The 112,298-nt window shown below is 28.1% G+C and carries 135 protein-coding genes, 5 tRNA genes and 1 riboswitch (1 of these 141 running past the window's edge); of the genes, 86 read left to right on the top strand and 54 right to left on the bottom strand.

The annotated features are described in order from the left end of the window. The 28 genes in view from fusA to AMN83_RS00985 are tightly spaced (at most 55 nt apart) and all read left to right on the top strand, a layout consistent with a single transcriptional unit that may run on beyond the window. On the top strand, positions 1-1,235 hold the 3' portion of the coding sequence (gene fusA, locus AMN83_RS01120) for an elongation factor G (protein WP_075503646.1). The gene continues 844 nt to the left of window position 1, outside the view; the window shows 1,235 of its 2,079 coding nt (coding positions 845-2,079); its start codon lies beyond the left edge, outside the window; the stop codon is at positions 1,233-1,235. After that, positions 1,235-1,543, top strand: a complete 309-nt coding sequence (gene rpsJ, locus AMN83_RS01115) for a 30S ribosomal protein S10 (protein ID WP_023853699.1) — start codon at positions 1,235-1,237, stop codon at positions 1,541-1,543. Before fusA ends, rpsJ begins: the two co-directional genes overlap by 1 nt. Before the next feature lie 2 nt (positions 1,544-1,545). After that, on the top strand, positions 1,546-2,256 hold the full coding sequence (gene rplC, locus AMN83_RS01110) for a 50S ribosomal protein L3 (RefSeq protein ID WP_075503644.1): 711 nt from the start codon (positions 1,546-1,548) through the stop codon (positions 2,254-2,256). Further along, a complete protein-coding gene (rplD, locus tag AMN83_RS01105; protein WP_075503642.1) occupies positions 2,256-2,879 on the top strand; it encodes a 50S ribosomal protein L4 in 624 nt (207 codons plus the stop codon). The genes rplC and rplD overlap by 1 nt, the downstream gene beginning before the upstream one ends. Position 2,880: 1 nt before the next feature. After that, positions 2,881-3,174 (top strand): 50S ribosomal protein L23, encoded by a 294-nt coding sequence (gene rplW, locus AMN83_RS01100; protein WP_075503640.1) that lies wholly within the window; start codon positions 2,881-2,883, stop codon positions 3,172-3,174. A 3-nt stretch (positions 3,175-3,177) separates the two neighbouring features. Further along, entirely contained in the window at positions 3,178-4,017 is an 840-nt protein-coding gene (rplB, locus tag AMN83_RS01095) for a 50S ribosomal protein L2 (RefSeq protein WP_023853703.1), read from the top strand. Next, on the top strand, positions 4,017-4,313 hold the full coding sequence (rpsS, locus tag AMN83_RS01090; RefSeq protein WP_023853704.1) for a 30S ribosomal protein S19: 297 nt from the start codon (positions 4,017-4,019) through the stop codon (positions 4,311-4,313). The genes rplB and rpsS overlap by 1 nt, the downstream gene beginning before the upstream one ends. Before the next feature lie 2 nt (positions 4,314-4,315). Further along, positions 4,316-4,714, top strand: coding sequence for a 50S ribosomal protein L22 (rplV, locus tag AMN83_RS01085; protein ID WP_075503637.1), 399 nt, complete (start codon positions 4,316-4,318; stop codon positions 4,712-4,714). Then, complete coding sequence (gene rpsC, locus AMN83_RS01080; protein ID WP_075503634.1) at positions 4,698-5,375, top strand: 30S ribosomal protein S3; 678 nt, start codon at positions 4,698-4,700, stop codon at positions 5,373-5,375. The genes rplV and rpsC overlap by 17 nt, the downstream gene beginning before the upstream one ends. A gap of 2 nt (positions 5,376-5,377) precedes the next feature. Continuing rightward, positions 5,378-5,788 carry a 50S ribosomal protein L16 gene (gene rplP, locus AMN83_RS01075; RefSeq protein ID WP_075503628.1) on the top strand — a complete coding sequence of 137 codons (411 nt, stop codon included), beginning with the start codon at positions 5,378-5,380 and terminating at the stop codon, positions 5,786-5,788. Further along, complete coding sequence (gene rpmC, locus AMN83_RS01070; protein WP_023853708.1) at positions 5,788-5,979, top strand: 50S ribosomal protein L29; 192 nt, start codon at positions 5,788-5,790, stop codon at positions 5,977-5,979. Before rplP ends, rpmC begins: the two co-directional genes overlap by 1 nt. Beyond that, positions 5,972-6,208, top strand: coding sequence for a 30S ribosomal protein S17 (rpsQ, locus tag AMN83_RS01065; protein ID WP_075503625.1), 237 nt, complete (start codon positions 5,972-5,974; stop codon positions 6,206-6,208). The genes rpmC and rpsQ overlap by 8 nt, the downstream gene beginning before the upstream one ends. Then, positions 6,208-6,576, top strand: a complete 369-nt coding sequence (gene rplN / locus AMN83_RS01060) for a 50S ribosomal protein L14 (protein ID WP_023853710.1) — start codon at positions 6,208-6,210, stop codon at positions 6,574-6,576. The genes rpsQ and rplN overlap by 1 nt, the downstream gene beginning before the upstream one ends. After that, positions 6,576-6,821 (top strand): 50S ribosomal protein L24, encoded by a 246-nt coding sequence (gene rplX, locus AMN83_RS01055; RefSeq protein WP_075503623.1) that lies wholly within the window; start codon positions 6,576-6,578, stop codon positions 6,819-6,821. Before rplN ends, rplX begins: the two co-directional genes overlap by 1 nt. Then, positions 6,821-7,375, top strand: a complete 555-nt coding sequence (gene rplE, locus AMN83_RS01050; RefSeq protein ID WP_075503621.1) for a 50S ribosomal protein L5 — start codon at positions 6,821-6,823, stop codon at positions 7,373-7,375. Before rplX ends, rplE begins: the two co-directional genes overlap by 1 nt. A 2-nt stretch (positions 7,376-7,377) precedes the next feature. Beyond that, positions 7,378-7,683 (top strand): 30S ribosomal protein S14, encoded by a 306-nt coding sequence (rpsN, locus tag AMN83_RS01045; protein WP_023853713.1) that lies wholly within the window; start codon positions 7,378-7,380, stop codon positions 7,681-7,683. 11 nt (positions 7,684-7,694) lie between these two features. Beyond that, complete coding sequence (gene rpsH, locus AMN83_RS01040; RefSeq protein ID WP_075485249.1) at positions 7,695-8,090, top strand: 30S ribosomal protein S8; 396 nt, start codon at positions 7,695-7,697, stop codon at positions 8,088-8,090. Continuing rightward, positions 8,090-8,629 carry a 50S ribosomal protein L6 gene (gene rplF / locus AMN83_RS01035; RefSeq protein ID WP_075503619.1) on the top strand — a complete coding sequence of 180 codons (540 nt, stop codon included), beginning with the start codon at positions 8,090-8,092 and terminating at the stop codon, positions 8,627-8,629. The genes rpsH and rplF overlap by 1 nt, the downstream gene beginning before the upstream one ends. Further along, positions 8,629-8,985: a 50S ribosomal protein L18 gene (gene rplR / locus AMN83_RS01030; protein WP_075503617.1), complete on the top strand. Its 357-nt coding sequence runs from the start codon at positions 8,629-8,631 to the stop codon at positions 8,983-8,985. The genes rplF and rplR overlap by 1 nt, the downstream gene beginning before the upstream one ends. A gap of 2 nt (positions 8,986-8,987) precedes the next feature. Further along, entirely contained in the window at positions 8,988-9,503 is a 516-nt protein-coding gene (gene rpsE, locus AMN83_RS01025) for a 30S ribosomal protein S5 (RefSeq protein ID WP_075503615.1), read from the top strand. Continuing rightward, a complete protein-coding gene (rplO, locus tag AMN83_RS01020; protein ID WP_075503613.1) occupies positions 9,503-9,955 on the top strand; it encodes a 50S ribosomal protein L15 in 453 nt (150 codons plus the stop codon). The genes rpsE and rplO overlap by 1 nt, the downstream gene beginning before the upstream one ends. A 9-nt stretch (positions 9,956-9,964) precedes the next feature. Further along, a complete protein-coding gene (gene secY, locus AMN83_RS01015; protein ID WP_075503611.1) occupies positions 9,965-11,245 on the top strand; it encodes a preprotein translocase subunit SecY in 1,281 nt (426 codons plus the stop codon). Then, the gene (locus AMN83_RS01010; RefSeq protein ID WP_075503610.1) at positions 11,246-11,809 is read left to right on the top strand and encodes an adenylate kinase; all 564 of its coding nucleotides are present in this window, start codon (positions 11,246-11,248) and stop codon (positions 11,807-11,809) included. It abuts the gene before it with no gap. A 55-nt stretch (positions 11,810-11,864) separates the two neighbouring features. Then, positions 11,865-12,248: a 30S ribosomal protein S13 gene (rpsM, locus tag AMN83_RS01005; RefSeq protein WP_023853721.1), complete on the top strand. Its 384-nt coding sequence runs from the start codon at positions 11,865-11,867 to the stop codon at positions 12,246-12,248. A gap of 2 nt (positions 12,249-12,250) precedes the next feature. Next, entirely contained in the window at positions 12,251-12,700 is a 450-nt protein-coding gene (gene rpsK, locus AMN83_RS01000) for a 30S ribosomal protein S11 (RefSeq protein WP_075503609.1), read from the top strand. Then, positions 12,700-13,728 carry a DNA-directed RNA polymerase subunit alpha gene (locus AMN83_RS00995; RefSeq protein ID WP_075503607.1) on the top strand — a complete coding sequence of 343 codons (1,029 nt, stop codon included), beginning with the start codon at positions 12,700-12,702 and terminating at the stop codon, positions 13,726-13,728. The genes rpsK and AMN83_RS00995 overlap by 1 nt, the downstream gene beginning before the upstream one ends. Further along, positions 13,728-14,171, top strand: coding sequence for a 50S ribosomal protein L17 (rplQ, locus tag AMN83_RS00990; RefSeq protein WP_072091165.1), 444 nt, complete (start codon positions 13,728-13,730; stop codon positions 14,169-14,171). The genes AMN83_RS00995 and rplQ overlap by 1 nt, the downstream gene beginning before the upstream one ends. A 9-nt stretch (positions 14,172-14,180) precedes the next feature. Further along, complete coding sequence (locus tag AMN83_RS00985; protein WP_075503605.1) at positions 14,181-15,098, top strand: RluA family pseudouridine synthase; 918 nt, start codon at positions 14,181-14,183, stop codon at positions 15,096-15,098. On the opposite strand, the gene lipB is transcribed toward AMN83_RS00985, so the two are convergent. Beyond that, complete coding sequence (gene lipB / locus AMN83_RS00980) at positions 15,076-15,693, bottom strand: lipoyl(octanoyl) transferase LipB (protein ID WP_075503604.1); 618 nt, start codon at positions 15,691-15,693, stop codon at positions 15,076-15,078. The genes AMN83_RS00985 and lipB overlap by 23 nt on opposite strands. A gap of 61 nt (positions 15,694-15,754) precedes the next feature. Here lipB and mgtE point away from each other — a divergent pair, with 61 nt between their 5' ends. Beyond that, complete coding sequence (mgtE, locus tag AMN83_RS00975; protein WP_075503602.1) at positions 15,755-17,128, top strand: magnesium transporter; 1,374 nt, start codon at positions 15,755-15,757, stop codon at positions 17,126-17,128. Positions 17,129-17,130: 2 nt separating this feature from the next. On the opposite strand, the gene panC is transcribed toward mgtE, so the two are convergent. Beyond that, positions 17,131-17,976, bottom strand: coding sequence for a pantoate--beta-alanine ligase (gene panC / locus AMN83_RS00970; protein WP_075503600.1), 846 nt, complete (start codon positions 17,974-17,976; stop codon positions 17,131-17,133). A gap of 4 nt (positions 17,977-17,980) precedes the next feature. On the opposite strand from panC, the gene AMN83_RS00965 reads away from it, so the two are divergent. Together AMN83_RS00965 and AMN83_RS00960 are read left to right on the top strand one after the other, a co-directional pair. Continuing rightward, complete coding sequence (locus tag AMN83_RS00965; protein WP_075503598.1) at positions 17,981-18,796, top strand: sugar phosphate nucleotidyltransferase; 816 nt, start codon at positions 17,981-17,983, stop codon at positions 18,794-18,796. Beyond that, complete coding sequence (locus AMN83_RS00960; protein WP_075503596.1) at positions 18,793-20,091, top strand: UDP-glucose dehydrogenase family protein; 1,299 nt, start codon at positions 18,793-18,795, stop codon at positions 20,089-20,091. Before AMN83_RS00965 ends, AMN83_RS00960 begins: the two co-directional genes overlap by 4 nt. Position 20,092: 1 nt before the next feature. On the opposite strand, the gene AMN83_RS00955 is transcribed toward AMN83_RS00960, so the two are convergent. Genes AMN83_RS00955 through ruvX form a run of 7 tightly spaced genes read right to left on the bottom strand, consistent with a single transcriptional unit; the run spans position 20,093 to position 26,764 of the window. Next, positions 20,093-20,554: a RidA family protein gene (locus tag AMN83_RS00955; RefSeq protein WP_075503594.1), complete on the bottom strand. Its 462-nt coding sequence runs from the start codon at positions 20,552-20,554 to the stop codon at positions 20,093-20,095. A gap of 1 nt (position 20,555) precedes the next feature. Beyond that, positions 20,556-20,840 carry a hypothetical protein gene (locus tag AMN83_RS00950; RefSeq protein ID WP_082255096.1) on the bottom strand — a complete coding sequence of 95 codons (285 nt, stop codon included), beginning with the start codon at positions 20,838-20,840 and terminating at the stop codon, positions 20,556-20,558. Continuing rightward, positions 20,837-23,419, bottom strand: a complete 2,583-nt coding sequence (topA, locus tag AMN83_RS00945) for a type I DNA topoisomerase (RefSeq protein ID WP_075503592.1) — start codon at positions 23,417-23,419, stop codon at positions 20,837-20,839. The genes AMN83_RS00950 and topA overlap by 4 nt, the downstream gene beginning before the upstream one ends. A 37-nt stretch (positions 23,420-23,456) precedes the next feature. Beyond that, positions 23,457-24,035: a glycerol-3-phosphate 1-O-acyltransferase PlsY gene (gene plsY / locus AMN83_RS00940; protein ID WP_075503590.1), complete on the bottom strand. Its 579-nt coding sequence runs from the start codon at positions 24,033-24,035 to the stop codon at positions 23,457-23,459. A 2-nt stretch (positions 24,036-24,037) separates the two neighbouring features. Continuing rightward, entirely contained in the window at positions 24,038-25,324 is a 1,287-nt protein-coding gene (gene pyrC / locus AMN83_RS00935) for a dihydroorotase (protein WP_075503588.1), read from the bottom strand. Continuing rightward, a complete protein-coding gene (locus AMN83_RS00930) occupies positions 25,325-26,266 on the bottom strand; it encodes an aspartate carbamoyltransferase catalytic subunit (RefSeq protein ID WP_075503586.1) in 942 nt (313 codons plus the stop codon). Between the two features lie 42 nt (positions 26,267-26,308). After that, positions 26,309-26,764, bottom strand: a complete 456-nt coding sequence (ruvX, locus tag AMN83_RS00925; RefSeq protein WP_075503584.1) for a Holliday junction resolvase RuvX — start codon at positions 26,762-26,764, stop codon at positions 26,309-26,311. A gap of 50 nt (positions 26,765-26,814) precedes the next feature. On the opposite strand from ruvX, the gene gatC reads away from it, so the two are divergent. Genes gatC through AMN83_RS00885 form a run of 8 tightly spaced genes read left to right on the top strand, consistent with a single transcriptional unit; the run spans position 26,815 to position 34,808 of the window. Beyond that, a complete protein-coding gene (gatC, locus tag AMN83_RS00920) occupies positions 26,815-27,102 on the top strand; it encodes an Asp-tRNA(Asn)/Glu-tRNA(Gln) amidotransferase subunit GatC (RefSeq protein WP_075503582.1) in 288 nt (95 codons plus the stop codon). After that, the gene (gene gatA, locus AMN83_RS00915) at positions 27,102-28,559 is read left to right on the top strand and encodes an Asp-tRNA(Asn)/Glu-tRNA(Gln) amidotransferase subunit GatA (RefSeq protein WP_075503580.1); all 1,458 of its coding nucleotides are present in this window, start codon (positions 27,102-27,104) and stop codon (positions 28,557-28,559) included. The genes gatC and gatA overlap by 1 nt, the downstream gene beginning before the upstream one ends. Continuing rightward, positions 28,556-30,019, top strand: coding sequence for an Asp-tRNA(Asn)/Glu-tRNA(Gln) amidotransferase subunit GatB (gatB, locus tag AMN83_RS00910; protein WP_075503579.1), 1,464 nt, complete (start codon positions 28,556-28,558; stop codon positions 30,017-30,019). The genes gatA and gatB overlap by 4 nt, the downstream gene beginning before the upstream one ends. A 5-nt stretch (positions 30,020-30,024) precedes the next feature. Beyond that, entirely contained in the window at positions 30,025-30,675 is a 651-nt protein-coding gene (locus tag AMN83_RS00905; protein ID WP_075503577.1) for an O-methyltransferase, read from the top strand. Continuing rightward, positions 30,675-31,580, top strand: a complete 906-nt coding sequence (locus AMN83_RS00900) for an oxygen-dependent tRNA uridine(34) hydroxylase TrhO (protein WP_075503575.1) — start codon at positions 30,675-30,677, stop codon at positions 31,578-31,580. Before AMN83_RS00905 ends, AMN83_RS00900 begins: the two co-directional genes overlap by 1 nt. A gap of 14 nt (positions 31,581-31,594) precedes the next feature. Beyond that, positions 31,595-32,932, top strand: a complete 1,338-nt coding sequence (locus AMN83_RS00895; RefSeq protein WP_075503573.1) for an MATE family efflux transporter — start codon at positions 31,595-31,597, stop codon at positions 32,930-32,932. Between the two features lie 13 nt (positions 32,933-32,945). Next, positions 32,946-33,476 (top strand): thermonuclease family protein, encoded by a 531-nt coding sequence (locus AMN83_RS00890; RefSeq protein WP_075503572.1) that lies wholly within the window; start codon positions 32,946-32,948, stop codon positions 33,474-33,476. 3 nt (positions 33,477-33,479) lie between these two features. Then, positions 33,480-34,808, top strand: coding sequence for a serine hydrolase domain-containing protein (locus AMN83_RS00885; RefSeq protein WP_143323627.1), 1,329 nt, complete (start codon positions 33,480-33,482; stop codon positions 34,806-34,808). 16 nt (positions 34,809-34,824) lie between these two features. On the opposite strand, the gene AMN83_RS00880 is transcribed toward AMN83_RS00885, so the two are convergent. From AMN83_RS00880 to AMN83_RS00865, 4 genes are read right to left on the bottom strand one after another with little or no spacing between them, the layout of a single operon-like run. After that, entirely contained in the window at positions 34,825-35,388 is a 564-nt protein-coding gene (locus AMN83_RS00880; protein ID WP_075503568.1) for a sarcosine oxidase subunit gamma, read from the bottom strand. Beyond that, the gene (locus tag AMN83_RS00875; protein ID WP_075503566.1) at positions 35,381-38,386 is read right to left on the bottom strand and encodes a sarcosine oxidase subunit alpha family protein; all 3,006 of its coding nucleotides are present in this window, start codon (positions 38,384-38,386) and stop codon (positions 35,381-35,383) included. Before AMN83_RS00875 ends, AMN83_RS00880 begins: the two co-directional genes overlap by 8 nt. A gap of 1 nt (position 38,387) precedes the next feature. Beyond that, on the bottom strand, positions 38,388-38,663 hold the full coding sequence (locus AMN83_RS00870; RefSeq protein WP_075485176.1) for a sarcosine oxidase subunit delta: 276 nt from the start codon (positions 38,661-38,663) through the stop codon (positions 38,388-38,390). Further along, positions 38,663-39,916, bottom strand: coding sequence for a sarcosine oxidase subunit beta family protein (locus AMN83_RS00865; protein ID WP_075503564.1), 1,254 nt, complete (start codon positions 39,914-39,916; stop codon positions 38,663-38,665). The genes AMN83_RS00870 and AMN83_RS00865 overlap by 1 nt, the downstream gene beginning before the upstream one ends. Positions 39,917-39,983: 67 nt before the next feature. Here AMN83_RS00865 and AMN83_RS00860 point away from each other — a divergent pair. Further along, positions 39,984-40,075, top strand: a tRNA-Ser gene (locus AMN83_RS00860). Here the strand turns inward: AMN83_RS00860 and AMN83_RS00855 are convergent. Continuing rightward, a complete protein-coding gene (locus tag AMN83_RS00855; RefSeq protein ID WP_075503561.1) occupies positions 40,076-42,301 on the bottom strand; it encodes a lytic transglycosylase domain-containing protein in 2,226 nt (741 codons plus the stop codon). 43 nt (positions 42,302-42,344) lie between these two features. On the opposite strand from AMN83_RS00855, the gene dapA reads away from it, so the two are divergent. The 10 genes from dapA to recO are packed head-to-tail and all read left to right on the top strand — an operon-like array spanning position 42,345 to position 49,673. Further along, positions 42,345-43,226 (top strand): 4-hydroxy-tetrahydrodipicolinate synthase, encoded by an 882-nt coding sequence (dapA, locus tag AMN83_RS00850; protein ID WP_075503559.1) that lies wholly within the window; start codon positions 42,345-42,347, stop codon positions 43,224-43,226. Further along, a complete protein-coding gene (smpB, locus tag AMN83_RS00845) occupies positions 43,226-43,696 on the top strand; it encodes an SsrA-binding protein SmpB (protein ID WP_075503557.1) in 471 nt (156 codons plus the stop codon). Before dapA ends, smpB begins: the two co-directional genes overlap by 1 nt. Further along, a complete protein-coding gene (gene folK / locus AMN83_RS00840) occupies positions 43,623-44,180 on the top strand; it encodes a 2-amino-4-hydroxy-6-hydroxymethyldihydropteridine diphosphokinase (protein WP_256998046.1) in 558 nt (185 codons plus the stop codon). The genes smpB and folK overlap by 74 nt, the downstream gene beginning before the upstream one ends. A 21-nt stretch (positions 44,181-44,201) precedes the next feature. Next, positions 44,202-45,947, top strand: coding sequence for a RelA/SpoT family protein (locus AMN83_RS00835; protein ID WP_075503553.1), 1,746 nt, complete (start codon positions 44,202-44,204; stop codon positions 45,945-45,947). Then, complete coding sequence (pyrE, locus tag AMN83_RS00830; RefSeq protein WP_075503551.1) at positions 45,904-46,491, top strand: orotate phosphoribosyltransferase; 588 nt, start codon at positions 45,904-45,906, stop codon at positions 46,489-46,491. The genes AMN83_RS00835 and pyrE overlap by 44 nt, the downstream gene beginning before the upstream one ends. Beyond that, positions 46,488-47,207, top strand: coding sequence for a pyridoxine 5'-phosphate synthase (locus AMN83_RS00825; protein WP_075503549.1), 720 nt, complete (start codon positions 46,488-46,490; stop codon positions 47,205-47,207). The genes pyrE and AMN83_RS00825 overlap by 4 nt, the downstream gene beginning before the upstream one ends. Beyond that, the gene (gene acpS / locus AMN83_RS00820; RefSeq protein WP_075503547.1) at positions 47,208-47,594 is read left to right on the top strand and encodes a holo-ACP synthase; all 387 of its coding nucleotides are present in this window, start codon (positions 47,208-47,210) and stop codon (positions 47,592-47,594) included. Next, positions 47,591-48,328 (top strand): signal peptidase I, encoded by a 738-nt coding sequence (gene lepB, locus AMN83_RS00815; protein ID WP_075503545.1) that lies wholly within the window; start codon positions 47,591-47,593, stop codon positions 48,326-48,328. The genes acpS and lepB overlap by 4 nt, the downstream gene beginning before the upstream one ends. Further along, positions 48,328-48,996, top strand: a complete 669-nt coding sequence (rnc, locus tag AMN83_RS00810) for a ribonuclease III (RefSeq protein ID WP_075503543.1) — start codon at positions 48,328-48,330, stop codon at positions 48,994-48,996. The genes lepB and rnc overlap by 1 nt, the downstream gene beginning before the upstream one ends. Continuing rightward, positions 48,993-49,673: a DNA repair protein RecO gene (gene recO / locus AMN83_RS00805; protein WP_075503541.1), complete on the top strand. Its 681-nt coding sequence runs from the start codon at positions 48,993-48,995 to the stop codon at positions 49,671-49,673. Before rnc ends, recO begins: the two co-directional genes overlap by 4 nt. Here the strand turns inward: recO and hemB are convergent, their stop codons facing one another. Further along, the gene (gene hemB / locus AMN83_RS00800) at positions 49,674-50,663 is read right to left on the bottom strand and encodes a porphobilinogen synthase (protein WP_075503539.1); all 990 of its coding nucleotides are present in this window, start codon (positions 50,661-50,663) and stop codon (positions 49,674-49,676) included. Positions 50,664-50,736: 73 nt separating this feature from the next. Between hemB and AMN83_RS00795 the strand changes: the two genes are divergently transcribed. The 11 genes from AMN83_RS00795 (at position 50,737) to AMN83_RS00745 (ending at position 60,269) form a co-directional block, all read left to right on the top strand. Continuing rightward, entirely contained in the window at positions 50,737-51,375 is a 639-nt protein-coding gene (locus tag AMN83_RS00795; RefSeq protein ID WP_075503537.1) for an aspartyl/asparaginyl beta-hydroxylase domain-containing protein, read from the top strand. 1 nt (position 51,376) lies between these two features. Continuing rightward, positions 51,377-51,802: a ribose 5-phosphate isomerase B gene (gene rpiB / locus AMN83_RS00790; protein WP_075503535.1), complete on the top strand. Its 426-nt coding sequence runs from the start codon at positions 51,377-51,379 to the stop codon at positions 51,800-51,802. A 2-nt stretch (positions 51,803-51,804) separates the two neighbouring features. Next, positions 51,805-53,112 carry a serine hydroxymethyltransferase gene (glyA, locus tag AMN83_RS00785; protein WP_075503533.1) on the top strand — a complete coding sequence of 436 codons (1,308 nt, stop codon included), beginning with the start codon at positions 51,805-51,807 and terminating at the stop codon, positions 53,110-53,112. 3 nt (positions 53,113-53,115) lie between these two features. Beyond that, positions 53,116-53,574 (top strand): transcriptional regulator NrdR, encoded by a 459-nt coding sequence (gene nrdR / locus AMN83_RS00780; protein WP_072090630.1) that lies wholly within the window; start codon positions 53,116-53,118, stop codon positions 53,572-53,574. Then, the gene (gene ribD / locus AMN83_RS00775; RefSeq protein WP_075503531.1) at positions 53,555-54,658 is read left to right on the top strand and encodes a bifunctional diaminohydroxyphosphoribosylaminopyrimidine deaminase/5-amino-6-(5-phosphoribosylamino)uracil reductase RibD; all 1,104 of its coding nucleotides are present in this window, start codon (positions 53,555-53,557) and stop codon (positions 54,656-54,658) included. The genes nrdR and ribD overlap by 20 nt, the downstream gene beginning before the upstream one ends. A 5-nt stretch (positions 54,659-54,663) precedes the next feature. Beyond that, a complete protein-coding gene (locus AMN83_RS00770) occupies positions 54,664-55,257 on the top strand; it encodes a riboflavin synthase (RefSeq protein WP_075503529.1) in 594 nt (197 codons plus the stop codon). After that, a complete protein-coding gene (gene ribB, locus AMN83_RS00765) occupies positions 55,244-56,344 on the top strand; it encodes a 3,4-dihydroxy-2-butanone-4-phosphate synthase (protein WP_075503526.1) in 1,101 nt (366 codons plus the stop codon). The genes AMN83_RS00770 and ribB overlap by 14 nt, the downstream gene beginning before the upstream one ends. Beyond that, positions 56,344-56,733 (top strand): 6,7-dimethyl-8-ribityllumazine synthase, encoded by a 390-nt coding sequence (gene ribH / locus AMN83_RS00760; RefSeq protein ID WP_075503524.1) that lies wholly within the window; start codon positions 56,344-56,346, stop codon positions 56,731-56,733. Before ribB ends, ribH begins: the two co-directional genes overlap by 1 nt. Beyond that, complete coding sequence (locus AMN83_RS00755; protein ID WP_075503522.1) at positions 56,730-57,134, top strand: transcription antitermination factor NusB; 405 nt, start codon at positions 56,730-56,732, stop codon at positions 57,132-57,134. The genes ribH and AMN83_RS00755 overlap by 4 nt, the downstream gene beginning before the upstream one ends. Next, positions 57,127-58,086 carry a thiamine-phosphate kinase gene (gene thiL / locus AMN83_RS00750; protein ID WP_075503521.1) on the top strand — a complete coding sequence of 320 codons (960 nt, stop codon included), beginning with the start codon at positions 57,127-57,129 and terminating at the stop codon, positions 58,084-58,086. The genes AMN83_RS00755 and thiL overlap by 8 nt, the downstream gene beginning before the upstream one ends. 77 nt (positions 58,087-58,163) lie before the next feature. Further along, positions 58,164-60,269, top strand: a complete 2,106-nt coding sequence (locus AMN83_RS00745) for a sodium-translocating pyrophosphatase (RefSeq protein WP_075503519.1) — start codon at positions 58,164-58,166, stop codon at positions 60,267-60,269. Here the strand turns inward: AMN83_RS00745 and bamE are convergent. Then, positions 60,256-60,741 (bottom strand): outer membrane protein assembly factor BamE domain-containing protein, encoded by a 486-nt coding sequence (bamE, locus tag AMN83_RS00740; RefSeq protein ID WP_075503518.1) that lies wholly within the window; start codon positions 60,739-60,741, stop codon positions 60,256-60,258. The two genes, AMN83_RS00745 and bamE, sit on opposite strands and share 14 nt — an antisense overlap. Here bamE and AMN83_RS00735 point away from each other — a divergent pair. From AMN83_RS00735 to AMN83_RS00710, 6 genes are read left to right on the top strand one after another with little or no spacing between them, the layout of a single operon-like run. Further along, a complete protein-coding gene (locus tag AMN83_RS00735; RefSeq protein ID WP_075503516.1) occupies positions 60,740-61,207 on the top strand; it encodes a ubiquinol-cytochrome C chaperone family protein in 468 nt (155 codons plus the stop codon). The genes bamE and AMN83_RS00735 overlap by 2 nt on opposite strands. A gap of 2 nt (positions 61,208-61,209) precedes the next feature. Further along, positions 61,210-61,392, top strand: coding sequence for a 50S ribosomal protein L32 (gene rpmF, locus AMN83_RS00730; RefSeq protein WP_023853776.1), 183 nt, complete (start codon positions 61,210-61,212; stop codon positions 61,390-61,392). Positions 61,393-61,411: 19 nt separating this feature from the next. Next, positions 61,412-62,413: a phosphate acyltransferase PlsX gene (gene plsX, locus AMN83_RS00725; RefSeq protein WP_075503514.1), complete on the top strand. Its 1,002-nt coding sequence runs from the start codon at positions 61,412-61,414 to the stop codon at positions 62,411-62,413. A 1-nt stretch (position 62,414) separates the two neighbouring features. Further along, entirely contained in the window at positions 62,415-62,714 is a 300-nt protein-coding gene (locus AMN83_RS00720) for an HU family DNA-binding protein (RefSeq protein ID WP_075503512.1), read from the top strand. Then, positions 62,707-63,090 (top strand): MerR family transcriptional regulator, encoded by a 384-nt coding sequence (locus AMN83_RS00715; protein WP_075503511.1) that lies wholly within the window; start codon positions 62,707-62,709, stop codon positions 63,088-63,090. Before AMN83_RS00720 ends, AMN83_RS00715 begins: the two co-directional genes overlap by 8 nt. After that, positions 63,068-63,259, top strand: coding sequence for a 50S ribosomal protein L33 (locus AMN83_RS00710; protein ID WP_075503509.1), 192 nt, complete (start codon positions 63,068-63,070; stop codon positions 63,257-63,259). The genes AMN83_RS00715 and AMN83_RS00710 overlap by 23 nt, the downstream gene beginning before the upstream one ends. On the opposite strand, the gene AMN83_RS00705 is transcribed toward AMN83_RS00710, so the two are convergent. Continuing rightward, positions 63,260-63,550 carry a chorismate mutase gene (locus tag AMN83_RS00705; protein WP_023853781.1) on the bottom strand — a complete coding sequence of 97 codons (291 nt, stop codon included), beginning with the start codon at positions 63,548-63,550 and terminating at the stop codon, positions 63,260-63,262. A 43-nt stretch (positions 63,551-63,593) separates the two neighbouring features. Between AMN83_RS00705 and AMN83_RS00700 the strand changes: the two genes are divergently transcribed. Further along, on the top strand, positions 63,594-64,619 hold the full coding sequence (locus tag AMN83_RS00700; RefSeq protein ID WP_075503507.1) for a COX15/CtaA family protein: 1,026 nt from the start codon (positions 63,594-63,596) through the stop codon (positions 64,617-64,619). A 28-nt stretch (positions 64,620-64,647) separates the two neighbouring features. On the opposite strand, the gene AMN83_RS00695 is transcribed toward AMN83_RS00700, so the two are convergent. Beyond that, on the bottom strand, positions 64,648-65,976 hold the full coding sequence (locus tag AMN83_RS00695) for an O-acetylhomoserine aminocarboxypropyltransferase/cysteine synthase family protein (protein WP_075503505.1): 1,329 nt from the start codon (positions 65,974-65,976) through the stop codon (positions 64,648-64,650). A 1-nt stretch (position 65,977) separates the two neighbouring features. Beyond that, positions 65,978-66,044, bottom strand: a riboswitch (SAM riboswitch). Positions 66,045-66,187: 143 nt separating this feature from the next. Here AMN83_RS00695 and rplM point away from each other — a divergent pair. Genes rplM through AMN83_RS00660 form a run of 7 tightly spaced genes read left to right on the top strand, consistent with a single transcriptional unit; the run spans position 66,188 to position 71,424 of the window. After that, on the top strand, positions 66,188-66,646 hold the full coding sequence (gene rplM / locus AMN83_RS00690; protein ID WP_075503504.1) for a 50S ribosomal protein L13: 459 nt from the start codon (positions 66,188-66,190) through the stop codon (positions 66,644-66,646). A gap of 1 nt (position 66,647) precedes the next feature. Continuing rightward, on the top strand, positions 66,648-67,085 hold the full coding sequence (rpsI, locus tag AMN83_RS00685; protein WP_075503502.1) for a 30S ribosomal protein S9: 438 nt from the start codon (positions 66,648-66,650) through the stop codon (positions 67,083-67,085). A 33-nt stretch (positions 67,086-67,118) separates the two neighbouring features. Continuing rightward, positions 67,119-68,141, top strand: a complete 1,023-nt coding sequence (gene argC / locus AMN83_RS00680; RefSeq protein WP_075503500.1) for an N-acetyl-gamma-glutamyl-phosphate reductase — start codon at positions 67,119-67,121, stop codon at positions 68,139-68,141. Continuing rightward, the gene (locus tag AMN83_RS00675; protein WP_075503498.1) at positions 68,138-68,365 is read left to right on the top strand and encodes a hypothetical protein; all 228 of its coding nucleotides are present in this window, start codon (positions 68,138-68,140) and stop codon (positions 68,363-68,365) included. Before argC ends, AMN83_RS00675 begins: the two co-directional genes overlap by 4 nt. Further along, positions 68,362-69,654: a homoserine dehydrogenase gene (locus AMN83_RS00670; RefSeq protein WP_075503497.1), complete on the top strand. Its 1,293-nt coding sequence runs from the start codon at positions 68,362-68,364 to the stop codon at positions 69,652-69,654. The genes AMN83_RS00675 and AMN83_RS00670 overlap by 4 nt, the downstream gene beginning before the upstream one ends. Further along, positions 69,654-70,553 carry an AEC family transporter gene (locus AMN83_RS00665; protein WP_075503495.1) on the top strand — a complete coding sequence of 300 codons (900 nt, stop codon included), beginning with the start codon at positions 69,654-69,656 and terminating at the stop codon, positions 70,551-70,553. The genes AMN83_RS00670 and AMN83_RS00665 overlap by 1 nt, the downstream gene beginning before the upstream one ends. A 16-nt stretch (positions 70,554-70,569) precedes the next feature. After that, positions 70,570-71,424, top strand: a complete 855-nt coding sequence (locus AMN83_RS00660; RefSeq protein ID WP_075503494.1) for a DMT family transporter — start codon at positions 70,570-70,572, stop codon at positions 71,422-71,424. A 512-nt stretch (positions 71,425-71,936) separates the two neighbouring features. Here AMN83_RS00660 and AMN83_RS00655 read toward each other — a convergent pair. Beyond that, on the bottom strand, positions 71,937-72,206 hold the full coding sequence (locus tag AMN83_RS00655; RefSeq protein ID WP_075503492.1) for a methylated-DNA--[protein]-cysteine S-methyltransferase: 270 nt from the start codon (positions 72,204-72,206) through the stop codon (positions 71,937-71,939). 305 nt (positions 72,207-72,511) lie between these two features. Between AMN83_RS00655 and AMN83_RS00645 the strand changes: the two genes are divergently transcribed. Further along, positions 72,512-73,465 (top strand): site-specific integrase, encoded by a 954-nt coding sequence (locus AMN83_RS00645; RefSeq protein ID WP_075503489.1) that lies wholly within the window; start codon positions 72,512-72,514, stop codon positions 73,463-73,465. A 119-nt stretch (positions 73,466-73,584) separates the two neighbouring features. Here the strand turns inward: AMN83_RS00645 and AMN83_RS00640 are convergent, their stop codons facing one another. Further along, entirely contained in the window at positions 73,585-74,670 is a 1,086-nt protein-coding gene (locus tag AMN83_RS00640; protein WP_075503488.1) for a DegT/DnrJ/EryC1/StrS family aminotransferase, read from the bottom strand. Then, positions 74,671-76,800 carry a glycosyltransferase gene (locus AMN83_RS00635; protein WP_075503825.1) on the bottom strand — a complete coding sequence of 710 codons (2,130 nt, stop codon included), beginning with the start codon at positions 76,798-76,800 and terminating at the stop codon, positions 74,671-74,673. Between the two features lie 88 nt (positions 76,801-76,888). On the opposite strand from AMN83_RS00635, the gene AMN83_RS00630 reads away from it, so the two are divergent. Next, a complete protein-coding gene (locus AMN83_RS00630) occupies positions 76,889-77,275 on the top strand; it encodes a VOC family protein (RefSeq protein WP_075503486.1) in 387 nt (128 codons plus the stop codon). On the opposite strand, the gene AMN83_RS00625 is transcribed toward AMN83_RS00630, so the two are convergent. Genes AMN83_RS00625 through AMN83_RS00615 form a run of 3 tightly spaced genes read right to left on the bottom strand, consistent with a single transcriptional unit; the run spans position 77,253 to position 79,468 of the window. Next, the gene (locus tag AMN83_RS00625; RefSeq protein WP_075503485.1) at positions 77,253-77,801 is read right to left on the bottom strand and encodes a GNAT family N-acetyltransferase; all 549 of its coding nucleotides are present in this window, start codon (positions 77,799-77,801) and stop codon (positions 77,253-77,255) included. The two genes, AMN83_RS00630 and AMN83_RS00625, sit on opposite strands and share 23 nt — an antisense overlap. Further along, positions 77,791-78,024, bottom strand: a complete 234-nt coding sequence (locus AMN83_RS00620; RefSeq protein WP_075503483.1) for a hypothetical protein — start codon at positions 78,022-78,024, stop codon at positions 77,791-77,793. The genes AMN83_RS00625 and AMN83_RS00620 overlap by 11 nt, the downstream gene beginning before the upstream one ends. Next, positions 77,993-79,468, bottom strand: a complete 1,476-nt coding sequence (locus AMN83_RS00615; RefSeq protein ID WP_075503481.1) for an HAD-IIIC family phosphatase — start codon at positions 79,466-79,468, stop codon at positions 77,993-77,995. The genes AMN83_RS00620 and AMN83_RS00615 overlap by 32 nt, the downstream gene beginning before the upstream one ends. A 61-nt stretch (positions 79,469-79,529) precedes the next feature. On the opposite strand from AMN83_RS00615, the gene AMN83_RS00610 reads away from it, so the two are divergent. Beyond that, the gene (locus AMN83_RS00610; protein ID WP_075503479.1) at positions 79,530-80,501 is read left to right on the top strand and encodes a Gfo/Idh/MocA family protein; all 972 of its coding nucleotides are present in this window, start codon (positions 79,530-79,532) and stop codon (positions 80,499-80,501) included. Here AMN83_RS00610 and AMN83_RS00605 read toward each other — a convergent pair. The 6 genes from AMN83_RS00605 to AMN83_RS00580 form a co-directional block, all read right to left on the bottom strand. Further along, complete coding sequence (locus AMN83_RS00605; protein ID WP_075503477.1) at positions 80,494-80,754, bottom strand: GIY-YIG nuclease family protein; 261 nt, start codon at positions 80,752-80,754, stop codon at positions 80,494-80,496. The genes AMN83_RS00610 and AMN83_RS00605 overlap by 8 nt on opposite strands. A gap of 5 nt (positions 80,755-80,759) precedes the next feature. Further along, positions 80,760-80,834: transfer RNA gene (locus AMN83_RS00600), tRNA-Glu, on the bottom strand. A gap of 44 nt (positions 80,835-80,878) precedes the next feature. Then, complete coding sequence (glpX, locus tag AMN83_RS00595; RefSeq protein WP_075503475.1) at positions 80,879-81,823, bottom strand: class II fructose-bisphosphatase; 945 nt, start codon at positions 81,821-81,823, stop codon at positions 80,879-80,881. Next, positions 81,823-82,815: a putative transporter gene (locus tag AMN83_RS00590; RefSeq protein WP_075503473.1), complete on the bottom strand. Its 993-nt coding sequence runs from the start codon at positions 82,813-82,815 to the stop codon at positions 81,823-81,825. Before AMN83_RS00590 ends, glpX begins: the two co-directional genes overlap by 1 nt. A 3-nt stretch (positions 82,816-82,818) precedes the next feature. After that, the gene (locus AMN83_RS00585) at positions 82,819-83,100 is read right to left on the bottom strand and encodes an ETC complex I subunit (protein WP_075503471.1); all 282 of its coding nucleotides are present in this window, start codon (positions 83,098-83,100) and stop codon (positions 82,819-82,821) included. Between the two features lie 6 nt (positions 83,101-83,106). Then, positions 83,107-83,183, bottom strand: a tRNA-Pro gene (locus tag AMN83_RS00580). A 94-nt stretch (positions 83,184-83,277) separates the two neighbouring features. Here AMN83_RS00580 and AMN83_RS00575 point away from each other — a divergent pair. The 3 genes from AMN83_RS00575 to AMN83_RS00565 are packed head-to-tail and all read left to right on the top strand — an operon-like array spanning position 83,278 to position 85,502. Further along, positions 83,278-83,775: a zinc-ribbon domain-containing protein gene (locus AMN83_RS00575; RefSeq protein ID WP_075503469.1), complete on the top strand. Its 498-nt coding sequence runs from the start codon at positions 83,278-83,280 to the stop codon at positions 83,773-83,775. Positions 83,776-83,781: 6 nt separating this feature from the next. Beyond that, the gene (gene nhaA / locus AMN83_RS00570; RefSeq protein ID WP_075503467.1) at positions 83,782-84,963 is read left to right on the top strand and encodes a Na+/H+ antiporter NhaA; all 1,182 of its coding nucleotides are present in this window, start codon (positions 83,782-83,784) and stop codon (positions 84,961-84,963) included. Further along, entirely contained in the window at positions 84,960-85,502 is a 543-nt protein-coding gene (locus tag AMN83_RS00565) for a glutathione peroxidase (protein WP_075503465.1), read from the top strand. Before nhaA ends, AMN83_RS00565 begins: the two co-directional genes overlap by 4 nt. Here AMN83_RS00565 and AMN83_RS00560 read toward each other — a convergent pair. From AMN83_RS00560 to rarD, 9 genes are read right to left on the bottom strand one after another with little or no spacing between them, the layout of a single operon-like run. Continuing rightward, positions 85,497-86,267, bottom strand: coding sequence for an MBL fold metallo-hydrolase (locus AMN83_RS00560; protein ID WP_075503463.1), 771 nt, complete (start codon positions 86,265-86,267; stop codon positions 85,497-85,499). The genes AMN83_RS00565 and AMN83_RS00560 overlap by 6 nt on opposite strands. A gap of 5 nt (positions 86,268-86,272) precedes the next feature. After that, the gene (locus AMN83_RS00555) at positions 86,273-87,034 is read right to left on the bottom strand and encodes a TatD family hydrolase (RefSeq protein WP_075503462.1); all 762 of its coding nucleotides are present in this window, start codon (positions 87,032-87,034) and stop codon (positions 86,273-86,275) included. After that, positions 87,027-88,568 (bottom strand): methionine--tRNA ligase, encoded by a 1,542-nt coding sequence (gene metG / locus AMN83_RS00550; protein WP_075503460.1) that lies wholly within the window; start codon positions 88,566-88,568, stop codon positions 87,027-87,029. Before metG ends, AMN83_RS00555 begins: the two co-directional genes overlap by 8 nt. Further along, a complete protein-coding gene (locus tag AMN83_RS00545) occupies positions 88,561-89,490 on the bottom strand; it encodes an nSTAND3 domain-containing NTPase (RefSeq protein WP_075503458.1) in 930 nt (309 codons plus the stop codon). Before AMN83_RS00545 ends, metG begins: the two co-directional genes overlap by 8 nt. Continuing rightward, positions 89,487-90,101 carry a dTMP kinase gene (gene tmk / locus AMN83_RS00540; protein ID WP_075503457.1) on the bottom strand — a complete coding sequence of 205 codons (615 nt, stop codon included), beginning with the start codon at positions 90,099-90,101 and terminating at the stop codon, positions 89,487-89,489. The genes AMN83_RS00545 and tmk overlap by 4 nt, the downstream gene beginning before the upstream one ends. Next, positions 90,094-91,245, bottom strand: a complete 1,152-nt coding sequence (locus AMN83_RS00535) for a D-alanyl-D-alanine carboxypeptidase family protein (RefSeq protein WP_075503455.1) — start codon at positions 91,243-91,245, stop codon at positions 90,094-90,096. Before AMN83_RS00535 ends, tmk begins: the two co-directional genes overlap by 8 nt. Then, positions 91,238-91,999, bottom strand: a complete 762-nt coding sequence (locus AMN83_RS00530) for an SPOR domain-containing protein (protein WP_075503453.1) — start codon at positions 91,997-91,999, stop codon at positions 91,238-91,240. The genes AMN83_RS00535 and AMN83_RS00530 overlap by 8 nt, the downstream gene beginning before the upstream one ends. After that, positions 91,989-92,990 carry a lytic murein transglycosylase gene (locus tag AMN83_RS00525; RefSeq protein ID WP_075503451.1) on the bottom strand — a complete coding sequence of 334 codons (1,002 nt, stop codon included), beginning with the start codon at positions 92,988-92,990 and terminating at the stop codon, positions 91,989-91,991. Before AMN83_RS00525 ends, AMN83_RS00530 begins: the two co-directional genes overlap by 11 nt. Further along, entirely contained in the window at positions 92,977-93,855 is an 879-nt protein-coding gene (rarD, locus tag AMN83_RS00520) for an EamA family transporter RarD (RefSeq protein WP_075503449.1), read from the bottom strand. Before rarD ends, AMN83_RS00525 begins: the two co-directional genes overlap by 14 nt. Positions 93,856-93,941: 86 nt before the next feature. On the opposite strand from rarD, the gene AMN83_RS00515 reads away from it, so the two are divergent. Next, a tRNA-Ser gene (locus AMN83_RS00515) sits at positions 93,942-94,031 on the top strand. Here AMN83_RS00515 and AMN83_RS00510 read toward each other — a convergent pair. Further along, the gene (locus tag AMN83_RS00510; protein ID WP_256998045.1) at positions 94,032-94,295 is read right to left on the bottom strand and encodes a succinate dehydrogenase assembly factor 2; all 264 of its coding nucleotides are present in this window, start codon (positions 94,293-94,295) and stop codon (positions 94,032-94,034) included. A gap of 25 nt (positions 94,296-94,320) precedes the next feature. Between AMN83_RS00510 and recG the strand changes: the two genes are divergently transcribed. Next, on the top strand, positions 94,321-96,372 hold the full coding sequence (gene recG, locus AMN83_RS00505) for an ATP-dependent DNA helicase RecG (RefSeq protein ID WP_075503447.1): 2,052 nt from the start codon (positions 94,321-94,323) through the stop codon (positions 96,370-96,372). Here the strand turns inward: recG and AMN83_RS00500 are convergent. Further along, positions 96,369-96,986, bottom strand: coding sequence for a DUF502 domain-containing protein (locus tag AMN83_RS00500; RefSeq protein WP_075503445.1), 618 nt, complete (start codon positions 96,984-96,986; stop codon positions 96,369-96,371). The two genes, recG and AMN83_RS00500, sit on opposite strands and share 4 nt — an antisense overlap. Before the next feature lie 118 nt (positions 96,987-97,104). Between AMN83_RS00500 and AMN83_RS00495 the strand changes: the two genes are divergently transcribed. Continuing rightward, positions 97,105-97,932: a M48 family metallopeptidase gene (locus AMN83_RS00495; protein ID WP_075503444.1), complete on the top strand. Its 828-nt coding sequence runs from the start codon at positions 97,105-97,107 to the stop codon at positions 97,930-97,932. A gap of 10 nt (positions 97,933-97,942) precedes the next feature. Here the strand turns inward: AMN83_RS00495 and AMN83_RS00490 are convergent. The 6 genes from AMN83_RS00490 to ssb all read right to left on the bottom strand — a co-directional run bounded on the left by AMN83_RS00490 (position 97,943) and on the right by ssb (position 103,305). Next, positions 97,943-98,018, bottom strand: a tRNA-Lys gene (locus AMN83_RS00490). Positions 98,019-98,102: 84 nt separating this feature from the next. Further along, positions 98,103-99,215: a tRNA guanosine(34) transglycosylase Tgt gene (tgt, locus tag AMN83_RS00485; protein WP_075503442.1), complete on the bottom strand. Its 1,113-nt coding sequence runs from the start codon at positions 99,213-99,215 to the stop codon at positions 98,103-98,105. 8 nt (positions 99,216-99,223) lie between these two features. After that, positions 99,224-99,784 (bottom strand): peptidylprolyl isomerase, encoded by a 561-nt coding sequence (locus tag AMN83_RS00480; RefSeq protein WP_075503440.1) that lies wholly within the window; start codon positions 99,782-99,784, stop codon positions 99,224-99,226. Next, a complete protein-coding gene (gene coaD, locus AMN83_RS00475; protein WP_075503438.1) occupies positions 99,777-100,271 on the bottom strand; it encodes a pantetheine-phosphate adenylyltransferase in 495 nt (164 codons plus the stop codon). Before coaD ends, AMN83_RS00480 begins: the two co-directional genes overlap by 8 nt. Then, complete coding sequence (gyrA, locus tag AMN83_RS00470) at positions 100,271-102,850, bottom strand: DNA gyrase subunit A (RefSeq protein ID WP_075503436.1); 2,580 nt, start codon at positions 102,848-102,850, stop codon at positions 100,271-100,273. Before gyrA ends, coaD begins: the two co-directional genes overlap by 1 nt. 5 nt (positions 102,851-102,855) lie before the next feature. Beyond that, positions 102,856-103,305 (bottom strand): single-stranded DNA-binding protein, encoded by a 450-nt coding sequence (gene ssb, locus AMN83_RS00465; RefSeq protein WP_075503435.1) that lies wholly within the window; start codon positions 103,303-103,305, stop codon positions 102,856-102,858. 88 nt (positions 103,306-103,393) lie between these two features. Here ssb and uvrA point away from each other — a divergent pair, with 88 nt between their 5' ends. Together uvrA and AMN83_RS00455 are read left to right on the top strand one after the other, a co-directional pair. Further along, positions 103,394-106,246: an excinuclease ABC subunit UvrA gene (gene uvrA / locus AMN83_RS00460; protein WP_075503433.1), complete on the top strand. Its 2,853-nt coding sequence runs from the start codon at positions 103,394-103,396 to the stop codon at positions 106,244-106,246. 50 nt (positions 106,247-106,296) lie between these two features. After that, on the top strand, positions 106,297-106,899 hold the full coding sequence (locus AMN83_RS00455; protein WP_075503431.1) for a urate hydroxylase PuuD: 603 nt from the start codon (positions 106,297-106,299) through the stop codon (positions 106,897-106,899). A 1-nt stretch (position 106,900) separates the two neighbouring features. On the opposite strand, the gene secF is transcribed toward AMN83_RS00455, so the two are convergent. Genes secF through tatA form a run of 7 tightly spaced genes read right to left on the bottom strand, consistent with a single transcriptional unit; the run spans position 106,901 to position 112,147 of the window. After that, positions 106,901-107,791: a protein translocase subunit SecF gene (secF, locus tag AMN83_RS00450; protein ID WP_075503430.1), complete on the bottom strand. Its 891-nt coding sequence runs from the start codon at positions 107,789-107,791 to the stop codon at positions 106,901-106,903. Further along, a complete protein-coding gene (secD, locus tag AMN83_RS00445; RefSeq protein WP_075503428.1) occupies positions 107,791-109,344 on the bottom strand; it encodes a protein translocase subunit SecD in 1,554 nt (517 codons plus the stop codon). The genes secF and secD overlap by 1 nt, the downstream gene beginning before the upstream one ends. A gap of 14 nt (positions 109,345-109,358) precedes the next feature. Further along, entirely contained in the window at positions 109,359-109,652 is a 294-nt protein-coding gene (gene yajC / locus AMN83_RS00440; RefSeq protein ID WP_023853826.1) for a preprotein translocase subunit YajC, read from the bottom strand. Between the two features lie 55 nt (positions 109,653-109,707). Next, positions 109,708-110,967 carry a serine--tRNA ligase gene (gene serS / locus AMN83_RS00435; RefSeq protein WP_075503426.1) on the bottom strand — a complete coding sequence of 420 codons (1,260 nt, stop codon included), beginning with the start codon at positions 110,965-110,967 and terminating at the stop codon, positions 109,708-109,710. Continuing rightward, the gene (gene tatC, locus AMN83_RS00430) at positions 110,960-111,730 is read right to left on the bottom strand and encodes a twin-arginine translocase subunit TatC (protein WP_075503424.1); all 771 of its coding nucleotides are present in this window, start codon (positions 111,728-111,730) and stop codon (positions 110,960-110,962) included. The genes serS and tatC overlap by 8 nt, the downstream gene beginning before the upstream one ends. Beyond that, the gene (gene tatB / locus AMN83_RS00425; protein WP_023853829.1) at positions 111,720-111,941 is read right to left on the bottom strand and encodes a Sec-independent protein translocase protein TatB; all 222 of its coding nucleotides are present in this window, start codon (positions 111,939-111,941) and stop codon (positions 111,720-111,722) included. The genes tatC and tatB overlap by 11 nt, the downstream gene beginning before the upstream one ends. A 5-nt stretch (positions 111,942-111,946) precedes the next feature. After that, positions 111,947-112,147 (bottom strand): twin-arginine translocase TatA/TatE family subunit, encoded by a 201-nt coding sequence (gene tatA, locus AMN83_RS00420; protein WP_023853830.1) that lies wholly within the window; start codon positions 112,145-112,147, stop codon positions 111,947-111,949. Between the last annotated feature and the right edge of the window lie 151 nt (positions 112,148-112,298).

Below are 112,298 nucleotides of genomic sequence, written 5' to 3'. Positions count from 1 at the left end.
CAGTAGATATTGGCTCAATTAAAGGCACAAAAGTTGGTTCAGAAGATGAAGTTGAGATGAAATTTGATGATGGCTCTTCTTTTTCAGGTTTGGCTTTCAAAGTTGCAAACGATCCATTTGTAGGTTCTTTAACATTCGTTAGAATTTATTCTGGTACGATTAAGTCTGGAACTGCCGTATATAATTCTTCATCTGATAAGGAAGAAAGAGTTGGTCGTATGCTTTTAATGCATGCTAATTCAAGAGAAGATATTAAAGAGGCTAATGCAGGTGATATTGTTTCACTAGCAGGATTAAAAAATACTATGACAGGTCACACTTTATGTGACAAAGAAAATCCAGTTTTATTAGAGCCAATGGAATTCCCAGACCCAGTAATTGAAATTGCTGTAGAGCCAAAAACAAAAGGTGACCAAGAAAAAATGGGTGAAGCATTAGCAAGATTAGCTAAAGAGGATCCATCATTTAGAGTTTCTTCAGATGAAGAGTCGGGTCAAACAATCATTAAAGGTATGGGTGAACTTCACTTAGATATTATTGTTGATCGAATGAAAAGGGAATTTAAAGTTGAGGCAAACGTAGGTGCTCCACAAGTCGCTTACAGAGAAACTATAGAAAAATCTGCTGAGTATGAATACATACATAAAAAACAGAGCGGTGGTGCTGGTCAGTTTGCTAAGGTTAAATTATTTGTTGAACCTCAAGAACCAGGAAAAGGAAGAGAAGTTGAAAGTGCTATTAAGGGTGGAGCTATTCCAAAAGAATTCATTCCTGGTGTTGAAAAAGGTATTGAAACTGTGTCTGATAGTGGAATTTTGGCAGGTTTCCCAATGATTGATTACAAAGTAACTATTGTTGATGGTTTACATCACGATGTTGACTCAAGCGTTTTAGCCTTTGAACTTGCAAGTAGAGCATGTTTTAAAGAAGCTTGTACTCAAGGTGGATTAAAACTTCTAGAACCAATTATGAGAGTAGAAGTCGTTACTCCTGAGGACTATATGGGAGATGTTATAGGTGATTTAAACAGTAGAAGAGGGCAAATTAGCACTCAAGAACAAAGAGGAAATGCAACTGTGATTACAGCTATGGTTCCTCTAGCAAATATGTTTGGTTATATCAATAATCTTAGATCAATGTCACAAGGAAGAGCGCAATATTCAATGTTCTTTGATCATTATTCTAAAGTTCCTCAAAACGTTCAAGATGAAGTAACTAAAAAGGTAGCGGGATAATGGAAAAGCAAAACATAAGGATAAAACTAAGAGCGTACGATAATAAGGTTCTAGACGCTTCTACAGAAGAAATTGTAAACACAGTTAAAAGAACTGGAGCTACAATTAAAGGACCTATTCCATTACCTACAAGAATTGAAAGATACACAGTATTAAGATCACCTCATATAGATAAGAAAAGTAGAGAACAGTTTGAGTCAAGAACACACAAAAGACTAATAGATATCATTGAACCAACACCACAAACTGTAGAAGCATTGATGAAACTTGATTTAGCTTCTGGTGTAGATGTGGAGATTAAAATTTAATTATGAGCGAGATAGCATTATTAGGAAAAAAAATTGGAATGACGAGAGAATTCTATAAATCCGGTCAGTTAGTTCCTGTGACTGTGCTTAAGGTTGAAAAAGCTAGAGTTATTCAGGTTATTGAAGAGGAAAAAAGAGGATACAAAGCTGTTCAGCTTGGATATGGAAAAATTAAAAATTCAAAATTAACAAAAGCAATGAAAGGTGTTTTTTCAAAAAAAAATACAGAAGCTAAAAAAAAATTAAAAGAATTTAGAGTAAATGATACATCAGTGTACAAAGAAGGAAACGAGTTTGGTTTAGAAATATTCAAAGACATTAAATTTGTAGACACAAGATCAAAGACAATTGGTAAAGGTTTTGCAGGTGCTATGAAAAGACATAATTTTGGTGGTTTAAGAGCCAGTCACGGTGTTTCAATATCACACAGAGCACATGGTTCGACTGGGCATAGTCAAGATCCAGGAAAAGTTTTTAAAGGAAAAAAAATGGCTGGTCATATGGGTGACAAGCTGAGAACAATGCAAAATATTGAAATAATAAAAACTGACTTAGAAAACGAACTTCTTTACTTAAAAGGGTCAATACCGGGCTCAAAAAATTCCGAGGTAATGGTTAAAAAATCTGTAAAAAATTTAAATAAAATGACAATTGGTGAGAAACAAGCAGCTGCTGAAGAGGCTAAAAAAACACCTGAGAAAAAGAAAAAATAATGAAATTAGATAAAATTAGCATAGACGGAAAAAAAGATAGTATTGAGGTTTTGGATAAGATTTTTTCTGCAAAAATTAACCATAAATTAGTTAGCGCTGTTCTTTATAAAACAAATGCTAATTACAAAGGTAGACATGCCAAAACTAAACAACAAAATGAAGTAAAAGGACCAACTTCAAAAATATATGCTCAAAAAGGGACCGGTGGTGCAAGGCATGCTAGTAGAAAAGCTCCTATATTTGTTGGTGGTGGTATTGCTCATGGACCAAAAGGTGAATTAGCTTATAAAAAAAGAAAATTAAACAAAACAGAGAAAAAACAAAGCGTAGCTTCATTAATTACTGAAAAAAATAAGAATAAAAATTTATTAATCCTAAATGATTTTAGTTCTGAAATTAAAAAAACAAAAGAGATGAACTCAATTATTAATAAACTTGAAATTAAAAATTCACTAATAATTTTAGATAAAAATTCAAAAGAAAAAATTGAAAAATCAGTGAGAAATATTCCAAATATTAAAGTTACTGATGTAAATCATTTTAGTGCTTACGATATTATTAAATTTAAAAAAGTTGTTTTTACAGAAAGTTCAGTAAAAGAATTAGAAAAGAGATATTCATAAAATGGAAAAAATACACTTATACGACAAAATTCTTTCACCAGTTGTTACTGAGAAATCAACTAACTTATCTGAACTGAATAAAATTGTTTTTAAAGTTCCAAATGGTGCAAATAAGAAAAATTTAAAAAAGAATATTGAAAAAATATTTAAAGTTAATGTGACTAAGATAAATATTATTAACAAACAAAATAGAACAAAAGTTACCAGAGGTAGAAAAGTAAAAGTATCTGGATATAAGAAAGCAATAATTACTCTAAAAAAAGGTCAGAGCATTGATCTAACAACAGGAATTTAATAAATGGCATTAAAAACTTTTAAACCATATACAAAATCTACAAGAGGCACTATTTTAGTTGATAGAACTGGTTTATGGAAAGGTAAACCATTCAAGACCTTAGTTTCACCTAAAAATGCGATGAAAGGTAGAAATAATAACGGTCATATTACCTCTATTAATAGAGCCGGTGGACATAAAAAAATGTACAGACATGTGGATTTTTATCGAAAAAAATTCGATATGGAAGCCACAGTTGAAAGAATTGAATATGATCCTAATAGATCATGCTACATAATGTTAGTTAAATTTGAGGATGGTACTCACTCATATTTCTTAGCACCACAAAAAATTAAAGTTGGAGATAAAGTTGAAAGTGGTTCTAAAAAAGAAATTAAAGTAGGCAATTGTATGCCATTACAAGATATACCAGTGGGTATTAATATACATAACGTTGAGATACAGCCAGGTGGTGGTGGAAAAATCGCTAGAGCAGCTGGTTCATCAGTTACTATTAGTGGTCTAGATGGGAACTATAGTTTAATAAAATTAGCCTCAGGTGAAGTGAGAAAAATAGATTCAAGAGCTTTAGCTACAATTGGAATTTTAAGTAATCCAGATCAAAAAAATATCAAAATTGGAAAAGCAGGTAGATCAAGATGGTTGGGTAGAAGACCTCATACTAGAGGTGTTGTTAAAAACCCAGTTGATCACCCACATGGAGGTGGTGAAGGAAAATCTGCTGGAGGAAGACATCCAGTTTCACCTACAGGACAATCTGCTAAAGGTTTAAAAACTCGAGATAATAAAAGAACAGATAAATTTATAGTTAAGAGAAGAAATAAGAGGAAGGATACTAAGTAATGGCTAGAGCAGTTTGGAAAGGTCCGTTTGTAGAAGAAAGCTTGATGAAGAAAGTTGACAAGTATAAAGACGATCCAAAGAAAATTCCTATTAAAACTTGGTCAAGAAAATCTACAATTTTACCAGATTTTGTAGGTGTAAGTTTTCAAATTTATAATGGTAAAAAATTTATTCCAATAACTGTTTCAGAAGATATGGTTGGGCATAAATTAGGTGAGTTTGCACCAACTAGAACATTCTTTGGTCATACACCAGCTGATAAAAAAGCTAAACCAGCAACAGCAGAGAAGAAATAATTATGGGCAAGAAAAAGAAAATAGATAAATCTAACGAAAAAACAGTGAAATCTATTAATAACGGTATTAGATCAAGTGTTAGAAAGTTAAATCCAATACTTAAAAGTATCGTTGGCAAAAAAGTTGATGTTGCTATTAGAGATTTACAGTTTTCAGAAAAGAGAGTTACTAGAGATGTTAGAAAAACTATCAGTTCAGCTGTAGCCAATGCTGAAAATAATTTTCAATACGATATTGATAAATTAATTGTTAAAGAAGCATATTGTGGAAAAAAAATAGTTATGAAAAGATTTAGACCAAGAGCTAAAGGAAGAGCAGCACCAATATTAAAACCTTGGTCAACTGTTACAATTATTTTATCAGAAGCAAAACAAATGGAGAAGCATGGGGCAAAAAGTTAATCCTGTAGGTTTTAGATTAGGTGTCAACAGAGGATGGGACTCTGTGTGGTATGCTAAGAAAAAAGATTTTGGAAATTACCTAATCGAAGATTTTAAAATTAGGGAATATATCAAGAAAAATGTAATCAACTCTGGTGTATCTAAGGTAATGATCGAAAGAACATCTAATAAATGTTATGTTACAATCTATACTTCTAGACCTGGATTTGTTATTGGAAAAAAAGGAAGTGATATAGACAAAATTAAAAATAATCTTTCAAAATTCACAACAAATGAAGTTAATCTAAATATTAAAGAAGTTAAAAAACCTGAAACTAACGCTTATTTAGTAGCTGAAAACATAGCTCAGCAGCTCGTTAAAAGAATTTCTTATAGAAGAGCTATGAAAAGAGCAATGCAATCATGTATTAGACTTGGAGCAAAAGGAATTAAAGTTTCTGTAAGTGGAAGACTCGGGGGAAATGAAATAGCCAGAACAGAGTGGTTAAGAGATGGAAGCATTCCATCACATACTTTAAGAGCTGATATAGATTATGCAGAGGCAGAGGCTCTTACGACATATGGAATTATTGGTATTAAAGTTTGGATTTATAAAGGTGAAGTTTTTGCTAGAGAATTTAGCCAAGAAACTAACAAGGTAACCCCAAAGGAAGGTAAATAATAATGCTTCAACCTGTAAGAACAAAGTGGAGAAAAGCGCATAAAGGCAGAATTCACGGTACTGCTACTAGAGCAAGTACTATTAATTATGGTGCTTACGCATTAAAAGCTTTACAGCCTGAAAGAGTTACTGGAAAACAGATAGAAGCTGCAAGAGTTGCTTTAACAAGACATATGAAAAGACAAGGAAGAGTTTGGACAAGAATATTTCCAAATATACCAGTTTCAAAAAAACCAATTGAAGTCAGAATGGGTAAAGGAAAAGGTTCACCAGAATACTTTGCGTGCAGAGTAAAACCAGGAAGAATATTATTTGAAGTTGATGGTGTTTCTGAGCAAATTGCAAAAGAAGCTTTATACAAAGCATCAGCAAAATTACCTATAAAGACCAAAACAATTAAGAGATTTGCATAATGAAAAAACAAGAAATTAAAAAATTATCAAAGGACGAAATTGTGAAAAATATCGATAAACTTAAAAAAGATCTTTTTAATTTCAGATTTCAAAAAATGAATTCACAAGTAACAAACCCAGCTAAAATTGGAGAAACTAGAAAAACAATAGCAAGATTAAAAACAATTTTAAAAGGAAAAGCAAATGCCTAAAAAAATACTTACAGGTGTAGTTATAAGCGACAAACCAAATAAAACAGTTACTGTTATGGTAGAACGTAAATATTCTCATCCAGTTCTAAAAAAAGTAATCAGAGTTAGAAAAAACTATAACGCTCACGATGAAAATAATAAGTTCAAAACCGGCGATAAAGTTTCAATTATTGAGAGTAAACCTTTTTCTAAAAATAAAAAATTTCAAGTTATGGAGAGTGCAAAGTAATGATTGGTGTTCAAACAGAGTTACAAGTAGCTGATAATACTGGTGCAAAAAGAATTGAGTGCATTAAAGTTCTAGGTGGATCTAAAAGAAGATACGCTAGCATTGGTGATACAATTGTAATTGCAGTTAAAGAGGCGATACCTAAAGGAAAAGTTAAAAAAGGATCTGTCCATAAAGCTGTAGTTGTAAGAGTTAAAAAGGGAATTCACAGAAATGATGGTTCTAAAGTAAGATTTGACAATAATGCTGCTGTATTAGTTGATGACAAGGGGGAGCCAGTAGGAACAAGAATTTTTGGACCAGTTACAAGAGAATTAAGAAGTAGAGGTCAAATGAAAATTATTTCTTTGGCACCGGAGGTTTTATAATGATTAAAAAAGGTTTGAAAGTAAGAGTTTTAACTGGAAAAGATAAAAAAAAAGAAGGTGAAGTTATTGAAATTGATAGAGCTAATAACAGAGCAAAGGTTAAAGAAATAAATATGGTAAAAAAACACGTTAAAACAACTAAAGAGAAAAAAGGTGGAATTTTTCCTAAAGAAAGTTTTATACATATTTCAAACCTAAAACTAATTGATGAAAAAGTTGCAAAAAAAAAAGAGGCTAAAAAATAATGACACCAAGATTAAAAGAAATATTTAATAAAGAAATTCAACCTGCGTTAAAAGACCAGTTTGGTTTTAAGAATATTTATATGGCACCAAGAATTGAGAAAGTTATTTTAAATATGGGTCTTGGTTTAGATGCTTCAGATTCTAAGATTTTAAAATCATGTGAAGAAGATATGGCTAAAATTACTGGACAAAAACCAGTAACAACAAAATTTAAAAAATCAGTTGCGAATTTTAAAACAAGAAAAGGATCAAACGCTGGTTTAAAAGTAACTTTAAGAAAAAATAGAATGTATGAATTCTTAGATAGATTAGTGAATATTGCATTACCAAGGATTAAAGATTTTAGAGGTTTGTCACCAAAAGGCTTTGATAAATTTGGTAATTATACATTTGGAATTAAAGAGCATATAATTTTTCCAGAAGTAAGCTTTGATAGAGCAGACAAAGTTAGAGGTTTAGATATAGTAATAGTTATTAAAACAATAAATAAAGAGCATAGTTTTGCGTTACTAGAAAAAATGAATTTTCCATTTATTAAAAAAGGAGATAATTAAATATGGCAAAGTTAAGCGCTGTTAATAAAAATAAAAAAAGAATTAAGCTTTCAGATAGGCTTTACAAGAAAAGACAAGCATTAAAGAAGATTGTAATGGATAAAAAGATTCCATTAGAAGAAAGATTTAAAGCGCAACAAAAATTATCTAAACTGCCAAGAAACTCGGCTAAAACAAGAGTTATGAATAGATGTGAAATTACTGGAAGACCTCATGGTGTTTACAGAAAATTAAAAATTTCAAGAATTGCATTAAGACAATTAGGATTACAAGGAAAGATACCTGGCTTAGTTAAATCTAGCTGGTAGAAAGGAAAATTATGAGTTTAAGTGACCCAATAGGAGATATGATTGCAAGAGTGAAGAATGCTCAAGCCAGAAATCATAAAAAGGTAGAATTACCTTCATCTAATTTTAAAACAAAAATTGCAGATATACTTAAAAATGAAGGTTTTATTAAAGATTTTAAAGTAAGTTCTGAAGAAAAGAAACCAATTCTATCATTAGAACTTAAGTACCATTCAGGTAATCCAGTAATTAGTGCTTTTGAAAGAGTATCAAAACCTGGAAGAAGAATTTTTTCATCTGCAGATAGCTTACCCAAAATAAATAATGGTTTAGGAATTGCTATTGTATCAACTCCAAAAGGAGTAATGACTGATATAGATGCTAGAAAACAAAAAGTTGGTGGCGAAATAATTTGTAAGGTATTTTAATGTCTAAAATAGGTAAAATAAACATATCGATCCCAGAAAAAGTAAAAGTTGCTTTAGCCGGAAATATTATAAATATAGAGGGACCTCTAGGGAAAAAATCAATCAATGTTGATCTAGATATGTTTAATTTAGATATAATTGAGGGTAAAGAAATTTCTATTAAACCAAAAAAAGTAGATCAAAACTCAAAAAGACTTTGGGGAATGAATAGAAGTTTAATCAATAATGCTGTTATTGGATCAAGCACAGGTTATGAAAAAACCTTAGAATTAGTTGGTGTTGGTTATAGAGCAGCGTTAAAAGGAAATCAGTTAAACTTACAATTGGGTTATAGTCATGATATCAATTTTGACATACCAGAGGGCATTAAAATTGCCGTAGAAAAACAAACAACATTAAAAATTACAGGCTCTGACAAGCAGCTAGTTGGTGAAGTTGCTTCTAAAATCAAAACATTAAGAAAAATCGAGCCATATAAAGGAAAAGGTGTTCGAGAAAAAGGACAGTATGTTCTTAAAAAAGAGGGTAAGAAAAAGTAATGAAATTAAACACTAGTATAAGAAAAAGATTTAGAGTTAGTAATAAAGTTAAAAAAGTTGCTTCAAAAGATAGATTTAGATTAAGTATTTCTAGATCATCAAAAAATATTTCAGCTCAAATAATTGATGATACAAAAAACGTAACCTTGTTATCAGCTTCATCTGTAGAAAAAGATCTTAGATCAGCAGACAAAGTTAATAAAACTGAACTATCTAAATTGGTTGCTCAAAAATTAGCTAAAAAAGCTCAAGAGAAAAAAATTACTAAAATTTACTTTGATAGAGGTTCTTATAAATATCATGGTAGAATTAAAGTTTTTGCAGAAACTCTAAGAGAAAACGGGATGGAATTTTAAGTATGGAAAATATAAAAGATAAAAAAACTGACGATATATTAGAGAAATTAGTTCACATAAATCGTATTACTAAAGTTGTTAAGGGTGGAAGAAGATTTGGATTTTCAGCGCTTGTAGTTGTTGGAAATCAAGCAGGTAAAATCGGTATAGCTCACGCAAAAGCAAAACAAGTACCTGATGCTATAAAAAAAGCAAATGAGATGGCAAGAAGAAAACTTACTCATATACCATTAAGAGAAGGCAGAACGATACATCATGACGTTAAGGCAAAAGACGGCTCAGGTAGAATAGTGCTAAGAGCTGCTTCTAAAGGAACAGGTATTATTGCAGGCGGACCTGTTAGGGCAGTCTGTGAAGTTTTAGGTGTAAAAGATATTGTTGCAAAATCTATGGGAACTTCCAATGCGCACAATGTTATTAGAGCTACAATGAAAGCATTAATGAAACAAAGTTCACCAAAACAAATATCAGCAATTAGAAATAAAAAAATTTCTGAAATAATTGAAAAAAGAGGATAATGATTACTTTAAATAATAGAGAAAAAATCAATAAATCTAAAATAAGAGTTGGAAGAGGAATTGGTTCGGGTAAAGGAAAAACATCAGGTAGAGGTGTTAAAGGTCAAAAATCAAGATCCGGCGTAGCTATAAAAAGTTTTGAAGGTGGTCAAATGCCATTATACAGAAGACTTCCAAAAAGAGGTTTTAACCCAATATCAAAAGAGAGTGTAGCAATTTTAAATCTAGATAAAATTCAATCTTACATAGACAAAAAAAACATTAATCCGAATGAAGTATTAAACACGGAAATATTAAAAAAACTCAAATTAATAAATAAAAACTCTAAAAAATTAAAAATTTTGGGTTCTGGAGAAGTAAAAGATAAAATTAATATTGAAGCTGACCTAGCATCTAAATCAGCAATAGAAAAACTAGAAAAAATTGGTGGATCTATTCAATTAAAAAAATAGTTTGTTTATATGAGCGCATCATCATCAACAAATGATTTAAGAAATAGAATTATATTTACTATTTTAATTCTAGCCGTTTATAGATTTGGAACTTTTGTACCTTTACCAGGCATAGATCCTGAGCAATTAAAGATAATGATGGAAGGTAACCAAAAAGGGTTACTTGGTATGTTTAATGTTTTTGCAGGAGGTGCAGTTAGCAGAATGGCTATATTTGCATTAGGAATTATGCCTTACATTTCTTCTGCTATAATTGTTCAACTTTTAACTGGTGTTACTGAATATTTTAAAAATTTAAAAGCACAAGGTGAGACTGGTAGAGCTAAAATTACACAAATCACTAGATATGGAACAGTATTACTTGCTACAGTGCAAGGATATGGTTTATCAGTTGGTTTGGAGTCATCAGCAGACTTAGTGATTAATCCAGGAGCTTTTTTTAAAATAACCACTGTTACAACGATTGTTGCAGGAACAGTATTTTTAATGTGGTTAGGTGAACAGATTACTCAAAGAGGTATTGGTAACGGTATATCTTTAATAATTTTTGCTGGTATTGTGGCTGAAATTCCAAGAGCTTTGGTAACGACTTTTGAATTAGGTAGAACTGGTGCAGTTTCAACTTTTATGATCTTGGCAATATTTGTTCTATTAATAGTTACAATTCTTTTTGTGGTTTTTATGGAAAGAGCATTAAGAAAAATTCTAATTAATTATCCTAAAAGACAAATGGGTAACAAAATGTATGGAGGAGAGTCTTCACATTTACCTTTAAAAATAAATCAGGCTGGAGTAATTCCTGCAATTTTTGCTTCTGCACTTCTATTACTACCAGTAACATTCTCAAATTTTTCATTTTCTAACAATGAAACATTTTTAAACTTGAGCTCTTATTTTACTCAAGGACAACCTCTTTATATGTTACTATATGCATCAGGAATAATATTTTTTACTTTTTTTTATACTTCTATAACATTCAATCCAACCGAAACTGCTGAGAATCTTAGAAAGTATGGAGGATTTGTACCAGGAATTAGACCAGGCGAAAGTACTGCGTTGTACATTGAAAATATTTCAACAAAACTAACTACAATTGGTGCTCTATATTTAACCCTAGTTTGTTTGATGCCAGAATTTTTAATTGCAAACTATCCAATACCTTTTTATTTAGGTGGTGCATCTATATTAATTGTTGTTGTAGTAGCTATCGATACTGTAACACAAATACAAACTAGATTAATGAGTTCACAATACGAACAACTGATTAAAAAAACAAAATTTGGTAAGTAAGTGAATATAATTTTATTTGGACCTCCTGGTGCTGGAAAAGGTACTCAGTCTAAATATCTAGTAAACAAATTAAATGCTTTTCAAATTTCAACAGGTGATCTTTTAAGAGAAGAAATCAAAAAAAATTCAGACATTGGTAAAGCAATAACCAATGACATGAAGAACGGAAAATTTATAAGTGATGATATTGTTAATAAACTTATTGAAAATTTAATATCTGATCCTCAAAAAAAAAATAAATTAATCTTTGATGGATATCCTCGATCATTAAGTCAGGCTAAAAATTTAGAAGTATTACTAAAAAATTCAAATCAGAGTATAGATTTAATTTTATTCCTAAACGTAGATAAAGAAACAATTCTAAAAAGACTTGAGAAGAGAAAAATTATAGAAAAAAGATCTGATGATGATACTCATACGATAGTTTTAAGGTATGAGAAATACATGGAAACAACCCAACCAGTTCTAAATTTCTACTCTGAGAATCCAAATTTTAAAGAGATTGATGGAAGCTTAGAAATTGAAGAAATAACAAGGAAAATAGATGCTTTTATCAATGTATAAGACGTTGACTTTGATTAATCTTCTTATATAAAAGGCACAATTTATCACAAAAATTATGGCTCGTATCGCAGGTATAAACATTCCACAGAATAAACTTGTTCATATAGGTTTAACTTATATTTATGGAATTGGTGATAAATTCTCTCAGCAAATTTGCTCATCTTTAGAAATTCCAAGAGCTAAAAGAGTAAACGAATTAACAGATGAAGAAATTTTAAAAATTAGAGAGTACATCGATCAAAACTTTAAAGTAGAAGGTGATTTAAGGAGAGATTATTCATTAAGTATTAAAAGATTAATTGATCTAGCTTGTTACAGAGGAACAAGACATAGAAAAAAATTACCTGTTAGAGGACAAAGAACTAGATGTAATGCAAGGACAAGAAAAGGTAAAGCAATCGCTATTGCTGGAAAAAAATTAACACCAACTAAAAAATAGTCATGGCTAAAACTGATAAGGTTGAGAACAAAGATCAGAAGGTAGAAAAGTCTACTAAGAAAAGTGTAAAAAGTTCTTATTCAAAAAAAAAGAAAGTTAAAAAAAATATTTTAAATGGAATTGCATATGTGCAATCAACATTTAATAATACCATTATCTCTATTGCAGATACAAATGGAAATGTAATTTCCTGGGCATCTGCTGGACAAAAAGGTTTTAAGGGATCAAGAAAATCTACTCCTTACGCTGCACAGATAGCAGCTGATGCTGCAGCTTCGAAAGCTCTTGAGTATGGAATGAAAACTTTATCCGTTGAAGTAAAAGGACCTGGATCAGGAAGAGAAACAGCTTTAAGAGCATTGCAAGCTAGAGGATTTAAGATTTTGTCAATTAAAGACACTACACCAATGCCTCATAATGGAACTAGACCACCAAAGAAAAGGAGAGTTTAATGGAAGTCGAAAATGTTAATGTAAAAAATTGGAAGTCATTAATTAAGCCATCTAAATTAGATGTTCAAATTAGTGATGACTTAACCCATGCAAAAATTGTAGCAGAGCCTTTAGAAAAGGGTTATGGATTAACTTTAGGAAATTCTCTAAGAAGGATTTTATTATCATCCATAAGAGGAGCTGCTGTTACATCAATTCAAATTGATGGAGTTTTACATGAATTCACTTCAATAAAAGGTGTCAGAGAAGATGTTACAGATATCGTATTAAACGTAAAATCTTTAGCATTAAAAAGTAATTCAGAAGGCACAAAAAAATTAATTTTAGACGCAAAAGGACCTGGAGAAATTAAAGCTTCAGATATAGCTCCAGTTGCAGACGTTGAAATTTTAAATCCTGATTTAGTTATTTGTAATCTAGATGAAAACACAACTTTTCACATGGAGATGAACGTTAATACAGGTAAAGGATATGTTCCTGCAGAGCTAAATAAACCGGAAGAGCCACCATTAGGCCTTATTGCTATAGACTCCCTTTATAGTCCAGTTAAAAAAGTTTCGTATTCAGTAAGTACTGCTAGAGAAGGTAAAGCATTAGATTATGACAAATTAATAATGGAAGTCGAAACTAATGGATCAATTTCTGCTGAAGATGCTGTAGCTTATTCAGCTAGAATTTTCCAAGATCAGCTAAAAATGTTTATAAACTTTGATGAACCAGTTGAAGCTCCTATAAAAGAAGTTTCTACTGAACCTGAATTTAACAAAAACTTACTAAGAAAAGTAGATGAGTTAGAGCTATCAGTTAGATCAATGAACTGCTTAAAAAATGATAATATTATTTATATCGGTGACCTAGTTCAAAAATCTGAAGGTGAAATGTTGAGAACACCTAATTTTGGAAGAAAATCATTAAATGAAATTAAAGAAGTTTTAACAGGTATGTCTCTATATTTAGGAATGGAAATTCCTAACTGGCCACCAGACAACATTGCTGAAATGTCTAAGAAATTGGAGGAATCAATTTAATGAGACATGGTTTGGCAAATAAGAAGTTAAATAGAACATCAGAGCACAGAAAAGCTTTACTTAAGAATATGCTCAATTCTTTAATTAAGTATGAGCAGATTAAAACTACTTTGCCAAAAGCTAAATTCTTAAAACCACAGGCGGACAAGATAATAACATTAGGTAAAAAAGAAACTTTACAGACAACCAAAATGTTGGTTTCTAAACTACAAGATATTAAATCAGCTAATAAAGTTAAAAAAACACTTTCTAAAAGATACCAGAATAGAAAAGGTGGTTACACAAGAATAATTAAAGCTGGATTTAGATATGGAGATAATGCTCCAATGGCAATAATTGAATTTGTTGATAGAGACGTTGAAGCCAAGAGAGTTGATAAACCAAAAAAAGATACAACCAAAGAATCTCCTAAAACTGAAGAGAAAAAACAAGCTACAGCTTAAATCTTAATCATGAAGAAATCTTACATCGTTGATTCAACGTGTAATGATATGCGTTTGGACAGATGGTTAAGATTTAAAATTGGTAAAATTCCCCAAGGACTTGTTGAAAAATATTTAAGAACAGGAAAAATAAAGTTAAATAGAAAGAAAGTTAAAAGCTCTTATAAAATAAAAACGAAAGATGAAATAAATATATTTAACATTGAATTTAGAGAAATAATTCAACAAAAAAAAATTAAGTTTTTACCATCAAAAGAAATTGTAAAATCAAATGAAGATCAAATTATTGACAACAATGATAATTTTGTTGTTATAAACAAAGCATCAGGCATATCAGTACAAGGTGGAACTAAATCAAAAAAAAATCTAGTTGATATTTTTGCTAAAAGTGAAATTTTTCAGGGAACAAAACCATATTCTGTTCATAGATTGGATAAAGATACTTCTGGAGTTTTTATTATGGCCAAAAACAGAGAGAGCGCTCAATTACTTACTTCTTTATTTAGACTAAGAAAAGTACACAAAACTTATTTAGCTATCTGTCAAGGCGAAATTAATAAAAAATCTGGCGTATGGGATGATGATTTAATTAGGTACGACGGTGATAAAAAAATAATTGAAAAAGCAAAAACAATTTTCACTGTTATTGATAAAAATTCTGAAGCAAGTTTATTAGAATTAAAACCTATTACTGGACGAAAACATCAGTTAAGAAAACAATTATATGCAATTGGGAATCCTATATTTGGTGATACAAAATATAAATTATCAAATTCCAATAAAGGAGTTAATAAAAATTTAATGTTACATTCATATCAAATTAAATTTAAAATTAACGACATAAAACATACTTATTCAGCATTGTTACCTGATTATTTTAAAAAACTTTTAAAATCTAAAAGACTTAGATTTTCAAATTTGAAATAAAATTTTTAATTAATATATCTCTTAGATTTGAGTAATCCTGATCTAAAATATTTTTTAAATTAGTTACTCCTTTATCTGAAATACCACATGGTATAATTTTTTTATAGTTTTCTAGATCATTATTTATATTTATTGCAAAACCATGATAGGCAATCCATTTACTAACTCTGATACCTATTGCAGCAATTTTTTTAACTTCATTATTATATTTATGCCATATACCAATATTATCTTTATCTGGAAAAGTTTCTATTTTATAAAATTTCAAAGTTTGAATAATTGTTTTTTCGATAATTGTTATAAATTTTCTAATATCTTTATTTTTTCTTAAATCTAGGACAAAATAACAAATTAATTGACCTGGTCCATGGTAAGTAATTTTACCACCTCTATTTGTTTTTAATATTTTAATGGATTTATCAATAATCTCATTGTCTTTATATGAAGTTCCTGCTGTAAAAACTTCATTATGCTCCAAGGTCCAAATTAATTCTTGCTCATTATTTTCATATAAATCCTTTAATCTTGACTCCAGTATATTAATAGCATCAAAATAATTTACTGGTTTTATTGACTTTTTTATCTCTATGTTCATTTATAATTTGTATTATCTTTATTATGTATTAATAGTGCAAATCTAAATTATAGGTAGATTTATGTCTTTAACTAAAAAAACTAAAGATAAAAAAGTAAATTTTGAGTTTAATAAAGAATATATAAGAGTTGTTACAAGCAAAATAGCTAACAATGATGCTCAATTTATTACCAATTCATTTAATGAAATGCACCCTGCAGATGCAGCAGACATTATTGAGCACCTTAGTGATGGGGATAGAGAAAGTTTAATTAAATTAAATAATTTTAATATTGATCCAGAAGTTTTTGTTGAATTAAATGAATCTATTCAATCAGAAATTATTACTTATTTATCCTCAGACTCTATAGTTAGCATTCTAAAGGGCCTTGAGTCAGACGATGCTATATCTATATTAGAAAATGTTCCTGAAGCGGACAAAAATGCAATTCTTAGTTCTTTACCTCCAAAAGATAGATTTGCTTTATTAGAAAGTTTAAGCTATCCAGAAGACACTGCTGCTAGACTTATGCAGCGTGAATTTACCGCTATACCAAGCAATTGGTCTGTAGGGCAAACAATTGACTATTTAAGAGAAAACAAGGATTTACCAGAAGAGTTTTTAGAAATTTTTATTGTAAATGAAGATTTTAAACCAATTGGTACTGTTCCTTCATCTAGAGTTTTAACAACACCACGTGATACTAAAATGGCAACAATTATGTCAGAATCTCAATTATTAATTCCTGTTGAAATGGATAAAGAGGAAGTTGCTAATTTATTTGAAAATTACAATTTAAATTCAGCCGCCGTTGTAGACAAAAACAATAAATTAGTTGGAATGATTATGAATGATGATGTTTTAACTGTCTTAAAAGAGGAAGCTGAGGAAGATGCTTTAAGATTAGCAGGGGTAGGAGATGAAGAAATTACTGATGGAGTTGTAAAAAAAACAAAAAGAAGATTCAATTGGCTTTTACTTAATTTATTTACTGCCTTTCTAGCAACATGGTGTATTAGTTTATTTGGAGCAACCATTGAACAAATGGTAGTATTAGCTTTCTTAATGCCGATTGTAGCTTCGATGGGCGGAAATGCTGGAATGCAAACACTTGCAGTTACAGTAAGAACTATAGCTACAAATGATTTAACTCAAAATAATTTCTCATCTAATGTATTTAAAGAATTTTCTATTGGTATTTTAAATGGAATTATATTTGCAGCAATAAGTGCTTTAATTGTACAGATATGGTTTCAAGACAGCATCCTTTCGATGATCATAGCAATATCAATGGTGTTAACAATGATTATAGCTGGATTATTTGGTATACTAGTTCCTTTTACTCTAAAAAAAATGAATATCGATCCAGCGATTGCTTCAAGTGTTTTTGTGACAACAATTACAGATGTGATTGGTTTTGTATCTTTTTTAGGTGTTGGAGCATATTTTTTATAAAATTACAGATTATCAATTAATCTGACATTATTTAAATAATAAGCAATAAACAATCTTGAATTTTTCTTTGTACTTGAAATTTTTAGATTTTTTATGTTTCTTAGCTCTAAATAATCAATTTTAATTTTATAAGTATTTTTTAATTCTTTTTTTTGAAAATTTAAAAAGTTTGGAATATTTTTCTTATTTTTGATATTTTTTTTTATACTTTCAAGTTTTGCATAAATTTTTGCTGCCATAACCAAATTAGATTTATTTAAAAGAAAGTTTCTTGATGACAGTGCTACTTTGTTCTTATTACGAATTGTTTTGCATGCAATTACCTTGGTTTTATACTTTTTTTCCAGTTGTTTTTTTACCAAATATAATTGTTGAAAATCTTTTTCACCCATAAATATCTTTTGAGGGTTTATAATTTTAGTTAGTCTATTCATTACATCTAAAACACCTTCAAAATGACCTTTTCTAAAATTAGCACACAAAATTTTGTCTTTTTTATGCAATGTTATTTTTGATTTTTTTTTATCTTTGTATATTTCTTTAAATTTAGGAAGATAAACAAAATCAACTTTTTTGCTTTTTTTAAGAATTTTTAAATCTTTCTTGATATTTCTTGGATAGGATTTTAAATCTTTTTTGTTATTAAATTGTTTTGGATTAACAAAAATACTTACAATTGTTTTTTCACAAAGTTTATTTGATTTATTTATCAATGATAAATGACCATTATGTATTCCACCCATAGTTGGAACAAAGCCACGGTCATTAAATGGCCTTAATGATTCAAATAATGATGTATTGTTTAATAAAACTTTCATTTGTATAAAAATATTTAATAAGTAAAACATTTAAATGATTAAACAAGCAATTATTCCATTAGCAGGACTTGGAACTCGTTTATTACCTTTAACAAGTGTTTTTGCTAAAGAGCTATTACCTATAAATGGAAGACCTGGAATTGAATATATTCTAGATGAATGTATTGATGCAGGTATTAAAGAGATTGTTTTTATTATCTCTACTAAAAAATTAATGATTAAAAAATATTTTTATAGTGATCAATTTTATAAAAATATTATTAAAAAAAAGAAAGATCCTAGAATAATTAATGAATATAAAAAAATACTTAAATATAAGAGTAAAATTAAGTTTGTTTTTCAAAATATTCCAAAGGGTACAGGTGATGCTGTCCTTAAGACACAAAAATATATTAAAAATAAATATTTTTTAATGTTGTTACCAGATGATTTAATAATTAAAAAAAATTGTTCTAAGTCAATGATAAAGGTTCATAAAAAATATCAAGCTTCAGTAATGGCATCTATGAGAGTAAAAAAAAGTAATGTCTCAAGATGGGGAATATATAAAATTAATAAAAAATTAAATAAAAGAAATTATGTTATAGATGGTGTAGTTGAAAAACCATCAGTAAAAAAAGCACCATCCAACAATGCTGTTATTGGAAGATATATATTACCACGTACAATTTTTAAAAAAATAAAATCTCTTAAACCTGGTAAAGGTAAAGAAATACATATTACTGATGCAATACAGCTATTAATTAATGATAAAGAAAAATTCATAGCTCATAATTTTGAAGGTAAGTATCTTGATTGTGGAACAATGAGTGGTTATATCAATTCCTCGAAAGAAATAGGAAAAATATGAAATTATGTATGATTGGCACAGGTTATGTTGGTTTAGTTAGTGGCGTTTGTTTTTCTGATTTAGGTAATGATGTCATATGTGTTGATAAAGATTTAAAAAAAATTAACAATTTAAAAAAAGGTATTATTCCTATTTACGAACCTGGTTTAGAAGAGTTAGTTTTAAAAAACTATAAAAATAAAAGACTGAATTTTTCAACAAATCTAAAAGAGTCAGTGAAAAAATCAGATATTGTTTTTATATGCGTAGGAACACCAACCAAAAAAAATAGTAACAGTGCTGACTTAAGCCAAGTATATGCTGCTGCAAAAGAAATATCTAAATCTATCAAAAAATTTAAAATTATAATCAATAAATCGACTGTGCCTGTGACAACAGGTGATGAGATTGAAAAAATTATATCTAAAAAAGTAAATAAAAAATTTTTTTCAGTAGTATCTAATCCTGAATTTTTAAGAGAAGGTGAGGCTATTAGAGATTTTATCTATCCAGATAGAGTTGTAGTTGGATCAAATGATAGTAAATCCCAGAGAATATTAAAAAATTTATATTCACCACTAATATCAAAAGGTGCAAAATTTCTTTCTACAAAAAGAAGAGCAGCCGAATTAATTAAATATGCTTCAAATGCTTTTTTAGCAACAAAGATTACCTTTATAAATGAAATATCAAATTTATGTGAAAAAACTGGTATAGATATTGAGGATATCGCAATAGGAATTGGACTAGATAAAAGAATTGGTAGCAGATTTTTAAGAGCCGGACCTGCATACGGTGGGTCATGTTTTCCAAAAGATACTAAAGCTTTAGTTTCAACTGCTGATAAATTCAAAACTAATTTATCAGTGGTAAAAAGCGTTATCAGATCTAATGATTTAAGATCTGATTTATTATCTAAAAGAGTTAGTTTAATTTTAAATAATAAAATTAAAAATAAAGTTGTATCCTTTTTAGGTGTAACTTTTAAAGCAAATACTGACGATATGAGAGACTCGTCTAGCCTAAAATTAATTCCATTTTTATCCAAAAAAGGTGCAAAAATTAAATATTATGATCCTACAGGATCAAAAAAAGAATTTAAAAAATTAAAAAATGTTGAATTTTCTAATTCAATACAAGAATCGATCAAAGAATCAGATCTTGTAATTATACATACAGAATGGAATGATTTTAAATCAATTAATTTCAAAAAATTTTCAAAAAATAAAAAACTTATTATTTACGATATGAGAAATATTTATTCACCAAAAAAAATTAAAAAACTAGGTTTTAAATATTTTGGTATCGGAAGATAATTTAATTTAACTCAAAAATTGCATCAACTTCAACAGAGACGCCAAGTGGTAAGCTATTTGTACTTACTGCTGCTCTAGTGTGCATTCCTGCTTCACCAAAAACAGAAGCAATTAAATCAGAAGCTCCATTAATTACTTTTGGTTGATCTGTAAAGTTATCAGTTGAATTGACAAAACCTGTTAATTTTACGCACGATTTAATTTTAGAAAGATCTCCATGACAAGCTACTTTTGCTTGCGATATAATACTTAAACCACATCTTTCAGCTGCTTTGTAACCATCATCTATTGATAGATCTTTTCCAACTTTTCCTTTTATTAAATCACCATTTTCTGAAATAGAAATCTGTCCCGAAATATAAAGTAAATTACCAACAATTTTTGTTGCAACATAAGAACCAACAGGTGGTTTTGCCTCCGGAAGATTAATCTTTAATTCTTTAATTTTATTTTCAAAATCCATTTTATTTTTCAGAAAATTCTTTATGTGTTTTGCTATTTTTAAATTTATTAAGCTTATCTTTTAAATTAAAGTTTTTTAATTTTTTTTTACCTTCTTCTATCTTCTTTGCAGTTTTAGATTTTATTTCCTCTGCTTTTTGTGAGGTTTCTTTCTTTAATTTATCTGATGTACATTTTGCATAATCTTTACTTAATTTGTCATATTTTGAACAATCATCGGCAGACGAAAATGTATAGCTAAATAAAGAAATGAATAAAACTGAAATTATGATTTTAATTATTTTCATTTTTTCTTTTTTTTAGATTTTTTATTTTTATCGTATTCTCTTCTTTTCTCAATTAGTATAAGAGCCTCTTCCATTGTTAGCTCTGCTGGGTCTTTTTCCTCTGGGATTGTCGCATTTAGAGACTTGTATTTAATGTATGGTCCATATTGACCTTTCATGATTCGGACTGGCTTTTTATCCTCAGGATGCTCCCCTAAATCTTTTATAATTGAAGAAGAAATTCTTCCAGGTTTTGCTTCAGCTATGAGTGTAATTGCTCTATTTAGTCCTATAGAAAAAATTTCTTCGACATTTTCTATTCTAGCTGATTTATTTTCACATTTTAAATATGGTCCAAATCTACCAGTGTTCAAAGTGATTTCTTTTTGATTTTCTGGATGAATGCCTAATGATTTAGGAAGCGAACATAAAAATCTTGCTTTATCTAAATCAATACTTTCTAATTCAACTCCTTTTGGTATAGATACATTTTTCAATAGTTCATTAACCTCAGGTTTGTTTTTCTTTATTTTTTTTCTTTTTTTAGGTTTTTCTTCCACAATATTCTCCTCAAGAACTTTCTCATACTGAAGATAAGGACCAAATCTTCCATTTTTTAGAAAAATATCATTTCCATTTTCGTGTTTTCCAAGAAACTTTGGTTCAGCAAGTTGTGATTGAGCAGCCGCTTTAGATTTTGATAGTGGTCTTGTAAATTTACATTCCGGATAGTTTGAACATCCAATAAAGGCACCTCCTCTAAAACTATTTTTTAAACTAAGGGAACCTGTTTCACATAACTGACATTTTCTAACTATCTTTCCTTCTTTATCAGTGTCAAATATTAATGCTCCCAAACTTTCATTTAAAAGATCCAAAACCTCTCTAGTTCTTTTTTCTTTTACCTCTGAAACATTGCTATTAAAATCTTTCCAAAACATTTCTAAGACTTTTAACCAACTTTCTTTTCCAGAAGTTATTTCATCTAGCTGATCCTCTAGTCCAGCTGTAAAGTTATAATCCACATACTTTGAAAATAATTTTTCTAAAAACGCAGAAATTAATTTACCTCTGTCAGTTGGGAAAAATCTTTTATTAATTATTTCTGCATAACCTCTATTTGCTATTGTTGAAATTATACTTGCATAAGTTGAAGGCCTTCCAATTCCTAATTCTTCTAATTTTTTAACCAAACTCGCCTCAGAGTAACGTGGGGGAGGTTGTGTAAAATGTTGTTCATCAATAAGAGCTTCTATATTAATTGGTCCTTTTGACATCTCAGGTAAAATTTGCTCATCATCATCTTTGTTTTGATTTGAATAAACTTTTAAAAATCCCTCAAATTTCAAAACCGATCCGCTTGATTTACATATAGTTTTCCCGTCTTCAGACTCAATCGTTATTGTATTTCTATCAAATTTTGCTGTTTCCATTTGAGACGATAGTGCTCTAGACCAAATTAAAGAATATAATTTATGCTGGTCAGAACTTAAATACTTTTTAACAGAATCTGGATTTCTATTAATATCAGTTGGTCTTATTGCTTCATGAGCTTCCTGAGCATTTTTTGCTTTTTTTCCCGAGTAATTATTTGAATTTTCTGGCAAGTATTCGTTACCATATTGTTTTTTAATAAAATTTCTAAAATCAGTAACAGCATCAGCTGATAAATTAGTTCCATCTGTTCTCATATATGTAATTAATCCGACTGTATCTCCCTCAATTTCTATTCCTTGATAAAGTTTTTGTGCTATCTGCATTGTTCTTGATGCACCAAAACCCAATCTACTAGAAGCGACTTGCTGAAGTGTTGAAGTAGTAAAGGGTCCCGAGGGATTTCTGCTAACAATTTTTGAGGAAATATCAGTTATGTTAAATTTATTGTTCTTAATATTATCAATTGCCTTTTCAATTTCTTCTTTATCTTTAAATGAAAATTTTTCTATTTTTTCTCCATCAAGTTGAGAAATATTTGCTGTAATGTTGCTTTTGTTTTTATCCTGAAAATTAATACTTAAAGTCCAAAATTCTTCAGGCTTGAATAATTCAATTTCATGCTCTCTTTCAGTGATCAATTTCAGTGCAACAGATTGAACTCTACCAGCAGATTTTGAACCAGGTAGTTTAGTCCAAAGTATTGGGGATATATTAAATCCCACCAAATAATCTAGTGCTCTTCTAGCCATGTATGCATCTACTAATAAGGGCTCTATCTGTCTTGGATTTTCAATACCATGTGTGACGGCTTTTTTTGTTATTTCATTAAATACCACACGTTCAATTTCTTTATCCTTTAAAAGTTTTTTTTCATCTAAATATTCTTTTACATGCCATGCTATTGCTTCACCCTCACGATCTGGGTCAGTAGCAAGAATTATTTTTGAAGAATCTTTCGCTGCATCAGTAATTTCTTTTAAATATTTTTTTGAAAAACTATCAACTTCCCATTCCATTTTAAAATTTTGATCTGGATCAACAGACCCATTTTTTGAAGGAAGATCTCTAATATGACCATAGCTAGCTAAAACGGTATAGTTATCACCTAAATATTTATTAATTGTTTTCGCTTTAGCAGGGCTTTCAACTATGACCAGATTCATAAAATAACAAACTACTCAAAAGAGTTTGATAGTCAAATTAATAAATTTTTGTCTTAGTTTCTTCTTTATTTTTCAAGCGTTTAATATTTTCTCTGTGGGTAAAAAATATTAAAATAAACATTATTACGTAAAAAAATACATTTTCTGAATCCTCAAAAATTAAAATATAAATAGGTGTAGAAAGTGATCCTATTAAGGAAGATAAAGATGAATATTTAGAAATAAAAAAAATTATTAACCAACAAATACCAAACACTAAACCAAAAATAATATTTAAAGAAAAAAGTATACCAACATATGTTGCTACGCCTTTGCCACCTTTAAATTTTAACCAAACAGGAAACACATGCCCTATAAAAGTACATAAAGCTGATATATATACAGCTTCAGGGAAATTAATTTTTACGTATAGAACAGGTACTACTGCTTTTAATACATCAAGTATTAGCGTCGAATAACCAATTAATTTATTACCGGTTCTCAGAGCATTTGTTGCACCAATATTACCAGAGCCTATCTCTCTAATATCTTTTTTTAAAAATATTTTAGTTAAAATTAATCCAAAAGGAATTGATCCCATCAGGTATGAGATTATACCTATTATAAAAAGTTCCATTTTTATATTTTAAATAATTCTATACCTTTTACAAATGTATTGGTTACTTTTCCTTGAAGTTTCTTATCTTCAATTGAAGTGTTTTTAGATTTAGAGATTAAATTTTCTTTTTTTACAATCCATGGTTTATTGATATCCACTATACAAAAGTCCGCATCATTTCCAATAGACAGGTTTCCTTTATTGATATTTAATATTTTTGCTGGGTTGGATGTTAATGCTTGAATGATTGTTTCAAGTTTTACAGATCCGTTATGAAATAATTCTAAACTTAAAGACAATAATGTTTCAATACCAGATGCACCTGTTGCAGCTTGAGCAAAAGTTAATCTTTTAGATTCTTCATCCTCAGGTTTATGGTCAGAAACAATTACATCAATAGTTTTATCTTTTAATCCTTGAACTAAAGCTTCTCGATCTTCTTCTCTTCTCAGTGGAGGTGATAATTTTAAAAATGTTCTAAAATCTCCAATATCATTTTCATTTAATGAGAGATTATTTATTGATACACCGCAAGTAAATTTAACATTTTGTTTACGTTCCTTAATTATATCTACAGATTTTCCAGCTGATAGTTGAGATATATGATATCGACATTTAGTTTTTTCTAAGAGAGTAAGATCTCTTTCAATTATAATTCTTTCAGCAATATCCGGTATGCTTGATAAGCCTAGTTTTGTTGCAATAATACCAGAATTAATCATTCCATTTTTAGCTAAATCGTAATCTTCAGCATGTTGCATTATAAGACATCCCAAATCTTTAGCTGAATTCATAATTCTAGACATAAGTCTAGTATTTTGAATTGTTTTTACGCCTTCAGTAAAAGCAATAATTCCTTTTTTAGCTAGTAACCCAAATTCAGTCATATTAGTGCCATCAGTGTTTTGAGTTAATGAAGCGCAAGGAAAGATATTTATTTTAGACTTATCACGTCCTCTTCTTTTTAAAAAATCTACAATTGATACATTATCTATAATTGGATCTGTATTAGGCATGGTTACGACGGAAGTTACTCCACCAGACAATGCGGCATTACTTAAAGTCCTAAAATTTTCTTTATATTCATATCCTGGCTCTCCAACAAAAACTCTCATATCCACTATACCAGGAAATATATATTTACCCTTTAAGTCAGTAGGTTTTTCTCTAGTTGGTAAATTATTTGTATTTACCCTTTTTCCTATAGCTTCTATCTTTCCATCTTCTCCAATTATTAATCCACCATTTTCATTTATAGAGTTATGAGGATCAATAATATTTGCATTTATAAAGTATTGTTTTTTCATTTATTCACAAAATATTTTTAAACATGCCATTCTTACAGCAACACCTAATTCAACTTGCTCCTTAATAACACTTTTATTTATGTCGTCTGCTAATCTTGTATCAATTTCAATTCCTCTATTCATTGGACCAGGATGCATAATTAAAGCATCTGATTTTGCATGATCAAGTTTGTCTGGCGTTAATCCATAATATTCGTAGTACTCTCTGTTTGATGAAAGATATGAACTGGTCATCCTTTCATTTTGCAATCTAAGCATCATTACAATATCACAATCTTTGAGACCTTTTTTCATATCAGTAAAAGTGTTAACACCAAATTTTTCAATTTCTTTTGGCATAAGATTAGATGGTGCAATTATATTAACTTCTGCTCCTAACATTGTAAGAAGATAAATATTTGATCTAGCCACTCTCGAATGAAGTATATCACCACATATAGCTATTTTTAATCCCTGAATTTTTTTTTTTCGATTTCTAATTGTTAATGCGTCTAATAACGCTTGAGTAGGATGCTCACGTCTGCCATCACCAGCGTTTAGAACGACACAATTAACTTTTTGAGATAACAGATTGCAAGCACCGGAGTCTTGATGTCTGATCACAATTATATCAGGATGCATTGCATTTAAGGTCATGGCTGTATCAATCAGAGTTTCACCTTTTTTAATCGCTGAGTTACCCATATTCATTGACATGACGTCTGCACCAAGTCTTTTCCCAGCAAGTTCAAATGAGCTTTGTGTTCTAGTTGATGGCTCAAAGAATAAGTTTATTTGTGTTTTGCCTCTTAACACATCAATTTTTTTATTTTTACTCTGGTTTAATTTTATGAAAGCTTCTGACTCATCCAGGATATGATTAATATCATTAACTGATAAATCTTGGATACCTAACAGATGTTTTTGTGAGATTTTAACAGCTTTATTGGTTTTAATTGCCATTAAAATTAACTCTATAGCTATAAAGACCCTAAATGGCAAGGATTAATTATTTAAATAATCTATAGCTCCTTGAAGAATAAATGCAGCTGCGTTTTGATCTATGTTTTTTTCACGCTTAGAAACATTAATATCAAGCTGGCTGGATAGATTAAATGCACCAACGGTTGAAAGTCTTTCATCCCAAAGACAAACATCTACATCAACATTTTTGTCTATATTTTTAGACACATCACTTACTGATTGAGCAGAAGCACCTAACGTACCATCCATGTTAATTGGATATCCAATCACAATTCCTTTAATATTATTTTCCTCTATTATTTTTTTTAATTCGTTGATTAGATCATTATTATTGGTCTTATTGATAGTTTTAAAGGGTGTGGCTATTGACTGTTTTTCGTCACAAATTGATACACCGATTCTTTTTGAACCAAGATCTAAACCAATCAATCTAGAGGTTTCAGACTGTTTTTTTTTGAATTCTTCAATAGTGATCATATTGTATATTTTAAACTTAAGTGATAGTTTGCGACATATTTAAATACCATATGAGCATCGATCTTAAAACAATAAAGCACATATCTAAACTATCAAGAATTTCTGTAGACGAGAAAAAAGCAGAGAAACTTGCAGGAGATTTAAATTCAATTTTCGATTTTATTGAAAAACTTAACGAATTAAAAACTGATAATATTGAACCATTAACTTCTGTAGCTGAAACAACTCTAAAACTAAGATCAGATGAAGTAAAAAGTAAAAACCTAAGAGATCAAGTAATAAAAAATTCTCCTAAGGAAAATGAAGATTATTTTGTAGTACCAAAGGTAATTGAATAATGTCCGATATAACTAAACAATCATTATCTGAGTTAGTAGAAAATATAAAAAGTAAAAAACTTTCTTCAAGTGAAGTTACTAAAGCATTTGTTGAAAGATCAGAAAAATCAAAAGAATTAAATGCATATATAACTGAAGATTATGCAAATGCTTTAAATAAAGCAAAAAAGTTTGATGAAAAACCTAATCTTGATCTGAAATTGCCTGGAATTCCAATGGCTGTAAAAGATTTATTTTGTACAAGAGATTTAAGAACTACGGCAGGTAGTAAGATTTTAAATAACTTTGTTCCAACTTACGAGTCAACAGTCACACAAAACATTTGGAACGAAGGAGCTATCCTAATGGGGAAATTAAATTGTGATGAATTTGCAATGGGTTCATCTAACGAAACTAGTTTTTTTGGTAATGTACAAAACCCAATTGATAAAAATTTAGTTCCGGGAGGTTCTTCAGGCGGATCGTCTTCTGCTGTAGCAGCTCAATTAACACCAATAACTATTGGAACAGATACAGGTGGATCTATAAGACAGCCTGCTTCATTTACTGGAACTGTTGGATTAAAACCAACTTATGGAAGTTGTTCAAGATATGGAATTGTAGCTTTTGCATCATCTTTGGATCAAGCTGGACCTATGGCGCAAAATGTCAAGGACTGTGCTCTATTACAGGAAGTTATTAGTACTTATGATGAAAAAGACTCTACATCAATAGACTTTAAAAGAAACAATTACAGCAAAGAATTAACAAAAGATATTAAAGGTAAAAAAATAGGAATACCCAAAGAATATAGAGTAGATGGCATGCCTAAAGAAATAGAGGACCTTTGGAAAAAAGGTATTGAATATGTAAAAGATTGTGGTGCAGATATTATCGATATATCTCTACCTCATACTAATTATGCACTTCCAACTTATTACATAGTAGCACCAGCAGAGGCCTCATCAAATTTGGCTAGATACGATGGTGTTAAATATGGTTTTAGAGCTGAAGGAGAAAATCTTATTGATATGTATGAAAAAACTAGATCTGAAGGATTTGGTGCTGAAGTTCAAAGAAGAATAATGATTGGAACTTATGTTTTATCTTCAGGATATTATGATGCTTATTATCTTAAAGCTCAAAAGGTAAGAAAACTTATTAAAAATGATTTTGATGAAGCTTATAAAAAAGTTGATGCAATTCTAACCCCATCTACTCCAAGTTCTGCGTTTAAAATTGGTGAAAAAACAAATGATCCGGTTTCAATGTATTTAAATGATATTTTTACTGTTCCTGTAAATTTAGCAGGTTTACCTGGAATTTCTATACCTGCAGGCCATGATGCTAAAGGATATCCATTAGGATTGCAGATAATCGGTAAAGCTTTTGATGAACAAAATATTTTAAACATTGCATATGCTATGGAAGAAAAAATTAATTTTAAAAACAATATTAATGATTGGTGGATTAAGTGAGTAAGAACAAATCTGAATATCTAATTAATAGACATGATAATCAATATGAAGTTGTGATTGGTTTAGAAGTTCATGCACAAGTTACATCTGAGTCAAAATTATTTTCAACATCGGCAACCAAATTTGGAGCTGAGCCAAATACTCAAGTAAGTTTAGTTGATGCAGCATTTCCAGGAATGTTGCCGGTAATAAATGAGTATTGCGTAAAACAAGCTATCAAAACAGGAATTGGTTTAAAAGCTAAAATTAATAACAGATCTGTCTTTGATAGAAAAAATTATTTTTATGCAGACTTACCTCAGGGATATCAAATCTCACAATTCAAAGATCCAATTGTAGGTGAGGGTAAAGTAATACTTGATATGCCAGATGGTCAGAAAGAGGTAGGTATAGAAAGATTACACTTGGAGCAAGATGCCGGTAAAAGCATTCATGATTTAGATCCTAAAAATACTTTTGTAGATTTAAATAGATCAGGTGTGGCTTTAATGGAAATTGTAAGTAAACCTGACCTAAGGTCCCCAGATGAAGTAAATGCATATATTAAAAAATTAAGATCTATAATGAGATATTTAGGCACATGTGATGGAAACATGCAGGAAGGATCTTTAAGAGCCGATGTAAATGTATCTGTTAGAAAAAAAGGTTCAAAAGAATTTGGAACCCGATGTGAGATCAAAAATGTTAACTCAATAAAGTTTATGCAGATGGCAATTGAATACGAAGCTAATAGACAAGTTGATTTAATTGAGGATGGTCAAACGATTGATCAAGAAACAAGACTTTTTGATACCAAAAAGAATGAAACTAGATCAATGAGATCAAAAGAAGATGCTCATGATTATAGATATTTTCCAGATCCAGATTTATTGCCATTAGAAGTTTCAGATGATTTTATTGAAAACTTAAAATCAGAAATTCCAGAGCTACCAGATGAAAAGAAAAAAAGATTTATAGAAAAATTCAAATTATCTCCTTATGAAGCAAACATTTTAGTTTCTGATATTGAAACATCAAATTACTTTGAAAATGTAATTAAGAAGTCTGATGTAAAACTTGCAACAAATTGGATAATTGGTGAATTATTTGCAGCGTTAAATGAAAAAAATTTAGAAATAACTGAAAGTCCAATAAGCGCAGGCAACTTATCAAAATTAATTAATTTAATTAAAGATGGAACAATTTCTGGAAAAATTGCAAAAACAGTTTTTGAACAAATGATGGAAGGCGACAAAGATCCTCAGAAAATTGTTGAAGAAAAAGGTTTAAAACAAGAGAGTGATCCAAAAGCACTTGAGGCACTGATAGATAAGGTTATTGATGATAACAGAGACAAAGCTACCGAATATAAATCAGGTAAAGTTAAATTATTTGGTTTCTTTGTAGGTCAAGTAATGAAAGTTTCTGGTGGAAAAGCAAATCCTCAATTAGTTAATGAGATTTTAAAGAAAAAACTTTAGAATTTATGGGTTCAGACCTAAATATAACTAAAGATCTTCAAGAGTATATTTTAAGTCATGGATTTAATTTACATCCAGTCCAAAAAGAAATAATTGATTACAACATTTCTCTTGGTGATATCAAAAGAATGCAAATCTCAATTTCACAAAGTCAATTTTTGCATTTAATTATAAAAATTTCAAATATCAAAAAAATTTTAGAGATAGGTACATTTACAGGATTAAGTACGTTATCTATGGCTTTGGCATTATCAGATGATGGCAAAATAATTGCTTTAGATAAAAATGAAGAAACAAATAAAGTTGCAGTAGATTTTTTTAAAAAAGCTAATCAAGATCATAAAATAAAAACATTAATTAAACCTGCCTTAGAAAGTTTAGATGAAATTAAAAATGAAAAGTTTGATTTAGTTTTTATTGATGCTGATAAAATGAATTACATTGAATACTATGAACGTTCTTTACAATTATTGAACAAAAATGGTCTAATAATCATTGATAATGTTTTATGGTATGGAGAAGTTGTGAATGAAAACAATAATGATAAATTTACTAAAAATATTAAAGAGTTTAATAGTCATATCTCAAAGGATACAAGGGTTGAAAAGTTAATAATTCCTCTTGGTGATGGTATGACTGTTTGTAGAAAATTATAATGTTTGAAGTAGTTGGTTTTTATAAATTTGTCAAAATTTCTTATCTAAAGAAAAATCAAAAAGTTTTATTAGAAACTTTAAAAAAGAAAAACATTAGAGGTACAATAATTATCTCTAAAGAAGGGGTAAATGGAACTATCTCTGGTAAATCTTCAGAAATTAAATTCACAATTAACTATTTAAAAAGAACTCTTAAATTTAAAGAATTTAATAGCAGTAATGTCTCCAAAAGTTTATTCCAAGCGTTTCACAAACCTAAAGTTAAAATTAAAAATGAAGTTGTTCCTATGAATTTAACTTTAAATAAAAGAATAAAGAAAAAAGATAGCCATGTAGATCCAGTCAAATGGAATAAGCTGATTAAAGAAAAGGATACTGTTCTTATAGATGCGAGAAAACCATTTGAGTACGATGTTGGAACATTTAAGGGAGCAATCAATCCTGATGTTGATAACTTTAGAGATTTTCCAAAATATCTAAAAAAATTAAAAAAAAATCAACCTATAGCTATGTTTTGTACTGGAGGAATTCGTTGTGAAAAGGCATCTGTATATTTGGAGAATAAAGGGTTTAATAACATTTATCAGTTAAATGGTGGAATTTTAAATTATCTTAAAAAGACAAATAAGAAAAAAAGTTTATGGAAAGGTGAATGCTTTGTTTTTGATAACAGGATTAGTTTAAAACATGGTCTAAAAGTTGGTTCTTACTCAATGTGTAGCGGTTGTAGGAAGCCTGTATCTCGTAAGGACAAAAAATCAAAAAAATATGAAGAGGGTGTTTCATGTCCAAATTGTCACGACAATCTAACAGATCATCAAAAATCAAGATTTAGGATGAGACAAAAACAAATTAATCTTGCTAAAGAAGCAGGAAAAAGACATATCTTCCAAAAAGAGTATTAACAAATCTTAAATTAATGAATTTATTAAAAGATGAAGTTTCGTTGTTAGTAAGAAAACTTGCTGTACCAGCAAGTGTAGGAACCTTATTCCAAACACTTTATACAATCGTAGATACTTTTTATGCAGGAAAAATATCGCCAGAGGCCTTATCAGCTTTGAGCAAGTCTTTTCCGATATATTTTTTGATTATTGCGACATCCATTGGAGTTACCGTAGCAGGAACATCATTGATTGGCAGTAGTATCGGAGAAAAAAACGAAAAAAATGTTTTAAGCTATTTTGGAAATGTAATCATTTATTCGATTATAATCTCGATAGTTGTATCTATTTTAGGATTTGCTTTTGGTGAAAAGATATTCTTATTAATGAATTCCTCTCAAGAAGTAACAATTCTTGGACTTGAATATATAAATGTAATTTTTTTAGGTACGATATTATTTATTTTAGTTGTAGCATTAAATTCATTCTTACACGCAGAGGGAGATACTAAAACATACAGAAATGTTCTAATATTTTCTTTTTTCTTAAACATTATTTTAAATCCAATTTTTATATTTGGTTTTTTACTTATACCACCATTGGGAATAACTGGTATTGGGATAGCAACATTAATTGCTCAATTTGTATCTTTGTTGGTTATTTTGATAAAAATATTAAATAATCAAAGAATTAAACAAATAACTTTAGACCATTTCAAAGCTAAATTTTTTTTCTTAAAAAATATTTTTTTTCAATCAATGCCAATTACAATTGCCATATTGGGGTATTCTATTGCTGCAACAATTGTTTTTACATATGTTGGGTTATTTGGTGAATATGCTGTAGCAGGGTATGGATCTGCCACAAGAATTGAGCAAGTAGTTTTGTTACCAATATTAGGAATTAATACAGCAATAATTTCTATAATAGCGCAAAATATTGGTGCAAAATATTACGATAGAGTGGAGCAATCCTATTTTACCTCAATAAGATATGGTTTATTTATAATGTTAATCGCTGGTGTAGTTGTTTTTATAAGTGCTGACATTGTTCCTAAATTCTTTTCTTCAAACCCAGAGGTAATTATGCATGGCTCGATGTACCTTAAGATTTCAGCATTTATTTTACCTGCTTATCCAATATTTTTCTTATCAAATGGATTTTTTATGGCTTTAAAAAAATCTGAAAAAGCTATGGTTAATAATATTGCCAGAAATGTTATAGTACCAGTTTTATCCTTTTACATTGCAAAGTATTTAAATGCAGATTTTAAAACTTTTTTTTATATTTGGGCTATCTTTCAATGGTTGATATCATTGATGCTATTTTTTTATGTCAAATATTATATTAAATATAAATTAGCTAATATTTAAAATTTTTTTAAATATGTTTTTTACAAAAAGAAAAGCGATAATTTTAATTATAATTTGTTCGATTTTTTTTATTCTCACATATAACGATGTTAGGTCTGAAGAGATTAAAGAAATTTCTGGAAATGCTCAAATTATTGATGGTGATACAATAAAAATAAATTCAAAAAAGATAAGATTATACGGAATTGATGCACCTGAATTCAAGCAAATGTGTAAAAAACCATATCTAACAATAATTTTTTTTACTTTTACTAAAGATTATCCATGTGGAAAAATTTCAACTCAAAAATTACAAAAAAAAATAAATAACAAAGTAATAACTTGTAAAATTTTGGATGTTGATAGATACAAAAGATTTATTGGAGAATGTTATAAAAGAAATTTAAACTTGAATTCTTGGCTAGTTTCAAACGGTTATGCAGTAGCCTATAGAAAATACTCAAAAAAATATATATCAAACGAAATTAATGCTAAAAATGAAAAAAAAGGCATTTGGCAAGGTAAATTTGAAATGCCATGGGACTTTAGAAGAAAAAATAGGTAATCAATGAAAAAATTCATTTCGTTTTTATGTATCTCAATCTTATTTATTATGATGGATTTCGCTTTTGCTCATCATGCTAATGAAAAATACTGTTTTGATTGTATGCATAAATATAAAATAGGTGATAAGAAAAATGATGCGTATGAGTTTGAGTTTGATTTACAAACTACCATCTTCGTTAATTACAGAAACAGTATCGGAAGAATACAGACTAAAGATTTATCTAAATTAGTTGAAGAACAACTTAAAGATAAAAAAACTGGTTTAGTTTCTTATATCTTATTTGAAAATAACAAAATTTTAGTTGATCAAAATAGAAAAAGTAAATATCGGGGACCATATCCTTCACATTCTGTAGGTAAAAGTTTAGTAAGTCTTGTGACTGGTTATGCTCTATGTGGCGGTTATATCAATCATACAGTTTTTGACAGAATAGATTATCCAACTGTTGTTGGCACTTTATATGAAAACCAAAAGTTAATAGATTTACTTAATATGCAAGCAGGTGACGACGAAATAATTGGTGATAGACTTTATGGTAAAGATAATCCTATTAGAGGTAAAAGTCCAAATACTAATACTATTCCAATTAAAAAGGTAATGAAGAAATACTTTAAAGATAAAGATGGTTTAGAACCCGGTAAGTATTTCAATTATAGTGCTTTAACAACCAATGTTATTATGAACTATGTTATTTACAAAACTGGTGATGATTGGAAAAAATTACTTCATAAAGTATTTGTTGAAGACTCTAAAGTTGCAAAAAGAGTTTATTTCGGCAAGACTTTAAATAAACAAAAAGTTGGCAATAGAAAATCTGGTGAATACGGAAGATATTCTTTCTATGCTGACAGATACGATTATTTAAGAATTGCTAACATGATTATGAATCATTGGAAGAATGATACTTGCGTTGGAAAGTATTTAAAAACAATGTATGAAAATAGAGTTGATAGACAACATGGTGAGTACAGAAATAATGATGGTAACCATAACGCTGCACAAACTTATGGTGGTCAGTTTCTATGGGACGCTATTGGTTTAGAGGATAGACCTATTTTAATGATGGATGGTTTTGCTGGTCAACAAGTAGTAATTGATTTTAGTAATAATAGAATAATTACTATTCACTCAACCGACAGACACTACGACTATTACAGTTTAGTATATCTACCATTGGGTGCTGATGGTACTTATACAGACAAGAACTCTAAACAGTCTAATTCATCAGTACTTGAAAGTTTAGACCCTGCCAGAGAAATAACACAAGATAATAAAAAGAAATGCAGGGAATACGTTAACGAAACAGGATTTGTTTTAAAGTCTTGTTAACCAATTATATATATTTTTATAGTCTAGAAGAGCAGTCTTCAATCCAAGAACAAAGATGTTCAGTAAAAGATCTTCTAACAAAAAGATTTACAATATTTTCATCTTTATGGTGCAGAATTACATCTACATGATTTAAAACTGTCTGTGTTGTTGATCCTTTTTTTTCTTTAAATTCATTGAAATTAAAAGGACATCCTGCTGAAAAAATTTCATAGATATTTTTCCCTTTAAGTTCTAATTGAACAAATTGATCTGTTACATCTATAACAGCACCTAAATTTGTTTTTGAAATACTATTAAATAACATTTCATATAGTTCGGATTTGTTAGTATCTTTACTTGCCAGCTCATTTGAGATTATCATCCATTCGTCTGGACTAAGCCATATTGCTGTTAATTTATCACTAGCTGTTGAAGTGTTTGCCTCTGTAGGTAAGATCATATTAAGATTTTTACCAATATTTGTTAAAAACTCTCTTTTTTTACCTCTTAAATTAATTTTCATTACTGGAGAGATTTCTTTTACAGAAACACTTTCTTGATTAATTTCATTTTTAATAACTGAATTATAATTAAGCATTTAACCTCTCATTTTTCTCATCGTAAAACACTGGATTTGCAACAGTGACATTAATATTTTTACTTTCCATAGGCACAAAAAGTTGTTTTCCTATCATGTCTTTTCCACCTCTAACAACTGCAAGCGCAATTGATTTATTCAGGTTGGGACTGAAATAACTTGAAGTTACATGCCCAAGCATTTCAACCGGACTTTGATTTAACTCAGAAACGATTTGTGCTCCTTCCTCTAAAACTACATTTGGATCTTCTGTTAATAAACCCACTAACTGTTTTCTATCTTCTCTCATTGTATCAGACCTATAAAGAGATCTTTTGCCTATGAAATCGTATTTCTTCTTACTGACTATCCAATCCATTTGAAGATCGATAGGAGTCATTGTTCCGTCAGTATCTTGACCTACAATGATGAAGCCTTTTTCTGCTCTTAATAAGTGCATTGTTTCAGTTCCATAAGGAGTAATATTAAACTCTTTACCTGCTTCCATACACTTTTCCCATAAATCTTTTCCATAACTTGCTTGAACATTGATTTCGTAACTATGTTCTCCAGTAAAACTAATCCTCATTATTCTGCATTGGATATGTCCAATAGTTGCTTCTTTAAAAGACATGTGAGGAAAATTTTCATCTGATAAATCTAAATCAGGAATTATTTTTTTAAGAATTTTTTTACTATTAGGTCCGCATAAACTAGCTGTAGCGTAATGATCTGTTACAGAGGTTAAGTAAACATCAAGTTCCGGCCATTCTGTTTGAAGATAGTCTTCAAGTTTACCTAAAACATTTGCTGCTCCACCAGTTGTTGTGGTCATAATGTAATGATTTTCACCTAATCTTGTTGTAACTCCATCATCATAAACCATACCATCTTCATTTAGCATTAGCCCATATCTACATTTTCCTATAGCTAATTTTGACCAAGCATTTGTATAGACTCTATTTAAGAATTCAGAAGCATCACTTCCTTGAATATCAATTTTACCAAGAGTAGAGGCATCTAGTATACCAGCACTTTCTCTTGCAGCTTTACTTTCTCTTTGAACTGCTTGATGCATTGTCTCTCCATTAATAGGGTAGTACCAAGCTCTCTTCCATTGACCGACATTTTCAAATTCAGCTTTATTTTCAACATGCCAATCATTCATTGGCGTTCTTCTAAAAATATCAAAAAACTTTCCTACATTTCGACCTACAATAGTTCCAAATGTTAATGGTGTGTAAGGAGGTCTAAATGTAGTAGTTCCTAATTCTCCCATTTTAACACCAGCTGTATCTGCAATTATTCCCAATGCATGCATATTTCCTAGTTTACCTTGATCAGTACCCATTCCAGTAGTGGTGTATCTTTTTACATGCTCAATAGATCTAAAACCTTCTCTTAATGCTAATTTGATATCTTTAGCCGTCGCATCGTTTTGATAATCTACAAATGGTTTAGTTTTGCCTAAAGATGTATCAGAAGGAAGTAACCAAATATTTCTTTTTGAATTTTCCAGATCAATCTCAACATTAATATTATCTAAATCTGTTTCTCTAATATTTAGAGTATCTTTAAGCTTATGATTTAAATTTTTAATGATTTCATCAATTTTAAAATCTCCACCACAAGATCCTACACTTATTTGTTCGGATGTATTTTGATTTGGTAAGAAAATTTGTTTTTCCTCATCAAATTTTAGTTTACCACCTGATTGTGTATATAAATGTACAGCAGGTGTCCAACCACCAGCAACTCCCAAGCAATCACATGAAATAGAAATTTTACTTCCAGTCACAGAAGTACCATCATTAGATAGCTTCATAATTGAAATACTATTTAATCTTTTATATCCAGCTGTATCAACAATTGTGTGTGACCAGTAAACTTTAATACCTGCTTCTTTTACTTTTTTAACAATTTTACTTTCAGATTGTTCTCTTATATCAATAATTGCTTCAACATTTATACCTTTATTATATAGTGACAAAGCACTTTCGTATGCACTATCATTATTAGTAAAAAATATATTTTTACTACCACATGCAACTCCAAAAAATTCACTATATTTTTTAACAGCAGACGAAAGCAATATTCCTGGTCTATCATTATTATTAAATATCAAAGGTCTTTCTAAAGCACCTGTGGCCAAAATAACTTTCTTAGCTCTAATTTTCAGAAGTCTTTGTCTAATTTTATTTGTTTTATCTTTTGCCTCTAAATGATCAGTTAGATTTTCTCTAGCCAAAAGATAATTATATTGATGATAAGCAGCTACACTTGTTCTAGTTTTTATTTCAAGGTTTTTAATATTTCTAAGTTCCTCTATTTCTTTTTTTAACCATTCAGAAGGAGTTTTATTATCAATTTTGTTAAATTCGTTATTTTCAAAAATAGTTGAGCCACCAAGTTCATTTTTTTCATCAACTAACAACGTTTTAAAATTATTTTTAGCTGCATTTTTTGCTGCTAATATCCCTGATAAACCTGCACCTACAACCAATACATCACAGTGAATATTACGGTGGTCATAAATGTCAGGATCACTTGATGTTGGTGATTTTCCTAAACCTGCTGAGTGTCGTATGAAAAATTCATATTTCTCCCAGAAACTAGCAGGCCACATAAATGTTTTGTAATAAAAACCTGCTGGAAAAAAAGGGGAGAGAAAATTGTTTATTCCACCAATATCAAATTCAACGCTTGGCCAACAATTTTGACTGGAAGCCTCTAAACCTTCGTAAATCTCGACTTCTGTTGCTCTAACATTGGGTTCTGTTCTATTGGAACCAGGATTTACTTGAACTATGGCATTTGGTTCTTCGGAACCTGCAGTCATAATTCCTCTTGGTCTATGATATTTAAAACTTCTTCCAACTAAATGAACATCATTTGCAAGTAATGCTGATGCTAAAGTATCGCCTTTAAATCCATGGTAAGTTTTGCCATTAAATTTAAAGGAAATTCTATTAGTTTCATCAATATACTCGCTGGATTTTACTCTTAAGTTTTTAGTCATTTTATTGAGAAGGTGGTTTTTCACCCATTTTATATATTGCTTTTATTTCATCGTTAGAAGTATCTCTAACCATATTAAACCATTTACGACAGCCATGTGCATGGTTCCATCTTTCAAATTGAACACCTTTAATATTTTTTCTCATAAATAAATATTCTGCCCATTCATCATCACTTAATTCTGTTGGTTGTTTAGGTCTTTCAATATGAGCTTCACCACCAGCCTTAAATTCTTGCTGATCTCTTTCACCACAGTATGGACAGTTTATTAAAAACATTAATGAGCAACCGCTGCAGCACCATGTTCATCAACAAGGTCACCGCTTACAAATCTATTTAAATTAAATGCAGCATTAAGTTTGTGAGGTTCATCGTTTGCAATAGTATGAGCAAACAAGTCTCCAGATCCAGGAGTTGCTTTAAATCCTCCAGTACCCCAACCACAATTAAAGTACAATCCTTTAATTGAAGTTTTACTTAAAATTGGACTAGCGTCAGGACAAATATCTACTATTCCTCCCCATTGTCTCAACATTCTCATTCTACTGAAAATTGGATATAATTCTAAAATAGCATTTAATGTTCCTTCAACTATTTGATGACTACCTTTTTGCGTATAAGAAACATAATCATCCGTTCCTGCACCAATGACCAATTCACCTTTGTCAGATTGACTAACATAAGCATGCACTGCATTAGACATTACAACTGTATCAATAATTGGTTTTACAGGTTCAGAAACTAAAGCCTGTAAAGGTTTACTCTCAAGTGGGAGTCTTAGACCAGCCATATTAGCTATTACACTAGAATGACCAGCTGCAACGACACCTACTTTTTTTGTTTTAATAAATCCTTTAGTTGTTTCTATTCCTTCAACACTATCTCCATTTCTTTTTATTCCTTTAACTTCACAATTTTGAATAATATCAACACCCATTTCATCAGCTCCTCTAGCATATCCCCAAGCAACAGCATCGTGTCTTGCTGTACCAGCTCTACGTTGTAAAGTTCCTCCTAAAACAGGGTATCTAATATCTGGTGATGTATTTATAATTGGACAAAATTTTTTAACTTCTTCTGTACTTAAGTAGACTGCATCAATTCCATTTAGTCTATTAGCATGTGTTCGTCTTTTTAAATCTCTAACATCTTGTAAATTATGCGCAAGGTTCATTACTCCTCTTTGACTAAACATTACATTATAGTTTAGTTCTTGAGATAAACCTTCCCAAATTTTTAATGCATGATCATATAATCCTGCACTGGCGTCCCATAAATAATTTGATCTTATAATTGTAGTATTACGTCCAGTATTTCCTCCACCAATCCAACCTTTCTCGACTACAGCAATATTATTCATATTGTGTTTTTTTGCTAAATAGTAGGCTGTTGCTAATCCATGGCCACCACCGCCAACAATTACTGCATCGTAATCTTTTTTAGGAGCAGGATCTTTCCATGCTCTTTGCCAATTTTCATGATATGAAAGAGCATTTTTGATTAACGAAAATACTGAGTACTTATTTCTCATAATAATTGAATAATTACTTTATATATATTGAATTTTCAATACAATCGCTTAATACACAATGTCATATGGAAGAGTGGGTGAGAGGCTGAAACCAGTCGTTTGCTAAATGACCGTGCGAGGAAACTTGTACCGAGGGTTCGAATCCCTCCTCTTCCGCCATTAAAATAGAGGCTGATCTATAAAAAAGTTTTTCATGGTAACAGGACGTTGTTCCAAAATGTATCTATAAACATTATAATTTTCCATTACACGCTGAACGTAATTTCTTGTTTCTCTAAATTTTATTAATTCAACCCAATCAACATAATCAACTTGTTTTTTTTGTGGATCTTTATTGATTTTTTTCCAATATTTAACTCTATTGGGTCCAGCATTATAAGCAGCAACAGCAAAAGGGTAGGCACCATCATATTGTAGAATTAAACCTGCAATATAATGTGAACCTAAATTAATATTATATTCTGGATCAGTAGTTAATCTTGATTTTGAATAAGGAAGTTTGGCTTGTTTTGAAACTAATTTTGCTGTGTAGGGCATCAATTGCATTAATCCTTTTGCACCAGCATGACTATTAGCTTCTAAATCAAATTCACTTTCTTGTCTAATTATAGATAAGATCAAAGCACTTTCTGGAATTTTTCTTTTATTAATATATTTAGGAGTACTAATTATTGGGTAGTTGTATTTATTATGAAATCTTTTTTGATAAGATGCAATTTTTGAAACCTGGATAGCAAAATCATATCTGTTTATACTCGTAGCTAATTCTGCAGCCAAAACTTCACTGCCTTTAGCTATATTATCGTTAGCTAAATGCCTTAAAATATGTTTTGTATATTTATCTTTCTTTAATTCATCTAGGAGATAAGAAATTTTTACAAGCTCTTTATTAAAAAATTGAATTCTATATTTTGGATCAATTTCCATATCCTTTTCTAACTCAAATTTTCCATTTGGATTTAATTTTAAAAAAGCTAGCTGACCATAGTATGTAGTAAGATATTTTGTGGCTTCTCTGTACCAATTATTTGATTGCTCTCTTTCACCTATTTTTTCATATGCTCTTCCAAGCCAATAAGCACCTCTAGATAAGCTTATTGGATAACTAACATTTTCATGAAAATTTTTAAAATGATCTTTAGCAGTCATTGGATCATTTAAAAAACTTAATGCTATCCAGCCGCTCATCCATTCTGCAGCAGCATATTCAGAACCTTCAGTCATTCCATGATTGCTTGAAATTTTATATGCAATTTCGTACTTCTTTTTATAAAGCAATGCTCTAGAGATAATTTCTCTTTCTTTCCACCATTTATCAGGTCTAACTAAATACTCTTTATCATTTCTTATTTTCAATAATATTTCAGCTGAAGATTCTACACGTCCTTTTTTTCTTCTCCATTTCAATCGATCATAGTTCAATCCAGCATCATTCTTAAATTTTTGAGGAACATTTGCTATGGCTTGATCAACCCCATAGCCTTTACTCATTAAAAGATGTCTTGCATTATATAAAAGTTCATAATCTTTTGGCAGATACCTTATTAATCTTCCTAAATCCCAACGATCTCCGTTCCAAGCCAAATAATCAGCTCGGTTAATATAGTCATCTGCATTTAAATATTTTTTATACTTTTTTCTAAAATATTTTAATTCATTTTTAGATAAATCCGCTGTTATCCAACCATCTTTAATTAATTTTATACCCTTATTTTTGTCACCAATTAAAACATGACTTTCTCCAAGTATCATTTTTCCGTAACCACTTAATGGATCTATCTCTCCAAACCAATTTATTATTTTTTTTGGTGAAACACTTTCTGTAGACAGTTTATGTTCAGCAAGATATTTTACCCTGCTTATTCTAGGATAATCTGAATTTTTATTTAAAAAAATTTGGTAATCGTAAAATGACGCCTGGTTACCAGATGTTAAAAGATGTCTCCATTGTATAAAATTATAAATAGAGTTGTCTTTTGCTTTTTTTGCTATTTTAAGCGCAGAAGACCATTTACTCTTCTGCATTTCTGAAATAGCTTTTTTAGCCAACCCAAAGTCCTTTTTACTATAATATCTTGAAATCTTAATATTATTAGCTGTGCTAGTGCCAGCTATAGTTGGTTTTTTCTTCGGTATTTTAAAACTTAATTTTTTTTCTTTTAAAACCAACTCTTTTTTAACAATCACTTCTTCGATTTTAATTTCTTTGGTTTTTGTAGGCTTCTTTAATGGCTTAATGATATTTATAGATATTTTCTTTTGAATTTCTTCTTTACTTAAAACAGGTTTTTTTAAAGGTACAACTGAATTAATTTCAGCAAAGAGATTATTTGAAAATATTAATATTGATAAGGTGAAACCTAAAAATAATATTTTTTTGAGCATAATCTTTTAGTATATGAATCTTTAAACTATGTTATAAGTATTTATGTTCAAAGGATCAAATGTTGCTTTAATTACACCATTTAAAAATAATGGTCTAGATGAGGAAGCATATATAAAATTAATCCATTTCCACATCGATAATGGTACCAATGGACTTGTCCCGGCTGGTACAACAGGTGAATCCCCTACGTTAAGTCATGATGAGCATCAAAGAGTAATAGATTTATGTATAAAAGAAAGTAATGGAAAAGTTCCAGTTATTGCTGGTACGGGTTCCAACTCAACTGAGGAGGCTATTTCTTTAACCACACATGCAGAAAAAGCAGGAGCTAATGGAGCTTTGATAGTTACACCTTATTACAATAAACCAACTCAAGAAGGCTTGTATCAACATTATAAAGCAATTAATGACAAATGCGGCATTCCAATTATAATTTATAATATTCCTGGTAGATCTGTGATTGATATGTCAGTGGACACAATGGCTAGACTATATGAATTAAAAAATATAGTTGGTGTTAAAGATGCAACAGGTGATTTAGATAGGGTTAATAAGACACTTGAAAAAATGGGTACAGATTTTATTCAATTAACAGGTAATGATGATAATGCTTTTGAGTTTAATAAACGTGGTGGGGTAGGTACTATCAGTGTAACAGCAAATATTGCACCTAAACTTTGTTCAGATTTTCAAAAATTTTCAAAATCAGACACTGATAATGAAATAAAAGAAGCAGAAAGATTAGATAAAATATTACAACCAGTTCATCACTCAATGTTTGTTGAGAGCAATCCTAGTCCTGTAAAATATGCTGCAAAACTTTTAGGACTTTGTGATGACAATGTAAGACTACCACTTGTAAAAGTAACAGACACAACAAAAGAAATTGTAAAAAAAGCACTTCAGTCTGCTAAGTTAATTTAATGAACAAAAAAACCAATCCTGGTTTGAAAATCATTTGTTTAAATAGAAAAGCTAGTTTTAACTATTTTTTTGAAGATCTTCTTGAAGCTGGAATTGTTTTAAAGGGATCAGAGATTAAATCAGTAAGAGAGGGCAAAGTTAATATCGCTGAGTCTTATGCTGTTGAAAAGGGAGGTGAAATTGTTTTAATTAATTCACATATATCTCCATACAAGCAAGCCAGTTACTCTAATCATAACCCAACAGATGATAGAAAATTGCTTCTTAATAAAAAAGAAATAAATAAATTGATAGGTAAAATGCAAAGAGATGGTTTCACATTAGTTCCAACAAAAATGTATTTTAAAAAAGGAAAGGCTAAAATAGAACTAGCTGTTGCAAAAGGGAAAAAGCAATATGATAAAAGAGCAACAAAAAAAAGTAGAGATTGGAACCGTGAAAAGGCAAGGTATATTAGAAAATCAAGCTAAAATTGTCTTTTTAGGAATAGGTTCAAATTTAGGTATAAGAAAAAGAAATATAGAAAAAGCAAAATTTTTATTAGCAGAACATAACTTAGATGTTCTCTTGGTATCTAGTTATTATGAAACCCCTTCCTGGCCTGACCCAAGAAAGCCTAAGTTCTTAAATATAATTTTAAAATTAAAATGCTATTACAGTCCCCAAGAACTATTAAAAATATGTAAATCTATTGAAAATCAATTAGGTAGAAAAAAAACAAAAAAAAATGCTCCTCGTATATGTGATTTAGATATAATCGATTTTAATAATTTGGTATCCAAAAAAAACTCTAGAATTAATTTACCTCATAAAATGATGCACAAAAGAAACTTTGTATTATTTCCATTATTTGAGATTCAAAAGAATTGGATCCATCCTGATAAACAAATTGATGTTAAAACCTTGATTTCTTTGCTTCCTGATAGAGACATTAGATCTATTAAACAAATTTGATTTAATGGTATAATATTAATTATGCTTAATTCAAATGAACTTATAAATAAAGTTAAGGATTACAATAAATTTCTTAATCCTGAAAAATTGGATAAAGCATATAATTTTGCTGTTAAAGCGCATAAGAGTCAAAAAAGAGCTTCGGGTGATCCTTATTCTGTTCACCCAATTGAGGTTGCAAATATTTTAACTGAATTAAAATTAGATAGCGCTACAATTACAACTGGTCTATTGCATGACACTATAGAAGATACTTTCGCAACTTATGAAACTATTAAACAAGAATTTGGAGATGAGGTTGCTGATTTAGTTGATGGTGTAACTAAAATTTCAGCATTTGAAAATTCAGCTGGAGCTAATTCTAAAGTTGAGAATTTCAGAAAATTAATTTTAGCAACATCAAAAGACATCAGAGTTCTATTAGTGAAAATTGCTGATCGACTACATAATATGAGGACTATTAAAGCAATTACAAAAGAAGAAAAAAGAAAAAGGATAGCTCAAGAAACTATGGAAATTTATGCTCCATTAGCTGATAGAATGGGAATGCATAGAATAAGAGACGAACTTGAGGATTTATCTTTTGAAATTTTAAATAATGATGCAAGAAAATTAATAAAAAAAAGACTTGATGAAATAAAATTGGATAGAAAAGATTTATTTGAAGAACAATCTTTTGAGTTAAGTGAAATATTGAATGATAATGAAATTAATGCAGAGATTCATGGTAGAGAAAAAACACCTTTTTCGATTTGGAGAAAGGTTCAAAAAAAAAGGGTTTCACTTGAACAAATAACAGACATTATTGGATTTAGGATAATTTTAAAAAACGTAGACGATTGTTACAAAACTCTCGGGATTTTTCATAAAAAATGGAATTGTATACCGGGAAAATTTAAAGATTATATTTCATCTCCAAAAATCAATGGTTATAAATCTATTCATACTTCTGTAATTGGTTCAAATAAAAAACCAATAGAAATTCAAATTAGAACACATGAAATGCACGAATTTGCAGAAAGAGGTGTCGCATCTCATTGGCAGTATAAGTCATCTGAAAAATTTAATTCTTTAAGTTGGAAGGAGTATGATTGGTTAAAAGATCTTGTTGAGATTATAGAAAAAAATGAAAACCCTGAAGACTCATATGAGTATACAAAACTACAAATGTTTCAAGAAAACGTATTTTGTTTCACACCAAAAGGTTCAGTAATTAAATTACCTAAAGACGCAACCGCCATAGATTTTGCATATGCTGTTCATACTAAAATTGGTAATTCAGCAGTTGGTTGTGAAATTAATGGAAATAAAAGTGAATTACAAACTATTTTAAGAAATGGAGATCGAGTAAATATTATAACATCTAAAAATAATTCACCGTCACTTCACTGGATACCAACAACTAAAACAGGTAAAGCTAGAGCGGCAATAAGAAGATATTGGCATGATAAAGGAGAGCAAAAAGAGGAAAAAACCAAAAAATATAACACTACTCTATGGATGTCATTACCTGATAAGCCAGGTCAATTAGGAGATATAAGCTCACTCATTGGAAGTCATAAATTAAATATATCCAATTTAGAAATGGTTGGTAAAAATCCTAATTATATTAATTTTAAATTTAAATTAATTATTAGAAATCTTAAGAATTTTACTAATTTTATTGCAGAGCTAAAACAAAAGAGTATAAAATTTAAAATAATAAGACACGAAGAAAAAAGAAATGCTTTCACACAAAAAATCCTTAAATATTTTAAAAAAAACTAATGCATTATTAGAAGGTCACTTTGTTCTATCCTCAGGTCTACATTCTTCAAAATATATTCAGTGTGCAAAACTTTTAAGTTTCCCTAATTTAGCTGATAAAATTTGTAAATCTTTAGCAAATAAAATTAAAAAAAAATTTAAAAAAATTGATTTAATTTTAGCTCCTGCAATGGGTGGGGTAATTATTGGATATGAAATAGGAAAACTGCTTAAAAAAGAAACAATTTTTTGTGAAAGAGTAAATGGTAAATTTACTCTTAGAAGAGGTTTTAATATTAAAAAAGGTGCAAGAGTATTAATTATAGAAGATGTAATCACTACAGGAAAATCAAGTTTAGAGTGTGTAAAGTTAATAAAAAAATCAAAAGCAAAATTAATTGGATTTGCATCTATTATTGATCGATCAACTAAACAATCTTTAAAAATAAAAACTGGAATAACATCTCATTTAAAAATTGATGTTCCAACTTATAAAGCAAATAAATTACCTCCAGAACTTAAATCTATACCAATAACAACTCCAGGAAGCAGATTTATTAAGTGAAAAGGTTAGGTGTAAATATAGATCATATTGCAACTTTACGAAACGCACGTGGAGAGAAACATCCAGATCCATTATACGCAGCTAAAAAGGTTATTAGTTATGGAGCCGATTCTGTTACAATTCATTTAAGAGAAGATAGAAGACATATCAATGATATTGACGCAAAAAAAATATGTGGTTTAAAAAATGTGCTTGTAAATCTTGAAATTTCTATGAATAAAGAAATTGTTAATAAAGCACTTAAGATAAAACCAAATTTTATCTGTTTAGTTCCAGAAAATAGAAAAGAAATTACTACTGAGGGAGGTTTAAATATAAAAAAAAATCTTAATAAATTAGAGAAAATAATTAAAAAATTTAAAAAAGCTAAGATAAGAACAAGTTTATTCATTAACCCTTCACCAAATGACATTAGACTTGCTAAAAAATTAAATGCTGATTGTATTGAAATACATACTGGAAAACTAGCAAACCTAGTTAAATCAAAAAAAAATTATTCTAGTGAATTAAACAGAATTAAAAAAAGTGCAAAATTAGCATCAAGTTTAAATATAGAAGTTCATGCTGGTCATGGTTTAGACTATAAAACTACCAAAATGTTAACAAAAATAATAGATATTGAGGAGTATAATATTGGACATTTTATAATTGGGGAGTCAATATTTGATGGACTTTCAAAAGTAATTAAAAATTTAAAAAAAATTATAAAAAGATAAATGAAAATTCTTGGTATTGGTGTTGATATTGTTGAAAATAAAAGAATTCAAAAATCGATTAAAAATCCTTTATTTAAAAAAAGAATTTATTCAATTAAAGAATTGAAACAATCTAATGTTGTAAATAATAAAGTAGCTTTTTTTTCGAAGAGATTTGCTGCAAAAGAAGCATTTTCTAAAGCTCTTGGCACAGGTTTTCATATGAATTTAAATTTTAAAGATATAGAAGTTGTTAATGACAAAAAGGGCAAGCCTTATTACGTTAAAAATAAAAAAATTACAAAAATCGTCCAAAAGAACTTTAAAATCAAAAATTTTAAATGTTTTTTATCAATTTCGGATGAAAAAAATTATTCAACAGCATTTGCAATTATTCAAACATCGTGAAATTAGATAAAAATTTTTTTTCAGAAAATATAAAAACTTTAATTTATGCATTAATAATTGCAGTTATAATTAGATCACTTTTAGTACAGCCATTTTATATTCCATCATCATCTATGGAACCAACTTTATTAGTAGGCGATAGGTTGTTTGTAACAAAATATACTTATGGATATAGCAAACACTCATTTCCTTTTAGTCCTCCAATATTAAACAAAAGAATTATGTTTAGTAGTCCTGAAAGAGGTGATGTAATTGTATTTAAAACACCAGCAGATAATCGAACAGATTACATAAAAAGATTAATTGGTTTACCTGGTGATAAAATTCAATTTATAGACTCTAATTTATATTTAAATAATTCTGAAATTCTTAAATCTAAAATTAATAACAAAACTACAATTTTCTGTGGTGACAAAAATATTGATGTTTATAGATTTGAAGAAAAACTTTCAAATGGTAAAAAATATCATACTGTTTATTTAAAAGATTATACATATCAAAATTCTGATGTGTTTACTGTGCCAAAAGACCATTATTTCTTTTTAGGAGATAACAGAGATTGTTCTAAAGATAGCAGATATTTAACAAGTGTTGGATATGTACATAAAGATAATTTAGTAGGAAAAGCTCAATTTATATTTTTCTCTTCAGATAAAAGAATAGGAAGTTTTATTGAATTTTGGAAATGGCATAAGTCAATAAGATTTAATAGAACCTTTAATAAAATTAATTAATGAAAATTAACTATCAAAGTTTAGAAAAAAAAATTGATTTAAAATTTAAAAATAAAGATCTGCTTGTTCAAGCCCTCACACATAAAAGCTTTAATCCAAATGAAAATAATGAAAAGATAGAGTTCCTGGGTGATAGAGTTCTTGGTTTAGTGATAGCAAAAAAACTTTTAGAAATTTATCCAGGAGAAAAAGAAGGTATTCTTGATAAAAAATTTGCATCGTTAGTGAATAAAAAAACTTGTCTGGATATAGCAAAAAAAATCAATTTAGCTAGTTATGTAAAAACATTTAATCCCAAAAATAAAAAAATAAAAATTGAGGACAAAATTATATCTGATAGCTGTGAAGCATTAATCGGTGCTATTTATCTTGATAAAGGTTTTGCAATTGTTGAAAAAACAATTTTAAACTTGTGGCAAGATCATATTGAAAAAAGTGTAGTTACAGAAATAGATGCAAAAACAAAGTTACAGGAATTAACTTTAAAAAACTTTAAAAAATTACCTACTTATAAATTAATTTCAAATACAGGTCCAAGACACAAACCTATATTTAAAGTAGGAGTAAAATTGCCCAATACAAAATATTTTACAGCTACTGGAAAATCAAAGAAAGAAGCTGAACAAAATGCTGCTCTAGAATGTTTAAAAATTACAAATAAAAAATGAATTGGTCAGACGAAGGATTTTTAATAGGTAAAAATAGATATAATGAAAATTCATTAATTGCTGAATTATTTACAAAAGATAAAGGAAAGATATCTGGAATTATATTTGGTGGTACTTCAAAAAAAATCAAAAATTATCTTCAGATTGGTAATAAACTTCATGTTAATTACAATTCTAAAAATGAAAACAGAATAGGTTATTTTAAAATTGAAATTTTAAATGCCTATACACCATTATACTTTGATCATAAACAAAAGTTGTCTTGTATTACATCCGCAATGAATTTAATTAAAATATTAACAGCAGAGTCTCAATCTAACGATAAAGTTTATTTTATAATTCAAAATTTATTTTTAATTTTAAAAGAAAAAGATTGGATAAAAAAATATATATTTTGGGAATTGGAGTTACTTAAAATATTAGGATACGACTTAGCTCTTGAAAATTTAGTTGAAAAAGATTTAGAAGGCAACAAAACTGTATATTATGCAAGTTCTTTAAATGAAAAAAAATATGTACCTAATTTTTTGATTGAAAAAGATATAGAAGTTAATGATCTTAGTACTTTATTGAACGGTTTGAAATTAGTAGGCGATTATTTAGACAAAACTATATTAAGACCAAATAATTTAAATTATCCAAATAGCAGGTTGTTATTCTTAAATACGTTAAAATAATTATTTTATTATTTTATCAATTCTATCAGCGTAATAACTTACTATAGCATTGGCACCAGCTCTCTTAAAAGCAACTAAGCTTTCATATACAGCATCTTTATTAATTATTTTTTTCGTTATCGCTGTTTGAATTAAGCTGTATTCTCCTGATACTTGATAGGCAAATACAGGTAATTTAAATTTTTCTTTTATTGATTTTATTATGTCTAAGTAGGGCATACCTGGTTTAACCATTACCATATCAGCACCTTCTTTAATATCTAACGCAACTTCTCTTAAAGCTTCATCAGAATTTCTATAATCCATCTGATAAGTTTTTTTGTCTCCTTTTAACGAGCCTTTAGAACCGACTGCATCTCTAAAAGGTCCATAAAAACTTGAAGCATATTTTGCTGCATAAGATAATATTTGAACATTTTGGAATTTATTTTTATCTAAAGCTTTTCTAATTTTACCTATTCTACCATCCATCATGTCTGAAGGAGCCAGTACATCACAACCCATCTCTGCTTGAAGTAAAGATTGATTAATAAGAACCTCAATAGTTTCGTCATTAAGTATTGTGTTAGATTTTATTAAACCGTCATGACCATGTGATGTGTAGGGATCTAATGCTACGTCACACATAATACCTATTTGATTTTTGTATCTTTTTTTAATTTCTTTTATTGCTCTACAAACTAAATTTTTTTCATTAAGTGATTCTGTACCCAATTCATCTTTACGTACATTTTGGGTTTTTGGAAAAAGTGCAACCATTGGTATTTTCTTTTTTATTGCTCTGTCTACTATTTGGCTCAATCTATTAATAGTATACCTGTATACACCCGGCATAGATGAAATTGTTTGCCGTTTATTAGATCCTTCTATTAAAAAAATAGGTAATATAAAGTCATTTGGACTTAAAGTATTTTCTTGAATCAGTCTTCTTGACCAAGATTCTTTTCTAGTTCTTCTAAGTCTAAGATTGGGATATTTACCAATAATCATGTTTTAATTTACTTTTAAATTGCGACAAATGTAATATACACATATACAAAAAAAAGGGTAGAAAGCAATCAAGATGACGATAGAAAATACAAAAGTAATAGATTTAAATGTCAAAAAGGAAGATAGAGTTTTAGACTTTAGTGATTTCCAAAAGCAAGATATCAAATTTGATATTGAAAAATTACAAGAGGCTTATCAACAAATAGTTAAAATTAAAAAATTTGAAGATGCTGGTGTAACACACTTTGGAGCGATATCATTAACTCAAATACCTGGTGACCCAGACTCAATTAAAGGTAACAAGGCTAGAGGAGTATATTGGACAAAACCTGATAAATCAGGAAAAGAAGTTGTTAGAGATGAGACACTTGATGAGTCATTATATTCAGAATTTATAAAAGATTATGAAAATACTTATTTTAAAGAAGTATATGACACTCTTTCATCCAGATATAAACTTGGTAGAGTAAGAATTCTTTTAAAAGAGCCAAGATCAACTTTAAGCTGGCATAGAGATCCTGAGCCGAGATTACACATACCTTTAATTACTAATCCTGGCTGCATCATGGTTATTGATAACGTTGCGAAACATATGCCTGCTGATGGTTCTGTTTGGATTACAAATAATACCAAGTATCACAATGCATTTAATGGTGGAGAAGAGAATAGAATACATTTGGTTGCTTGTGTTTTAGATTATAAATTTAACTAATTTGAAAAAAATATTTATTTCATCAGATCACGCTGGATTTAAATTAAAAGAAATAATTAAAAATTATTTAAAAAATAAAAAAGTTAAATTTGAGGACCTGGGTCCAAAAGATGATAGTAGTGTTGATTATCCTGACTATGCCCATAAAGTTGCAAAAAAAGTTAAAGTTAATAAGAGAAATGTTGGTATTTTAGTGTGTGGATCTGGAACCGGTATGAATATTGCGGCAAATAAGCATAAAAATATTCGCGCTGCACAATGTTTTAATATAAAATCAACGAAATTATCCAGATTGCATAACGATGCAAACATCATTACATTAGGGTCAAGGTTAATAACTAAAAAAAATGCTTTGAAATTTGTAAGTGTTTTTTTAAATACAAAATTTGACGGTGGAAGACACTTGAGAAGGGTTAAGAAAATATAATTATGTCGAGCGAAAAAAGTTATTTAAACGATAGTTATAAAAGTTTTTTTGAGGATAGTTTATCTGTAAAAGATCCAGAGCTTTATAAAGCTATAAAAGATGAATTAATTAGACAGCAACAACATATAGAGCTAATTGCATCTGAAAATATAGTATCTCAAGCAGTATTAGAAGCACAAGGATCAGTTTTAACTAACAAATATGCTGAAGGTTATCCTGGTAAAAGATATTATAATGGTTGCGAACATGTTGATGTAGCAGAAAACCTTGCTATTGAAAGATTAAAAAAATTATTTAATTGTAAATTTGCAAATGCTCAACCACACTCAGGTGCACAAGCTAATGGAGCAGTGTTTTTAGCCCTGTTAAGCCCAGGTGATACGTTCATGGGTATGAGTTTAAATTCAGGTGGTCACATTACTCATGGATTAAAAATTTCAATGTCTGGTAAATGGTTTAACGCTATAGGTTATGATGTAGACAAAAAATCTGAGTTGATAGATTATGATAATGTTGAAAAACTTGCATTAGAACATAAACCTAAACTAATCATTGCAGGCGGAAGTGCTTATTCGAGAGTAATTGACTTTAAAAGATTTAGAGAAATAGCAGATAAAGTTGGAGCATATCTAATGGTTGATATGGCTCACTTCTCTGGATTAGTTGCTGGTAAAGGATACCCTAATCCATGTGACTATGCTCATGTGGTTACTTCAACAACTCATAAAGTATTTAGAAGCGCAAGAGGAGGAATAATTTTAACTAATCATGAAGATCTTGCTAAAAAATTTAACACAGCCGTTTTTCCTGGTTACCAGGGAGGACCTTTAATGCATATTATTGCGGCAAAAGCAGCTGGCTTTCTTGAAGCGCTACAACCAGAATTTCAAGATTACATTAAATCTGTTTTAGCAAACGCAAAAATGTTAGCAGAAACCTTAAAAAATAATGGTTTTAAAATTTATTCAGATGGAACAGATACACATTTGATGTTGGTTGATTTGAGACCCTACAATGTAAAAGGAAATCTTGCAGCAGAGAGTTTGTCTAGAGCAAACATTACATGTAATAAAAATGGTATTCCATTTGATACAGAAAAACCAATGATTACATCTGGAATAAGATTAGGAACTCAAGCGGCTACAACTCGTGGATTTGGGTTAAATGAGTTTAAAACGGTAGGTGAATTAATAACAAAAACTCTAAAAGGTTTATCTGAAAACCCAACAGACAATAGCAAAATAGAAAACGAAGTAAAAAATGAAGTTATTTCTTTAACTTCATCATTTCCGATATATAAGAACTTATAATAGATGATTTGTTCAATATGCAAAAAAGGGGAGACCTCTGTTGTCGACTCTAGACCAACTGAAGATGGCACAGCTATAAGAAGAAGAAGACTATGCGTCTGCGGAGCTCGTTTTACAACTTTTGAAAGAGTACAATTCAGAGAGCTAATGGTTGTTAAAAAAAATGGAAGAAAATCAGGATTTGATAGAGATAAGTTATCTAAATCTATTTATATTGCTCTTAAAAAAAGACCTATTGATACAGAAACAATAGAAAAATTCATAAGTAATATTTCAAGATCTTTGGAAGAACTTGGCCAAAGTGAAATATCTACTAATACAATTGGGACAATGGTTATGGATGGATTAAAAGATTTAGACCCAGTTGGATATGTAAGATTTGCATCTGTATACAGAAATTTTAGAGAAGAAAAAGATTTCGTACAATTCGTGGACAAGCTTGATGTCTACAAAAAAAGATAAATTTTCATCAAAAGATAAATTTTACATGGAATTAGCCTTGGACTTGGCTAAATCTCGTCATGGACAGACCGGATCAAATCCTTCTGTAGGCTGTGTTATTGTCAAAAATGATAAAATTATTTCCATAGGACAAACCTCATTTAATGGAAGACCACACGCTGAATTAAACGCGATTAAAAATAGTTTTGAAAAATTAGAAGGCTCAAAAATGTATGTTACTTTAGAGCCATGTTGTCATCATGGATTAACACCACCATGTACTGACGCGATAATAAAATCTAGAATTTCAGAGGTTATATATGCAGTTACCGACATAGATAAAAGAGTAAGAAATAAAAGTTTTAAAATTTTAAAGTCAAAAAAAATAATTGTAAAAAAAGGTTTATTAAAAAGCAAAATTGAAAGTTTTTATTTGCCTTATTTTTTTAATAGAAAGAAAAAATTACCCTTTGTTACTGGCAAAATAGCTATTTCAAAAAACAATATTATTTACAGCAAGAACCAGAAAAAGATTACAAATTCTTATTCAGATCAATTTACACATATGTTGAGATATCAAAATGATTGTTTGATGATTACTCACAAAACACTTAATAAAGATGATCCAAAATTAAATTGTCGTTTGAAGGGTTTTGAAAAATTTTCTCCAAAAAGAATTATTTTAGATAACATGTTAAATTCTAAAATAAACAGTTATATAATAAAAACCTCTAATAACAAAAATACTATAATTTTTTATAATAAAGCAAACAAATTAAAAATTTCAAAATTTAAAAGAAAAGGAATTCATCTAATTAAATCTCGAATTGATCGAAATAACAGATTTGACATTAAATTAATTTTGAAAAAATTACATAATTATGGATGCAGAAATTTACTAATTGAAGGAGGAGATAAATTAACAAATTCACTGATTAAGAATAAAATTTTTAATAAATTTTATTTGTATAAAAGTCCAAAAAATCTCTCTAAAAACTTCGAATATTTGAAATTTAGTAGTCAAAATGTATTGAATCAAAAATATAAAACAAAAATTAATCTAAATCTCAATTTACGAAAAGACAGAATAACACTATATAGTTAGAAAAAATGTTTAATGGAATAATTTATAACCAAGGTACTATTACTAAAATTATTAAAAGACCCAAAGGTCTTAACATTTTTGTTAAAAGTAATGTTAAAGTATCTAACAAAGACATGGGTTTGTCTGTTGCCTGTGATGGTGTTTGTCTAACTTTAATTTCATATAAATCTAAAATTATGGAATTTTATCTTTCGAAAGAAACGATAATTCGATCAAAATTCAAATTTTTAAAAATAAAAGACAAAATAAACTTAGAATTACCTTTAAAATATGGGACAAAAATTTCAGGACATATTTGTCAAGGACATGTTGATACTGTTGGTAAAGTATTAAGTATTAAAAAAATAGATAAATCATTTCTTTTTGACTTTGATTTACCTAAAAAGGAAAGAAAACACTTAATAGAAAAAGCATCAATCTGTGTGAATGGCATCTCTCTTACAATTTCAAAAGTGACTAAAAAAGGATTCCAAATTTGGATTATTCCTCACACCTACAAAGAGACGAATTTATCAACTTTAAAAAAATCTAGTTTAGTCAACATAGAGATAGATATCTTGTCTAAATACGTTAGGAACTATTTTAATGGAAAAAAATAACTTTACCTCAATAGAGTCAATTATAAGCGTAGCCAAAAAAGGTGGTATGTTTATTTTAGTAGACGATGAAAAAAGAGAAAATGAAGGAGATTTAGTTATTTCAACATCAGACTCAAATGCAAAAAACATTAACTTCATGGCAAAATATGGACGAGGTTTAATTTGTTTAGCACTTGACTCACTTCAAGCAAAAAAATTAAATTTATCTTTAATGTCTCCAGTAAATCAATCAAGAAACAAGACAGCATTTACAATTTCTATTGAAGCAAAAAAAGGAATAACAACAGGTATATCCGCTAAAGATAGAGCGAAAACAATCAAAATTGCTTCAAAAAAAAATGTAAATAAAAATGAGATTGTTTCACCTGGTCACGTGTTTCCAATTATCGCAAAAGATGGTGGAGTGCTTGTTAGAGCTGGTCACACTGAAGCTTCAGTTGATATATCTAAATTAGCAAAAAAAAATAACTCTGCTGTAATTTGTGAAATTATGAATGAAGATGGAACAATGGCTAAAGGTCAGGATTTATTCAATTTTGCAAAAAAACATAAATTAAAAATTGGAAAGATAGAAGATCTGATCGCATATAGACTAAAAAAAGAAAAACTTATTAAACTTAAAAAGCAAAGCAAGATTGATGTAAAAAATCAAAAATACAATATTAGAATTTATGAGAATCTTTTAGATGGTTCAGAGCACTTTGCATTAATAAAAGGTAAAATAAAAAAAGGTATTACTCCAAGAGTAAGAGTAATTTCATCTAATGTTGTCCAAAACTATCTAATAAATCAATCACTACCAAATTCATTTAACAAGACTTTAAATTATTTTAAAAAATATCAAAATTGTGTTTTAGTTTTTATCAAAGACTCAAATTTAAAATCAGTAACTCAGACTTTAAAAGATTATAAAAACAAAGACTTTTATAAAAAGGGAAATGACAAGTTAATAAGAAATTATGGTATTGGAGCTCAAATTATTAAAGACTTAAAAATTAAAAACATGATATTAATCACTAAATCACCAAAAAAAGTTATTGGTCTTGATGGTTATGGTATAAAAATTACAAAACAGGAATTAATTTGATGAAAAAAAAATATTTAATTGTTGTAGCAGATTATTATAAAGATATTGCTGATGGTTTAATAAGTAGCGCTTTAAAAGTAATTCCAAAAAAAAATATAATAAAAATTATAAAAGTACCTGGTGCTTTTGAAATACCAGTTACAATTTCTAAAAATTTAAAAAAATATGATGGTTTTTTAGCTCTAGGATGTGTAATTAAAGGTCAAACGCCACACTTTGATTTTATTTCTCAAGCTTCAACAGATGCCATAATGAAATTATCTATAGATAGTAAAAAACCTATTGGTAATGGAATAATTACCTGTCTAAATATGGCTCAAGCAAGAGCAAGAAGAAAAAAGGGCACTGAAGCAGCTGAAGCTGTAATCTCAGTTTTATCTCAAAAATGAGAACTCATTATAATCCAAAAAATAACCCTAGAGTTATAATTATTCAGAAATTATATGGTAAATTTTATAATGAAGATGATGACTTAGATTTTCCAAAACACAGATTTAAAAAATTTATTAAAGATATTGTTTTAGGAACAATAGAAAGAAATGATCTTATTTTAGATGAATTGAATAATAAATTGGGCGATGAATTTGTATTTGATAAATTAGATAAAGTTTTTCAAACAATTTTAAAAGCAGCAACTTATGAATTTATGTATAAACCAAATTTATCTATAAATATAATAATTAAAGAATATTTAAATTCATCTAATTTTTTTCTTGAAGATTCACAAACAAAGTATCTTAATGCTTTATTAGATAACGTTGGAAAAAAATTAAGATCTAACAATGCATGAATTTGATCTAATAAATAATTATTTTTTAAAAATAGCAAAAAAAAATAAATCCGCTCTTAATTTAAATGATGATGTTTTTTTTGATAAAAAGAAAGGTGTTGTTATATCTGTAGATACATACAATATTGGTACACATTTTTTGAATTTTAAATCTCCCGATCTAGTAATTAAAAAAATATTAAGGTCATCAATTTCTGATTTAATTTGTAAAGGTGTTAAACCAAAATTTTATTTTATTTCTGGTTCAGGTAATAAAAAAACGTTTACAAAAAAAAATTTATATAAAATCTCAGAGTCACTCAAATCAGAACAAAATAAATTTAGTATAGATTTATGTGGTGGCGACACAACCTTTTCAAACAAACTAAGTTTTACCATTACCTCAATGGGGTACTCAAATAAAATAATTTATCGTAACAAAGCTAAATCAAATGATGATATTTATGTTACTGGAAATTTGGGAGATAGTTATTTAGGACTTAAAGCATTAAGTAATAAGGCTAAATTTAAGAATAAAGATAAATTATTCTTTGTAGATAAATATTACAAACCAGAGTTACCTTTAAACTTAACAAAATATTTATTAAAATTTGCTAATTCTTCTATTGATGTTTCTGATGGATTAATCGATGATTTATCCAAAATGATTAATAGACAAAGTTTATCATTTCACTTATTTGAAAATAAAATACCTGTTTCTAATAAATTGAGTAATTTAATTAAAAAACAAAAATTAAATAAAATTAATCTAATTTCTAATGGAGATGATTATCAGGTATTGTTTACTGCAGATATTAAGAAAGCTAGAATCATTAAAAAAGCGTCTAAAACAACTGGAATTAAAATAACTAAAATTGGTAAAATTGTATCTGGTAAAAGTAGATCTTTGATATTCGATGCAAAAGGCAAGCAAATACAAGCTAAATCTAAAGGTTATATTCATCGGTTTTAGAAGTTAATCGTTGTCTTTTTTATCTTTTTTTGTATTGTGCGGGCTTAAATTTTAACAACCAACAACTTAAGGTTAATATGAGCGGAACAGTCGAAACAATACTATTATATACAATTGGAGCAGGTTTATTATCTATCGTTTATGGATTTTTAACTGGAAAAAATATTCTTAATTCAAGTGCAGGAAATGCAAAAATGCAAGATATTGCGTCTGCAATTCAAATTGGTGCAAAGGCATATTTAGCAAGACAATATAAAACTATTGCTATTGTTGGTGCTGTAGTTTTAGTAATCGTAAGTATTGCATTTAGTCCATTAGTAGGTCTTGGTTATTTAATAGGTGCTGCATTATCAGGTATTGCAGGGTACGTTGGAATGTTAGTTTCTGTAGAAGCTAACGTAAGAACAGCAGAAGCATCTAGAAAAGGTTTAGCCCAAGGTCTTTCAGTTGCCTTTAAATCTGGAGCTGTAACTGGAATGTTGGTTGCTGGTTTAGCTTTATTAGCTATAGCTGTTTATTATTATATATTATTGAAATCTAATGTTGAAGAAAGAGAAATAGTTAATGCATTAGTTGCATTAGGTTTTGGTGCTTCTCTAATTTCTATTTTTGCAAGATTAGGTGGTGGAATTTTTACAAAAGGTGCAGACGTAGGTGCTGACTTAGTTGGTAAAGTTGAAGCTGGAATTCCAGAGGATGATCCTAGAAATCCTGCTGTGATAGCAGATAACGTTGGTGACAATGTAGGAGATTGTGCTGGTATGGCTGCTGATTTATTCGAAACATATGCTGTTACAATTGTTGCAACAATGGTTTTATCCTCAATTTTCTTTGTTGGTGATCTTAATATGATGATTTATCCTTTATCTATTGGTGCTGCATGTTTGTTAACATCTATTATAGGAACATTTTTTGTTAAACTTGGAAAAAGTAATAACGTTATGAACGCTTTATATAAAGGATTTATTGTTTCTGCAATTGCATCTCTAGTAATACTGTGGCCTGTTACAGATCATGTAATTGGTTTTACAAATGAATATACAATTAATGATAAGACTTTTAATGGAATGGATTTATATTATTGTGGTGTTATAGGGTTAGTTATTACGGGATTATTAATCTGGATTACAGAATACTATACAGGAACAAGTTATAGACCAGTAAAATCTGTTGCTTTATCATCAACGACTGGTCATGGTACTAACGTTATTCAAGGGTTAGCTGTTTCTATGGAAGCAACTGCTATTCCTGCGTTGATAATTGTAGCTGGTATTCTAATTACAAATTCTATTGCTGGACTTTTTGGAATTGCAATTGCTGTAACTACTATGCTTGCACTAGCAGGTATGGTTGTTGCATTAGATGCATACGGACCAGTAACTGATAATGCTGGTGGTATAGCTGAAATGTCTAATCTTGATAAAAAAGTTAGAAAAACTACTGATGCTTTAGATGCAGTAGGTAACACTACAAAAGCTGTTACAAAAGGTTATGCAATTGGTTCTGCTGGTTTAGGAGCTTTAGTTTTATTCGCTGCTTACACTGAAGACATCAAGCATTTTTCAAAAGAAGCAGGATCTGCATTAGAAGGTATCGTGGTTACTTTTGATTTATCTAACCCATATGTAGTCGTTGGTTTATTAATCGGAGGAATGTTGCCTTATCTTTTTGGTTCAATGGGAATGCAAGCAGTTGGAAGAGCAGGTGGTGCGGTTGTAGTTGAAGTGAGAAGACAATTTAAAAAATACCCTGGTATTATGAAAAGAAAGCAAAAACCTGATTATGCCAAACTAGTTGATTTATTAACTGTTGCAGCAATAAAAGAAATGATAATTCCGTCGTTGCTTCCGGTTCTTTCTCCTGTTGTATTATATTTCATAATTCTATCAATAGGTGGTCAAGTAGCTGCTTTAGCGGCAGTAGGCGCAATGTTACTTGGAGTCATTATTACAGGACTTTTTGTAGCTGTTTCAATGACTGCTGGTGGTGGTGCCTGGGATAATGCAAAAAAATATATTGAAGATGGGAATCATGGAGGTAAAGGTTCAGAGGCTCACAAAGCAGCTGTAACCGGTGATACGGTTGGTGATCCTTATAAAGATACCGCAGGACCGGCTGTTAATCCAATGATTAAAATTACAAATATTGTTGCGTTATTATTGTTAGCTGTTATCGCTGCTTAATTTCTTTACGTTTTTTGGCCCTCTGTCCAAGAGGGTCATTCATTTTTTGTCTCATACTTGATAAAAAATCATATATAAATGAATTTCTTCTAAATCCAGATTTTGTTGTTGCCTCTTCAATCTTAATATTTTTCATGTCTTCCATATTGTAAAATTCTTTTTTCTTTAAAATTCCAAAATTATCTATCTCTAATACCAACACATCATTCTTGAAAATTTTCATTCTACCTAAATTTTTTAACTTAGATTGGGTTTGTTTCCGTTCAATATAAATCCATACATCGTTGTCAAATTTACTAGTTGTAGAAGGATTACCTAAAACTTTACTAATATCGTTCTTATTGCTTTCGTTAACTATAAGTTCTAATTGTTTTTTTTCTAAAAAAGGGACACCATGATGTTTTACAACAGGTTTAAATGAGCAATTTGAAACTACAAAAGATATCAAAATTATATATAATATTTTATTCATGAGTGAAAAATATATACATATTTATAATAATTTAATTAATTACACTAGAAATAAAGATTTATATAAAAATCTTGAAAGAGAAGATAACTTTTCTGACCGATTAACCTTATTTTTACTCCATTTTTCCTTTTTTTTGAAAAATTATAAAAATGAAGAAAATAAGAAAGTTCTGCAAGAAATTTATGATTATAATTTTAGACAACTTGAGTTGAGTATTAGAGAAATAGGATATGGGGATCAGTCTATAAATAAAAAAATGAAAAATTACATTAATTTATTTCATTCCATGCTTTCTGAAATACACTTCTGGGATGATTTATCAAAAACAGACAAATTAAAAAAAATTTCTATTTTTTTAAGTGATTTTCAAAATAATAAAGAATTACTTGAATATTTTGATGATTTTAACTCAAAATTATCAAAAAAAACTTTGAATTCTTACTTAAAAAGTGTAAGTAACCCATAATTATGGCTGTACCTAAACGAAAACAAACCCCTTCCAGAACTGGAATGAGAAGAGCTCAAACTATGAAGTTTTCAACTAAAAATATAGTTGAAGATAAAAAGTCTGGAGAATACAGACTTTCTCATCATTTAGACCTTAAAACAGGTATGTATAAGGGAAGACAAGTTTTAGACCCAAAAGAATAGTATATAATAATCTATTAAAATGTCAGATTTGATAAAAATTGCAGTTGATGCAATGGGTGGTGATGGATCACCAAAGAAAATAATAGATGGTATTATTTTAAATCATTCTAAAAATAAAAATAATATTTTTAAAATTTTTGGGGACAAGAACAGGATAGATCCCTTAATTAAAGGAAAAATACCTACAGAATTTTTTGAAATAATTCATACAGAAAAAAAAATTGAAAGCACTGATAGTCCTCTAGAGGGTGCAAAAAGAGGTAAAGATACGAGTATGTGGCTTGCTATTCAAAGTGTTAAAGATAAAGAAACAGATATTGTTATATCGGCTGGGAATACTGGAGCTTTACTAGTTGTATCAAAATTAAATTTAAAAATGATAGAAAATATAGACAAACCAGCTTTGTCTGCATTATGGCCAAACAAAAAGGGAATGAGTGTTGTATTAGATTTGGGTGCTAATATTGAGTGTAGCTCAAAAAATCTATTAGACTTTTCAATAATGGGAGCCTCATTGTACACTTCACTTTATCCAAATGATAAACCTAATGTTGCTTTATTAAATATTGGTTCAGAGGAATTAAAAGGAAATGAAACTATCAAAGAAACTTATCAATTATTAAATGAAAAAAAATCAGATAATTATAATTTTGCCGGATATATTGAGGGTAACCATCTCATGGACGGAGATGTAAATGTAATTATTTCGGATGGTTTCACTGGAAACGTCGCATTAAAAACTGCCGAAGGGACTGCGAATTTTATAACAAGTGAATTAAAAAATGCTATGACTGGTACATTAGTAGGTAAAATTGCATCTTTGCTAAATATCTCAAACTTAAAAAAATTTAAGAAAAGACTAGATCCTAGATTGTATAACGGAGCTATATTTATTGGATTAGACTCTCCAGTTGTTAAAAGTCATGGAGGTACTGACCATATAGGCTTTTCAAACTCTTTAGATGTTTGCCATAGAATTGTAAAAGGTAATTTGATAGAAAAGATTAAGCAAAATATTTAATATGAGAATTAATTTAACTAAAAAAGACTTAGTTAATTTGGTTTATATGCAGCTTGGTTTTTCAAAACAAATATCTGAAAATTTAATTGAAGATTTTTTATCAACGATTGTATCCAATATTAAAGAGGAAAAAAAATTAAAATTATCTAAATTTGGTACTTTTTCTATAAGACAAAAAAAATCAAGGATCGGAAGAAATCCAAAGACAAAAGAAGCAAAAGTAATTTCAAGCAGAGATGTTGTATTGTTTAAGCCTTCAAAGGAATTTAGAGAATTTGTTAATTTAAAGGATAATGGATAAATCAAATAGCGCTTACAAAACTATTGGTGAAGTAGCTAGAATATTAAATCTTAAATCAAATGATAAAGGAGCTTTACCGACACATGTCATTAGATTTTGGGAAACTCAATTTAAACAAATTAAACCAAAGATATTAAATTCTAATAGAAGATATTATGATGAAAAAACAATAAATCTTCTTAAAAAAGTTAAATTTTTACTTAAAGATCAAGGTATGACAATAAAAGGTGTAAAAAAAATATTAAATAATGAAGATTCTTTAAAGCTTGACGAAATTGCAGATAAATCTATAAGGACTGAAAATTTAAGAAACAAGTTATTAAAAATTTCTAATAAATTAAAAGAATTAAAAAATGGCAAAAAAAACGCACGTTAAAGTAAGAATGGTTCCGGAGGCTAAACCTGATAGCCCTTACTTCTATTATTTAAAAAAACCTGCTGGAGGTGAGAAGGCCAAAGTTAAACTTTCAGCAAAGAAATACAATCCGGATACTAGAAAACACGAAATGTTTGTAGAAAAAAAACTTCCACCACACAGTAAGTAATTATTTTTTTTTAAAGTTTCTTTTTTCGTAATCGATATATGATAAAATCATATTTTTCCATATACGATTAGTAATTTTAGGATCAATCTTTAGTTTTTTAGATTTTGAGTGGATTTTTTTAAGTATAAAATTGATACGTTTTTTATCTACTATTTCTTTTTTAAATTCTTTAAGCTTTAAAACTTCTTTTACAAGATTTGTTCTATATTTAATTAAAGATAATAACTTATTATCTAACTTATCCAATTTAGATCTTATTATTTCTAATTTTTTTTTGTTTTTAGGCGACATTTAATTTATTGGTTTAATTAATAATTATTATATTTATTTAATCATGTACAGTCAGAATTATTCTTTAAATTCTCAATTAAAAATATGGATGATCACTTTATTAGTGATGATCGTGCTTATTATTTTAGTAGGGGGTCTAACTAGATTAACTGACTCTGGACTATCTATAACTAGTTGGGAACTTTTTATTGGCTCATTACCCCCTTTAACAAATGATAAATGGATAGAATATTTTGATCTCTATAAAACAATACCTGAATTTAAAGAGCAAAATTTTAATATGACTTTAAATGAATTTAAAATTATTTTTTGGTGGGAATGGGCGCATCGTCAATTGGGAAGATTAATTGGGCTAACTGTTCTTTTTCCAATGATCTATTTTACAATTAAAAATGGTTTTTGGATTTTAAAAGAATATTCAATTATTTTTTTCTTGGTGTGCTTTCAAGGATTTATTGGATGGTACATGGTATCAAGTGGATTAATTGATAGAATTGATGTTAGTCATTATAGATTATCACTACACTTAGTTACAGCTTTTATCATTTTGTCTATAGTTTTTTGGAAATATTTAAATCTTACTGATATAAAAATTAATCATATTAATATTCAATTAAACACAATTAAATTTTTTCTTTTATTATTATTTTTACAATTAATAATTGGAGCCTTTGTGTCCGGGATGGATGCAGGAAAAATTTATAATACTTGGCCTTTAATGGGCTCATCATATTTTCCGGATGACAGTGTAATCAATGATTTATTTAATCTCACAGTATTTGATGATCAATCACTTGTTCAATTTATTCATAGAAATTTAGCATATTTAATTGTCATAATATATTTTTATATGCTTTATTTTGTTTTAAAAAATGGAAATATAAATATAAGAATTCCAATCTTCATTATTGGAATTTCTTTATTGTTACAAATTGTTTTGGGGGTTCTTACAATTTTATCTGGAGTAAAAATGATTTATGCATCTCTACACCAGATAAATTCTATTTTAATAATACTTTCAACATTGTATTTTCTTTATATTGTAAAATATAAAGGGCCTAATTATTAGTTCCTATTTGTAGACATTAAAACTCAAATTAGCTAACAGCTTTTAAATTACCTTTTGAAGATTTATTCAATGCTTGATCAAGATCCTCAATAATATCATCGATGTGCTCAATACCGATACAAAGCCTTACATAACTTTGTGTAACACCAGATGCAGCTAGTTCTTTCTCATTTAATTGACTATGAGTTGTACTTGCTGGATGAATTGCTAAACTTCTAGCATCACCAATATTAGCTACGTGATAGAACATTTTTAAAGACTCGATAAATTTTTTACCAGCTTCAATTCCTCCTTTAAGCTCGATACCAATCATTGGTCCATTTCCACCTTTAAGATATTTTTTTGCTCTATCGGCAATAGGTTTATCGTGTTCTGTAGAATAAATAACTTTTGTAACTTCTTTATGTTTTTTAAGAAAATCAACTACATACTCGGCGTTAGCGCAATGTTGTCTCATTCTTAAAGCAACCGTTTCAAGTCCTTGAATTATTGCAAAAGCATTATCTGGAGCCAGAGCTGACCCCAAGTCTCTTAATAAACAGACTCTAGCTCTAACTGCAAATGGTACATTTGCACCAGTTAGTTCTGGCACAGCCTTTCCCCAAATTACACCACCATAACTATTATCAGGTTCGTTAAATAAAGGTTGTCTTTTGGGATCTGCGGTCCAATCAAAGTTACCACTATCAACTATACTCCCTGCAACTGCTGTACCATGACCACCTATATATTTTGTAAGTGAGTGAATTACTACTGCAGCTCCATGTTCAATCGGTCTGCATATTACTGGTGCAGCTGTGTTATCCATTATTAGTGGTATGTTATATTTTCTTCCAATGTCAGAAACTTCCTTTATTGGAAACACTCTTAAATATGGATTTGGCAAGGTTTCACCGTAAAAAGCTCTAGTTTTATCATCTATTAACTTTTCAAAGTTTTCAGGATTGCTTGGATCTGCATATCTTATCTCTATCCCAAGTTTGCTAAGTGTATGAGTGAATAAAGATACTGTACCACCATAAAGATCAGTTGAGCTTACTATATTATCACCGGCTTGGGCCACATTTAATACAGCAAAGGTTGAAGCAGTTTGACCTGAGGATACAGTTACACATGATAGACCTCCTTCAAGAGCGGCAACTCTTTTTTCCAGGACATCATTTGTAGGGTTCATTATACGAGTATAGATGTTACCAAATTCTTTAAGAGCGAAAAGGTTAGCAGCGTGCTCTGTATTGTTAAATTGGTATGATGTTGTTCTATAAATAGGAACGGCTACTGCGTTCGTTGCTGGATCACTCCTGTAATCACCACCATGTATGGCAATAGTTTCAGGGTTATTTCTTTTTTTATTCATTTTACTCCTTTTTTAGTGCTTTAACTTTATGTAAGGCGCACAATACAGTTCAAATGCCTACCAATTTGCTATGTTGTGAAAAATTCCTTTTTAGCAGTTATAAGCCCGCAATAGGATCAAATCGGCGAGTAATTTCTAGCATATAAGCTACATAATTCAAGCTAAATATAAAATTGACTTTGTAATTATTAATAGTATTAATCCTCGCACAATGACAAAATTCACTAAAAAAGACCAATTAACTTCATCTTGGTATGAAATAGACGCAAAGAATGCAGTAGTAGGAAGATTAGCAACTGTAGTTTCAAACATCATAAGAGGTAAGAATAAAACTACATACACTCCTCATATGGATGATGGTGACTTTGTTGTTGTTAAAAATATTGAACAAGCAAAATTTACTGGAAAAAAATTTCAAGATAAAAAATACTACAGACACACTGGTCACCCGGGTGGAATTAAAGTAACAACACCTGAGAAACTTCACGAAAAAAAACCTGGAGAAACTCTGAAAATGGCAGTTAAAAGAATGTTGCCAGGTGGAGTTTTAGGTAGAAAACAATTAACAAAATTAAAAATTTATGCGGGTAATGATCATCCTCATTCTGCACAAAATCCTACAGTTATTGAGTTAGATAAATTAAATAGTAAAAATATAGCTAGAAACTAATATGGAAAATACTCAACCAACCTCAAAATCACCTAAATTAAAATTAGATTTTAAAGATAGCAAATATGCTACCGGAAGAAGAAAAACTTCAATTGCTAAAGTTTGGTTAAAAAAAGGTTCTGGTAAAATTTATGTAAACGGTAAATTGTTCAATGAATATTTTGCAGATGAAACACATAAAATGCAAATTACAAGACCTTTTGAGATTATTAATCAGGCTACAGGTTATGATGTAAGATGTAGCGTAAAAGGAGGTGGACCTACAGGCCAAGCAGGGGCTATGGTTCATGGTATTTCAAAAGCTTTAGTATTATTTGATGAAAATCTAAAAGCCACCTTAAAAACAGAGAAACTTACTACCAGAGACTCAAGAGCAGTTGAGAGAAAGAAACCTGGTAGAAGAAAAGCTAGAAGAAGCTTCCAATTCTCTAAAAGATAATTTTTTTTTAATTTTTAACTGTTATAATAAAAAATGCCTAAGCTTAATGCATTAGTTGCTGGTTCAACTGGATATATTGGTGTTCAATTAATTAAATTATTAGTTAAACACAAATATATTAATATTAAATACCTATGTGGAAATTCCTCTGTAGGTAAAAGTATTAAATTTTATGATAAATCTTTATCTAAATATAAATTACCAAAAATTTTAAAATTTAATAAAAAATTATTAAAAGATGTTCAGGTTATTTTTACAGCGCTTCCAAATGGAGAAGCGCAAGATATATCTAAATATTTAAGCACAAATCATACTCTTATCGATCTTGCAGCAGATTTTAGATTAGCTAAAGCTTCTGATTATTTAAAGTGGTATAAACAGAAACATCGTGCAAATAATTTGATAAAGAAAAGTATCTATTTACTTCCAGAAATAAACAGAAGTGAGATTAAAAAGCATAATATCATTTCGTGTCCTGGCTGTTATCCAACTTCAATTCTGTTGCCTATGATACCTTTATTCAAAAAAAATTTAATTAAACTTAATAGCATAATAATTGACTCAAAATCTGGATATTCAGGTGCTGGTAGAGGTGTTCACAAAAAATATAAAGACAAAAATCTATACGATTCTTTAAGTGCATATGGAGTTGGTTTCCATCGTCATAATTCAGAAATAGATCAAATGTTAAGAAAATTTACTAAGAAAGAATTTCAATTTAGTTTTACTCCTCACTTATCACCAATGTTCAGAGGCATTTTAAGTACAATATATCTAGACTTAGAAAAAAATATTTCTCAATCAAAGGTATTAAAGACATTAGCTAATTTTTATAAAAATGAGAAATTTGTAAAAATATTAAAATCAAACTCTCTATTAAGCACTAATGACGTAATAAATACTAACAATTGTTACATTTCAGTATGTAAATCTAAATATAGCAATAAAATAATAATTCTTTCAGCTATTGATAATCTAATAAAGGGTGGGGCAGGTCAAGCCGTGCAAAATTTAAATAATAAATTTAATTTCCCTGAAATAACTGGATTAAAATGAGAAGTTTTTTAATAATTTTTTTTTCATTAATAATATCTAATTGTTCTTTAAATAAAGATTCTCAGTATTGGACAGAAAATTCTATTGGAAGTAAAACTAATAAAAAAAAATTAAATGAAATATTAAAAAAGGCAGACGATATAACATCAATGACATTAGAGGAATATGAGATTTATATAGATGACTATACAAAAAAGAGTAAATATCCGGATATAAGTAAATGAGTAAATTAATAAATATTGCTGTAATAGGGCTAGGCCAAGTAGGTAACTATTTACTAAATGAATTAATTACCAAAAAAAGAGATATAGAACTTAAAACGGGAAAGAAAATAAGAGTAGTTGCTGTATCTGCTAGAAATATCAATAAAAAAAGAAAATTTAAAGTTAATAAAAAAATATTTTATAAAAATCCTTTAGAAATTTTTAAGAATAATAAAATCGATATAATATTTGAGGCCATAGGTTTATCAGGTGGAATTTCTAAAAAAGTTGTAGAAACTGCTTTAAAAAGTAAAATCCATGTTATTACACCCAATAAAGCATTAATATCAAAACACGGTAATGAGTTAGCAAAACTTGCAGAAAAAAATAAAGTTAATTTGGAATTTGAAGCATCAGTTGCTGGAGGAATCCCGATATTAAGATCTATTAAAGAAGGATTAGCAACAAATAAAATATCAAAGGTTTATGGAATCCTGAACGGTACTTCAAATTATATTTTATCTGAAATGGAAAATTCAAATGAAAATTTTGCTGACGTTTTAAAAAAAGCACAGACACTTGGTTATGCCGAACCTGGTAATCCCAAATTAGACTTAAATGGTTTTGATGCATTTGCTAAAGTAAGAATTTTGTCTGCTTTAGCCTTTAACAGTAAAATTTCAAAACATAAATGTTTAATGGAAGGAATAGAAAAAATTGAATTAAAAGATATTAAAATTGCAAATCAATTGGATTTAAGAATAAAGCTACTGGGAATTTCTGAGTTAAAGAATAATCATCTTTTTGAAACCGTTCATCCATGTTTGGTTAGTAAAAAATCTTATATTGGTAATGTTAACGGTGTAATGAATGCAGTAATTCTTCAAGGTAAACCTGTTGGAGAAAGTGTGTTGCAAGGGGAGGGAGCTGGACCAGGTCCTACTTCTTCATCATTACTTTCTGATTTATTATCAATTTTGCGTGGAAATATAAAAAAACCTTTTGGTGTTAGTGTTTCTAAGCTTAAATCTTTAAAGCCATATAATGTAAACAATTATGTTAATTCATTATATTTAAGATTTGAAGTAAAAGATAAGCCTGGTGTATTATCTGAAATAACTAATCGTTTAGCTAAATACAAAATTTCAGTTAAAAGGTTAATCCAAACACCTGATAAGAAAAACAATAAAGCAACAATAGTTATTATAACTCATAAAACAACTGAAAATAATATTCATAATTGCTTGTCTATTTTCAATAAAAATAAAAATATTTTAAAAACACCAACATTAATTAGATTGCTTGGTTAATGGAAATTTATTTAAAACTTTTTGAAGTTTTATTTCCAGTATTCCTAATAGTAGGTCTTGGATATCATCTGGGTAAAAAAAATCCTAATTTTGATACATCATTTATAACTACATACGCTGGTAATTTTGGAACTCCAGCTCTCGTTATTTTTGCTATTACAGCAGGTGGAGTAACTTTTGATTTATTTAGTGAATATTTTGGCTACGCAATTATCTTATTAACATTATTTGGGATTGTAGGTTTAATTTTTCTTGTTCTTATGAAGAAAGATTATATTCGTGAATTACCAACTTTTATCTTACCGAATACTGGAAATATGGGTATTCCGATTTGTTTATTTGCCTATGGTGAATTAGGAATGGGTATAGCAGCTGCAATTTCATCTTTAATTGTTTTACTCCACTTTACTTTAAATATTTTTTTAGCAAAACGAGCCTTTGATTTTAAAACAATATTAAAAAGTCCATCATTTTATGCAATTTTAATAACAGTACTCTTTTTGTATTTTGACATTCCATTTCCTCAATTTGTATTAAATACTGTAATGCTTTTAGCTTATGGAATGATTGTAATGATCCTTATGTCTCTAGGTGTTGCTCTTACACAAATGAAAGTATTTTCTTTTAAAGATGCATTAATAACTTCTTTTGGAAGAGTAATATTAGGTCCTATTATAGGATTTGCTGTTATAAAATTTTTTAATTTATCTGGTATACCAGCTGGTGTTCTGTTAATTCAGTCTTGTATGCCTAGTGCAATTTTGTGTTATTTGATTGCGCACATGTATTCTCCTAAAGAAATTGTAGATAATATATCTAGCACAATTGTAGTATCTACAATCATGTCCTTATTCACTATTCCGATTACATTATTCTTTGCTTTAAAATACTTCTATTAAGAGATATCCTTCTGTTATGAAGGCTATAATTTTAAATGCATCTGCTTGGATGATTGTCCCTGTAATGGATGCTTTTGCTAAATATTTAAGCTCATCTATGGATGTTTTACAGATAACGTGGGCAAGATATTTTTTTACAGTAGTCTTTACATTATCCCTAATGCTTATCTTTTATAGGCATTCATTAGTTTGGACTAAAAAACCAGTTCTTCAATTAATTAGAGGATTAATTTTTGTTTTTTCTACTTATTTATTCTTTTATGCAATATCGGAAATTTCACTTCCTAAAGCCTTAACCTTAGCTTTTGTTGCTCCAATTTGTGTTACAGCTTTATCTCCATTTTTTTTAAATGAGAAAGTAGGGGTGAAGAGGTGGACTGCTGTATCATTAGGATTTATTGGAACTTTAATTGTAATCAGACCTGGCTTTATAGAATTTAATTTAGCTACCATGGCTGCTTTAGGTAATGGAATTTGCTATGGGTTTTATCTTATTATAACTAGGAAGCTCAGCACCTCTGATAATCCTCTTTTAACCCTTTTACTATCGGGTTTAATAGGAACCATAATAATTAGCCTATTTATGCCCTCAGTTTGGGTTAATCCTACGTCAAATCAATGGATTTTAATGGCTTTAATCGGCCTTATAGCTTCTGTAGCACATCTTTTCCTCATATTATCACTCAAATACGCTGATGCCTCTAAATTAGCTCCTTTGGGCTACACAGAGATAATTACAAATATACTGATTAGTTACTATTTCTTTCATGAATTGCCTGATAACTGGACTTATTTAGGTTTATTTATTATTGTTCTAAGTGGTCTATATATTTCTAGAAGAGAATATTTGCTTACTCGTTCTAATAAATAGTAAATAAATAGTTACTAATATATAATCTATTACTTTAATATATTTATTTAAATTGTTGTAATTATTATATTTTTTTATTATAATATATAATGATAAATTAATACAAATTATCCAATTAATAACTATTATTTTAAATAGATAAAGGCAAAAATAGCAATCTAAATAAAGAAAATAAACCATAATACTTAAAAGTGTTTAATACCAATGGTTTTATTAGCAAATTAAACACAAAATTCAAAATTCTTATTTTAATAAGTTAGTTGGGGAACAAATATTTTAAAAAATTCTATTAAATTTGAAACTAAATTTAGCTTTGGTATCATTGAAAAGTAGAGCAATGCAGTTATAGAATATATGTTTTAAACGGCCATAGAGGTGCTTTATTTTGTTATATATCGATATATAGTACAACTGAAGGGAGAATATTACTATTCATGTTAAAATAAGCTTAAATATTGATAAAACCTTGATTTTACAAGTGTTTTTGACCATAAAATAGGCCAAAAAAGCTACTAAATATGAACTTTTTCAGATCTCAATAAACGCAGTTTTGTCTTAATTCCACCTCTCCCTGAGTATCCACCAAGGCCTCCATCGGACCGAATTACTCTATGACAGGGTATTTTGGGGGCATAAGGGTTTTTTCCACATGCATTAGCTACAGCGCGTGCTGATTTAGGGCTTTTTATTGCTATTGCTACCTGTTTATAGGTTTTGACAGTGCCTTTTGGTATAGTTTTAAGGTAATTCCAGACTTTTAATTGAAATTTAGTACCTTTCATCAATAAAAATTTAAAATAATGAAGCAGACTATAAAGAAAACAGTTAAAATTGAAAGATAAATAGTTTCCAGAGTTTTTCCAGATTTTTTATAATTAATAAAGCTTAATATTGCAAAACCAAAAGATGTTATTAAAAAATATATCGGTTCAATTACTCCGTCTATTCCCATCTTTAAATAATATTTCATACTTATTGTCCACACAATGTCATTAATTGTCCTTTAAATTAATAAATTATTTTATTTGACATTATAAAATACTTAATATATTACTAACGATAATTAATTGTTATCAATAGTAATAAAATGAATGAACTAACTACAGATTTAAAATCACTTCATGAGGCAACTTTAAATAATCTAAAAAGTTCAAAAGCAAATAATACTTTACGAGCCTATAAATCTGACTTTAAAGATTTTGGAGCTTTTTGTGCAAAACATAGTCTAAATCCTTTGCCGACTGAACCAAAAATCGTCTCTTTATACCTAACCCACCTGTCTAAAAATTCAAAAATAAGCACTCTTAGGAGAAGATTGGTATCAATAAGCATGGTTCATAGGCTAAAAGGTCATTACTTGGATACAAAACATCCAATTATAGTAGAAAATTTGATGGGAATAAGAAGAGTTAAAGGAAGTATTCAGAAAGGTAAAAAACCTATATTAATCAATCATTTAAAATCAATTATTAATGTAATTAATAATCAGAAAATAAATGATATTAAGAAGCTTAGAGATAAATCAATTATCTTGGTAGGCTTTGGAGGAGGTTTTAGGAGAACTGAACTTGTCTCAATTAACTATGAAGATTTAGAATTTGTTCCTGAGGGACTTAAAATAAACATCACAAGATCAAAAACTGATCAGTTTGGTGAAGGGATGATTAAAGGCCTTCCCTACTTTAGTAATGAAATTTATTGTCCTGTGATAAATCTCAAAAAATGGCTTGAAGTTTCTAAAATTAAATCTGGACCTATTTTTAGAAGATTTTCTAAAGGATTATCTTTAACTGAAAATAGACTAACTGATCAATCTGTGGTTTTGTTAATCAAAGAGTATTTAAATATAGCAGGAATAGAAAATAAAAATTTTTCAGGTCATAGTTTAAGATCAGGTTTTGCAACAGTAGCAGCAGAATTTGGTGCAGATGAAAGAAGTATAATGGCAATGACAGGTCATAAAACCACTCAAATGGTCAGAAGATATATAAAAGAAGCAAATATATTTAAAAATAATGCTTTAAATAAGATAAATATTTAATCCTCACATAAATAATATCGTTTAGCTGATATATTTAGAATAATGTTTTTTTTCTATATTAAAACCAAATATATCTTTGTAGATCCCTCTACTTTTTTAAATATATAAACTCATTGATTTTAAAAACTATTAATCTTGTCAATAATATAAGAAACTTGTTTTTTAGTTAAATTTGGATCAATAGGAATACTTATTCCATATTTAGCTATTTTTTCTGAATTAATAAAACTCTGTCTAGAAAACATTTTTCTTAAAATTTTTAATTGATGAATTGCTTGTGGATAGTGGAAACCATATTGAATTTTATATTTTTTTAAATAATTACAAAAATTTTTTCTTTTTTTAACAATTATTACATATTGATGATAAACACTATTTTTGGAGTAATTTAATTTTTTAATTTTAAAATTTGAAATTCTTTTATCATATTGTGATGCTATTAATTTTCTTTTGCGATTTAATCTATTAAGATTTTTTAATTTATGTTTGAGAATAACAGCTTGCAATGTATCAAGTCTGCTATTTAAACCTATTTTTTCATGTAAAAATTTTTTTTCTGAACCTAAGTTTCTTATTTTCCTTATATTTTTATAAAATTTTTCATTATTAGTCGTAATTATACCAGCATCTCCATATGCACCTAAATTTTTACCAGGATAAAAACTAAATGTAGAAATATCAGCTAAAGATCCAATTTTTTCCCCTTTATTATCTTTAGCTCCATGTGCCTGGGCACAATCATCAATTATAAAAATTTTTTTATTTTTAATAATCTTTTTAATTTTTTTAATATCAACAACAGAACCGTATAGATGAACAGGTATTATAACTCTTGTATTTTGATTAATTTTTTTTTTTAATTCATCAAGATTAATTGTAGGAGACATATAGTCGGTATCAACTAATATAGGTTTTAAATTAGCATTAATAACTGAGAAAGCTGTAGAGCAATAAGTCATTGCTGGAATTAATACTTCAGAATCTTTTTTAAGATTTAAAGATTTTAATGCAATAGTAATTGCGTCTGTACCATTTGCGCAACCAATTGCATATTTTGAATTGCAAAATTTGGAAAAATTTCTTTCAAATTTGTCAACATCAGAGCCAAGAATAAAATCACCTTTTTTAAATTTTTTATTAAAGTCTTTTAAAATTTGAGTGTGCAGACTTTTGTCTTGATTATATAAATCTAAAAATTTGATCATTTATTTTATATATTTTTTCCAAACAGGTTCTTGTTTTAAGCCAAATGATTTATTAATTATGTATTTAGCTACTTCTTTTTCATTGAATAATTTGAAATATTTTTTTTGTCCATTTTTGGCTATTTTTTTTGCTATATCGATATTATCTTTATAAAAGTTAATTTTATCCGATAGATCATATATATCTTTGTAGAAAACTAACTCATTTTCCTTAAAGAAATGATTAAATTTTTTTTTATAATCAATAAATGTAAGAAGACCATTACCAATTAGTGAACCAATTCTATTACTAGATGAATATTTTTTTAATTTTCCTCTATTTAAATTTACTGCCATAAAAGATCTCGATATTGCTTCGTAAAAACTTTCAGACCAAACAGGATTTCTGCTATTGTAACCATAAATATCAAATTTAATATCTTTATTAAGTTTCATTAATTCTTTTATAAAATTTTCTCTTTCATCTTTTTTTCCTGATTTAATTTTTCCACGATTTACACCATGGCTCATGGCAAAAAAAACATCATACGTAAAATCTTTTAAATTATAGATATTTAATTTTTCTATATTTTTATCGACAGGTGTTGGTAGGAAATAATAATTTAAATTACTACTTTTTTTACTTACCTTGTCAGGATGTGTTGATATAAAAAGATTATTTATAAAATTAAAATTATTTTTAAGATTAGAATAATTTTTTTCAAAATCAGGTCCATTAAGGGTCAAATTATCTTCATACCACTGCGATATAACTAAATTTCTACATTTTTTTTTAACAATATGAAAAGATTCATCGTTAATTGTATTCACATGACCCATCAAAATTAAATCAGGCCTATAGTAAAGTGTTTTTTCTCTAAAAATCTTATTTAGTATATCTTTACCTTTGAGTTTAGAATTGTAACTTAATATGTCCCTATCACTTATTCCCTCAACATCATGACCTAACCTAATAAGTCCATTTTCAATTTTTTTTCCTGTTGAAATAAAATAAATTCTTCCGCCAATTTTTTCTGCTCGATTATAAATATGAAGAACTTTTGGTTTTTTATTTAGATTAATATTTATTTTTTTTGATTTTTTTAATACAATTTCTCTATCTTTATCTATTATTTTTATATTTTCAGATATTAAATGTAGAGGATTCTTAAAATTATTAACTTGTGTTTGCTTTAGTAATTTTACATTATTAATTAAATTTTCTATTTCATTAAACAATTCATTAGCAGTAACTTTTTCTAAAAATATAGGTTTGCGTATAGTTTCAGGTAAACCCCCACGTTTAGAAATTATAACTGCATTTCCCCTTGATCCTGATTCTAATGGTGATCTACCAAAAGGTTCGTCCCAGATGGATGGTGCTATATTAATTGACGACTTATTATATAATTTTAAAACTTTATTATGTGGTATCCAACCAGTAAAATTTAATCTTTTATGTTTAAATAGAAATTTTTCTCTAGGTTCATCACCAACAGCTATAGCATTCCATTTTTTATATTTATTGAGAATACGTATTATAGCCGAACCAAATAAATCAAAACCTTTTGCAGAATTTAATTTACCTGAAAAAATTATAGTATTTTCTTTATTTGGAAATTTTTTAATTGGTTCAACACTTGGGTATATAGTTTTAAAATTTGTATAGAAATTTTTATCCAAGCCATCAAAAAATTTGTCCTCAACCCATGTACTAACAAAATATATTTTATAACAAATTTCTAATAAGAACTTTCTATCGTCAATAGTCATTGATCCTTTAAGTTTTAATGGATCATTATGTAAAATTAAAATGAAATTTGTTTTAAAAAATTTTTTATTAATTTTTAATAAATAAGAGGGTCGATTATGAATTTCTATTATTAATGGTTTATGCTTAATACAATATGTTAAAAAATCATTTATATAAGCATTTGATTTACTTAATAATTTAAGTTTAGGAATTTGTAGATTAGTGTAATTTTTTTTTATAAATACATCTTTTAAATTATTAGTGGAACCAAAAATTTGGATGTTTTTCTTAAATATAGATTTTTTAAAAAAATCTTTTACCCAAATAGAAGCTGAACCAGCATAATTTTTAATGAATTGATCTTTACTAGGTAATACTACAAAAATTTTTTTGCTCATTGATGATATTTCTTGTATCAAATTAATAAAATTATAAAACAATTTTGTTTTTAATGAAAATTTTGATATTTTTAACAAATTAAAAAATATGAAATTCCATCACATTGGCTATCTAACTGACAATTTTAATAAATCTTATGATAATTTCAAAATACTAAACTACAAAAAAAAGGGTAAAATTATTAATGATGACTTACTACAAGTAAAAATACTATTTTTAAAAAATCTTGATAATAATTTAATAGAATTAGTTAAACCATACAAAAAAAATATTGGACTAAATAACATATTAAAAAAAAAAATATTTGCTTATCACTTTGCTTACAAAGTTAATAATTTAGAGAAAAGTTTAAAAAAATTAAAAAAAAAATTTGAAATTGTAGTGAATCCAGTTCCAGCTAAGGCTTTTAAAAATAAAAAAGTTGCGTTTGTTAGAATGAGAAATACTTTCATTATTGAGTTGATTCAGAAATAAAGTAAAATTTTTTTTTAAATTCTAAAAAATTTTTTTTAGTGAATGTAAATTTGACTGCATCAGTTTTTTTATTATTAATTAAAAAAAATGATTTGATTATTCCATTATATTTTGCGGTAGTATTTTTGTGATAATTTACTACTTTACGATTATTTATATTTGTTAAAGAATAAATATCTTTCAATTTTAGTCTTTCAAATCCATATTTTAGGAGAATAATAGTAGCTTCTATATTTTGAATTGTTGTGCCCAAGGATATCCACCTACCCCATTCAGCGTTTGTTTTTTTAATCTTATCAAAACCAATAGTTCCTATTCTTTTGTTATTTTCTTTAGATATTATCACAAAATCCAATGTATCTTTTTTTTTAATATTATTTTTAATCCATTTTATTTGATCGTAAACTGAATTTGGAGGACTATGTAAATATTTGCTAATTTTTTTTTTTTTACGAAGGTTGTAAATAAAATAGCTATCTTTAATAGATAAACTTTTAAGATAAACAAAATTTCCTTTAATTATCATTTATTATCTTAATTATTTCTTTTCCAGATGAAATTTTGTTTAATTTTGAAATGTTTATTTTTTTTTTTATATTTTTTTCTAATAAAAAAATTATTTGCAAGTGGGTTAACGAATCCCATTTATCAAAATCTTTTTTTTTTATTTTTTTTAATTCATTATCATTTTTAATATTTAAAAGTTTATTAATTTTTTTAATTAGTTTTAATTTTGATATATTTTTCATATTCAATTGAATGTTTATTAATTTTATTAAGATTAAGCCAATAATTTATTGTATTTTTTTTTAATTTTATTTTTTCTATAAATTTTATAAATGGCACATTTCTATCAGTCAATTTGTAAGGAACTATAAGATTTTTAATTGAATACTTCTTAATTATTTGACTTAGAAAAATATATTCAAGATCTCTACCCAATGCTCTACATGATATTAAAAATTCATTAATTATATGAAAATTATTTCTCTTTTCTAAGACTAATGAACATATAACACCTGAGTCTGAATATTTATCAGAAACGGTAAATGTAATTAATTTAATATTATTATTTTTTTTTATGATTTTTAAACTCTTTAGATTGTATCTCATATAATTAGAATTGAACTGATTGGTTTTATTAGACATTTCTACAAATCTATTAAGATCAATTTTTCTAGTTGAAAATAATACTTTTACACTTGAAGTTTTTATATAATCTAAGATGCCTTTATTATTTGTAACTTCATTTCGTTTTATATTACTTTTTATATCTTTAAATCTATTTAAGTTTTTTTCTTTAGAAATATTAGAAATGTATAAACTTTTTGTATAAAGATAAAAAAAATAAGAATTTTTAATCCATAAGCAATTTTTTTTTAATAAAAACTTATTTATTTGTTTAATTTCAGAAATGTTATCATCAAAATAAATAATATTTTTTTTTGAAAAATTTACTAGTTCTGCAATTTTTTTAATTGATATTACTTTTGGATCCCAATTAATATATTTGAAAGATTTAGTAATTAAATTTTTATATTGCGAAAATTTATTTTTTATACCTTTGATTGCTAATTTTTCGTTATTTTTTGAATGAATAGAAAAGAGTAAGCCTGTTTTTTTAATAAGTTCGTTAATAAAATAAAGTGATTTTTTTTGATGATTGTCCAAAAAAATTTTCTTTATTCCATCTTCACCAATTACACCAGTCCAGCAAGTATTATCAAGATCTACTGAGGCAAGTCTTATATCTCTATTATTTAAAATTGAAATAATTTTGCTAAGAACTTTAGATAAAGTTAATATAATTTCTAGTGATAGATAAGATTTAAATATTTTTTCTCTTTTTTTATCTATTTTTTTTTTTATACCTAATTTATTAATATTTATATTTAAAATGTTAGATAATTTTTTTTTTTCTATATTGTCTATTAAATTATTTATATCTTCTTCTTTCTTTGAGAAAGGTATAAATATAACTTTGTTATTTTTATTTTTAAATTTTGTTATATCTTTAATAATATCTTTTCTCTCTTCAATTCTATCAATATCTAAAAAAATTATTGCTAAATCTTCTTTTATGGATGTATTTATATAATCTTTATAAGGAATATTTTTAATCTTATTTTTATCTAATAAATTTGCCTCTAATAGAATATTTTCAACAAAAAAATTTCTTTGAATATTAATCATCTTAGATATTGTGTTTGTTTATATTTATAATAAATAGATTAACTTTATTAAATAGATATATATGAAAAAAAATTCAATAGCTATTATAGGTTTAGGTTATTGGGGATCAATTGTTGCTAAAGCAGTTGTTTCGATGAATTTTTTTAAAAAAATATATATTTATGATATAGATAAAAAAAAAGTTGGTATCATAAAAAAAAAATTTCAAACAAAAGTTTCTTATTGTAATTTAAATCAAATTAAAAAAGATAAATTAATTAAACACGTTTTTTTAGCCACACCTCCAAAAAATAACTTTAATCTTTTAAAATCTCTTATCAAATTTAATAAAAATATTCTTGTTGAGAAACCAGGTTTAATAAAATTAGATCATTTTAAAAAAATAAAAAAACTTACAATTAATAAAAAAAATAAATTAACTTTTGGTTATATTTATATTTATAACAAATACATAAGATATTTAAAAAAAATAATTAATTCAAATGTTTTGGGTGATATTAGATATATAAATTTACAAAGACAAAATTTTGGACCAATTAGAAATAAAGTTTCTGCAGCTTATGATTTGGCAACACATGATATAAGTATACTTCATTTTCTGTTTAAGAATAAATTATCACTTAAAAATTCAATAAATCATGATGTATTAGGGAAAAAAAACTACGATATATCTTTTCTAAATTTAAAATCTGGAAATATTAAAATTGACATTAATGTTAGTTGGTTAAATCCCGAAAAAATTAGAAAAATAATAATAATTGGTAGTAAAAAAATGCTACTATTTGATGAAATGAATATTGATGAACCTTTAAAAATTTATAATAATTATGTAAATTTTCCAAAAATAGATAGTTTTACAAGGAATATTTTCAATCAATCAAAATATATTTTTAAAGGTAAATCAAAAGCTATAAAATTAAATGACCAAAAGCCTTTGGATTTGGAAATTAGAGAATTCATTAATAGTAAAATTAACCTCACAAATTTAGAATTTTCAGAAAATATAATTAAAATTATTAAAAAAATTAAATAAATTTAATCATGGAATGTTTTATTTTATTTCTTAATATTCGATCTTTTTTTAATTTATATTCATATGACATAGCTTTAGATCGAGTTGTAAATTTTTTTTTATAGATCAATTTCCATTTATAGCCTTTAGTAGCTTTTGCACCTTTATTACTATTGTGTAATGAAATTCTTTTTTTTAAATTATTTGTATATCCAACATAGGTTTTGTTTCTTTTTGACCCATATGACTGAAGCAAGTATACAAAAAAAACCATGTTTGTGGCGGTCCCTAGGGGAATCGAACCCCTCTTTCGAGGATGAAAACCACGTGTCCTAACCGATAGACGAAGGGACCGAATTGCTGCTTTTTATTGTATAATCAATCATTAATCAAGCTTATCATTCTATTTTTTGTTTCAATTTTATTACTTTTTTTAAACCAGAAGATTTATGAGTAACTAAAGTTTCAGAAATGAATTCATTATCATTAATTTGAATACCTGAAACTAAATCACCAGATGTTATTCCGCTTGCACAAAATATAGAATCACCTGATACTATTTCATTTAATTCATATTTTTTTGTCAGATTTTTAATACCCATCTTATTTGCACGTATTTTATCATCTTCAGTATCAAATATAAATCTTCCCTGGAAACCACAATTAAATGCATCTAAAGCAGCTGCTGCTAGAACTCCTTCAGGACCACCCCCAATACCTAAAAAAATATCTACATTATATTTTTCTTCAGTAACTAGCAAAGCACCAGATACATCACCATCTGTAATTAATTTTAGATTAACTTTTAATTTTTTTAGCTCTTCTATAATATTTTTATGTCTAGGCCTATCAAGAATACATGCGGTTAAGTTTTCTGGATTTTTATTTAAATAATCGCTTAAATTAGAAATATTTTGCTTAACTGAAAAGTCTAAATCAACAACATTTTTTTCTTTAACCTTAGTTGAAATTTTTTCCATATAAGTTTCTGGTGCTTTAAATAAGTTATTTTTTTCGGCAATAGCAATTACAGATAATGCTCCAGGTAGATTATTAGAAACGAAATTTGTACCTTCTAATGGATCTACAGCTATGTCAAATTCAGGTCCATGATTTGTACCAAGTTTTTCTCCAATATATAGCATTGGAGCTTCATCCAATTCACCTTCTCCTATTACTATCTGACCTTTTATTTCCAAGTTGTTTAATTCAGATCTCATGGAGTCTACAGCTGCTTTATCAGCTGCAATTTTATCTTTTTTTCCCACTAAATACGATGATGCTAATGCTGCTTTAGAAGTTATGTTAACAAATTTGTCTATAAAATTTTTATCTATGGTCATTAAGCTTTTTCATCTATTAATTCTTCTTGCTTAATTTTAGACTCAAATTCTCTTAATCGTTTATAAACACTTGCAAGTTCGATTATAGTCGGCCATGCTTTCAATATATATTGCATAGAACCCTCTACTCTACCAAAGGCTCTTATTATTTGTTGCATAACTCCAAGAGTTACTGCTCCTGCAACTATGGCAGGTGCTAAAAAAACATATGCTGACAAAACATTTGCCTGCAAATATGCTATCCTTCCAATATTAAAATATAAATATCTAATATAGCTTAGAAAATGAATACTTCTTACACCATCGAATAATTCCTCAATAGTCTTTGGTCTTATGGTTCCGTCATCTTCTGCAATTACAAGTATTTTTCGATAGGCTGCTTCTTTTTTTTGTAGATCGTATTCAACACCCACTAATCTTAAAATTAAACCAAGTAAAATTAAAAATATTGTCCCTCCAACAGACCAAATTAAAGCTCCAACTATTAAACCGTAATCCCAATCACCAAAAAAGAATATTGGTATTCCTATGCTTAATCCGAACAAGATAGGCATAAACTCAACAAGTATCATTAAAGCTTCAATCAAACTGGTACCTAGAGATTCCATTATTCTTGAAAACTTGATCGTATCCTCTTGAACTCTTTGTGCTGCACCTTCAATTTTTCGAGCTTTATCATAAACACTATGATACCACTCAACCATAGCCGTTCTCCATCTAAACAAATAATGTGAAGTAAAAAAACTTACTATTACAGCTACACCAACATACATAGCAGCCAAAGTTATAAATGATATTAAGCTTGCCCAGTACTCTTCTATAGTGATTGAGTTTGGTGCTCCAAGGGCTTTTTGAATCATGTCATAAAATTCACCAAACCATTCATTTATTTTTACATCAATTTTTACTTGAATCCAAAGCGAAGATAAAATTATAGCTGAACCAATCCATGACCAAAGAAACCAACTTTTTTGAGTGAAAAATCTAAACATTAATTATTTTAAAAAATTATCCGCGTATGATTTCTTCACAGTTTTTCTTTTTCTTGGTTCAATTAACTCAAAATCAATTTTTTTCTTTTTTGCGTAATTGATTGCTAGCTCCTTTGATGAAAATTCTAATTTTAGTTCTGTATAAGTATCAGATGAACTTTCCCAACCCATCAAAGGGTTTTTTGTTGGATCTTTTGTTTTAAATTCTAAAATCCATTTATCACTTTTTGCTAATCCCGATTGCATAGGATTTTTATTTGGAATGTAAATAATAGCTTTTTTCATAAATGATGGTCGGAGTGGCAGGATTCGAACCTGCGACCCTCTGGTCCCAAACCAGATGCGCTACCAGGCTGCGCTACACTCCGATCCGAGTACTAATACAGCAGTTATTGATAATTTCAATGTATAAAGATACCAAAATTAAAAGAAATTTGAATAAAATCTGGTATATAACGAAGCATGATAATTACTTGTCCAAATTGTAACAAGAAATTTAAAATTGATAATTCTTTAATACCAGATGAAGGTAGAGATTTGCAATGTGGATCATGTAATCATGTTTGGTTTTATAATATTCAAGAAAAAAATAATGAAGTACTAGAGTTAAAACAGGAAATTATCAGTGAAGACATTGAAACAAAAGTTGAAAATAATGACGATAAAATAGAAGATAAGCAACAACAAGAAGAAATAAGTAAAACTAAAATAAATAATAAAAATAAAGAAAAAAATTCAGAAAAACAAAAAAATACAACTACACTTAAAAAGACAGAAAATAAGGGAAGTAAGTTTTTTTCTTATTTAATTGTATTTATTGTATCTTTTGTAGCATTAATTATCTTGCTAGATACTCTTAAAACTCCACTAATATATGTTTTTCCAGGATTAGAAATTATACTATTTAACCTTTTTGAAACATTGCAAGATATAAAACTATTTATTATAGACCTAATTTAATTTTTTATGATTAATTATATATCTAAGCCTTTTAGATGGTTTTTTAAATTAGAAGCTGCAAGTGGACTTGTATTGTTGTTTGCTGCAATAATTGCATTATTTATAAGTAATTCTGGGCTAGCAGATTTATATTTTACTACTTTAAATAAGTATTTATTCATAGGTATTAATAATTTTGGATTAAAATTATCAGTATTGCATTGGATCAATGATGCCTTGATGGCAATCTTTTTTTTCTTTGTTACTTTAGAAATTAAAAGAGAATTTTTACAAGGTGAACTTTCTAATATTAAACAAGCTTTATTACCAATAATAGCTGCAGTAGGTGGAATGTTGGTTCCTGCACTGTTTTATGTTTTTATAAATTTAGGTGATAGTGAAACTTTAAATGGATGGGCAATTCCATCAGCTACAGATATTGCTTTTTCTTTAGGAGTTTTATCTTTATTAGGTAAAAGAGTTCCTTTATCATTAAAAGTATTTTTAACCGCTTTAGCTATAATTGATGATTTAGGAGCAATAGTTATTATCGCCCTATTCTACTCTGGAGATTTGAGCATTAAGTATTTAACTTTAATGTTATTAGCGTTTATTGTTTTGTTATTAATTAACAAATTTAACATTAAAAAGTTTCTACCTTACTTGGTTGTAGGACTTTTTCTTTGGGATTTTACACATAACTCAGGAATACACGCAACGATTGCTGGAGTTTTGTTAGCTATGACAATTCCACATAGAAAAAAAGAAAAAGATTTTTCATTATTAATAAAAATTGAACACGCAATTAGTCCATATGTTGCTTTCGGAATAATGCCATTATTTGCATTTGCAAATGCTGGAGTATCTCTTGAAGGTTTATCCTTTGCTTCATTACTAGATAAGGTTCCCCTTGGAATCGTATTAGGACTATTCCTTGGTAAACAACTAGGTGTTTTTTTATTCTCTTACGTTTCTATAAAATTGAAAGTAGCTCAAATGCCAAACGATACAAGTTGGTACAATTTTTATGGTGTAGGAGTTCTTACTGGTATTGGTTTTACAATGAGTTTATTTGTTGGAAATTTAGCTTTTGTAGAAAACATGCAATATATGGATGGTGTAAAAATTGGCGTATTAACTGGATCGTTGTTGTCAACTTTATTTGGTTATTTTTTAATATTACTTACACCAAATAAACCTAATAAATGAGAAAAGTAATATTTTTATTTTCTATAATTATGTTTTTTTTTAAAACTTCAGCAACTGCGAACTATGAAAAAAAAATTTATGATTTTAGTATAGAGAGTATAACTGGTGAGACAATTAATTTTAAAGATTACAAAAATAAAGTTATTTTAATTGTAAATACAGCAAGTTACTGTGGATTTACAAAACAATATGATGAATTACAAGAATTGTGGAATTTATATAAAGGAAAAGGTTTAATTGTTCTTGGTGTTCCATCTAATTCGTTTAATCAAGAAAAAAATAATAATGCTGATATTAAAGAATTTTGTAAAATAAATTTTAATATTAACTTTCCTCTTACAACATTAACTGAGGTTAAAGGCAAAGATGCTCATCAACTTTTTAAATGGGCAAAAGAAAATCATGGTAAGTCCGCAGAACCTAAGTGGAATTTTCATAAAATTTTAATTAACAAAGAAGGTAAAGTTCAAGATACATTCGCATCATTTACAAAACCAACTTCAAAAAAAATAATTAAAGCTATAGAAAATAGCTTATAAATTTATTGTTAATCCGTCATGTGCTGGAATAACATTTTTAGGTATCATTTTTTTAAGCACTTTATAATCTAATACTGGTGATAAGTTTGTAAGAATAGCTTTTTTGGGTTTGAATTTTTTAATTACAGCAAGAGAAGTTTCTAAATTAAAATGTGATGGATGATAATTGTACCATAAGCAATCAATAATTAAATATCGAAGATTTCTAAAATATTTATGATCTTTTTTATAAATTTTACTTACATCACTTATATAAGCTAATTTTTTATTAATTATAAAGCAATTTGATTTTACTTTACCATGTTCAACCAAAATTGATTGAATACAAATTTTTTTATTATTATTTTTTGTAAATATTTTTTTTGGCAGTTTATTAAGTTTTAGTGTTGCAGGATATTCTTTTGAATAACTTTTGAAAATATAAGAAAATGTAGAATTAAGATATTTAGATGTGTATTTATCAGCATAAACATCAAGTTGTTTTCTACTGTTAATATAAAAAGATCTCAAATCATTTATTCCATGAGTTTGATCGCCATGCATATGAGAATACAATACTTTACTTATTTTTTTTATTTTATGTCTTAAAAGTTGTTGTCTTAGATCAGGAGATGTATCTATAAGAATATTTTCATCAGAAGTTTTAATTAGAGCTGAGCATCTTGTTCTATAGTTTTTTTTATTATTAGGATCGCAATTACCAAAGAAACCATCTGGTCTTGGTACACCCATTGAACTACCACATCCTAAAATAATAAATTTCATTAATATTATTTAAAAAAAAGTTTGTTAAAATTATCCGTAGTTTTTTTAACAAGATCTTCTTTGGATAGATTTTTAATCTCAGCTAATTTTGCAGCAGTAAAATCAATGAACGATGGTTCATTTTTTTTACCTCTTTTAGGAACAGGCGCTAAAAAGGGACTGTCAGTTTCAATTAATATATTATCTATTGGAATAGATTTGAAAGTATCTTGTAAATCCAATGAGTTTTTAAAAGTGATGATACCACTAGCTGAAAAGAATGAATTTAAAGTCAGTAGTTTCTCTGAAAATTCTTTAGACCCTGTAAAACAATGCATCAAAATTTTAAGGTTTTCATTTTTATATTCATTTAAAATCTCAAAAGTATCTTTTTCAGCCTCTCTTGAATGAACAATTAATGGAATATTGGTTTTTATGGATGCATCAATATGTTCTCTAAAACTTGCTATCTGCTTATCTTTTTCGCTATTATTGTAATAAAAATCTAACCCAGTTTCTCCAATGCCAATAATTTTTGAATTTTCATTAAGACTTTCAATGATCTGTTTTGAAGTGATAATATCTCTGGAGCTTTCATGAGGATGAATGCCAATAGTGCCATAGATCATCTCATCCTTATTAATTAAATCTTTTACTCTAGAAAAACTTTCAAATGAAGTTGAGATAGTTAGTAATTTTTCTATACCTACTTCTTTTGACCTTTGTATTACGTTAGATAAGTCACTTAATAATGGTTCATGATCTAGATGACAGTGTGAATCAATCATTGTTTTTCTCTATTTTTTTAAAAAGTATTTCTATTTTATTAATTTTATTACCTTTTGTTAGATACTCATTATTAGAAACTGAACTTAATTTTATATTTTTTTCTTCAATGTCAAAAATCTTTAATGCCTTTAAAGAAGATTCAGGAATAATTGGATATAGTAAAAAACTTATTTTTCTTACAATTTCTAAAGTAGTGTAAACAATAGTGTTTAATCTAATTATATCGTCTTTCTTTTTCCATGGTTCTTGGTCATTAAAATATTTGTTAGCCTCAAATAGTGAATTTACAATATAATCAATGTAAAAATTAATATTTTGATTGTCAATTTTTAATCTGATGTTATCTAAATTATCTTTATACTTATTTAGTATTAATAAATCCTCATCATTAAATTTAACTTCTAATGGAATTTTTCCATTACAATTTTTTATTGCAAATGCAGTTACACGCTGACATAAATTTCCAAAATTGTTAGCTAGATCACTATTAATACAATCTTCTAGTCTTTCTTTAGATATATTTCCATCATTGCCAAAAGAAACTTCTTTAATTAAATAGTATCTTAAAGGATCTAGACCATACTCTTTAATTATTTCAAGTGGATCAAGAATATTTCCTTTAGATTTAGACATTTTTTCTTCACCTGATAATATCCATCCATGTCCGTATACTCTATTTGGTAAATCAATTTTTGCTGCTAATAAAAAAGCAGGCCAATAAACAGCATGAAATCTAAGTATATCTTTTCCGATTAAATGTATTGAGGCTGGCCAAAATTTTTTAAACAAATCATCATCTTTATTTGGATATTTTAATGCACTTAAATAATTTGTTAAAGCATCGAGCCAAACATATATCACATGTTTTTTATTATTTGGAACAGGTATACCCCATGAAAAACTTTTTCTACTTACAGAAAGGTCTTTTAGACCACTTTTTACAAAACTAATAACTTCATTTTTCCTAGATTGTGGAGCAATAAAATCTGGATTAGCTTCATAATAGTCTAATAGTGGTTTTTCCCATTTTGAAAGTCTAAAAAAATAAGATTCTTCCTCAATCCATTCAACAGGAGATTTTGAGGATATTGCAATTTTTTTTCCTTCTACTTCTTCAATTTCGTCCTCGTTATAAAAAGCTTCATCTGATACTGAATACCATCCAGAATAATTTGATAAGTATATATCATCATTTTTCTCAAGTTCATTCCAAAGATGCTGAACTGTATTCTTGTGTCTAGTTTCTGTAGTTCTAATAAAATCTGTATTTGATAAGTTTAAAGTATCTGAAAGATCTCTAAAGGTCTGACTAATTTGATCACAAAATATTTGAGGCTCCTTCCCTGCTTTTTCTGCAGATCTTTGAATTTTTAAACCGTGTTCATCAGTACCTGTAAGAAAATGAACTTGATAATCATCAATTATTTTAAATCTTGCGAAAAAATCTGCGATAATGCTTGAATATGCATGACCCATATGAGGCTTAGCTGAGGGGTAGTATATAGGTGTGGTAATATAAAAAGTTTTATCCATTTAGTATTTTATCCTCAAATTCCATAAACAAAGTTTCCTCATCTAAATTATAAATTTTAGTATTATTAATTTTTTCTAAAAAATAATGATATGACTTTAGTAAACTAATATTTTTACTAGATATATTATCTCTAAAATAAAGTTCAATAAAAGAATAAATGATTTCAGTTATAGATTTATCTTTTTTATAAATTTTATCTTTTATTATAGTTTTGAGAGTTGTATTTAAATCAATATTAGCAAGGTCTAAATTATATTCTTGAGATAACTTAATTAATTTAAATAATTTTCCAGGAGTAGCATAATAATCAAATAATTTATCATTGATGATAGTATTTATGTCATCGTTAAGCAATTGATTAACAATTCTAATAGACTGATCTTTTGTTAAAAAAACTTTGAAATTCAAACACCTGGATTTAAGAGTTGGTAGCACTCTTTTATTGTTATTAATCAAAATAAAATTTATATTTTCATTAGGTTCTTCTAAAATTTTTAACAGAGCATTAATAGAATTTAAGTTTAATAATTCAATATTATCAATTAAAACAAATCTCTTTTTATTATTAAATGAGGATTTGTTTAGATTTATTATCAATTCCCTAATTTGATTTATATCAATATTTTTTTTTTCTTCTAAGACATCAATTAAGTAAAAATTTGGATTAGATTTATTTAGCATAAGTTTGTATGACCTATTATCTGGATTAATTTTATTATTTTCAAAGTCATAAGGATGTTCTTCATTTTCCGATAATACAAAATTAATTAAATGATATGCTAGTGTTGATTTTCCAATACCTTTTTCACCAGATAAAATAATTTTATTAGGCAAAGTATTGTTTTTAGATAATTGATATAATTGATTAAAAATTTCTTTGTGCTCAAATAAATTTATTTGAGTTAGGGGGTTTAAATTCATTTAATTAATTTTTTAACTTGATTTATTATTAAATCTTCATTTTTTTTTATATCTAAATTAGAATCAATTATTTTGTATGATTTTTTATTCGATTTAGCTAATTTAAAAAAACCTTTTTGAACTTTATTATAAAAATTCATATCAAACTGATCATATCGATTGAGAGATTTTCTATTTTTTAATCTTTGTAATAGATTTTTTTTATTTACAACATTTAGAAAAGTAAAATTGACTTTAATGTTTTTTAACAGAAATTTATTTATAATGTTTATAATATTTAAATCAACACCCATACCATAATGCTGATATGCAATAGTTGAGTCTGTGAATCTATCAATCAAAATAATTTTTTTTTTGTATGATTTTTTTATAAGATTTATATTTTCACTACGCGCTGCTAAATATAAAAGTAAATCAGTATATATGTTAAAATTAGATTTTTTATTTAAAATTAATCTCCTTATTTTTTCAGAATTAAGACTTCCACCTGGTTCTCTTATCTTTATATAATTAATTTTCTTTTTATCTAAATATTTAGATACTTTATTTATATGATGACTTTTGCCACTACCCTCTATACCCTCAAAAACAATGATGGGTTTTTTAGACATCACCCCAAATTAAATAATTTATTGATTTTATTAATCTTGAAAAAAAATTAACTTTTTTAATTTCTTTTGATGAAAGTAAATCATACTCGCCAACAAGTTCTTGATCATAAACAACTCTTAGAGTGGCTATTTTTTGATCTTTCTTAATTGGTGCTTCGACTGGGCCTTCATACTTAACAGCAACTTTTAAAAGTTTTTTTTTCGCTTTTTTGATTGTTTTATAAATATCTTCCTTTGTATATGCTTCGACACTATTCTCTTTTCCTAACCAAACATCAATTTTGTATAATGGTTTATTGGCTTTAGCTATTTCTACAAGATCATAGTTGGTAAGACCAAATGTAAGTAATTTTGTACTTTCTTTGGATCTAGAATTTTTTGAATTAAAACCGCTTCCTACTGCAATCAATCTTCTTCCATTTCTATCTATTGATGATGCTAAAGAATATTTTTCAACAGCTAAATAACCAGTTTTTATTCCATCTGCTCCAAGATTTTTATAAAGCAAAGGATTTCTATTTCCTTGTGTTATTGGATCACCCCCTGTTCTATCCCAAGTAAATTCTTTTTCAGCAAACATTTTGTAAAATTCAGGATGTTCTTTAATTAAATATCTAGACATTTTTAAAATATCTCTAACAGTTGAGTAATTATCGGGATCATTTATTCCTGATGAATTAGAAAAGTTTGTATTATCCATCTCTAATTCTTTTGCTTTAGCAGTCATTAAAATTGCAAATTCTTCCTCAGTGCCTGCTATACCTTCAGCTAACGCGATACATGCATCATTACCAGAAGCAACTATAATACCTCTTAATAAATTTTCTACTGAGACTTGATCACCTACCATTATAAACATCGATGAATATCCAGATGTAGATAATCTCCAAGCTCTCTCAGATATTATAAATTTTTCGTCTAAACTAAGATCGCCTGATTTTATAAGATCAAAAGCAATAATTGCTGTCATTATTTTTGTCATAGATGCAGGATAAATTGATATATCTGGTTCTTTTTCATAGAGAATTTCTCCAGAATGATAATCTTGTAATATTGCAGTTCTTGCCTTTACGTCAAAATTAGCTTTTGAAACATTTACTAATGTAAAACAAAAAAAAATTACAATTAATACTATTCTAAACATCTTTTAATATCTCTATATTTTCAAAATTTAATACTTTTATTTCATTAAATGATTTTTCTAGTTTTTTTATATCATTAAATGGACCCAATAATACCCTATATTTATTTTTAGATAATTTCTTAATTACAGATTTTTTTATATTTGTCTCATCTTTTATCCTATCAACCATATTTTCCGCCGAGTCTCTGTAATAAAAATCTGCAATCTTTATTGAATATAAAAATTTATGTTTTTTTATTTTAACTTCATTATTCTTTTCTTTACCCAGATTGTCTATGGTAATTCCGTCAACAGGAGCTTTCTCAGCTACACTTTTCTCTTCATCAAAAGTCTTTGCCTTTTTAGCTACAAATGTTGAACTTTTTGAGATTAAAACAAGATCGATATAAGGTTCTTTAGGGTCAAGTGATAACTCCTCAGCAATACGTTTTGTTATTACAGAGTTGTAAAAAGATGAGAATTTAACATTATTTGAGATCACTTCAGCTATAATTGACTTATCATTTACAGGATTTGTAATTTTAACAAATGAATTTTTTTTTATTTTATTATGAAAAATTAAAAGAGATCTATTATCAATTTTTTTAGATATTTTTTTTTCTTTTTTTAATTCGTTATCATATATTAAAGCAAATCCAGTATTACTATACTTTTGATCGCTAATATAAACTAAGTTTTTATTATTATGATCAAATTGATTACATGCAGATAAAATAAATATAGAAATAATTAATAAGAGTTTTTTAAAGTTCATTTTTAAATTTATCTTTCAATGTACAAACAGCCAAAGCAAATCGTAATGATCTGTTCCATTTTAAAATTATTTCATAGTTATCAAATACAATATAAGCTGGATTTAAAGTTTCAGCATCAGGTATGATATCTTTATCTGGAGTTATAATGGCTACCTTTAAAGAGTTGTACATGTTGTCTATTTGATCATCGTTTTTTATAAATTTTCGAAAATATTTTAATTTTTTTTTATCATGAAGTTTTTTTGCAGAAATGTTTAAATATTTTTTTGGAATATCTTCAGATAAATCTATTCTATAAAAACAAGGATTTTCACTTTTCCAGCCTATTTGATTCAAATAATTAGATGCAGAAGCATAAGCATCACTATTATTTTTTAAATCAATATATCCGTCGTCATCATGGTCAATAGCATAATTTTTCATTGTTGATGGCATAAATTGAAAAAAACCAAAAGCACCTGCCCAAGATCCATATAAAGTTTTGTAATCTATTTGTTCATTTTCTATTAATCGCAAAAGTATTAATAATTCATTTGTAAAAAATTCTGATCTTCTTTTATCAAAACTCAAAGTTGCCAAAGAGGATAAAATATCCATTTTACCAACATACGTTCCAAAATTAGTTTCTATTCCCATTAAAGCTAATAGCAGCTCCCTTTCTATATTAAATTCATTCTCAACAGAATTTATTAACGTTGAATTTTTTTTATAGAATTTTTTTCCTAAAGATACTTTTTTTGAAGATGTTCTTTTCGAAATATAAGTTTTAGTATCTTCATAAAATTCAGGTTGATACCTGTCATATTTTATTACATCTGATAAAAATTTAGTATCGGACATAACTCTATCAAACGTTTTTTCCGAAATATTATTTTCTAAAGCTATTTTTTTAAAATTTAATTTCCAATTTTCAAATTCTTTATTGATATCAGCAAATGAGAAATTAATAGAAATAAAAATAAAAAATAAAAAAAAATTAATTAGTTTCATGCAAATCCTTCAAATATATAATTACAGCAATCCAAATAAAAATAAAACTAACTAATTTTGTTATTGAAAAAGGCTCGTTGTAATAAAAATAACCCAATAAAAACTGAAAAGTAGGGGTAATATAAAATATCATGCCTGTCGGTCCTAAACCACAGAGCTCAACTCCCCTAACATATAAAAATAAAGGTATAACGGTCATAGGTCCAGCAAGATAAATAAATAGCATCATAGAAGGATCAGATAATTGAAAATCATTGTATCCTTTGCTTGCTATCAAATAAAAAGCTAACAGTGCAAATGGTAATATAAATAAACTCTCTATAAGAAGGCCTACATCAGTGTCAACATTAATTTTTTTTCTAACTAAATTGTAAAACCCCCAACTTAAAGCAACAATTAAACCAACCCAAGGCAATGATTTAATACTTACAATTATTAAAAAAAGGATAGATAGAATAACCAACAAGATTGAAAAGACTCTTTTTTTATTTAGTTTCTCTTTAAAAAAAAGATAACCGAGCATTACGCTTAAAATGGGCATAATAAAATATCCAAAACTTGCATCAATAATTCTATTTGTTGCTATAGCATATATCCATACACCCCAATTTATAAAAATCAAAAAACCTGAGATAAATAAATAAAATAAATTTGATTTATTTTTTACAATTTGAAAAAAAATATTCCATTTAGAGAAAAAAAAAGTAGTCAAAATTAAAGTAAACGCTGTCCATAAACATCTATGAACTACTAATTCAATATGGCCAATATAAGCAATATATTTAAAATAAATTACACCAAAAAACCCCCACCAAAAAGATCCAAACCCAGCAAGTAATAAGCCCTTGTTAAATTCTTTATTCATAGGAAACCATGATACTTGTAATTAATAAGTTTATTAGACTATTTTATGGTTGAATTAAATAATTATAATTATAAAACCTTGCTCACGGAGAGATGGCTGAGCGGTTGAAAGCACCGGTCTTGAAAACCGGCAAAGGGGCAACTCTTTCCTGGGTTCGAATCCCAGTCTCTCCGCCATCATTTTTGTGTATAGTCAAAATTTTTATATAAGAAATTAATGTTGTTATTTTCAAATTCAAAATCGGTTTTAAAACCATTATAAAAATTATACAAATTAGTGTCATCAATGTTCAGTAGTTTTTCTAAATCAAGAAGATCATTTTCATTTAAATTATTTATATATTTTTTTGTAAATGCACTCAAAAGATTATCCATTTCTTTTGTGCCTCTATAATTAGATCGGTAAATAATTTTTTTTTTTAATTCATCTATGTTGATCATAATAATTAGAATATATTAGTTGTTAATGAATAATAAAACAAATTATGAATATTTATTGTCAGATTTAAGTTCTTTAAAAGGTGTGGGAACTAAAACAAAAAATTTATTAAAGAAGAAAAATATTAATAATTTGTTTGATTTACTTTGGAAACTTCCAAAATCTTATACAGATAGAAGCTTGTCATCAAAAATAAAAGATTTAAAAATTGGTGAAATACAAACAGTTACTATAATTCCACAAAAGTATAATTTCCCAAGAATAAGGAAATTACCCAATAGAGTTTTATGTAGTGATGAAACTGGTGAAATAGATTGTATTTTTTTTAATAGTTATGAAGGTTACATTAAAAAAATCCTACCCTTGGGCAAACAAATTACGGTTAGTGGTAAAATAGGTCATTTTAGGAATAAATACCAAATTACAAATCCAAAATATGTTTCTGAGGATTCCTCTTTAATCAAACAAACTCATAATAAATATTCGTTAACTGAAGGTATTTCTGAAAAAATATATAATAAAATCTTAAATCAAATAATAAATAATTTGCCAGTTTTTAATGAATGGCACTCTAAAAGTATTTTATCTAAATTTAAAAATATAAGTTGGAATAGCTCAATTAAAGAACTGCACAAACCTGAAAATATTGGAAATTATAAATCTAACTTCTATCAAAGACTTGCTTTTGATGAAATATTTTCAACATTTCTTGTTAATTCTGAAATAAGAAAAAAAATAAGAAAAATTAAAAAAAAAAATAAAGTTATTAATTTAAATAAACAAAATTCTATAATAGACAGATTGGATTTTTCTCTTACAGGTGATCAACAAAAATCACTTAACGAAATAAACAAAGACTTGAGTTCGTCAAATAAAATGTTTAGACTTTTGCAAGGAGACGTTGGTAGTGGAAAAACAATAGTATCTCTTTTAGCGGCAATAAATAGCATAAATTCTGGTTTCCAGGTTGCTTTTATGGCTCCTACAGAAATTCTAGCAAGACAACATTTTATACTTGCAAAAAAAATATTTCCTAAAAATATAAATATAGATCTTATTTCTGGAAAATCTGAATATAAATTAAAAAAAGAAATTCATAAAAAATTAGAAAATAATAAAATTGATATTATTTTTGGAACACATGCAATATTTCAAAAAAAAGTAATTTTTAAAAAATTAGGATTAATAATTATAGATGAACAACATAAGTTTGGAGTTAGTCAAAGAAAAAGATTGTCAGATAAAGGTGGACCAAATTGTGACGTATTATTAATGACAGCAACACCTATACCTAGAACTCTAACAATGACAATTTATGGTGATATGGATATTTCAATAATTAGAGAAAAACCTAAAAATAGAAAACCAATTAAAACATATAGTAAATTAGAGATTAAAATTGAAGATGTTTTAAAATTTATAAAAAAGGAAATTAATGTAGGAAATCAAATTTTTTGGGTTTGTCCATTAATTGAGGAGTCTAAAAAATTGGATCATTCATCAGCTGTAAAAAAGTATGAATATTTAGAAAAAAAGTTTCCAAATCAAGTATGTTTACTCCATGGCAAAACTGATGTGGATGAAAAAAATGAAATACTAAATAATTTTTTAAATAATAAATTTAAGATTTTGGTTTCTACAACGATTATTGAGGTTGGGATAGATTTTCCGAATGCAAACACGATTGTAATTGAAAATGCTAACAAATTTGGTTTATCTCAACTTCATCAATTAAGAGGTAGAGTTGGTCGTGGTGATAAAGACTCTACATGTATATTAATGTTTAAATCTAATCTGAGCGAAAACGCAAAAAAAAGAATAAAAATTTTAAAAGACACTAATGATGGTTTTTTAATATCTGAAGAAGATATGAAATTACGAGGGTTTGGGGATGTTTTGGGATTTAAGCAAAGTGGTGTAAAAAATTTTAAGTTAGCAGATCCAATTCAGAATAGTGATCTTTTCTTATTAGCTGAAAAGGAAATGCGTAGAATAGAAAAATCAAATGAAGATATAAGTAAATTCAAACCTTTGATAAAATTGTACGATAGAGCTGATATAATAAATGATATTGCCTAAGTTTTTTTAGTAGAAGTTCCTGCTGAAACTATAAATTTAGATGCTTCTTCAAAAGACATGTTTAAATAAATAACATCCTCTATTGGGAACATTAATAAAAAACCACTAGTAGGATTTGGAGTCGTTGGAACAAAAACATTAATCAAATTCTTACCAGTTTTTTGAGCCATCTCACCTTTATTTTCTTTTGTAGCAAAACCAACTGCCCAAACTCCTTTTCTCGGGTATTCAATTAAAACTACGCTTCTTTTTCCATCATCTTTTTTAGAAAAGGTTTCAGTCATTTGAACAATTGCTGAATAAACCGTTCTTAAAAATGGAATTCTTTTAAATAAATCATCAATTAATTTAAGAATTCTTCTTCCAAAAAATGACAATGAAAGTCCGCCTACAATAGTTATAAGTAAAATTGAAATAACAATTTCAACACCAGGTATATTAAAAGGTAAGTAGCTATTAGGATTTATATTTTTTGGTATTAAATTAGAGGAGATACCAATTAAAACCTTTGTAAGATATAAGGTAAAACCAATTGGTATTAAAACAACTACTCCAGCAATAAAGTAATTTCTCAATGTTAATGAAAAAGATTTTTTTGACCCTTTTTTAGACATATTTTCAATTAACTATAACTAGCATAGACAACAAAAACAATTGCAATGATAAATAATACAATTAAAATTTTGTTATTAAGATTCATGTTTAAATTATTATTATCAATTTTAGTTACTTATGGATAGAAGAAAATTTTTGACTTATGTTGGCTGTGGTTGTGGAAGTCTTCTTTTCCACTCTTGCTCTACTGCACCAATAACTGACAGAAAACAATTAAAAATTATACCTGAAGCAAAATTAAATGCTCAAGCTGCGCAAATTTATGAAAAAGTCAAAGAAAAAGAAAAGATGAGTGATGATACAAAAACATTAAATGAAATCAAAGAAATTGGAAAAAGAATGGAAGATTCGATTAGCGAATATTTTTATAGAGCAAATTTAAATGATCCAACAGCAAATTTTGATTGGGAATATATTTTAATTGACAATAAAAAAGTTAGGAATGCATGGTGCATGCCTGGAGGTAAAATTGCTGTTTATACAGGTATACTTGATGTAACAAAAAATAAAAATGGTTTAGCAGCAATTATGGGTCATGAAGTTGCTCATGCAGTAGCAAAACATTCTGTTGAAAGAGCAAGTCGAGGAGTGTTGCTAAATACAGGAGCAAGAATAATTGATATAGCTAGTGGTGGTGTATTATCAGATATTAATAGAACTACTGGAATGGATACAGTAGGATTATTAGCTCAGCTCGGAATAATGAATCCATTTAACAGAAAACAGGAGAGTGAAGCTGATTATTTAGGAATGATTTTTTCTTCTTTATCTGGTTATGATATTAGAGAGACAGTAAAAATCTGGGAAAGAATGAAAGAAGCAAATAAGGGTAAAGAACCACCAGAATTTATGAGCACCCATCCATCTTCTGATACTCGTATTAAGAAATTAAATGAATGGATGAATGAAGTAATTTTAGATTATCCACCTATCAATCTAACCTAGTTGAATTAAGTGGTGAGCCCTGATGGACTCGAACCATCGACCCATTCCTTAAAAGGGAATTGCTCTACCAACTGAGCTAAGGGCCCCCAAATTATTCAAATTGAATAAGTGTTATATATAGAATTATTTTTTTTTTTCAAATGTCAATTTTAACTATATCTATACACGATCTACAACTTATCAATGTATTTATCGTGAAATTTATCAAAAGTACCGTCATTAATATTTTTTCTGATCAAGGCCATTAATTCTTGATAAAAATTAATATTATGTAGGGTGAGCAACATTGAAGCTAGAATTTCATTAGTATTAAATAAGTGATTTAAATAGTTTTTCGAATATTTATTTAAATTAAGATTTTCACAATCAGGATCTAAAGGAGTGTTGTCATTTTGATATTTATTATTTTTAATGTTAATTCTTCCTTGCCAAGTAAATGCTAAACCTGTTCGTCCAGATCTAGTTGGCAAAACACAATCAAACATATCTATACCTCTTTTGACGGCACCTAAAATATCAGATGGTGTTCCAACACCCATTAAATAATGTGGTTTTTCAATAGGTAAATATTCTTTTATATAATCTAAAACGCTAAACATTTCATTTTGTGTCTCTCCTACTGCTAATCCACCTACAGCATATCCATCAAATTCAATCTTTATTAGTTCTTGCATTGATTTTAATCTTAAATCTTTAAAAAGACCTCCTTGTATAATACCAAATAAAGCTTTATGAGGATTGTTTCCAAAAGCTTTTTTAGATCTTTCAGCCCAATATAATGAAAGATCCATAGATTTTTGAATAACATCATAATCATTAGTATTTTTTGGACACTCATCCATAATCATTACTATGTCAGAATTTAAACCTAACTGTATTCTTATGCTTTCTTCTGGGCTTAAATAAAATTTTTTACCATCAACATGAGAGTTAAATATTGCTCCCTTCTCTCTATCAATTTTATTCAATTTTGAAAGAGACATAACTTGAAAACCACCAGAGTCAGTTAAAATAGGTAAATCACAATTCATAAAATTATGAAGTCCACCAATTGATTGAATTCTTTCTACACCTGGACGTATCATTAAGTGATAAGTATTGGAAAGTATTATTTCTGAACCTGTTTTTTTTATATCATCTATTGTACAAGCCTTTACTGTGGCTTGAGTTCCAACAGGCATAAATGCAGGAGTTTGTATATTTCCACGATGTGTCTCGATTACACCACATCTAGCAAATTTATCTGTTTTTAAAACGTTAAAGGCAAATTTTTTTAATGCCATTAAAAAAATTATTTGGATTTGAAACTAATAATTTTATCTGGATCAGTTACAGCGCCGTTATTATTTTGATCGCCTCTTTTAATTTTGTCAACAAATTCCATTCCCTCAATCACTTTTCCAAAAACTGTATATTGTCGATCTAAAAAAGGAGCCGGCTGAAAACAAATAAAAAATTGACTATTAGCACTATTTGGATCTTGAGCTCTCGCCATTGATAAAGTTCCTCTATCATGTGGTAGACTATTGAATTCTTGCTCTAAGTCAGGAAAATCTGATCCACCCATTCCAGCTCTTCTAAGATCAAAATCTTTAGATTCTGAATTTCCAAATTTTACATCACCTGTTTGAGCCATAAATCCATCAATAACTCTATGAAAAACAACGTTATCGTATTTACCGCTATTTGCTAATTCCTTAATTCTTTTAACATGATTTGGCGCAACATCTTCAAATAATTCAATTTTAACGTCACCATCTTTTAATTTTAATATCATTATATTCTCCTCAGCTATTGATTGATTGGTAATAAAAAAAAACAAAATAAGTATTTTGATAAAAATTTTATTCATATTTCTCTTTTAAAGACTTGATAGTACTTTTGGTAGTAAATTTTTTAATGTCACCTTTTAATTTAACAATTTCTTTTACAAATCTAGATGAAATAATTTGATTTTCTACATCAGACATTAAAAAAATTGTTTCAATATTTTGGTTCAATTTTCTATTCATACCAGCTAATTGAAATTCATATTCAAAATCAGATACAGCCCTCAAACCTCTTAAAATAATGTTTGATTTGTATTTTTTACATAAATCAGTGGTTAAAGAGCCAAATGACACTACTTTTATTTTTTTTTTATTTAACTTTAGATCTTTAAATAAAGCTTTATTCACTATTTCTATTCTTTCATCAGAACTGAATAAATAATTTTTATTACTTTCATCAGAAACACCTACAACTACTTTATCGAATAGTTTTAAGGATTTTTTTATTACATCTATATGTCCAAAAGTAATTGGATCAAATGTTCCGGGGTAAATTGCAATTTTACTCATTAAATTAAATTATCATCAATTTTGATAGCTGAAACAACTTTTTCTTCTCCTGATAACTTAATTATTCTAACTCCTTGAGTATTTCTGCCTGCAGTTCTAATTTCTTTAACGGCAACTCTTATAACTCTCCCTTTGTTTGTAGAGATTAAAATTTCATCACCCTCAAAAACAGGAAAGGATGAAGTAATGTTTCCATTTCTTGGTGAATTTACTATCCCTATAATACCTTTGCCACCTCTATTAGTAACTCTGTAATCTATATGAGAAGTCTTTTTACCATAACCATTTTCACTTATTGATAAAACAAATTTCTCTTTAGCTTTTAATTCAGTTTTTTCATCTTTTGATTTTTTTCCGTTTTTATTCATTTTATCATTGTCTATAACTGACAAAGAAACTATTTGATCATTTGGTGCTAACTCTATGCCTTTAATTCCTTTAGATGATCTGCCTTTAAAAACTCTTAACTTCTTGGCTTCAAATCTTATGCATTTTCCAAATTTTGTACTTAAAATTATATCTTGATCGTCTTTACAAATTTTAACACCTACAATTTTATCATTATTATCCAATTTCATTGCAATTTTTCCAGATGCATTAATTGATGAAAAATCTTCTAAACTATTTTTTCTTACTTTACCTTGTGCTGTAGCAAAAATAATTTGATAATTTTTTAAATCAGTTTCGTCCTCTGGCATTGGCATAATTGAGCTTATTGCTTGATGACTCTTCAAAGGTAAAATATTAAATAAAGACTTTCCTTTTGATGAAGATGATCCCTCTGGAATTTTCCATGCTTTGATCTTGTAAACTAAACCCTCGGTAGAAAAGAAGAGTACCGAAGTATGAGTATTTACAGATAATGTTTGAACAACTGAATCTTGATCTCTAGTTGTTATGCCTGATTTTCCTTTACCACCTCTTTTTTGTTTTTTTACTCCGTCTAAGGAACCTCTTTTTATGTATCCTTGTAATGTAACTGTAATTATTACTGATTGTTTTTGAATAGTTTCTTCAATATCATAATTTAAAACAGCATCTATAATTTTTGTTCTTCTTGGAATAGAAAATTTCTCTTTAATATTTTTTAACTCTTCACTGATTACTTTTAAAAGTTCTTTTTTTGATGAAATAATTTTTTTATATTTAGTGATTAACTCAGCTAATTTTTTAATTTCAACTTCGATTTCATTTATTCCTAATGCAGTTAATTTTTGAAGTCTTAATTCTAAAATAGCTAAAACTTGTGGTTCAGATAAAGAATAAAGATTTTTACCCTTTTTTCCCTCTACTAAAGAAATTAATTTTAGTGATTTATTTATTTTCCATTTGGTTTTTAAAATTGATACTTTAGCATCATCTGGTGTTTTAGATGAGCGAATAATTTTTATTATTTTATCCAAATTTTCAACTGAAACAGATAATCCTATTAGTATATGAGCACGTTCCTCTGCTTTTTGAAGATCAAATTTAGTTTTCTTAATAACTACATCTTCTCTAAAAGTTAAAAAATTAGATAAAAAATCTTTTAGTGTGCAAGTTTGAGGTTTTCCTTCGACAATCGCTAAAGTATTAAAACCAAATGAACTCTCTATTTGAGTATTTTTATATAATTGTCTCTTTATAGTTTCTGGTTCTACACCGTTTCTTAAATCTATTGCTACCCTAATACCTTCTCTGTTAGACTCGTCTCTAATATCTCTTATTCCTTCAATCTTTTTTTCTCTTACTAATTGAGCAATCCTCTCGTTTAAAACAGATTTGTTAACTTGATAAGGTATAGAAGTAATTACAAGTCTTTCACGTCCATTTTTTTGTTGTTCAATAGAAATTTCACCCCTAATCTTAAAGGATCCTCTACCATTGTTATATCCTTGTTTAATTATATCTTTACCTATAATTACACCACCAGTTGGAAAATCTGGACCAGGTATGTGTTTCATCAATTCTTTGATTTTAATATCTTTATTATCAATTAAGGCCAAAGTTCCATCTATAATTTCACCTAAATTATGTGGAGGTATACTTGTTGCCATACCAACAGCTATTCCACCAGCTCCATTTACTAATAAATTTGGAAATTGTGCTGGTAAAACACTTGGTTCTCTCTCTGTTTCATCGTAATTACTTTTGAAAGATATTGTATTTTTTTCAATATCATCAATTAAATATTGAGAAACTTTTGACAAACGAGTTTCGGTATACCTCATTGCTGCAGCAGGATCACCATCTATTGAACCAAAATTTCCTTGGCCTTGAATCAAAGGTAGGCTCATAGAGAAATCTTGCACCATTCTAACTAATGCATCATAAACAGACTGATCACCATGAGGGTGGTATTTACCAATAACATCTCCAACTATTCTTGCAGATTTTCTAAATTGTTTAGACCAATCATATCCACCTTTGTACATTGCATATAAAATTCTTCTATGAACGGGTTTTAACCCGTCTCTTACATCAGGAAGTGCACGACTTACAATTACACTCATTGCATAAGAAAGATATGATGAGCTCATCTCATCATGCATTGAGATTAATTTTATATTTTTATCTTTAAACTCTTCAGTATTTTTCATAGAAATTAAAATGGAATTTCATCATCCATATCTGACACTTGTGAGGAATCCTCAATGTTATTTTGTTGAGTTGTGTCGTTTTGAATTCCACCGCCTGAATTACTTCCACCCAACATTGTCAGTGAAGAATTATATCCTTGTATAACTATTTCAGTTGAATATTTATCCTGTCCCGATTGTTCGTCTTTCCATTTTCTTGTGGTAAGTTGTCCCTCTACATAAACTTGTGCACCTTTTTTTAAATATTGTTGAACCACATTTACTAAGCCTTCGTTAAATACAACCACACGGTGCCACTCTGTTTTTTCTTTTCTTTCACCTGTGTTTTTATCTTTCCAGGATTGACTTGTTGCAAGGCTTAATCTTGCTACATTTTTGCCATTTACCATTTGTTTAATTTCAGGATCTGCGCCCAAACGACCAATTAATAATACTTTATTTAAACTTCCAGCCATAATATTTAATATTTGTTAAATTTGTTAATTAGAATTATATCACAATTCTTCTGAATATTAATTTTATTAACTCAAAGCAACTAAAATTATGATGAAAAAGATAGTTATTAAGGGTGCTAAAGAACATAATTTGAAGAATGTTACTGTAGAGATTCCAAAAGACAAATTTGTGGTCATAACGGGTCTATCAGGGTCAGGAAAATCATCTCTAGCTTTTGATACTATATACGCAGAAGGTCAGAGAAGGTATGTGGAAAGTTTATCTGCTTATGCACGTCAATTTTTAGATAAAATGAAAAAACCAAACGTTGATTTAATTGAGGGATTAAGTCCAGCTATTGCAATAGAACAAAAAAATACTTCAAAAAATCCAAGGTCTACTGTTGCAACTGTAACAGAAATTTATGATTACATGAGGGTATTATACGCTAGAGCAGGAGTCCCCTACTCGCCATTCACAGGTAAACCAATAACCTCTCAAACAATTACACAAATAGTAGATTTGGTTAAAAAATTACCTAAAAAATCAACAATATATATTTATGCTCCAGTAGTAAGAGGTCGTAAAGGTGAATATAAAAAAGATATTTTAAGCTACAAGAGAAGAGGATTTAGAAAAATTAAAATTGATAATGTTTTATATGATATAGAAAAATCACCTAATCTAGATAAAAAACTTAAACATGATATATCAATCTTAGTCGATAGAATAGTTTTAAATTCTAAACTTGGAAACAGATTAGCCGAAAGTATTGAAACAGCTGTAAATTTGGCAAACGGTCTAGTTTTTGTAGAATATGAAGATGAAACACTTCCTCAAAAATTTAGAAAAATTGAAAAATTAATTTACTCTACAAAGTTTGCTTGTCCTGAAAGTGGTTTTACTATTGAAGAAATTGAACCAAGACTTTTTTCATTTAACAGCCCTTATGGAGCTTGCGAAGAGTGTGATGGAATTGGAATGAAATTAAATGTTGATCCAAATTTAGTTGTTCCTGATGAAAGAAAAAGTTTAGCTGACGGAGCAATTGAACCATGGTCAAAATCAACCACCTTATACTATGCTCAGACTTTAGCATCTTTAGCAAAACATTATAGTTTTTCTTTAGATGAAAAATGGAAAAAATTACCCAAAAAAATTAAAGATATTATTCTTTATGGTTCAGATGAAGATGAGATTAAATTTAATTATGATGATGGTTATGAAAAATATTCTTATAAAAAACCCTTTGAAGGTGTAATTAATAATCTTGAACGAAGATTTTTAGAGTCTGATAGCGAATGGAAAAGAGAAGCAATAGCTGAATATCAATCAGATACGGCATGTGAAGCATGTAATGGTGATAGATTAAAAGAAGAGGCTTTATGTGTTAAAATCGATGATCTTAATATTAGTGAAGTAACAAAAAAATCTATTTTAGATGCAGCAGAATGGTTTAAAAGTTTAGAAAATAATCTTGATAAACGACAATTTAAAATTGCTGAACATGTTTTAAAAGAAATAAATGAAAGATTAAATTTCTTACTTAATGTTGGTTTAGACTATTTAACACTATCTAGAGAATCTGGAACTTTATCAGGTGGAGAAGCTCAAAGAATAAGATTAGCTTCACAAATTGGATCTGGTTTAACAGGTGTGTTGTATGTTTTGGATGAACCATCAATTGGATTACACCAAAAAGATAATGTGAAGCTTATTAATGCATTAAAAAGATTACGAGATCTTGGCAATACAGTCATTGTTGTTGAGCATGACACCGAGACAATGGAAAATGCAGATTATATTATTGATCTTGGTCCTGAAGCCGGAAGTAATGGTGGTGAGATAACAGCTCAAGGATCATATGAAGAAATTAAAAAAGATAAAAATAGTATTACTGGACAGTATCTTGCTAATAAAAAGACAATTGAAATTCCAAAATCACGACGTTTAGCTAAAAATGGAAGGTTTGTAGAAATCAATGGTGCAAGTGGAAATAATTTAAATAATGTTAATCTTAAAATTCCAACTGGAACATTTACTTGTGTTACTGGTGTCTCGGGTAGTGGTAAATCTACTCTAATATTACAAACTCTATTTCATGCATTAAATTTAACTTTAAATAATAAAGCAAGAAAAGCACCCAAATCATTTAAAGGTTATAAGGGTGTAGAATTGATAGATAAAATAATTGATATTGACCAGTCTCCTATTGGTAGAACACCAAGATCAAATCCAGCAACATATACAGGAGCATTTGGTCCTATTAGAGATTGGTTTACAAGCCTACCAGAGTCCAAAACAAGAGGATATAAACCAGGAAGATTTTCTTTTAATGTTAAAGGAGGTAGATGTGAAGCTTGTGAGGGTGATGGTGTAATCACATATGAAATGCATTTTTTACCTGATGTTTATATTCAGTGTGATGAATGTAAGGGTACCAGGTACAATAGAGAAACATTAGAAATTAAATTTAAAGGTAAAAGTATTGCTGATGTTTTGGATATGTCAGTTGATGAAGGATGTGAATATTTTGAAAATATATCTAATATAAAAACAAAATTATTAACTCTAAAAAAAGTTGGATTGGGCTATATAAAAATTGGTCAGCAAGCAACTACATTATCAGGAGGTGAAGCACAACGAATTAAGCTTGCAAAAGAACTTTCAAAAAGATCAACGGGAAGAACGATGTATATCTTAGATGAACCAACCACAGGTTTACATCAACATGATATTAAAAAACTTTTAGAGATACTTCATACATTTGTAAAACTTGGGAATACAGTAGTTGTCATTGAACATAATCTTGATGTTATTAAAACAGCTGACTACATTGTGGATATGGGTCCTGAAGGTGGTGTAAAGGGTGGTAATATTGTCGCCGAAGGAAAACCGGAAGAAGTATGCAAAGTGAAAGGGAGTTATACTGGTCAATTTTTAAAACCTCTTTTAGCTTAAATTTAACAACTTAAAAATATTCAAAAATTAGTGTATAGTTATTAAGAATCATGAGCAGTTTATTGTCATCATTATCAAAAACAGTCCACGCATCACTTGCGTTAGCAATTATTTTGTTTTTAGGATTATTTTATTTAAACGATGGAATTGCTTTTGATACGCTATTCTGGAGCTGGTTGTTTAGATACATTCATGTAATTGTTGCAATTATGTGGATTGGATTACTTTGGTATTTCAATTTTGTTCAAATTCCAAATATGGGAAAAATTCCAGATGAACAAAAACCAGCTATTGGTAAAGTAATAGCACCAGCTGCATTATTTTACTTTAGATGGGCTGCTGCATTAACTGTTCTTTCGGGTTTAATTCTCGCTCTTCTTAATGGATATCTTCATGATGCAATGACTTTAAGTATTGGTTCAGGTGTTCCAAAACATACTGCAATTGGAATTGGAATGTGGTTAGGAATTATAATGGCATTTAATGTGTGGTTTGTAATTTGGCCAAATCAAAAAAGGGCTTTAGGAATAGTTGAGAGTGATCCAGATACAAAAGCTAAATCAGCTAAAACTGCAATGTTATTCTCAAGAACAAATACTTTGTTATCTTTACCTATGCTGCTTTCAATGGTAGCTGCACAAAATATATTTTAATTTATTTTTGATCGTCTTCTCTAAGAACAGTTTTTTGAGAAACTCTTAGTCTAACTAAAACAGTGTTAGCAATATAAATAGAAGAATAAGTTCCAAAAACAACACCAAGTATCATTGCTAATGAAAATCCTTTTAATATTTCTCCACCAAAAAAATAAATTGCTAATAAAGCTAGTAAAGTAGTTGCAGAAGTTATTATAGTTCTTGATAACGTTTCATTAATTGAAATATTTGTTAATTCAAAAATTTTTATATCTGAATATTTTCTTAAATTTTCACGCACACGGTCAAAAATAACCACAGTGTCATTCATTGAATATCCAACTATTGTTAACACAGCTGCAATTATTGATAAGTTTATTTCTAAACTAAATAGTGAAAAAACTCCTAAAGTTACAATAACATCATGAAACAAAGCTAAAATTGCACCCAAACTGAATTGCCATTCAAATCTTATCCAAATATAAATTAACATTAATGCTAAAGACAAAGATATTGCTATAACTCCTGATTTTAGTAATTCAGCACTTACCTTTGGCCCAACATTCTCTACCCTTCTAAAATCATAGTTATTTCCAAAAGATTTATCTAAATTAGTCTTAATTTCTTCAATAATATTATTTTTATTATCTTTATTTTCAAATTTTACTAAAAAATCTGTATCATTACCAAATTTCTTCACTGAGACATCTCCTAAATCCATTTGATTAAATCTATCTCTTAATGAACTTACATTTATTTTAGAATCTGAAGCTCTTAATTCGATTAAAGTACCACCTTTAAAATCTATACCAAAATTAAGCCCTTTAAATATTAACAATAATAAAGAAACAACAATTAAAATTGATGAGAGTAAATTAAAGTGATTATAATATTTGTTAAAAGCAATCATTAAATTAATTTTTCCTTATCTTTATTTCTTGACACATAAATACTAGTGAACAATCTTGCTATGAAATAGACTGAAAATAGTGTTGTAAATATTCCAACTCCTAAAGTTACAGCAAAACCTTTCACTGGACCTGAACCCATGAAAAATAAAATAATTGCAGCTAATAATGTAGTAATATTGGCATCTAAAATTGCTGTTCTTGATTTAGTATAACCACCATCAAAAGCCAAAATATTATTAGTCTCGTCTTTTAATTCTTCTTTTATTCTCTCAAAAATTAGAACATTCGCATCAACAGCCATACCTACTGTAAGAATAATACCTGCAATGCCAGGCAATGTTAAAGTAGCTTCAAATAAAGTTAAAACACCCAAAAGAATAAACAAATTAACAATTAGTGTTACATTAGTAATTAATCCAAAAATTTTATATTTTACAAACATAAAAATTATTACCAACATAAAACCTATTGCTAAAGCAATCATTCCAGCATTAATTGAGTCTTGTCCAAGATCTGGTCCAACTGTTCTTTCTTCAATTATTTCTAATGGTGCTGGTAATGCTCCTGATCTTAATAATAAAGCTAGATCAGTTGCTGTTTGAAAAGTGAAGCCGCCACTAATCTGGCCTGAACCACTGGCAATCGTATCTCTAACCACAGGTGCACTAATAATTTTACCGTCCAAAACAATCGCCAATTGCTTTCCAATACCAGTTGATGTCGCCTTACCAAACCTTTTTGCACCTACTCTATCTAGTGTAAATGAGACAATTGTTTGGTTTGTTTGAGTATCCATTTTTGGTTGAGCATCAAGTAAATTTTCACCACTTATTATAATTCTTTTACTAACCATAGCTTCTTCTAGATCATTTTCAAATTTTAGTTTTTCTACTCCAAAACGATCACCTTGATCATTTGTTACAAATCTAAAAGTAAGATTAGCAGTTTTACCAAGTAATGATTTTACTCTCATCGGGTCATCCAATCCAGGAAGCTCTACTAAAATTCGGTTGTTTCCTCTTTTAAGTATGTTTGGCTCGTTGGTTCCAACCTCATCTACTCTCCTTCTAACTATTTCTATAGCTTGATCTTGAGAAGAAGTTTTAAGTTTAATTAAACCTTGTCTTGAAAAATTAACTTTTAAATTTAACCCTGTATCTTCAATTTCTAACTGATGTGATTTAAATCTTGGGTAATAAGGGTTAAGGTCACTATTTTCGTCCTGAAAAACATCTAAGACAGATTGCTTATCATTATCAATTACATTAAAAAAAATATTCTGATTATCTATTTTTATATTGTTGATTTTAATATTTTTTTCTTTGAAGTAATTTCTAATTGTTGTTGTTAGATTTTGTAATTTTTGTTCAATTACAGGTTCATTATCAATTTCAAGTAATAGATATGATCCACCCTGAAGGTCTAATCCTAGATTAATTTTTTTATCAAAGAAATTATCATCAAATTTAAAAAGATTTGATGAAGCAATTAAAATAAATAAAACTGAAAAAAGAGTTATAAATAAAATTCTAAACTTAGAGAAATAAAGCACTTAACTAAAAATAATTATTTTTTAACTTCTTGAGTATTTGTATTAACAAGACTTTGAATACCAGTAGATTTAACTATCTCAACTTTTACGTTTTCAGCAATTTCTACTTCAACTTTATCATTGTCTATCAGTCTCTCTACAGTACCTGTAATTCCACCAGAAGTAACAACCTTGTCACCTCTCTTAAGACTTTCAACCATTGCTTTGTGCTCTTTAACTTTTTTTTGCTGTGGTCTGATTAAGAAAAAATAAAAAATAACAAAAATTAAAATTAACGGTATAAATTGTCCTATTCCTGATCCTTCCATAAATCTCCTTATAAATTATGTGAATACTTATACTATCTGTGTAATTAAAACAACTTTATTTAGCTGAAATCAATTCCAAATTATTCATATACGGTCGCAGTACCTTAGGAACAATAATCGAACCATCTTTTTGTTGATAGTTTTCTAATAAAGCAATTAAAGTTCTACCCACAGCTAAACCACTTCCATTTAATGTTCCAACAAAAACAGTTTCCTTATTTTTATTTTTATATCTTGATTTCATTCTTTGTGCCTGAAATGTCGAACAAGAAGAGCATGATGATATTTCACGATATTTGTTTTCTGATGGTAACCACACTTCAATATCATAAGTTTTTTCTGCACTAAAACCCATATCACCTGAACATAAAATTACTTTTCTATAAGGTAACTCTAGCTTATCAAGAATATCTGTTGCGCAGTTTGTCATTCGCTCTAATTCTTCTAGGCAATTTTCTTTTTCTACAATACTAACCATCTCAACCTTATAAAATTGATGTTGTCTAATCATTCCCTTGGTGTCTTTTCCATAACTGCCGGCTTCTTTTCTAAAACAAGGGGTTGAGGCAACAAATCTCATTGGTAAATCTTTTTGGTCTACAATTTTATCTTTAACTATGTTTGTTAAAATTACTTCAGCAGTTGGAATTAAAAATTTTCTATCAGATCCTTCATCAAATTTTATTTCAAATTGATCGTTTTCAAATTTAGGTAATTGACCTGTTCCATACATTGTATTATCAGAGGCAATCAATGGAGGTGAAATCTCTTGGTAACCATTTTGAACAACATGAGTATCTAGCATAAAGTTAGATAAAGCTCGTTCTAGTAATGCTAACTCTTTTTTAACAAATACAAATCTTGATCCAGTTGTTTTAGTTGCAAGATCAAAATCAAGCATACCTAAATTTTCTCCAAGTTCGTAGTGAGATTTGGGTTTAAAATCAAATTCAGGAACTTTGCCTGCTTTTAAGACTTCCACATTGTCATTTTCATCTTTTCCATTTGGAACATCCTGATGAGGTATGTTTGGTATACTTGATAAAATGTTATCTAATTCAGTTTTAGTATTTTTTTGTTGCTCAGCGATCTTTTCTAATTCAGTAGAGATTTCTTTAGATTTTTTGAATAAACTTTCATCTTTAGATTTTGAAATATCTTTTTTTTCTTTTTCTAAATTTTCTTTCTTCTGAATTAAATCTCTATTTAATTCATCAAGCTTTTTTAAATTATTAAAATCAATTTTAACTGAACGTTTTTCAAGATCTTTTTCAAATTTTGAATAGTCTTTTCTAATTTCTTTTAAATTATGCATCAGTCTTTTCTAAATTTTTGTTTTCTATAAATTTTACTGAAAATATTGATAATTCATATAAAATTAATAAAGGAATAGCTAAACCTATTTGAGTAATTGGATCTGGTGGTGTAAGCAATGCAGCAGCAGCAAATATAATTACTACAACATACTTTCTTCTTTCTTTTAGAAATTGACTGTCAACAACACCTATTCTTGCTAACAAACTTAAGACTATAGGTAGTTGGAAACTTATTCCAAATGCGAAAATTAACTTCATAACAAGTGACAAGTATTCATTTACTTTGGCTTCTAATTGAATTGGTAAACTTGTTGACATCCCTGTACTTTCAAATGATAAAAAGAATTTAATAGCTAAAGGCATTATCAAATAGTAAACAAGCATACCTCCCAAAAAGAAAAGGATGGGTGTTAATACAAGATATGGGAGTATGGCAACTTTTTCATGTTTATATAATCCAGGTGCAATAAATTTCCATATTTGCATTAGAATAAAAGGACAGGTCACGAAAAAAGCTGTGAAAAAAGATACCTTGATATACGTTAAAAAAGTTTCCTGTAAGGCGGTAAAAATAAGCCTTCTATCAGATCCATCATCTTTTACCGCTTGAGCAAAAGGATCAACTAAAAAACCGTAGATATGTTCTGCAAAAATATAACAAATAACAAAAAAGATTATTAGAAATATAAAACTATGTATTAATCTTTTTCTTAGTTCTGTTAGATGGCTAACAAATCCACCTTCATTTTCTTCATTGCTCATCTTTTTTAGTTTCTTTTTTTATTTCATTATCAATTTTTTCTTCATCAATTTCTAAATTAGAAACCTCATTTTGAATGTTGCTCACATATCTTTTTGCAGTCCCTATCCAAGAACCTGCCTTCTTTAACATGATTGGAAAGTCTTTTGGACCAAGAACAACAATTGCAATACCAACTACAATTAATATCTCAAACCAACCAATAGTAGGCATGTGATTTAATCTTTGTTTTCTGAGTCTTTATTTTCGTCGGATATATTTTTTGGCTCTGTATCGTCAGTAACATCTGACGCCATTCCTTTTTTGAAACTTTTAATTCCCTTAGCTACATCACCCATCAGACTGGAGATTTTACCTCGTCCAAATAATAAGACTACTAATATAACTACGATTGCTATTTGCCAAATTCCTATGCTCATGAAAAACTTATAACCTTTTTATGGTTAATTTAAAAGTTACTTTTTTGTTAATCTTTCTCTTCTGTATCAAGAGTGCTGTTTAACATCTCATCAATATTGGAATAAATATCCTCTTTTTTTTCTTCTTGTTTTTCTTTGTAGAATTTACCAG

It is taken from the genome of Candidatus Pelagibacter communis, assembly GCF_001180025.1.
In the GTDB taxonomy this organism is placed as follows: Bacteria; Pseudomonadota; Alphaproteobacteria; order Pelagibacterales; family Pelagibacteraceae; genus Pelagibacter; species Pelagibacter ubique_A.
The sequence above is the reverse complement of the archived record's forward strand: the minus strand, read 5'-3'. Positions and strand labels throughout refer to the sequence as shown.

Coding starts and splice junctions, on each gene's coding strand:
- rpsJ (WP_023853699.1), top strand. CDS start 1,235: ATGGAAAAGCAAAACATAAGGATAAAACTAAGAGCGTACGATAATAAG.
- rplC (WP_075503644.1), top strand. CDS start 1,546: ATGAGCGAGATAGCATTATTAGGAAAAAAAATTGGAATGACGAGAGAA.
- rplD (WP_075503642.1), top strand. CDS start 2,256: ATGAAATTAGATAAAATTAGCATAGACGGAAAAAAAGATAGTATTGAG.
- rplW (WP_075503640.1), top strand. CDS start 2,881: ATGGAAAAAATACACTTATACGACAAAATTCTTTCACCAGTTGTTACT.
- rplB (WP_023853703.1), top strand. CDS start 3,178: ATGGCATTAAAAACTTTTAAACCATATACAAAATCTACAAGAGGCACT.
- rpsS (WP_023853704.1), top strand. CDS start 4,017: ATGGCTAGAGCAGTTTGGAAAGGTCCGTTTGTAGAAGAAAGCTTGATG.
- rplV (WP_075503637.1), top strand. CDS start 4,316: ATGGGCAAGAAAAAGAAAATAGATAAATCTAACGAAAAAACAGTGAAA.
- rpsC (WP_075503634.1), top strand. CDS start 4,698: ATGGGGCAAAAAGTTAATCCTGTAGGTTTTAGATTAGGTGTCAACAGA.
- rplP (WP_075503628.1), top strand. CDS start 5,378: ATGCTTCAACCTGTAAGAACAAAGTGGAGAAAAGCGCATAAAGGCAGA.
- rpmC (WP_023853708.1), top strand. CDS start 5,788: ATGAAAAAACAAGAAATTAAAAAATTATCAAAGGACGAAATTGTGAAA.
- rpsQ (WP_075503625.1), top strand. CDS start 5,972: ATGCCTAAAAAAATACTTACAGGTGTAGTTATAAGCGACAAACCAAAT.
- rplN (WP_023853710.1), top strand. CDS start 6,208: ATGATTGGTGTTCAAACAGAGTTACAAGTAGCTGATAATACTGGTGCA.
- rplX (WP_075503623.1), top strand. CDS start 6,576: ATGATTAAAAAAGGTTTGAAAGTAAGAGTTTTAACTGGAAAAGATAAA.
- rplE (WP_075503621.1), top strand. CDS start 6,821: ATGACACCAAGATTAAAAGAAATATTTAATAAAGAAATTCAACCTGCG.
- rpsN (WP_023853713.1), top strand. CDS start 7,378: ATGGCAAAGTTAAGCGCTGTTAATAAAAATAAAAAAAGAATTAAGCTT.
- rpsH (WP_075485249.1), top strand. CDS start 7,695: ATGAGTTTAAGTGACCCAATAGGAGATATGATTGCAAGAGTGAAGAAT.
- rplF (WP_075503619.1), top strand. CDS start 8,090: ATGTCTAAAATAGGTAAAATAAACATATCGATCCCAGAAAAAGTAAAA.
- rplR (WP_075503617.1), top strand. CDS start 8,629: ATGAAATTAAACACTAGTATAAGAAAAAGATTTAGAGTTAGTAATAAA.
- rpsE (WP_075503615.1), top strand. CDS start 8,988: ATGGAAAATATAAAAGATAAAAAAACTGACGATATATTAGAGAAATTA.
- rplO (WP_075503613.1), top strand. CDS start 9,503: ATGATTACTTTAAATAATAGAGAAAAAATCAATAAATCTAAAATAAGA.
- secY (WP_075503611.1), top strand. CDS start 9,965: ATGAGCGCATCATCATCAACAAATGATTTAAGAAATAGAATTATATTT.
- rpsM (WP_023853721.1), top strand. CDS start 11,865: ATGGCTCGTATCGCAGGTATAAACATTCCACAGAATAAACTTGTTCAT.
- rpsK (WP_075503609.1), top strand. CDS start 12,251: ATGGCTAAAACTGATAAGGTTGAGAACAAAGATCAGAAGGTAGAAAAG.
- AMN83_RS00995 (WP_075503607.1), top strand. CDS start 12,700: ATGGAAGTCGAAAATGTTAATGTAAAAAATTGGAAGTCATTAATTAAG.
- rplQ (WP_072091165.1), top strand. CDS start 13,728: ATGAGACATGGTTTGGCAAATAAGAAGTTAAATAGAACATCAGAGCAC.
- AMN83_RS00985 (WP_075503605.1), top strand. CDS start 14,181: ATGAAGAAATCTTACATCGTTGATTCAACGTGTAATGATATGCGTTTG.
- lipB (WP_075503604.1), bottom strand. CDS start 15,693: ATGAACATAGAGATAAAAAAGTCAATAAAACCAGTAAATTATTTTGAT.
- mgtE (WP_075503602.1), top strand. CDS start 15,755: ATGTCTTTAACTAAAAAAACTAAAGATAAAAAAGTAAATTTTGAGTTT.
- panC (WP_075503600.1), bottom strand. CDS start 17,976: ATGTTTTACTTATTAAATATTTTTATACAAATGAAAGTTTTATTAAAC.
- AMN83_RS00965 (WP_075503598.1), top strand. CDS start 17,981: ATGATTAAACAAGCAATTATTCCATTAGCAGGACTTGGAACTCGTTTA.
- AMN83_RS00960 (WP_075503596.1), top strand. CDS start 18,793: ATGAAATTATGTATGATTGGCACAGGTTATGTTGGTTTAGTTAGTGGC.
- AMN83_RS00955 (WP_075503594.1), bottom strand. CDS start 20,554: ATGGATTTTGAAAATAAAATTAAAGAATTAAAGATTAATCTTCCGGAG.
- AMN83_RS00950 (WP_082255096.1), bottom strand. CDS start 20,840: ATGAAAATAATTAAAATCATAATTTCAGTTTTATTCATTTCTTTATTT.
- topA (WP_075503592.1), bottom strand. CDS start 23,419: ATGAATCTGGTCATAGTTGAAAGCCCTGCTAAAGCGAAAACAATTAAT.
- plsY (WP_075503590.1), bottom strand. CDS start 24,035: ATGGAACTTTTTATAATAGGTATAATCTCATACCTGATGGGATCAATT.
- pyrC (WP_075503588.1), bottom strand. CDS start 25,324: ATGAAAAAACAATACTTTATAAATGCAAATATTATTGATCCTCATAAC.
- AMN83_RS00930 (WP_075503586.1), bottom strand. CDS start 26,266: ATGGCAATTAAAACCAATAAAGCTGTTAAAATCTCACAAAAACATCTG.
- ruvX (WP_075503584.1), bottom strand. CDS start 26,764: ATGATCACTATTGAAGAATTCAAAAAAAAACAGTCTGAAACCTCTAGA.
- gatC (WP_075503582.1), top strand. CDS start 26,815: ATGAGCATCGATCTTAAAACAATAAAGCACATATCTAAACTATCAAGA.
- gatA (WP_075503580.1), top strand. CDS start 27,102: ATGTCCGATATAACTAAACAATCATTATCTGAGTTAGTAGAAAATATA.
- AMN83_RS00905 (WP_075503577.1), top strand. CDS start 30,025: ATGGGTTCAGACCTAAATATAACTAAAGATCTTCAAGAGTATATTTTA.
- AMN83_RS00900 (WP_075503575.1), top strand. CDS start 30,675: ATGTTTGAAGTAGTTGGTTTTTATAAATTTGTCAAAATTTCTTATCTA.
- AMN83_RS00895 (WP_075503573.1), top strand. CDS start 31,595: ATGAATTTATTAAAAGATGAAGTTTCGTTGTTAGTAAGAAAACTTGCT.
- AMN83_RS00890 (WP_075503572.1), top strand. CDS start 32,946: ATGTTTTTTACAAAAAGAAAAGCGATAATTTTAATTATAATTTGTTCG.
- AMN83_RS00885 (WP_143323627.1), top strand. CDS start 33,480: ATGAAAAAATTCATTTCGTTTTTATGTATCTCAATCTTATTTATTATG.
- AMN83_RS00880 (WP_075503568.1), bottom strand. CDS start 35,388: ATGCTTAATTATAATTCAGTTATTAAAAATGAAATTAATCAAGAAAGT.
- AMN83_RS00875 (WP_075503566.1), bottom strand. CDS start 38,386: ATGACTAAAAACTTAAGAGTAAAATCCAGCGAGTATATTGATGAAACT.
- AMN83_RS00870 (WP_075485176.1), bottom strand. CDS start 38,663: ATGTTTTTAATAAACTGTCCATACTGTGGTGAAAGAGATCAGCAAGAA.
- AMN83_RS00865 (WP_075503564.1), bottom strand. CDS start 39,916: ATGAGAAATAAGTACTCAGTATTTTCGTTAATCAAAAATGCTCTTTCA.
- AMN83_RS00855 (WP_075503561.1), bottom strand. CDS start 42,301: ATGCTCAAAAAAATATTATTTTTAGGTTTCACCTTATCAATATTAATA.
- dapA (WP_075503559.1), top strand. CDS start 42,345: ATGTTCAAAGGATCAAATGTTGCTTTAATTACACCATTTAAAAATAAT.
- smpB (WP_075503557.1), top strand. CDS start 43,226: ATGAACAAAAAAACCAATCCTGGTTTGAAAATCATTTGTTTAAATAGA.
- folK (WP_256998046.1), top strand. CDS start 43,623: ATGATAAAAGAGCAACAAAAAAAAGTAGAGATTGGAACCGTGAAAAGG.
- AMN83_RS00835 (WP_075503553.1), top strand. CDS start 44,202: ATGCTTAATTCAAATGAACTTATAAATAAAGTTAAGGATTACAATAAA.
- pyrE (WP_075503551.1), top strand. CDS start 45,904: ATGCTTTCACACAAAAAATCCTTAAATATTTTAAAAAAAACTAATGCA.
- acpS (WP_075503547.1), top strand. CDS start 47,208: ATGAAAATTCTTGGTATTGGTGTTGATATTGTTGAAAATAAAAGAATT.
- rnc (WP_075503543.1), top strand. CDS start 48,328: ATGAAAATTAACTATCAAAGTTTAGAAAAAAAAATTGATTTAAAATTT.
- recO (WP_075503541.1), top strand. CDS start 48,993: ATGAATTGGTCAGACGAAGGATTTTTAATAGGTAAAAATAGATATAAT.
- hemB (WP_075503539.1), bottom strand. CDS start 50,663: ATGATTATTGGTAAATATCCCAATCTTAGACTTAGAAGAACTAGAAAA.
- AMN83_RS00795 (WP_075503537.1), top strand. CDS start 50,737: ATGACGATAGAAAATACAAAAGTAATAGATTTAAATGTCAAAAAGGAA.
- glyA (WP_075503533.1), top strand. CDS start 51,805: ATGTCGAGCGAAAAAAGTTATTTAAACGATAGTTATAAAAGTTTTTTT.
- nrdR (WP_072090630.1), top strand. CDS start 53,116: ATGATTTGTTCAATATGCAAAAAAGGGGAGACCTCTGTTGTCGACTCT.
- ribD (WP_075503531.1), top strand. CDS start 53,555: ATGTCTACAAAAAAAGATAAATTTTCATCAAAAGATAAATTTTACATG.
- AMN83_RS00770 (WP_075503529.1), top strand. CDS start 54,664: ATGTTTAATGGAATAATTTATAACCAAGGTACTATTACTAAAATTATT.
- ribB (WP_075503526.1), top strand. CDS start 55,244: ATGGAAAAAAATAACTTTACCTCAATAGAGTCAATTATAAGCGTAGCC.
- ribH (WP_075503524.1), top strand. CDS start 56,344: ATGAAAAAAAAATATTTAATTGTTGTAGCAGATTATTATAAAGATATT.
- AMN83_RS00755 (WP_075503522.1), top strand. CDS start 56,730: ATGAGAACTCATTATAATCCAAAAAATAACCCTAGAGTTATAATTATT.
- thiL (WP_075503521.1), top strand. CDS start 57,127: ATGCATGAATTTGATCTAATAAATAATTATTTTTTAAAAATAGCAAAA.
- AMN83_RS00745 (WP_075503519.1), top strand. CDS start 58,164: ATGAGCGGAACAGTCGAAACAATACTATTATATACAATTGGAGCAGGT.
- AMN83_RS00735 (WP_075503516.1), top strand. CDS start 60,740: ATGAGTGAAAAATATATACATATTTATAATAATTTAATTAATTACACT.
- bamE (WP_075503518.1), bottom strand. CDS start 60,741: ATGAATAAAATATTATATATAATTTTGATATCTTTTGTAGTTTCAAAT.
- rpmF (WP_023853776.1), top strand. CDS start 61,210: ATGGCTGTACCTAAACGAAAACAAACCCCTTCCAGAACTGGAATGAGA.
- plsX (WP_075503514.1), top strand. CDS start 61,412: ATGTCAGATTTGATAAAAATTGCAGTTGATGCAATGGGTGGTGATGGA.
- AMN83_RS00720 (WP_075503512.1), top strand. CDS start 62,415: ATGAGAATTAATTTAACTAAAAAAGACTTAGTTAATTTGGTTTATATG.
- AMN83_RS00715 (WP_075503511.1), top strand. CDS start 62,707: ATGGATAAATCAAATAGCGCTTACAAAACTATTGGTGAAGTAGCTAGA.
- AMN83_RS00710 (WP_075503509.1), top strand. CDS start 63,068: ATGGCAAAAAAAACGCACGTTAAAGTAAGAATGGTTCCGGAGGCTAAA.
- AMN83_RS00705 (WP_023853781.1), bottom strand. CDS start 63,550: ATGTCGCCTAAAAACAAAAAAAAATTAGAAATAATAAGATCTAAATTG.
- AMN83_RS00700 (WP_075503507.1), top strand. CDS start 63,594: ATGTACAGTCAGAATTATTCTTTAAATTCTCAATTAAAAATATGGATG.
- AMN83_RS00695 (WP_075503505.1), bottom strand. CDS start 65,976: ATGAATAAAAAAAGAAATAACCCTGAAACTATTGCCATACATGGTGGT.
- rplM (WP_075503504.1), top strand. CDS start 66,188: ATGACAAAATTCACTAAAAAAGACCAATTAACTTCATCTTGGTATGAA.
- rpsI (WP_075503502.1), top strand. CDS start 66,648: ATGGAAAATACTCAACCAACCTCAAAATCACCTAAATTAAAATTAGAT.
- argC (WP_075503500.1), top strand. CDS start 67,119: ATGCCTAAGCTTAATGCATTAGTTGCTGGTTCAACTGGATATATTGGT.
- AMN83_RS00675 (WP_075503498.1), top strand. CDS start 68,138: ATGAGAAGTTTTTTAATAATTTTTTTTTCATTAATAATATCTAATTGT.
- AMN83_RS00670 (WP_075503497.1), top strand. CDS start 68,362: ATGAGTAAATTAATAAATATTGCTGTAATAGGGCTAGGCCAAGTAGGT.
- AMN83_RS00665 (WP_075503495.1), top strand. CDS start 69,654: ATGGAAATTTATTTAAAACTTTTTGAAGTTTTATTTCCAGTATTCCTA.
- AMN83_RS00660 (WP_075503494.1), top strand. CDS start 70,570: ATGAAGGCTATAATTTTAAATGCATCTGCTTGGATGATTGTCCCTGTA.
- AMN83_RS00655 (WP_075503492.1), bottom strand. CDS start 72,206: ATGAAAGGTACTAAATTTCAATTAAAAGTCTGGAATTACCTTAAAACT.
- AMN83_RS00645 (WP_075503489.1), top strand. CDS start 72,512: ATGAATGAACTAACTACAGATTTAAAATCACTTCATGAGGCAACTTTA.
- AMN83_RS00640 (WP_075503488.1), bottom strand. CDS start 74,670: ATGATCAAATTTTTAGATTTATATAATCAAGACAAAAGTCTGCACACT.
- AMN83_RS00635 (WP_075503825.1), bottom strand. CDS start 76,800: ATGAGCAAAAAAATTTTTGTAGTATTACCTAGTAAAGATCAATTCATT.
- AMN83_RS00630 (WP_075503486.1), top strand. CDS start 76,889: ATGAAATTCCATCACATTGGCTATCTAACTGACAATTTTAATAAATCT.
- AMN83_RS00625 (WP_075503485.1), bottom strand. CDS start 77,801: ATGATAATTAAAGGAAATTTTGTTTATCTTAAAAGTTTATCTATTAAA.
- AMN83_RS00620 (WP_075503483.1), bottom strand. CDS start 78,024: ATGAAAAATATATCAAAATTAAAACTAATTAAAAAAATTAATAAACTT.
- AMN83_RS00615 (WP_075503481.1), bottom strand. CDS start 79,468: ATGATTAATATTCAAAGAAATTTTTTTGTTGAAAATATTCTATTAGAG.
- AMN83_RS00610 (WP_075503479.1), top strand. CDS start 79,530: ATGAAAAAAAATTCAATAGCTATTATAGGTTTAGGTTATTGGGGATCA.
- AMN83_RS00605 (WP_075503477.1), bottom strand. CDS start 80,754: ATGGTTTTTTTTGTATACTTGCTTCAGTCATATGGGTCAAAAAGAAAC.
- glpX (WP_075503475.1), bottom strand. CDS start 81,823: ATGACCATAGATAAAAATTTTATAGACAAATTTGTTAACATAACTTCT.
- AMN83_RS00590 (WP_075503473.1), bottom strand. CDS start 82,815: ATGTTTAGATTTTTCACTCAAAAAAGTTGGTTTCTTTGGTCATGGATT.
- AMN83_RS00585 (WP_075503471.1), bottom strand. CDS start 83,100: ATGAAAAAAGCTATTATTTACATTCCAAATAAAAATCCTATGCAATCG.
- AMN83_RS00575 (WP_075503469.1), top strand. CDS start 83,278: ATGATAATTACTTGTCCAAATTGTAACAAGAAATTTAAAATTGATAAT.
- nhaA (WP_075503467.1), top strand. CDS start 83,782: ATGATTAATTATATATCTAAGCCTTTTAGATGGTTTTTTAAATTAGAA.
- AMN83_RS00565 (WP_075503465.1), top strand. CDS start 84,960: ATGAGAAAAGTAATATTTTTATTTTCTATAATTATGTTTTTTTTTAAA.
- AMN83_RS00560 (WP_075503463.1), bottom strand. CDS start 86,267: ATGAAATTTATTATTTTAGGATGTGGTAGTTCAATGGGTGTACCAAGA.
- AMN83_RS00555 (WP_075503462.1), bottom strand. CDS start 87,034: ATGATTGATTCACACTGTCATCTAGATCATGAACCATTATTAAGTGAC.
- metG (WP_075503460.1), bottom strand. CDS start 88,568: ATGGATAAAACTTTTTATATTACCACACCTATATACTACCCCTCAGCT.
- AMN83_RS00545 (WP_075503458.1), bottom strand. CDS start 89,490: ATGAATTTAAACCCCCTAACTCAAATAAATTTATTTGAGCACAAAGAA.
- tmk (WP_075503457.1), bottom strand. CDS start 90,101: ATGTCTAAAAAACCCATCATTGTTTTTGAGGGTATAGAGGGTAGTGGC.
- AMN83_RS00535 (WP_075503455.1), bottom strand. CDS start 91,245: ATGTTTAGAATAGTATTAATTGTAATTTTTTTTTGTTTTACATTAGTA.
- AMN83_RS00530 (WP_075503453.1), bottom strand. CDS start 91,999: ATGAACTTTAAAAAACTCTTATTAATTATTTCTATATTTATTTTATCT.
- AMN83_RS00525 (WP_075503451.1), bottom strand. CDS start 92,990: ATGAAACTAATTAATTTTTTTTTATTTTTTATTTTTATTTCTATTAAT.
- rarD (WP_075503449.1), bottom strand. CDS start 93,855: ATGAATAAAGAATTTAACAAGGGCTTATTACTTGCTGGGTTTGGATCT.
- AMN83_RS00510 (WP_256998045.1), bottom strand. CDS start 94,295: ATGATCAACATAGATGAATTAAAAAAAAAAATTATTTACCGATCTAAT.
- recG (WP_075503447.1), top strand. CDS start 94,321: ATGAATAATAAAACAAATTATGAATATTTATTGTCAGATTTAAGTTCT.
- AMN83_RS00500 (WP_075503445.1), bottom strand. CDS start 96,986: ATGTCTAAAAAAGGGTCAAAAAAATCTTTTTCATTAACATTGAGAAAT.
- AMN83_RS00495 (WP_075503444.1), top strand. CDS start 97,105: ATGGATAGAAGAAAATTTTTGACTTATGTTGGCTGTGGTTGTGGAAGT.
- tgt (WP_075503442.1), bottom strand. CDS start 99,215: ATGGCATTAAAAAAATTTGCCTTTAACGTTTTAAAAACAGATAAATTT.
- AMN83_RS00480 (WP_075503440.1), bottom strand. CDS start 99,784: ATGAATAAAATTTTTATCAAAATACTTATTTTGTTTTTTTTTATTACC.
- coaD (WP_075503438.1), bottom strand. CDS start 100,271: ATGAGTAAAATTGCAATTTACCCCGGAACATTTGATCCAATTACTTTT.
- gyrA (WP_075503436.1), bottom strand. CDS start 102,850: ATGAAAAATACTGAAGAGTTTAAAGATAAAAATATAAAATTAATCTCA.
- ssb (WP_075503435.1), bottom strand. CDS start 103,305: ATGGCTGGAAGTTTAAATAAAGTATTATTAATTGGTCGTTTGGGCGCA.
- uvrA (WP_075503433.1), top strand. CDS start 103,394: ATGATGAAAAAGATAGTTATTAAGGGTGCTAAAGAACATAATTTGAAG.
- AMN83_RS00455 (WP_075503431.1), top strand. CDS start 106,297: ATGAGCAGTTTATTGTCATCATTATCAAAAACAGTCCACGCATCACTT.
- secF (WP_075503430.1), bottom strand. CDS start 107,791: ATGATTGCTTTTAACAAATATTATAATCACTTTAATTTACTCTCATCA.
- yajC (WP_023853826.1), bottom strand. CDS start 109,652: ATGGAAGGATCAGGAATAGGACAATTTATACCGTTAATTTTAATTTTT.
- serS (WP_075503426.1), bottom strand. CDS start 110,967: ATGCATAATTTAAAAGAAATTAGAAAAGACTATTCAAAATTTGAAAAA.
- tatC (WP_075503424.1), bottom strand. CDS start 111,730: ATGAGCAATGAAGAAAATGAAGGTGGATTTGTTAGCCATCTAACAGAA.
- tatB (WP_023853829.1), bottom strand. CDS start 111,941: ATGCCTACTATTGGTTGGTTTGAGATATTAATTGTAGTTGGTATTGCA.
- tatA (WP_023853830.1), bottom strand. CDS start 112,147: ATGAGCATAGGAATTTGGCAAATAGCAATCGTAGTTATATTAGTAGTC.